Consider the following 115,343-nt stretch of genomic DNA (forward strand, 5'->3'; position numbering starts at 1 on the left):
CAAACACGTTCTAAACTTACTACATGTTCATCATCTGCAGTACGAATTAAACGAACACCTTGAGTGTTACGACCTACGATGCTTACCTCGCTTACGCGTGTGCGAACAAGGGTTCCTGCATCAGTGATCAACATAATTTGGTCTGTTTCTTCTACTTGAGTTGCGGCAACTACTTTACCATTGCGTTCACTCACTTTAATAGAAATCACACCTTTTGTATTACGTGATTTAGTTGGGTATTCACTTAATTGTGTGCGTTTTCCGTAGCCGTTTTGCGTTGCGGTTAAAATTGCACCTTCACCTTTTGGCACAACAAGAGAAACCACTTTATCGATATTTAAGTCTAATGATGCTTCAACGTTGTCATCAGAAATATCTTCAATTTCTACCGCACTTTCGTCATCAGAAATATCGTTTGTTAAAGCGAGTTTGATACCGCGAACCCCTGTTGCTAAACGCCCCATTGCACGCACAGCATTTTCTGCAAAACGTACCACGCGACCTTGTGACGAGAACAACATAATTTCGTTGCTGCCATCGGTAATATCCACGCCGATTAATTCGTCTTCATCACGTAAATTCAATGCGATGATACCGTTTGAACGTGGACGGCTAAATTCGGTTAAGGCGATTTTCTTAACAATACCGCCAGCAGTTGCCATGACCACGAATTTATCTTCTTCATAAGCAGAAACTGGCAAGATTGCAGTAATACGTTCGTTTTCTTGTAACGGAAGAATATTCACAATTGGACGACCGCGTGCGCCACGGCTTGCTTGCGGAAGTTGATATACTTTCAACCAATATAAACGACCACGGCTAGAGAAGCAGAGGATCGTGTCGTGAGTATTTGCTACCAGTAATTTTTCGATGAAATCTTCTTCTTTCATCTTCGTCGCAGATTTGCCTTTACCGCCTCGACGTTGAGCTTCATAGTCAGTCAATGGTTGGTATTTCACATAACCTTCGTGAGAAAGCGTCACAACTACGTCTTCTTGTGCGATTAAATCTTCTAAATCAATATCGCCAGAAGCTGCGGTAATTTCAGTTAAACGATCATCACCGAATTGTGCTTTTACTTCTTCCAATTCTTCACGAATCACTTCCATTAAGCGTTCTGCGCTACTTAAAATATGAAGAAGATCCGCAATTTTAACTAATAATTCCTCATATTCTTTTACAACTTCTTCAAACGCAATGCCAGTTAAACGATGTAAGCGAAGTTCTAAAATTGCGTTTACTTGCGCTGGCGATAAGTAATATTGTTCACCTTGAATACCTAGATTTTCTTCTAAATCATCAGGACGAGCAGAAACATCAAGAAGATTAATAATATCGCTATGTAACGTCCAAGAGCGTGAACTGATTGCTGCTGCAGCCTCTTCACGGTTTTTAGAGTTACGAATGATCGCAATCATTTCATCGATATTAGAACGAGCAACCGCTAAACCTTCCAAAATGTGCGTACGTTCACGCGCTTTGCGAAGCTCAAAGATAGAACGACGTGTAACCACTTCACGGCGGTGTAAAACGAAGGATTCAATGATTTCTTTAAGATTAAATAAACGTGGCTGACCGTGATCCAATGCCACCATATTGATACCAAAGGTCACTTGCATTTGAGTAAGCGAGTAAAGATGGTTTAATACCACTTCCCCTACTGCATCACGTTTAATATCAATTTCAATACGGATCCCTTCTTTATTTGAAAGGTCAGTAATATTGCTGATGCCTTCGATTTTTTTCTCACGAATTAATTCGGCGATTTTCTCGACTAATTTTGCTTTATTTACTTGGTATGGCAATTCAGACACGATGATTTGTTCGCGTCCTTTTTCGTTGGTTTCTACCGTTGCGCGAGCACGAACATACACTTTACCACGACCAGTGCGATAGGCTTCTTCAATTCCTTTACGACCATTAATTAATGCTGCGGTTGGGAAGTCTGGTCCCGGAATATATTGCATTAATTCATCAATGGTAATTTCATTGTTGTCGATATAAGCCAGACAACCATTCAATACTTCATTTAAGTTGTGAGGAGGAATGTTAGTTGCCATCCCCACCGCAATACCAGAAGAACCATTTGCTAAAAGTGCTGGAATACGAGTTGGCAATACATCTGGAATCATTAATTCGCCATCATAGTTTGGCGAGAAATTGACGGTTTCTTTATCCAAATCCGTGAGCAATGCTTGCGTAATTTTTTGCATACGCACTTCGGTATAACGCATCGCAGCTGGCGCATCACCATCAATTGAACCGAAGTTACCTTGCCCATCAACCAACATATAGCGAAGTGAGAATGGTTGTGCCATCCGAACGATCGTATCGTACACGGCTGAGTCACCATGCGGGTGATATTTACCGATTACATCACCCACAACACGCGCTGATTTTACGTATTTTTTATTGGCGGTATTGCCTTCGCGATCCATTGAAAATAGTACGCGGCGGTGAACAGGTTTTAAACCATCTCGAACGTCAGGTAATGCACGCCCAACGATAACCGACATCGCGTAGTCAAGGTAGGAAGATTTGAGTTCTTCTTCGATATTGACAGGGGTGATAGATGATTGGATTGAATCCGTCATTGGTATTCCTTTTTTGATCAAAAATTGTGGCGGATTATAGCATAAAATTGTGGATATGTGGTTTTTGATATCAGGATTTCGCCTGATGGCGACCTACTTTTTCTTTGTTTTGCCAAAGAAAAAGTAGGCAAAAAGAAAGGCAACCCTGCTTTTCCTTATTTCCTTTGTTCCATTGAATTTGTTTCACGGAAATTTTCTGAACTCGCTGCGCTCAAACAGACGAAAATTTCCTACAAATTCAATTACACAAAGGCGGAAAAGAAGGGATTATTTTTAAGTGCGGGTAAAATATTTAAATATTTTTATAATGCTTAGATAAACTAAAGTCCCCATATAAATCGCCTTTGCGACTTTCAATTTTTAGGCAATTTTCGTCTGTTTGAGCGCAGCGAGTTTAGAAAATTGCCGTTAAGAAAATTGAAATAAAGCAAAGATTAGCGATTTAATTGGGGCGTGTTTTCTTTGCCTACTTTCTTTTACACGAGTAAAAGAAAGTACGATATAAGCCTAATTTATTTTTGATGTGCTCGCTTTGCTTTCTGCAACTTCCCATAAGCCCCTAGCAATGCCTGATGTTCCTTAAAGTTTTCCAAATTTTCATCACTTGCAGGAAGATTGTAGAACGGATTACCACCTTCAGAGACGGCTGCCCAAGCTTGTTTAACCGAATTTTTGCCATACATTTTCTCAAATACTGAACGATATTGCGCTGGGTCGCGATTTTGATCTAAATGTAATTCAATGATGGAAATTAATGCGCGGTAATAATTCACACGTTCTGTGGTGAATACAGAGCTATTCATATTCAGCGTCCAGTTTGCCCAATCTAATGCTTGTTCTAACTCACCTAATGCAAGGTGAAGCATTGATTTTAATTCACCGACGCGTAAGGTTGTCCAACCGCTATTTTTCGGTGCAACGATACCGATAAATTCACGCACGCGAGTCGCATCATCAATATCTTGGCCATCTAATTCTTCTAATAACTCTTGATAGGTTTCCGCATCGTGATGCCAATTTGGTAAATCGAGTAAAATTTCGCGCCAATCCATTCCCATATTGTTGTTGGCGTAAATTAAATCGTCTGCAGGATAAATATCAGACATGCCTGGCACAATAATACGGCACGCATAGACACCCAAGTGGTTGTAATCCATTACGTAAACTTCTTTTTCATCCGCACGGAAAATCGCCATTAAATTATTGTATTCTTCTTGAGTGGTACCGCTGAAATCCCAATCAGCAAATTCATAATCAGGCGTTTGTTTAAATAAATCCCAAGAAATTAAACCGCTCGAATCAATAAAGTGGGTTTCTAAATTAGCGTGTTCAGCCACATCATCGTTATTGAAAGAGGGCGGAGAGAAAACATCCAAATCTTTCAAGCTACGACCTTGTAAAAGCTCTGTCACCGTACGTTCTAATGCCACTTGGAAATTTGGATGAGCACCGAAAGAGGCAAAGCACGTGCCGTTATTCGGATTTAATAATACGACGCAAATAACAGGGTATTTTCCGCCAAGTGAAGCATCAAACGCATAAATTGGGAAGCCTTCTTCCTCTAATTTCGCAATAGAAGCCTGAATAGATGGATAGCGATCCATCACAGATTTTGGAATTTCTGGCAGACTGATCGCTTCAGCGATAATTTTGTTTTTAACATAACGCTCAAATACCTCTGACAAGCCTTGCACACGTGCTTCAAATTTCGTATTGCCCGCAGACATGCCATTTGAGACATAAAGGTTGGCAATAATACTTTGTGGAATATAAACGGTTTGTTCGTCCGATTGACGAACATAAGGCATCGCCACGATCCCACGATCATAATTGCCAGACTGTAAATCGACTAATAATTCAGGCGTAAGCTCGGCATTAGGATCAAAATAATCCAATAAATAATCATCTAAAATGCCATTAGGCAGTAAAGCATCATCTTCAATCGGGAACCATTTTTCATTGGGATAATGCACAAAATCGCCGTTTGCAATTTCTTGCCCTAAATAGAAATCAGCAAAAAAATAGTTGGTGGAAAGACGTTCAAAATATTCGCCAAGGGCAGAGGCTAATGCCGCTTTTTTGCTTGCCCCTTTACCATTAGAAAAACACTGCGGACAGTCTTTATCGCGAATATGCACAGACCATACATTTGGCACAGGATTCAGCCAAGATGCCTCTTCAATATTAAAACCAAGTGCGGTCAATTTTTGCTGAAATTTTGCAATACTATCTTCCAATGCGGCATCTTTGCCAGGGATAAATGTTTGTTCTGTCATTTTTGTTCCTAAATGAGAAAAAAGTGCGGTGAATAATAGGGGAGTTTTAATAGCGGGGCAAGATTTTTTCAGCAAAAATAAACCCCGAAAACTTTGGGGTTTTCTACCGCACTTTTAACGTATATTTGATTGGCGTTAAAGTAACGTTGGATTGAACCGCACTTTCAACGCAATCGTAATGGTGGCGAAAATTTTCTCATCGTTAAGAGGAAAGTTTTCTCGTAAAGTGCGGTGGGAATCAGTTATATTTATTTGGGCTTGTGATAATTCATTTAATAAAATCGGGAGAGAAAGATTGAGTTGCTCAGCGATTTGTTGAATGGAGAAATGTTCGAAAGTCATCACCAAGCGATCTAAATTGCAGTAAGAAGGCATTCGATTATGTGTGATGAGATCGGAAAATTGAGTGTTGATTTTTACCCATTTCTTCTTACGGCTATAAAAATGCAGTAACAAACCAAATACGGTAAATCCAGCAAAGAAAAGATGAATGTCTAAGGCCTGAGCAAAAGGAAATCCTAGCCACATTGAAATGCCACTTGCAACAACGAAAAGCAAACTTAAGGCTAATCCCCACACTAAGAAAAATTTATAAATCACTTCAAATTTCATTGAATTATCCTTTTCTACGAAATAACCATAGGAAAATATAGAGCACCTAATATTATAGAATCCTTTTATCTTATTTTGCTACGTTATATTTGAATTAATATATCGATGCTGTAGAATTCGTTGTAATGTCTCGTTTTTAAAAAGTAAAAATGAAAAAACGCTTACCATTTTAACCGCACTTCGCCCGAACTTTTACATCAACATTTGAATAACCACATTGAAAAATCACTATGACTATTTACGACATCAATTTTGCTGAACTTTATCAACAACACTTAATCGCTTGTAATCATTATAACTTGCCTCCGACAAAATGGGATAAAAAAGCCGTGAAAATGGCAGAGAATTTAGTCGGCAAACCTTCTGCATATAATCAGCAATTATTGCAAGCTATGAATGTGCAAGCTGATGAAACAGTGTTAGATATTGGCTGTGGCCCCGGTACCTTTGCTGTGCCGCTCGCACAACAAGGTTCAACGGTATATGCCTTGGATTATAGCAATGGAATGTTAGATTGCTTGGCGCAATTCAAGCAGAAATTTGGTTTGCATCATCTCACGACATTTCATAAATCTTGGGCGGATAATTGGGATGATGTACCACAAGCTGATGTGGTATTGGCATCTCGTTCAACGTTGGTGGACGATTTGGATGATATGATTGAAAAACTCTGTGCCAAAGCGAAAAAACGTGTGTTTTTGACTTCTGTCACACAACGCCATTTTTTAGATGAGGGCGTATTTGAGGCGATTGGCCGTGAAGATATTGGTTTCCCCACTTATATTTATTTACTCAATCGATTGTATCAAAAAGGCATTCAGGCAAATTTGAATTTTATTGAAACCGAATCGGGTTGTTTTCAAGGTGAAAGCTACGAGGATTTATTAGCCTCGGTGGAATTTTCTTTAGGCGAACTTTCCGAAAAAGAAAAACAAGGTTTAAAAGCCTTTTACGATCGTAAACAAGCCAACAACGAACCAATTTCTCACGGACAGAAAAAATGGGCGTTGATTTGGTGGAATGTGGAACGTGCCTAACTTTTAAGTTTGAATGCATTTACCAGCTCTAAAAATACCGGTATTTTTGACCGCACTTTTTCTGGGTTAATCGTCAGTGGATAAGTCCGTTTTTGCGCAATGATTAACGTGAGTGGCGAAAAGATTGTTACGCTTTTATTTTTGGTTGCGATAGGGCATTTTTCAATCACTTCAAAGTTGAGCAACGAAAGCCAATCAATCACACGCCAAGTAGGGTAGTGACGTAGCGGATAATCCCCCATTTTTCTTTTGAAAATCAGCGGACTTAATGGATTAAACAAAGCAATAAAAATCCAGCCATCGTCAGCTAGTACACTATGAGATTCGCGCAGAATTTGATGCGGATCTTGCGCAAAATTAAGCGTATTCATTAAAAACACGGCATGGACTTCTTTTTGAATGAACGGCAATTAGGTGAGGTTGGCTTGAACTAAGCTAACTTTAGCGTTGCAAAGTGCGGCAAGATTTTGCGTGATTTTTTCGCTCAAAATAATCTGGTGGTGCATAGGTAAATTCGTCGTAACTTCACCACTTAACCCACCGATTTTCAAAACCTGATGACCTAAAATTTTTGGTATCCAAGGCATTAACGTTTGGCGTAAGGCTTGGCAATAGTCATCACCCTTTGGCAAATTTTGCCAACTTTCAGGCTGAATGAAAGGCTTGGTCGCTTTGGCATTCCAGTTTACAATCATTTTATTCCTCCATCACAAATGAAAAGGACGATTATGTTATTTGCTTTGCCTGCGCTGAATGATAACTACATTTGGCTTTATCAACGAGAAAATCTACCTCTTATTATTGTCGATTTGCCTGAAACGGACAAGTTGTTTGCGTGGCTAGATAAGCAAAACGCAACGGTTGAAGCGGTGTTGCTTACTCACGAACATGATGATCATACACAAGGTGTGTCGGCATTTAAAAAACGTTATCCCACAGTGCCGATTTATGGGCCGCAAGAATGTGAGAAAAAAGGCGCTACTCAAATTGTGAACGAAGGGAAGATCCTTACCGCAGATTATCAAATTGATGTCATTCCGACGGGCGGACACACTAAACAGCACGTTAGTTTTTTAGTAGATAACCATTTGTTTTGTGGCGATGCGTTATTTTCAGCTGGTTGCGGGCGTGTTTTCACGGGTAATTACGCACAGATGTTTAAAGGTCTACAGCGTTTGAATACATTGCCTGACGAGACGATTGTTTGCCCGGCTCATGAATACACCTTGGGGAATTTAGCGTTTGCAGAAACCGTGCTGGTGGAGAAAAGTGCGGTAGAAAAAAGTGCAGTAGAAAAACAACGTATTTTTGTTGAAAAACAACGGTCTGAAAATAAACCAAGTTTGCCAACAACCTTAAAACTTGAGAGAGAAATTAACCCGTTTTTACAAGCAAAAACACTTGAAGAATTTACCGCACTTCGCAAAGCAAAAGATATTTTCTAAGTGATCTTTTTTATAGGGGCAAAGTGCGGTGATTTTTTTAATTAGCGGGTTATTTCTTTCTTGCTAACATAGTGGCAAATTTCATTTTAATGCGATTGCCGTTTTCATCGGTTTTGTGTAATTCGCCCATATTTTCGTTATATTCTAAGAATTCCCAATCTTTGTAATATTCTTTTAATTCATTTTCAGCAAAGGTGAAAGAGAATGGAAGTGGGCAAGGCACATCATCAGTGGACATAGCGGCAACGATTAAGTTATATCCGCCAACATTGGTATGTTCTTGCATATTTTTGATGATTGACGGTACACGTTCACGATTTAAGAACATAAACACCACTGTTGAAACAATAAAATCGTAGTTTTCTTGAATGTTGGCAGAGTTAATATCGTAAAGTGCGGTAGAAATATTAAGGTTTTCTTTCTCTTTGGTTTCATTTAAAAAGGCAATGCTGTTTTCATTGTGATCCCAAGAGGTCACATCATAGCCTAATAAACTTAAATAAAGTGAATTACGCCCTTGTCCGCAACCTAAATCTAATACTTTACAAGGCGAGATAATTTTTGCTGCATCCACCACATCGCCGTGAGTGGCTGTCATGTTGTATTTTTTACTGAAGTAATCTTCTTTTTTGCAATAGAAACCTAGGGTACATTCAAGGTCATCAGAAAGGGCTTCAACACGATGCCATGCTTGAGGTTCAACAAAAGGAATGTCGCTTTCTGGGGTAAAAATATGCTCGGCAATGACATCGCCATTTTCGGTTAGCTCATAAAATTTGAGCTTACCTTTTAATACAGTTAATTTTCCCCAAGTGCCGACTTTTGTGTTGTGCTTTTCTTGGAACATTTGTGGCAATTTGTCTTTTGTCCACACTGGCATTTGTTTATAGCAAATTAATTCGTTTTTCATAATATTCTCCAAATAGATAAATAGTTGAGTGTTATAGTAGGTTATAAGTCACCTATTTTCAACAAGAAAATAAAAGGGCAACGTAATGTTGCCCTCATTTAGATTGACTTGATTATTTTACTTGCATGCCCGCAGTGACACCGCTATCGGCAGATAACAAGAATAAATCACTACCGCCTGTTCCTGCGGATAGAATCATTCCCTCAGATACGCCGAATTTCATTTTACGTGGTGCAAGGTTTGCCACCATAATCACAAAACGACCTTCTAATTCTTCAGGCTTATTGTAAGCCGCTTTAATGCCAGAGAAGACTTGACGAGTATGATCACCAAGATCCAATTCAAAACGTAAAAGTTTATTAGATTCTGGCACCGCCTCGCATTTCAACACTTTTGCTACACGCATATCAAGTTTAGCGAAATCATCAATGGTGATGGTTTCAGCAATAGGTTCAACGGCAGAAAGTGCGGTTGGTTTTGCTTCAGTTTTTTCTGCGGCTTTATTGGCTGCTGCAAATAAGGCTTTGGTTTCTTCCACAACAGCATCAATTTGTTTTTTCTCTAAACGAGAGAATAAGGCTTTAAACGGTGCAAGGGTATGACCAAGCAATGGTTGATGAATATTATCCCAACGTAATTCAGCTTGTAAGAAGGCTTCTGCACGTTCTGCCAGTTTTGGAAGAACAGGTTTTAAGTAAGACATCAACACGCGGAAAAGCTCAATTCCCATTGAACATACTGCTTGCAATTCTGTCTCTTTGCCTTCTTCTTTTGCAATCACCCAAGGGGCTTTTTCATCAATATATTTATTGGCTTTATCCGTTAATGCCATAATTTCACGAATGGCTTTATTGTATTCACGGCTTTCATAATAAGCGGCGATTTGCTCGGCTTGGGCGGTAAATTCTGCAAATAATGTTTCGTCTTCCAGTTTATTTGCAAGTTTGCCTTCAAAGCGTTTCGCAATAAAGCCTGCATTGCGTGAAGCCAAATTCACTAATTTGTTTACAATATCCGTATTTACACGTTGTACGAAATCTTCAAGGTTAAAGTCTAAATCTTCAATGCGATCATTTAATTTTGCCGCATAGTAATAGCGCAAACATTCAGGATCGATATGATTCAAATAAGTGCTGGCTTGAATGAAAGTCCCGCGAGATTTGGACATCTTCGCCCCATCCACCGTGACATAGCCGTGAGTGAACACATTAGTCGGTTTACGATAGCCGCTGCCTTCAAGCATTGCAGGCCAGAATAGACTGTGGAAATAAACGATGTCTTTACCTATGAAATGATAAAGCTCGGCATCACTGTCTTCAGCCCAAAATTCGTTGAAATCAATGCCTTCACGATCGCATAGATTTTTGAATGAAGCCATATAGCCGATTGGCGCATCTAACCAAACATAAAAGAATTTATCTTTTGCCCCTGGAATTTCAAAACCGAAATAAGGTGCATCGCGTGAAATATCCCATTGTTGTAAACCGCTCTCAAACCATTCTTGCATTTTGTTCGCAATTTCAGATTGAAGTGAGCCAGAACGTGTCCATTCTTTTAACATCCCTTCAAATGAAGGTAAGTCAAAGAAAAAGTGTTCAGATTCTTTTACAATAGGTGTTGCGCCAGAAACAGCTGAACGAGGATTAATTAAATCCATTGGGCTGTAAGTGGAAGCACAAACTTCGCAGTTATCGCCATATTGATCTTCTGCTTTACATTTCGGGCAAGTGCCTTTCACAAAACGATCAGGCAAGAACATATTTTTTTCAGGGTCGAACAACTGAGAAATAACTTTACTCTTAATAAAGCCATTAGCTTTGAGTTTATTGTAAATTTCTGCAGTGAGCTGTTTGTTTTCTTCGCTGTGAGTGGAATGATAGTTATCAAAACTAATATTGAAACCTGCAAAATCACGCACGTGATCGGCTTTTGCGTTAGCAATTAATTCTTCTGGTGTAATGCCAAGTTTATCGGCATTCAACATAATCGGTGTGCCGTGCGCATCGTCTGCACAGACAAAATGGATTTTATTGCCACGCATACGTTGAAAACGCACCCAAATATCCGCTTGGATATGTTCTAACATATGGCCTAAATGAATTGCTCCATTGGCATAAGGCAAGGCGCAAGTGACTAAAATTTTACGGGGTTGAGTTGTCATTTATTATTCTCTTTTTTAGCATATAAAAATTGTGGACATCTTACCCGATACAGGGCTTTTTTTCTAGTTTGAAAAACTTTAACTTAACATACCGCACTTTCCGTGATTAAATATGCCCGACAAATTTACTCTACTAAACAGGAAGTTATTATGGCAACCTACTTTTCTGATAATTTGACTGCTGAGCAGAAAAATCAAGTTCAGCAGATTATCCAACAATTTCAGCATCCAACCCTGCAAAAGGATCTAATTGCGCTTAATACTTTGAAAAAAGTGGAAAAGGGCGGTGATACTTTACGCATTGAATTGCAATTACCTTTTGCGTGGAATTCTGGTGTAGAACAGTTAAAACAAGCGGTTTCAGATGCGTTATTGAAAGCAACAGATTGCAAAGCAATTAAATGGGCGGTGACCTATCAAATCGCCACACTCAAACGTGCGAATAATCAACCAGCCGTAAAAGGTGTGAAAAATATTATTGCTGTGAGTTCTGGCAAAGGCGGTGTAGGGAAATCATCAGTTTCTGTTAATCTAGCTTTAGCATTACAAGCACAAGGCGCTCGTGTTGGGATTTTAGATGCGGATATTTATGGCCCTTCTATTCCACATATGTTAGGCGCAGCGGATCAACGTCCAACTTCGCCAGATAATCAACACATCACCCCAATTAAAGCACATGGTTTATCTGCAAATTCCATTGGCTTTTTAATGAATGAAGACAGCGCAACAATTTGGCGTGGCCCGATGGCGAGCAGTGCATTAAGCCAATTATTAAATGAAACCCTATGGGATAGTTTAGATTATCTTGTTATCGATATGCCACCGGGCACTGGTGATATTCAACTTACCTTATCACAACAAATTCCTGTGACTGGCGCAGTGGTAGTGACAACTCCGCAAGATATTGCTTTGCTTGATGCGGTGAAAGGTATTTCAATGTTTGAGCGAGTATCCGTACCGGTATTGGGTATTGTAGAAAATATGTCAATGCACATTTGTAGTGAGTGCGGTCACCACGAAGCGATTTTTGGCACAGGCGGTGCAGAGAAAATGGCTGAAAAATACAATGTAAAAGTATTAGGTCAACTTCCTTTACACATTCGTATCCGTGAAGATTTAGATGAGGGTAACCCAACTGTTGTGCGAGTGCCTGAAAATGAAATTTCACAATCGTTCCTACAACTCGCAGAGAAAGTCTCTACAGAACTTTACTGGCAAGGTTCAGTAATCCCAAGTGAGATTTTATTTAAAGAAGTGAAATAATCGAAAAAAAAGATAGGGCTGCATTTGCAGCCCTTTTTTAATGGGATTTATTTTATCCCACCCATTTCACCACTTCATCCAACCCTTTACGGGATTTTTTCGCAATATCGCGTGAGCGGTAGCCGAAGGTTGCGGCGACAGAAACCGCATATTCTTGAGGATCGAATAATCCTTCTTCGGCGAGGCATTCATTCACTTTATCGTAATGAAAACCTTCAATTGGGCAAGAGTCGATGCCAAGGGCGGCAGCGCCAGTAAGCATATTGGCAAGGGCGATATAAGTTTGTTTACTGCACCAATCAAATAAAGTGCGGTCGCTTTCGAGCAATTTCATATCCTCTTCTTGCAAGGTTTTGTATTTCGCGAGGGCGGCTTGTTGTTGCTCTGCGTTCAAGCCTTTGCGCGTCATCACATCCACAAAAAATGGGCTGTCATAACGGGCATTTTTCTTCGCTAAAATCACCACAAGGTGACTGCAATGATCAAGCTGATTCATCATTCCCCAGCTAAAAGGTTTCATTTTTTCGCGTAGGGTTTTATTTTGAATCACTAAAAATTTCCAAGGCTCAGAGCCCACAGAACTAGGCGATAATCGACCGCACTCTAAAATACATTCAAAATCTTCATCACTGATTTTTTTTTCGGGGTCGTAATAACGAGTTGAGCTGCGTTGATGAAAGAGTTCAAGAACTTGTTCACGAGTAAGTTGAGTCATTTTATTTCCTCTTTTTTAAACAAAAATGTGGTGCCATATTAAAGATTAGTTTTTGCTAAAACAAGGGAAAGATTCTAGAATAGTCCGCACTTTTATCACAGAGGATGAAAATAATGACAAGAATTGCAATTATTCCTGCGAGAGCAGGTTCTAAAGGAATTAAAGACAAGAATTTACAGCTTGTGGGGGGCGTTTCTTTGGTCGGGCGTGCGATTTTGGCAGCGCAAGAATCAGGTATGTTTGATCAAATTGTGGTGACATCAGACGGTGAAAATATTTTAAAAGAAGCCACAAAATACGGCGCAAAAGCAGTGGCACGCCCTGAAAGTTTAGCACAAAGTGATACACGCACCATTGATGCGATTTTGCATTGCTTAGAAACACTCAATATTTCACAAGGCACCGCCGCACTTTTGCAACCAACCAGCCCATTACGCAATGCTTTAGATATTCGTAATGCGATGGAAATTTTCCTGGGTGGAAAATATAAATCTGTGGTTTCCGCTTGCGAATGTGAGCATCATCCTTATAAATCCTTCACTTTAGAAGGCACCGAAGTTCAGCCTATCCACGAATTAACGGATTTTGAAGCCCCACGCCAAAAATTACCGAAATCTTATCGTGCAAATGGCGCAATTTATATTAATGACATCGCAAGTCTCTTTGAAGAAAAACGCTTTTTTATTGCCCCAATGCGTTTTTATTTAATGCCCACTTATCGTTCCATTGATATTGATTCCACACTTGATTTGCAATTAGCAGAAAGTTTAATTTCAAAAGAATTCTAAAAAATTGGCCGCACGTTGCGGCCTTTGTTTTTTGATAAGCACATTTGCTTTTTCCTAATAAAAACGCGCCTAAAAATCACCGCACTTTTGATTGCTTCTTGCGTAAAAAAAAGCAAACGTTTGCTTTGTGTTTTTATGATATTTTTAAATGTAAATTCTTGTAAAGATTGTTCTTGAAAATTGAATTTTATTGCTAAATTAGTATAATTTTTGAAATTTATCTTCCCTAAGCCTCTTTTACGAATTGAATTAGAGGTTTGGAATCACTCTTTATATATAGCTAGAGAGACATTTATGAATAAAATTTTCCGTATTGTATGGAGCCAAGCAACTCAATCTTGGGTGGCGGTATCTGAATTAACCAAAGCACATAAAAAACAAAGCAGCAGCAACTCACTGAAAGCGGTATTAGGTGGGGCATTAGTGTTGTTAAGTATGAATGTGTCAGAAGCTGCAGTAAATATTGAAAGTACAACTGGTAATTCCTTTGTTCCTGGTAATACAAAAACTGGTCGGGAGGGGATTTCTATTGGTACGTATGCAGATACAGGTGTAGGTTCGACTAATATTGCTATTGGTAAATTCGCGAAGACAGGATCAGATGGCAAAGGCAGAACTCAGTGGGTGAATCAATCGCTTGCGATTGGTAGTGGTGACTTATTTCATCAAGGTGCTCGTGCTTTTGGTGATCAATCTATTGCTATCGGTAGTAATACTTTTGCAGAGGGTAACTCCTCGATTGCTATTGGTAATGATGACGTAGATAAAGCAGTAACAGTGTCCACAACATATACAAATTCTGATGGTAATGAAACAACAGGTACCGTCGGTGATGCTTATCACAATCTTACAGGTAGAGACCTACTTCACGATGGTGGACAGTATCAAGATACTAAAGCTGGTCAAGCAGCTGTTGCTATCGGTGTAAAAGCACAAGCAGGAGATATTTCTATAGCTCTCGGTTCAGGTGCACGTGCTGAAGTGACGAACTCTGTAGCTTTGGGTTCTGGAGCAACAGCTACGTTGCATAACTCTGTAGCACTTGGTGGCGGATCACTAACGGATAAAGAAGGTACAAAACAAACTTCTACTACTGTTAATGGACATACATATAAATGGAGTGGTGGCGATCAAACTAACAAAGGTGACATAGTATCTTTCGGTAAAATAGGTTTTGAACGTCAGTTGAAGAACGTAGCAGCGGGTGAAGTATCTGACAAGTCCACTGATGCTATTAATGGTTCTCAGTTACATGGCATTTTGAATAGCATAACAATAGATCCAGCATTCTCATATGCCGGTGATAATTCTGCTAAAGATGAAGTAACAGGCGCGGATTCTGATGCAAAAAAAGCTGATGCAAAAACGAAAAGAATCGTTATTAGAAGCATTAAAGATGGCCGTTTGAATCTGTTGGGCGGTGCAACCGGTGAATTGTCAGACAACAACATCGGTGTAAATTATGACAGCGAAAACACCATAAAATTTAAACTGGCAAAAGCATTAACAGGCTTAACCAGCACTGATGTTGGCGGCATTGTAACCAATGCTGGCGGCATTAATATGAACAATAAACCAATCACGAATTTAGCCGCGGGAACGAATTCAACTGATGCAGTTAATAAATCACAGTTAGATAAAGTCGCAACGAATAATATTAAACTTGGCGGTGATTCAGGAACTACTGATGCTCAGCAGCTAGATAAAACTGGTGGTTTACAGTTTAACGTGAAAGGTACAAATGGCTTGACTACAACAGCCAGCGGTACGGATGTAACCGTTAAATTGGATGATGCCACGAAAGCAGCTGTCGATTCAATTGCGAATAAAATTGAAAATAACAAAATCAAACTATCCGCGACAAATGATTCAACTTCAACCGATCAACAAGATTTAAATAAATCGGGAGGGATTGAGTTTAAGGTCAAAGGTGACAACGGATTAACGGCATCTGCGTCAGGTGATACCGTTACATTAAAATTGGATGATACCACTAAAGCTAAAATTGATAACGCGGCGGATAAAGATTTAAGCAATATCACTCCTGCTGGTAAAAAACAAATCAAAGATCAGGTAACTTGGAAAGCGAAAGCGAATAACTCAGGAATCAATTTAGACGATGATACGGTAGATACGGATGATACCGCTGTAACTATTGGTGCAGACGGCATATTAACGCTAGATGCAGGTAAGAACCTACGTTTACAACGTAAAGGTAAGGTATTCACCTATGGATTAGATTCTGATTTAACAGGTATCAACAGCATCACTGGTTTAGTCAACACCTTGCCAGTAACGAAAAATGATGCAGCGGCACCAACAACAAATCAAGCAGCGCCAACAAATGTAAATGGAACAAAAGCTGCGTCTGTAAATGATATTTTAAATGCTGGTTGGAATTTAAAAGAAAATGGTGCAGCCAAAGATTTCGTTAAAGCTTATGACACCGTGAACTTTGTGAATGGTACCGGCACAGCTGCGAATGTAACAGTCACTGAAAACGGTGCTGTAAGTGCGGTTAAATTTGATGTGAAAAAGACAACCATTACTCCGGATGCTGATAAAGGTACGGTATCGGCAGGTGATGCAGGAGATAGCTTTGCAACAGCGAATGATGTTGCAAATGCAATTAATAATGCTTTCTGGAAAGTAACTGGCGCCGAAGATGGCGGTAAATTTGCTGACGGCAATACAACAACAGAAGAACAAGTAAAAGCTGGTGATAAAGTAACATTTAAAGCGGGCGAAAACATCAAGTTAAAACAAGCTGGCAAGGATTTTACTTATTCTTTAAATCCTGTGTTAAGTAACATTACAAGCATTGGTGGTAATGGTACGACAATGACCTTTAAAGATGCTGGTGTAGATTTGGGTGGTAAAAAAATTACAGGTTTAGCGTCAGGTGAAGCACCAACTGATGCAGTTAATAAGTCTCAGTTAGATGCGGCTGTAAATGGTATGTCGGCGAAACCATTGTCATTTTCCGGTGATAATAAAGAAGCTGGAAAATTTGACCGCACTTTGGGTACTGAGGTTAAAGTTGTTGGTGGTGAAACAGAGGCATCTAAATTATCCGATAACAACATTGGTGTGATTGGGGATAAAACTGATACTTTAACGGTTAAATTGGCGAAGTCGTTAAAAGGCTTGAGTAGTGTTGAAGTAAAAGATGATGCTGGTAATACCACGAATATTACTCCAAATGGAATCACTATTTCACAACCAGAGAAAGATGGTAAGAAACCTGACGATGTATCTTTGACAAAAGACGGTTTAAATAACGGTGGTCAAAACATCACTAATGTAGCGGGCAACTTGCCAGGTGCAAAAAAAGATACAACTGCACCAACAACTAATGCAGCTGCACCTAATAATGTAGATGGTATTAAAAATAATGCAGCTACTGTAGGTGACGTATTAAATGCAGGTTGGAACTTGCAAGGTAATGGTAAAGATGTTGATTTTGTAAAACCATATGACACTGTAAACTTTATTGATGGTGAAGGTACTACAGCAGTAGTAACTACTACAGATAATAAAGTATCTACTGTGAAATACGATGTAAAACTTGGCACAGGTCTTAAAAAAGACGAACAAGGTAATATCACTGTAGATGCAGGCAATATTACTAATGAAAATGGTGCGCCAAAAGTAGAAGATGCAGATAAAGATAAAGTAGCCACTGCAGGTAATGTAGCAGATGCTATTAATAACTCATACTGGACAGCATCTGCGGAAAAAGATGGCAAAGTAATCGGTAACGACGATAACATCAAACCTAGCGGTAAAGTTACGTTTGATGCTGGTAAAAACATCGAAATTGATCACAGCACTGCCAATAAATTTACTTTCAAAACAGTAGATAATCCAGAATTTAAAACTCTTGATTTAAATGATGGCGCTGGAAATAAAGTTAACTTAGCTCCAACAGCAGATGGCCTAAAATTAGGTAAAGGTGATAAGAATGATGAACCTGCTAATATTACGAATGTAACATCTGGCTTGAAACCATATGGAGATGCGAAACCAGATGCTAAAGATTTGGTTAATTTAGATACTCCAAATGTATCTGATAACACAGCTGCTACAGTAGGTGATTTACGTAACATGGGTTGGGTTGTTGGCACACCTGAAAATGGTTATGTAGATACTGTGAAAAATGCTAATAAAGTAGATTTCAAGGCTGGGGCTGGAGTTTCTGTAACTGGTGAAACTAAAGACGGTGTTCGTGAAATTACTATTGGTATTAAAGATGGTGAAGTAGCTAAACCAAATGAATTTACTGCTAAAGTCAATGGAACGGATACCCCGGTAACCAAAGTAGGAGACCAATATTACAATACCGCAGATATTGATCCGAAAACTGGTAAGCCAAAAGCCGATAAAAACCCGGTAACTCCTGACGCGGGTACGACTCTGACCAATGCAGGTGATGGCTATGTAACAGGTAATAAAGTAGCAACAGCGATTCAAAAATCTGGTTTTGTTGTAGGTAAGCAAACAGAAACATTATCGGATGCAGACTTTAAAAATGAAGATGAAAAAGTGAATCCTGATGATGAACTTCGTTTTGCAGACGGCAACAACACGAAAGTTAAGTTGTCGACGAAAGAGTCTGTTGATAAAGACGGTAATAAAGTAACCACAACGACGGTAAAAGTCGATGTGACTGGTTTGCCTGTCCAATATACAGACAAGAACGGTACGCCGGTAACTAAAGTGGGCGACAAATACTTTACCGTTGACGACAAAGGTAACCCAACTACAACAGAAGTGAAGCCTGCAGATTTAACAACTAACATGGTTAATCCTGCGGCCGCACCGAATGTAATTGGCGCACCGACGACATTGGGTAATGTGAAATCTAATCTTCCGTCTGTAAATGACGCAGATAAGAACGCTAAAGATGTTGATGGTAACCCTATTGCAGGTAAAGACAATAAATCTGCTCCAATTGATGCGGCAAAAGCAGCGGATATTGCAAAAAATGCAAGCAATAATGCAGCAACCGTATCTGATGTGTTGAATGCAGGTTGGAATTTACAAAATAATGGTGAAGCGAAAGATTTCGTAAAACCTTATGACACCGTTAACTTTGTCGATGGTAAAGGTACTAAAGTTTCAGTAGAAACTGAAAATAGTACAACAAGTAATGTGAAATTTGACATTGATACAGGCAGCATTACCAATAATGCTGATGGTAGTGTTCAAGGCCCTGTGGTGACGCCTGAAATGACTAAAGCGTTAGAAGACGCGACAAATGCATTAAATAGCTTGCCGCCGACGGCACCAGCTGCAGTTATTGATGCTGCTAAAAAAGCTGTTGCAGATGCGGCAAATAATATTGCAAATGTTGCAAATAAAGTGGCGACTGCACAAGATGTAGCAAATGCAATTAACAAGTCTGGCTTTGCATTAACGACTTCGGCAAATGGTGGAGAGAAAATTTCAGGTACACCAGAAATGATCAATCCAGGTAAAAAAGTTGAAATGGTTGCAGGCAAAAATATGACCGTGAAACAAGAGTCTAACGGTAAAGTGACTTATGCAACAGCTTCTAATGTAACCTTTGACAGTGTTCAGTTTGGTGATAAAGGGCCTAAGATCACTAATAAGGCTGGAAATATCAACGTAAGTGGTCCTGATGGTAAAACACCTACTAAAATTACAGGTGTGGCACCAGGTGAAATTTCAGCAACTTCTAAAGATGCTATAAATGGTAGCCAGTTATATGCAGTAGCTGCTAGTGTTAGCCATAGACTTGGTGATTTGAATAACAAGATCAACCGAGTTAGCAAACAAGCAGATGCGGGTACTGCAAGTGCATTAGCGGCGGCGACAATTCCGCAAGCTTATACACCAGGTAAGAGCTTAGTTGGTATTGCAGCCGGTAATTACCAGGGGCAAAATAGCCTTGCGCTAGGTATGTCTCGTATTTCTGATAACGGTAAGATTATTATCCGTTTATCTGGTACGGCAAATAGCCAAGGTAAAACTGGCGTTGCAGCTGGCGTAGGTTACCAATGGTAATCAGCTGATAGCGAAAACATAATGAAAAAACACCGCACTTTGCGGTGTTTTTTTATGTTTTTTTATTTAGGGGGAACGTAGATTTGTCCTAAATACCATACCACCTTAGCCATGTTTTAAGTTGTTCTTTTGCTGTTCTCAAATTAAACCGAAATTCACATTTCTTTAAGAATAAAGGAAAGTTTTTTGGTCAATTTTGCTATGTTTTTGGAGTATGATCAGGCTTGATTTTCCTTACTATAACAGGCATTGATGTTTCTGTTTTGGTATTTTAAACCGAATAAGACAAGTTTTTCTGGTACACCTGGTCCTTGTTTTCCTCTGCGATGAGCACCAATACTTCCTAATCTACATTTGCCTCAATGAGAAAGTATTTGAAAGGTTATTTTGATAGAGATGCAGTAGATGAAATTTATAGTAAAAAACCGCACTTTTAAGGTGCGGTCAGAAATTTAAAGTAATTAAGCTGCGAACGGATCACGTAAAATCATTGTTTCTACACGATCAGGGCCTGTTGAAAGAATATCAATTGGTACCCCAGTTACTTCTTCAATACGTTTAATGTAGTTAATGCAGTTTTGTGGTAATTTATTTACATCTGTGACCCGGAAAGTATTTTCTTTCCAACCTGGTAATGTTTCATAAATTGGTTCTACACCTTCCCAATCCTTCGCTGCTAATGGTGCATATTCAACGATTTCACCATTTGGCATTTTGTATGCAACACAGATTTTAACTTCATCAAAACCATCCAATACGTCCAGTTTGGTCATGCAGAAGCCAGAAATAGAGTTGAGTTGGATTGCACGTCGAATGGCTACGGCATCGAACCAACCACAACGACGTGGACGGCCTGTTACCGCACCAAATTCGTTACCTTTACGTGCAATTTCAGCCCCCACATCATCAAATAATTCCGTTGTGAATGGACCACCACCTACACGAGTACAGTAAGCTTTGATGATACCAAGTACATAGTCTAAGTTGCGCGGGCCAAAACCAGAACCTGTTGCCACACCACCAGCCGTTGTGTTTGAGCTGGTTACATACGGATAAGTACCGTGGTCGATATCTAACATGGTACCTTGTGCACCTTCAAATAAAATATGCTCACCATTTTTGCGTGCTGTATCAAGAATTGTAGTGATATCTGCTACCATACCCGTGATTACATCGGCAATTGCCATTACATCATCTAAGGTTTTTTGATAATCGACAGGTTCAACTTTGTAGTAGTTAACCAATTGGAAATTATAGTATTCAAGGATGTTTTTGAGTTTTTCGGCAAACGCTTCTTTATCAAATAAATCGCCTACGCGTAAACCACGACGAGCCACTTTATCTTCATAAGCAGGACCAATACCACGACCAGTTGTACCGATAGCTTTTTTGCCGAGTGCTGCTTCACGGGCGTGATCCATAGCCACATGATAGGGTAAGATTAAAGGGCACGCTTCAGAAATTAACAAACGTTCACGAACTTTAATACCACGGCTTTCAAGTTCGCCCATTTCTTTCATTAATGCTTCAGGTGAAACCACAACGCCATTACCAATTAAGCAAGTTACATTTGGATGTAACATACCAGATGGAATTAAACGTAATACGGTTTTCTCTCCATTAATGATAAGTGTATGGCCTGCGTTGTGACCGCCTTGGTAACGAACTACGTATTTCACGCGATCCGTTAGAAGATCGACGATTTTCCCTTTACCTTCATCGCCCCATTGAGCGCCTAAGATAACAACACTTTTTCCCATAATTTCCGCCTTTTATTCGGTTAAATTAGTCAAATGAACAGCCGTTTACTTTACTCTTTTTCGGCTTTAATCTCAATGATATAAAAGAAAAAGTGCGGTGATTTTTCACCGCACTTTAGGCTTTCTACTTTATTCAAATAAAGATTTGTGTAATGAACGAACGACTTCATCAGCATGTTCACTTTGCACGAGCATACAAATATTGTTGGTGCTTGCGCCATAACTAATCATGCGAATGTTGTAAGATTGAAGCGTATCAAAAATACGTTTTGCTACACCGGAAGCAATGTGTAAGTCGTTGCCGATTAATGCGACTAATGATACGCCGGTATCGACTTTTACTGCACAATATTGACGGAGTTCATCTAATAATTCGGTTGAAAGTAATTCCGCTCCTGAAGATGCTGAGCCAGTTTTGTCTAATGTCAATGCAACGCTCACTTCTGATGTGGTGATTGTATCCACTGAAATTTTGTATTTAGCCAAAATGTTAAATACATTCGCTAAGAAACCTTGCGCATGCAGCATACTTAAGCTTGAAAGAGTGAGTAAAGTTTGATCTCGGCGTAGTGCGATAGCACGAAAAGTTGGACGAGGTTGAGGATCGCGAGTGACCCAAGTTCCGCCTGCTTCTGGTGCTTTACTTGAGCCCACATAAACCGGGATATTGCTGCGTACCGCAGGGAGCAATGTAGCTGGGTGTAGCACTTTTGCGCCAAAGGTTGCCATTTCAGCTGCTTCAGCAAAGCTCATTGTGTCGATGCGTTGTGCAGCAGGAACAATTCGTGGATCAGTTGTGTAAATACCCGCAACATCAGTCCAAATTAAAACGTCTTTTGCATTTAATACTTCGGCTAACAAAGCAGCAGAGTAGTCGCTACCGCCACGGCCTAATGTGGTTGTTTTACCGCTTGGTTCACGCCCGATAAAACCTTGGGTGATGACTAATTCACCGCGGTCAATTAATGGTTTCAAAATGCTATCGCTGTTTGATTGAGTTTGTTCATCATTTGGTGCGGCTTTACCAAAATGGTTATTGGTTGCAACAATTGTACGTACATCAACCCAAGTGCCCGATGCGTTTTGTTCGCGTAAAATCTCAATAAAGATTTGAGTTGACATCATCTCACCGTGACTGATGAGTTCATCAGTTAATGCAGGGGACGTTGCAAGACTGGCCGCTTCAGAAAGTGCGGTAATATTTTCAAGATATTTTTCAATAATTGGACGAACACGGCTGTCGTCTTTTAATTCATTTAAAATATTCTCTTGAATTTGACGGATTTCACCAATTAATTTTTCACGTTCTGTCGCTTCTACACCATTTGCTAACGCGACTAATAAATTCGTCACACCAGCTGATGCAGAAAGCACGACTACGCGTGTATTTGGATCTGCGATGACAATTTTTGCACAAGCCGTCATAGCTGCATGGTTGGCTACAGATGTTCCGCCAAATTTGGCGACTGAGAGATGGGACATAAGATACTCCGATGTTGTGTGTTTTTTTATAATTAGCTATACAAATAACGAGTTAGCTTTTTATTGTCAAATAGATTTTTGTTTAAAATTTAGAGAGTGTTTGTTTTTTAAACACAACTATATTTAGACATGATCTTTGTCATAAATCTGATTATGACAAGAGAGAAAAATTAAAGCGTCAAACTAAATAATCTCGTTGGGAATTCAGACTATAAATGCATAAAAAATAATTGATGTGTTTTATTAATAATCAAATGAAAGGGAAAATCCAAATATTTTAAAAAAAGTATTTGACGAGTATCGCCAAAATCAGCATAATACGCCCCGCAAAGCCGATATGGTTAGGCAAATTAAGGTAATGGCTACATAGCTCAGTTGGTTAGAGCACAACACTCATAATGTTGGGGTCGCAAGTTCGAATCTCGCTGTAGCCACCAGATTTGCGGGACTGGCGAAATTGGTAGACGCACCAGATTTAGGTTCTGGCGCCGAGAGGTGTGTGGGTTCAAGTCCCTCGTCCCGCACCATTTATCGCTTTGTAAGTCAAATAGTAGTTGGGGTATCGCCAAGCGGTAAGGCACCGGGTTTTGATCTCGGCATCCCTAGGTTCGAATCCTAGTACCCCAGCCATACTATCAAATAAATCTTCTTTATATCCAATCAAAGATTTCTCTGTTGGGGTATCGCCAAGCGGTAAGGCACCGGGTTTTGATCTCGGCATCCCTAGGTTCGAATCCTAGTACCCCAGCCATATTTTTTAAATTATCATAGTTCTAACAAAAGCTAGTTTTTTGCCTTATCTAAGGTTGTTTTGCGGTCCAGATCTCAAATACGTTTATTTGTAATATAAATTAATGCTATCTTGTTTTCCTGTTTATTTAGGAGAGTAATATGGAATTTTCTTTACAATACATCATTATTTTCATCTAAATCGAGCTCAACTCGTCGTAATGCAAAGAAGAGTCGTCTTTATCTTTCGACAGAAAACAAAATTAATATAGTGAATAAAAATGATCATCTTGATGTCGTTATATTGAGTAAGTATAAAAGAAAAGCTTTGATGAATAAGAGTGAATATCAACTTTTTCTTCGTTTAGAAAAGTTGTTGTCTAAAGGTTATCAAGAGTTCCGTTTATTTACTCAGGTTTCAATGGGAGAGTTTTTAGAATCAATAGATAAAGAGGCCCATTTTGCGATAAATAGTAAACGAGTAGATTTTTTGATTGTAGATAAGAACGGCTAGGCCGTAATAGTAATTGAATATCAAGGGCAGGGACATTATCAGGATAATGCGGCGAAGCGTGATGCAGTGAAACGGGAGACTTGTCGAAAGGCTGGAGTGATTTTTTTAGAATTTCAGCCAAACTATGGAAAAGCAGAATTAGAATTTGTTGTTGAAAATTTAAAACGTTATTTGATAAAAAATTAAAGTTTAGGTATTTATTAAGAAATAATTAAAATACTCAGAACAAAAAAGCTAAGACTGATATCTTAGCTTTTTTACTTTGTTCAAACTTGTGAATTACGCGCGTTTGAAGTCAATGTGAACCAATTTTGGTTTGAATGGGTGACGTTGCATTGCTTGTACTTTAACTGCAACTTCTTTTCCACCGATCACTAAAGTGATCACTTCAGAATAGAAAGATTCATGTGCTTGCGCGTTGTTTAATTCATCATGGTTTAAGATGATTGAAACTGGCTCTTCGCTGCCACCATAAACGATTGCAGGGATTTGACCATTGTGACGCAGGCGGCGGCTCGCACCCTTACCTTGCGCTGTACGAACTTCAGCGTTAAATTTAAATGCCATTTTAATGTTCTCTTTAAATTAATGTTAAAAGAAAGAAAATTGCAGGCGACCCAGCAATTTTCCAAATATTGTTCTCGAAGATAACTGTTGAGTCATGCTTTGAGACGGCGAATTATAGAATATCCCTCTTTTCAAAGCAAACTTTTTCTAGGTTTTTTACCCTGAAAAGATTAGAATGCTTAGCGGTTTTTTAGGATATTTATAAAAAAATAAAGTAGGAAGATTATGGAATTTCTGATTGGATTTTTTACTGAGTACGGTTATTGGGCTGTCCTTTTTGTTTTAATTATTTGTGGATTTGGTGTGCCGATTCCAGAAGATATCACGTTAGTTTCTGGCGGTGTCATTGCGGGGCTTTATCCTGAAAGTGTTAATTCACATTTAATGTTGCTAGTCAGTATGATTGGTGTACTAGCGGGCGATTCTTGTATGTATTGGCTTGGTCGTATTTATGGCACAAAAATTTTACGTTTCCGCCCAATGCGTAAAATCGTGACATTACAACGTTTAAGAATGGTGCGTGAAAAATTTAGCCAATATGGCAACCGTGTGTTATTTGTCGCACGTTTTTTACCCGGTTTGCGTGCACCAATTTATATGGTCTCTGGTATTACTCGCCGTGTCAGTTACACACGGTTTGTTTTAATTGATTTCTGTGCTGCAATTATTTCTGTGCCAATTTGGGTTTATTTAGGCGAACTGGGCGCAAAAAATTTAGACTGGTTACATGCTCAAATCCAAAAAGGTCAAATGGTGATTTATGTACTTATCGCTTTACTTGCCCTATTCCTTTTCTGGAAATGGAAAAAATCGAAAAAATAAACGAAGTAATCAACCAAAAGAGCGGTTAAAAAATTCTGTGTTTTTTAGCCGCTCTTTTTTATCTTGAATCTAAGTATATTGGCTTTATTTGCTCACTTAATTCAACTCAAATACGCAATTTTGACATAGATTATATATTTACCTTTTCAATAATCATCAAAAAAATTGATTTTAATCAATAAAATTTTTCTTTAAATGAGTAAACTTTTTATACCTCTTGTTAGGTATAAGTGAAATTTTTTAAGGAATGTCACTATGAAAAAAACAGCATTAACACTTATGTTAGGTGGGATTTTATTAGCAGGTTCAGCTGCAGCACACGAAGCTGGAAGTGTTGTGGTTCGTGCCGGTGCAATTACTGTAGATGCAAATTCAAGCTCAAGAACTCAAACTGCTATTGATGTGGGATTAAAAGTAAAAAATAATACTCAACTAGGTTTAACCGGAACCTATATGTTAACAGATAATATTGGTGTGGAATTATTAGCTGCAACGCCGTTCTCTCATAAAATTCATGCGAATGTACCTGCACTTAACCTTGATTTAGGTAAAACAGCAATCGTGAAACAATTGCCCCCAAGCTTATATGCTCAATACTATTTCTTTAAAGCAGATTCAGTTGTACGTCCTTATTTAGGTGCTGGTTTAAACTATACTCGTTTCTATCACGCAAAATCTGTTAACCCTGCAGTGACTAACTTAGAAGTGAAAAAACATTCATTTGGTCCTGTAGCAAATGTGGGTTTAGATGTGAAATTGGCTCAGAATGTTTATTTCAATGTTTCAGCATGGTATACACATATTAAAACCACAGCAAAATTCCAAGCGCTTGGTGCAAATCATGAGGTTAAGTTAAAACTTGATCCAATGGTGTACTTTGCGGGCATTGCGGTGAAATTCTAATTTCATTGATAAAACGGTCAAACAAAAGAGCGGTTAAAAAATCCTGTATTTTTTAGCCGCTCTTTTATTTCAATAGACTATAAATTTCTCGCTTTTAGATAATTTTCCACTGTATCTACTATGGCTTGGGTTTGTGGATCGATTTCAATATTCACGATATCGCTCACTTTACGTTGCCCCATTAAGGTTCGTTGCAAAGTTTCAGGAATTAAATTCACGCAGAATTGCGTGCCTTTTACTTCGCCAATAGTCAGACTAATGCCATCTACCGCAACAAATCCTTTCGTTAAAATATATTTCATTACATCTGCGCTTGGCAGCTCAAACCAAATTTGTCGGTTATTTTCACTAGCGATAATGTTTGAAATTTTTGCCGTACAATATACATGGCCAGATAATAAATGTCCGCCGATTTCGGTTCCCATTTGCATGGCTCGTTCGATATTTACATTATCACCTACTTTCAACAAGCCAAGATTCGTAATTCTTAAGGTTTCTTGCATGAGATCAAAGCTAACGAGATCGCCGTTAATTTCAGTCACGGTTAAACATACACCGTTATTTGCCACCGATGCGCCAATTTCTAGGTCTTTACGCATTTCAGGTGGTAATTTTACCACTTGTGTTCTAAAATTAGCCTTTTCTGTAATTGAATGAATAGGCGCAGTGCCTTGTACAATTCCGGTAAACATATTTTCTCCTTTTCTAAAAATTTTTCTTAGTATATCAAATTTATGAATTTTCGTCTTTTATCCCAATATCACGCTGATATTAAAAAATTAATTAAAATTTCTTTACCCATTTTGTTAGCGCAAATCGCACAAAACTCAATGGGACTAGCGGATACCATTATGGCTGGTCGAGTGAGTTCTACTGATATGGCAGCGATTTCTGTCGGCGCATCTATTTGGATGCCATTGGTGCTTTTCGGTCAAGGTTTATTATTGGCGCTCCCACCGACTATTTCTTACCTAAACGGTTCAGGCCAACGCCATCGCATTGCCCATCAAGTTCGCCAAGGCATTTGGCTTGTGTTAGGCGTGAGTATTCCTTTAGGTTTGCTGATTTATTTCTGTGAAATCCCGCTGCAATATATGCAAATGGAAAGCAAAATGTCAGATTTAGCACGCGATTATTTACATGCGATGTTGTGGGGATTGCCTGCTTATTTGATGCTGATTAATTTTCGTTGTTTAAATGATGGAATTGCCAAAACCAAGCCTGCAATGGTCATTACCTTCTTAGGTTTACTGCTGAATATTCCGCTTAATTACATTTTTATTTATGGAAAATTTGGTATGCCTGCTTTTGGTGCGGTGGGCTGTGGTATTGCGACAGCCATTGTAAACTGGGCAATGTGCTTAATGATGATGTTTTATTCCTACACGAATACTCAAGAACGTTCGCTAAAAGTATTTAGCCAATTAATTGAAATGCCGAATCCGAGAACCCTAAAAAAATTATTGCGTTTAGGTTTACCGATTGCGATTGCACTTTGTTGTGAAGTGGCGTTATTTGCCCTCACTTCGCTAATGCTTTCTCCGCTGGGCTCAACTATTGTGGCGAGCCATCAAATTACATTGAATACCAGTTCTTTCATTTTTATGTTCCCCCTGTCAATTGGTATGGCAACAACGATTTTAGTCGGACAAGCATTAGGGGCTGGCTCACCACAAAATTCGAAAAAAATGAGCTATGCCGCATTATTGTTAGGGCTAACGGTGACAATCATTACCGCATTAATTACGATTTTCTTCCGTTATGAAATTGCCTCTATTTTCGTAACCGATGAAATTGTCATCGCCATGGCGGCAAATTTATTATTATTTGCTGCACTTTATCAATTTTCAGATACCGTTCAAATGGTAGTTGGTGGCATTTTACGGGGCTATAAAGATACCAAAGTCATTTTATATATTACCCTTTTCTCTTATTGGGTAATTGGTGTGCCACTTGGTTATACGCTCGGTCGTACAGATTGGCTTGTGCCACACATTGATGCGAAAGGTTTCTGGATTGCCTTTGTGGTCTCACTCACTTTCGCCGCAATCTTGCTTTCTTTGAGAATGAAAAAAATGCAAGCTATGAGCGATAACGCCATTTTACAACGTTTAGAAAAACTCAAATAAGGAACTTTATGCAACTTCCAGCTTTACAATCGGCAAAATTAATTCGTCGTTACAAACGCTTTCTTGCGGATATTGAACTACCAACTGGTGATGTGATGACAATCCATTGTGCCAATACAGGCGCGATGACTGGGTGCGGTGAAAAAGGTGATATAATTTGGTATTCACATTCCGATAGTCAAACCCGCAAATATCCTCATTCTTGGGAACTTACTCAACTTGAAAATGGGCAACTTTGCTGTATCAATACGCATCGTTCTAATCAGCTTGTCTTTGAAGCACTGCAAAATAAGCAAATCAAAGAATTAGCAATGTATGAGGAAATTTATCCTGAAGTGAAATACGGCGAAGAAAATAGCCGAATTGATTTCTTACTAAAAGGCGAAGGCTTACCCGATTGTTATGTGGAAGTGAAGTCCATCACCTTAGTGAAAGGAAATTTAGGCATGTTCCCCGATGCGGTTACTACGCGTGGGCAAAAACATGTCCGAGAATTACTGGCAATGAAAAAACAAGGTCATCGCGCAGTGGTACTATTTGCTGGGTTACATAATGGTTTTGATCGTTTCAAAATCGCAGAATATATCGATCCCGAATATGATCGCTTATTAAAAGAAGCAATGGAACAAGGCGTTGAAGCCTATGCTTATGCGGGTAAATTTGAAATTTCTAATGGAATTCCTACCGCACTTTCCTTAACAGAATCGGTGCCTTATATAAAATAATATTTTTTGAGAATTATTTTCATTTAATTATTGACAAGGTTATTGATAACAATTATCATCTAACTATTCCAACAACAATATTAGATAATCACTCCAACATTCCCGCCTATTTCCCCACAAATAGGCGTTTTTTTTATTCACAAATCGCCAAGAATCCCTATAATAAAACCTTTCAAAAAACATAATTAGGAAATAATAATGACTGACATTAATACCGTTCTCGCGGAACTAAAGCGCGGTACTGATGAAATCCTTTCAGAAGCGGATTTAATCGAAAAACTGAAAGAAAATCGCCCATTAAAAGTAAAATTAGGCGCCGATCCAACCGCACCAGATATTCATTTAGGGCATACTGTTGTATTAAATAAATTACGTCAATTTCAACAACTCGGTCATGAAGTCTATTTCTTAATTGGTGATTTCACTGGAATGGTGGGAGATCCATCGGGAAAAAACGCCACGCGTCCTCCACTCAGCCGTGAAGACGTATTGCGTAATGCTGAAACCTATAAAGAGCAAATTTATAAAATTCTCGATCCACAAAAAACTAAAATCGTCTTCAACTCTGAATGGTTAAGCAAACTTGGTACAGAAGGCATGATTCGTCTTGCAAGCAACTACACCGTTGCGCGTATGCTTGAACGTGACGACTTCAAAAAACGCTTTAGTAACAACCAACCCATTGCAATCCATGAATTTATTTATCCATTATTACAAGGTTATGATTCCGTTGCATTAGATGCAGATGTGGAACTAGGTGGTACAGACCAAAAATTCAACTTACTTGTTGGTCGTGAATTGCAAAAATCAGCAGGCAAAAAACCACAGGTTGCGATTACACTCCCGTTACTCGTTGGCTTAGACGGCGAGAAAAAAATGTCCAAATCACTTGGTAACTATATCGGCGTAACGGAAGCACCAAGCGACATGTTCGGTAAAGTGATGTCAATTTCTGATGAACTCATGTGGGATTGGTATAACCTTCTTTCATTCCGTCCATTAAGTGAAATTGCACAATTAAAATCAGAAGTAGAAAACGGCAAAAATCCACGTGATGTAAAAATCTTATTAGCAAAAGAATTAATTGCACGTTTCCACAATGAAGAGGCAGCAAACGCCGCAGAACAAGAATTTATTAATCGTTTCCAAAAAGGCGCGATGCCTGATGAAATGCCTGAATTTACGTTTTCTGGTGAAATTGGTTTAGCCACCTTATTAAAAGAAGCGGGACTTGTGCCTTCTACTTCAGAAGCAATTCGCTCTGCTCAACAAGGCGGTGTAAAAATCAATGGTGAAAAAGTCGATAACGTAAAAGACAATGCACCGAAAGGCACAAATGTTTACCAAGTGGGTAAACGAAAATTTGCTCGTGTAACGATTGAATAAAGTAGATAAGCCTAAATAAAGTAAATAAAAAAATACCGCACTTTGACAATAAAAGTGCGGTATTTTTTATTGAAATTTTAATTTAGTTAAACATCGCAGAAATAGATTCTTCGTTGCTAATTCGACGAATGGCTTCTGCCAGCATGGAAGAAAGCGTAAGCACGCGAACTTTACCGATAGCTTTCATTTCTTCTGATAATGGAATGGTGTCAGTAACAACAATCTCATCGATCGCATCGCTGGCTAAGTTTTTGGCTGCAGCGCCAGAGAAAACTGCGTGAGTTGCATAAGCAAAAACACGTTTCGCACCACGTTCTTTTAATGCTTCTGCCGCTTTACAAAGCGTACCGCCAGTATCAATCATATCATCTACTAAAATACAATCACGATCTGCAACATCACCGATAATATGCATCACTTGTGCTACGTTTGCGCGAGGGCGGCGTTTGTCAATGATAGCCATATCGGTATCGTTTAATAATTTCGCTACAGCACGAGCACGTACAACGCCACCAATATCTGGAGAAACAACAATTGGGTTTTCAAGATCAGATTTTTTCAAGATATCGTGAATTAAAACTGGAGAACCAAATACGTTGTCTACTGGAACATCGAAGAAACCTTGGATTTGTTCTGCGTGTAGGTCGCAGGTTAAGACACGGTCAATACCAACAGTTGAAAGTAAATCTGCTACAACTTTAGCAGTAATTGGCACACGAGCAGAACGAACACGACGATCTTGGCGAGCATAGCCGAAATAAGGAATCACGGCAGTAATACGACCAGCAGATGCTCGACGTAATGCATCTACCATCACAATCAATTCCATCAAGTTATCATTGGTTGGTGCACAAGTTGATTGGATGATAAATACATCCGCACCACGCACATTTTCATTGATTTGAACTTGAATTTCACCATCGCTGAAACGTGCGACCGTCGCATCGCCTAGTGAAATATATAAACGTTCAGAAATACGTTTTGCAAGTTCAGGTGTTGCATTACCCGCGAAGAGTTTAATGTCAGGCATTTTATAAAACCTCAGGTTTAGATTGTCGATGAGTATAAGTTGATGATAGCTGCTTCAACATTGCGTGCAAGGGAGAAACATTGAGTCCTTTCGCGACGAAACCAAAAAATTCTTTTGGTTTTTGTCTAAATACCGCTTGTGCCTCTGCCTCATGATCAAATTCAGCAAAAACACATGCTCCCGTTCCTGTTAATCTTGCCGGCGCATATTGTAGCAACCAGTTTAGCGCTTTTTCAACGTTTGAATAATGATTTATCACAACTTTTTCGCAATCGTTTACATAAGATTCGCTCAAAAGTTGTTCTAGGGATTTTTTCGGTGTATTACGTGGTAAATTTGGATCTTGAAATATCGCAGCTGTCAATATTGAATCATCGGGTTTTAATACAACAAACCATTTTTCGGCAGGTTCACAATAAGTGATTTTTTCCCCTACACCTTCAGCAAAAGCAGCATGTCCATGTACAAATATTGGCACATCAGCGCCTAGTGTTAATCCTAATTTTGCCAGTTCATCAATGGATAAATTGGCTTGCCATAAATAATTTAACGCGACCAATGCGGTTGCTGCATTGGATGAACCACCTCCAACACCGCCTCCCATTGGAAGAATTTTATCTAAATGAATATTTGCACCAAATTGAATATTGGCTTTTTCTTGTAAAAGTTTTGCAGCTCGATAAATTAGATTATCTTCCGTTTTTAGATTTGGAATTTCTGGGGTTAAAACAATTTGATTATCTTCTTCACGGATACTCATTTCTAACCAATCGCCGAAATCTAAAAATTGGAAAAGTGTTTGTAATTCATGATAGCCGTTCGGCAATTTTCCGTTGATATAAAGAAATAAATTCAGTTTGGCTGGACTAGGGAAGCGCAATGGCTTCCCATTTGATTGTGTTGTATTTTGAGAAAGTGCGGTAGAAAATTGATGTGATTTCATTAATGTATTCATTAGTAAATCCACTCATCCACGCGAATTTTTAGAGTTTGTTTCGTGCTGTCATTTTTTAGCAGAATATTTTCAGGCATCGAATTATTTGAGTGGTAGGTTAGATAATCTGCCGTCCATTGAGAACCATCCACATGATAAGTAAATGCGCCAAGTAAATGGTTGGTACCTACTTGATAATCCGCATTTATTGCCGGTTGGCCTTTCAACCAATAAGCTAAATTTTCTAATGGTACATCCATTCCAATGATCTCTTGTAATAATAGTTTGGCATCGGCTGCAGATTGTTGATTGCCGTTGTTATCGGAAATTGACATACCGCTTTGATGCATTTGAATCCAAAGGGTAGATTTACTGATTAAAGAATAGAGTTTAAGCGTATAAGATTTTGGATTTTGGTATTGCCATTCAAAGCGGCTAGAAAAACGTTCTGTTGGACTGATATAACCAATTTGTCCTTTAGCTTGATAGGATTGAATTTTTTGAATCTTTTGTAGATGCTGTTGCCATGTGGCATCAGTTTTATCGATATATTGCACGTTAACTGGACGTTCAGCATCCATTGTACAGGCAGTTAGTATGCTGGTTACAAAAAGTGCGGTGAGAAATTTAAACGTTTTCATATTATTCATCAAGTTAATAAGCTCGCGTATTTTAAGGATTTAGTTTAATTGAGTAAAGTTACTTTTATTTGTTAATTTTTGGGGTAATTTGCTTTTGTTTGTTTAACCGCTAAGATTCTTCGTTTCGTCAATTCATTTCTAATTTCTTGTTTCTCAAATCCATCAGCAATAACTTGCTGTACATCGACTTCATTTGCCGCTTGTAATAATTGATTGATGTAATCTATTTGTGGATAGTCTTTAGTTTCAAAACCTGTTCTACCTCGAGTATCAGCTAGACATACTCGTAGAAATTCTTGAAAGCGTTGTGGTTTTCTCCACACATCAAAACGATTAAACAGCGTTATGACGGTTTCAGCTCGAAGCTCAAAGGCTTTGTGAATATGCGTATGAAATTCACAAGTCAGTTCTGCAAGTTCTTGAAAATAACTTGGCACTTTCAAGCGTTTGCACAATGATCTAGTTGGTTTTATGCCAGCTTGTTCATGCCCATAATGATGAGGAAGAATATTTTGAGGTGTAAGAGCCTTGCCAAGATCATGACAAATTGCGGCAAAACGGACCGCACTTTTATTTAAGATAGGGTTATTTTCAGTCAAATTAACCGCTTGTTTTAATACCAACATGGTATGAATAAAACTATCTACTTCTGGATGATGTTTTACTGGATTTGGCACACCATAAAGGGCATCGATTTCAGGAAATAAAACTTTTAATGCGCCTGTTTTATGTAAAGTTTCAAAATAAATTTCAGGATTTTTTTCGTTTAAGGCTTTTTCTGTTTCTAGCCAAACGCGTTCCGCCGTGAGATGTTGTAATTCTCCCGATTGGGCAAGTTCCGCCATTAGGGATAGCGTTTCCGATGCGATTTTAAAACCGAGGGAATGATAACGGGCTGCAAAGCGTGCCACGCGCAATACTCGTAAAGGATCTTCTGAAAAAGCGGGAGAAATATGGCGCAAAATTCGATTTTCTAAATCTTGTTTTCCGCCATAAGGATCGATAATTTTACCCTCTTCGCTTTGAGCCATCGCGTTAATAGTGAGATCTCGTCGAATTAAATCTTGTTCTAATGTGATTGTTGGGGAGAAATCACAAATAAAGCCCGTGTAACCTGCGCTAGATTTACGTTCTGTTCGGGCAAGCGCATATTCTTCTTTTGTTTTAGGATTGAGAAAAACCGGAAAATCTTTGCCTACTTGTTGATAACCGAGAGAGAGTAGCGTAGCGGGGTCTGCGCCTACCACAATCCAATCACGATCTTTTACTGGTAACCCCAATAATTGATCGCGAACAGCCCCACCAACCAAATAAACTTTCATTCGTGATTATGCCCAACCATCACGACGGCGACGTTTTGGTAACACATAAGGAATGAGCAAGCCGAAGAGTAAGCCTACACCCAATACTGAACCGCCATAAATAAACCATTGAATCGCAATTTCTCGTTTACCTGCATCAAGCATCGCTTCTAAATCACGATTTTTATTTTTGGTCATTTCAAGTTCACGTTTCAATTGTGAATTTTGTTCTAAAAGATCCGCACTTTGTTGCTCTGCTTGTTTGGTTCGACGTTGCATTTCTACGGTACGTTGTTGCCAATCGCCATCTAAACGATTAAGTTTTAAGGTTAATTCTTGAACTTGGGCTTTTAATTTTGGATTTTCTTCTTTACTACTTGGCGTGCTGCTTAAGTCTGAGTTTAAAATCCAAGCTTCACGATTTTTATTGTCGCGAATGAGTGTGTATTTGCCTTGGCGATCTAATACATTCACCGCTTCGCCTGCTTGAATTGAACCTGCAATTTTAAATTGTTCACCAGCACCGCGGCGTAAGAACGTACTGAGATTTTCAGTAACATATTGCGTTTCTGCATGAGCAGTTGCAATACCTGTACCAAGTAAAGCGCAAGATAAAAGTGTATTGTAGATTTTTTTCATGCTTTCTCCTTAAAAATAAAAACAACAAAAGTGCGGCTGAATAAACCGCACTTTTTGTTGCAATAAATTAATTAAACACCGCACGTAGTAAATAGAAGATAATAATTGCGAAGAATGCGCCGGCTGGTAAAGTGATTATCCAAGAACTAATGATGTTTCGGATAACCGTTAAATTGAGTGCCGCGATACCGCGAGCAAAACCGATACCTAAAATTGCCCCAACAAGAGTTTGTGTTGTTGAGATCGGCAAGCCTGTACCTGAAGCAACTACAACGGTCATCGCAGTAGCAAATTGAGCTGCAAAGCCACGGCTTGGCGTTAAATCAGTGATTCCAGATCCAACAGTCGCCATCACTTTTTGTCCCATAGTAATTAAGCCTACAGCAATACCTAATGCACCTAGTGGTAAAATCCACCAAGTTAAGGCTCCGTCTGAAACAATTTTACCGCCTTGTTCAACGATTGATACAACCGCTGAAAGTGGACCAATTGCATTGGCTACATCATTTGAACCATGAGCGAAAGCCATCGCACAGGCTGTTAATAACATTAAAATACTGAAGACTTTTTCTACCGCACCAAAAGTCCCTTTGCTTGCAGATTGAGTGAAGGTTTTGCTTTTAAAATAGAAATGGAAAAACAGCATGCCTACAAGGCTAATGATAAGTGAAATGACTAAAGTTTCTTTATTGGAAAGATTTAAACCAACATGTTTTAAACCTTTTGTCATGGTTACGATACACAGCACAAATACGGTTATCCCCATGTAATAAGGGCCATATTTTTGTGCATTTTTCAGCGGATGTTCGGTATCAAAAATAAGTTTTTGCGTACTTGCAAAGATTGCATAGGCGAGAATACCTGCAATGACAGGTGTGATGAACCAGCTACCAACGATGCTACCAATATTTGACCAATCTACTGCGCCAGGGCCAATCGTAATACATGCAAATCCAATAATTGCACCGATGATAGTGTGAGTACCTGAAACTGGCCAGCCCATTTTGGTTGCGATAAATAACCAAGCGCCAGATGCAAATAAAGCAGAAAGCATACCCAGTGCCAAAATATCGGGCGTATCAACAAATTGCATTGGATCGATTACGCCACTTTTAATGGTTTCTGTTACTTCACCACCGGCTAGATATGCGCCAGCAGATTCAAAAATTAACGCGATAATAATTGCTTGTTTGGCTGTTACAGTACCAGATCCTACAGATGTTCCCATTGAGTTTGAAACATCATTGGCTCCGATACCGAAAGCCATAAAAAAGCCGAAGGCTGCTGTAATCCACACCAACCATGAACCATATTGACTAATAACTTCCATAGTTAATTTCCTATATTTTGTTGATTATGAACGCGCCAGCATTAATTCAATGCGTGAGCCAACACGTTGTGCTTGGTCAGCTAGCACGCCAACCCATTCAATAATTTTATATAAGAACATCACATCAATTGGGTTATAACGGCTTTCGATGGTGTAAAGCATTTTACGCAATTTGATCTGCATTTGATCAGTATCATCTTCAATGGCATCGAGTTCTTGAATCATATCGTTAACTAATTTTAGTTCACGGCCTTTAAAACCAGTTTCTAAAAGTTGATCCATTTCTTCGATTACTCGATGAGCTTGATGAATGGCATCTAAACTACGTTTTACGTAATGTAAGAATTCTTCCTGCATTTCTTCAGGAATACCAAATTGACGGCCAATCATACGACCTGCAATATCTTTAGCAAAATTTGCTAACTTATCTTGTTGCGTGACTAATTCTAAGAGATCAGTACGATCGATAGGTAAGAATAAACCACGTGGCAATTTCAAACGAATCTCACGTTTCAAGCTATCTGCTTCACGTTCACGCTGAGAGATTTCTAAGCGTTTTTCTTCCGCTTTTTCCCAATCCTTTGAGAAGGTGGTTTCAAAAAAAGGAATTAAAAGATCGCTACATTCAGTGACTTTTTCCGAATGCTTTTGTAATGGTTTTAAAGGCGAATGGGCAAATAATCCGAGAATATTATTCATTGCCATAAGTGATTTACTCCATAAGGGGTTAAAAATTCGTGCGCATATTACCCGATTTTTGTTGATATTTAAAATTTTTCAAAAAAATTTGTAAGAAAAAAGGTTTATCTCCGACTAATAGAATAACTGGGAAATATTTCCTAGCATAATGAACTAAATAATTTCATAAAATAGATAATCAACAAGAGGAAAAAGATGAAAGATTGTAAGATACAAAGTATCAGCAGCGGCGTGAGTTTATTGATTTTACGCTTTTTTCTTGCATGGGAGTTTTTAGAGGCAGGGTTAGAAAAATGGAATGGCCAAAATTGGTTTACTGAAATACAAGATCGTTTTCCTTTTCCGTTTAATCTTATTCCTGCTGATATTAATTGGCACGTTGCAATGGGGTCGGAATTAATTCTCCCTTTCTTGCTAATATTCGGGGTATTAACTCGTTTTAGTGCATTAGGTTTAACGATTTTAATCTCTGTCGCGTGGTATAGTATTCACGCTGATTCAGGTTATAACGTTTGTGATAACGGTTATAAATTACCTTTAATTTATGTGGTAACTTTATTAATCTTAATTACGCAGGGAGCAGGGAAACTCTCTTTAGACACGCTTATTAAGAAGGTTTATCCAACTAAAGGCTGGTTAAAATTCCTCTAACTATATATTCAATATCAAACTCTAGGAGATTCAAATGAAAAAATTATCCACTTTAGCCGCATTAGCAGGAGCATTAACGATGACAGTAGCTACTGTTGCACATGCTGAGTCAAAATCAAGCAGTATGGATAAAGCTGCAACACCTTGTGTAGGTGATAAATGTGTGAAAACAAAAGCTGCAGAAGGTAAATGCGGAGAAGGCAAATGTGGTGCAAACGAAACGAAAGCCGCAGAAGGTAAATGTGGTGAAGGTAAATGCGGCTCTAAATAATCGTATTTAAATCTAGATGCCATACATAACACTGGTGTAAATTTACGCCAGTGTTGTATTAAAAGGAGTAAATAATTATGTTACAAGGTGCAGGATTAGGGTATCGTCGAGATTTAGCAAATGATTTTTTGAATTTATCATCAAATAATGCGATTCAGTTTATGGAAGTTGCTCCAGAAAATTGGGTAAAAATGGGGGGAGCTGCTCGTTATAAATTTGATCAGGCAGCGGAAAGATATCCACTTGCGGTACATGGACTATCACTTTCATTAGGCGGGCAAGCACCACTTGATCGCGAGTTATTAAAAAATACTAAAGCATTAATGACTCAATATAATTCGACATTTTTTTCTGAACATTTGAGTTATTGTGAATGTGAAGGGCATTTATATGATTTATTACCTATGCCATTTACAGAAGAAGCTGTAAAACACGTAGCACAGAGAATCCGCTATGTGCAAGATTTTTTAGGATTACAAATTTCATTAGAAAACACCTCTTATTATTTACACTCTCCCACCAGCACAATGAATGAAGTAGAATTTTTAAATGCTATTGCACAAGAAGCGGATTGTGGTATTCATTTAGATGTAAATAATATTTATGTAAATGGCGTCAATCATGGTTTACTTGATCCTTATGTTTTTTTAGATCAAGTAGATGTGAAACGTGTCAATTACATTCATATTGCAGGACATGATGAAGAACATTCTGCGGCACAAGTTGTGGAGGATTTAGAAGGAGAATCATTTAATAAAATAAAAGGGGCATATCGCTATTTACCAGAGTTATTAATTGATACGCATGGTGAGGCAGTAAAAGGTACTGTGTGGGATTTATTAGAATACGCCTATCAACGACTACCCGTCATTCCGCCAACATTATTAGAGCGTGATTTCAATTTCCCTCCATTTGCAGAACTTTATGCTGAAGTTGAACATATTGCACAACTACAGCAAAAATATGCTCAAAAAGAGGTAATATCCCATGCAGCCTAAACCTTCGCTTATTGAAACACAAAAAGCACTTGCCACAGCAGTTCGATTGGCTCATGCTCAACCTTTAAATGGTTATGCTCCGAATCGCATCGCTGTTTATGCTCGCTTAGTTCGAAATAACATCTTTGGCTTTATTGACCGCTGTTTTGTTGAAGCACCTAAACACGTTTCTGCTGAGAGTTGGTCTCAGACAAAAGAAGCGTTTGTATTAACAGGAAAATCACATTCGCCTTATTTTCAAGATATTGCTGGAGAATTTCTCTTATTTTGTCAAGAAAAAGAGAGTTTTGATGCCAATATACTGGAATTGATGGATTTTGAAAATACACAATTACTTGCAGAAGTTTCTTTAGCAAAAGTACCTGAAAAATTTGAGTGGGATAAGCATAGCGTAATGCAGTTATCTGATGCAGCTTATTTAAAAAGCTATGAAGTCGATTTTTTATCAAGCGATTTTAAACAATTTGATGAAAACCCTATGCAAGCTGTTATATGGCGGGATAGCGATTTTAATATTCTGCAACAACGCTTATCTGAACTTGACTTTTGGCTATTAAGTTATATACAAGAACAACCTTCGTCTTTAGAAGAGGTATTATCTGCCTTAAATACTGTAGTTGAAGATAGCACCCCCTTAATTCCATTATTGGAAAACACTTGGGTTAATTGGATTAATGCTGAAGTGCTTTATCCGAAAGAGGGATAAATTTTGTATAGAAAAACTAACAAAATGTTAGATAGGTGAAAAAGATGACTTTTTCACCTAATTTTTTCTTGGTTAGTATTTTCCATATATTATCCAAATCTTTTTAATATAGATTTGAGAACAGTTCGAATCATATTCTCCGCTAAAATGAAATCTTTCAGTTATAAATCTAAACATTTGATTTACAATTTATTCAATTTCATATAATGAAAATTTGTCACATAATTTTTGAATAACCTTTCATTTATAATTTCCTATATTTTAATTATAGGAAAATACTTCACAATAAATAAAAATTCATTTATAGCTATTTAATATGTAAAGTAAAACACCACAAAAATCTTGATTTATTTCTATTGTATTGTATATTCAAACAGTTAATTTGAGTAAGGAATATTATGCTACAAGAAATTGAATTAAAATTGGCGATTTCGCCACAAATCAGTATTGAATTGCCACAATATCTTGCAAAATTTACGATTTTAGATCATCAAGATTTATTTTTGAGCAATACTTATTATGACTATCCTGATCATTTTCTTGCTAAACAAAAGATGGGATTACGTATTCGTCAAGAAGATCAGGAACTTACATTAACGCTAAAAACCAACGGCGAAGTTGTTGGTGGATTGCATAGTCGCCCAGAATATAATTTATCATTAACCGAAAAAGAAACGCCAACTAATGCCCAATTAAGAGAGCTTTATCCTTTTAAACAATTACCTAGTTCAACACTACAACCTATTTTCTCCACAGATTTTAACCGCACTTTTTGGTTAGTTGAATTTCAACAATCTAAAATTGAAGTGGCGTTCGATCAAGGCAAAATTATTGCAGGCGAATCTGAGCAACCTATTTGTGAAATTGAGTTTGAATTGAAATCTGGCAATGTGCAGGATCTTTTTGATTTTGTGGAAACTTTGCCTTTCGAAAGAGATATTTATTTTAGTAGTGCAAGTAAAGCGAAGCGGGGTTATTTGCTGGGTTCAAAACAATTTTTAACAGATTGGTTAAATAAATGGCGTGATTTCTTAAAAGAAGAACGAGAAGAAAGAGCGGTAGATTTTTGTGCAAAATTTAATACGGTGCTTAAAATGGAACAGAAACTTTTGGAAGAAACCTTATCCTTTTCTCCCGCACTTTTTAGCCAAGATTTTATGAAAACAGTGGAGCGAGTAGGGGCATTTTTTAATCTTTATCATTATTATGATGAAAATGGAAAAATCCTAGAAGCGGTGGCAATAGAGAAACAAAAAGAAACGCTATTACCAGCTTTGTTAGAAAGCAATCAAACAATCTTTGCTGAAATCCGTGATTTAATTCGTTTTCATAGTGAAACGAAAGACAATGAAAAAACTATTGCAAAATTGACCGCACTTTTGAAAAGTCGAGTTTATTTTGAGCGAATGATCAAATTAATGAGATTCTCGGCATAATGCGAATCAACAGTGCAAATAGGTAAGCTATACTTCTAGGCATTATGTAAGCTTGCACTGAATAATATAATGATATTTAGCCGTAGGTATATGAATACTCGGTTAAAGGATGAGAAGGATAAAAAATGGCTAAAGCCCCGAAAACAGCTTATGTATGTAACGATTGTGGTGCGGAGTTTTCTCGTTGGCAAGGGCAATGTTCGGCTTGTAAAGCGTGGAATACAATCACGGAAGTGCGGTTAATTTCCACAGCAAAATCAAAAAACGATCGTTTTAGTGGCTATGCGGGTGAAACTCAGGCAAAAATTCAAACGCTCTCTGAAATTAGTTTGCAAGAAACGCCTCGTTTTTCCAGTGGCTTTAATGAGTTAGATCGCGTACTGGGCGGCGGGATTGTGCCGGGTAGTGCGATTTTAATTGGTGGACATCCTGGTGCAGGGAAAAGTACCTTGTTATTACAAGTCATGTGCGGTTTAGCGAAAAACATGACCGCACTTTATGTAACGGGCGAGGAATCGTTACAACAGGTTGCGATGCGTGCAAGTCGATTGGGATTGCCAAACGATCAATTAAAAATGTTGTCAGAAACCTCTGTGGAACAGATTTGTAATTTAGCGGATCAATTAAAACCGCAAATTATAGTGGTGGATTCGATCCAAGTAATGCATTTGGCAGATATTCAATCATCACCAGGAAGTGTAGCGCAAGTGCGTGAATGCGCTTCTTTTCTCACTCGTTATGCGAAAACCCGACAAGTTGCCATTATTATGGTGGGGCATGTAACGAAAGACGGTACCCTTGCTGGGCCGAAAGTGTTAGAGCATGCGATTGACTGTTCATTACTATTAGAAGGCGAAGCCGATTCTCGCTATCGTACTTTGCGTAGCCATAAAAACCGTTTTGGTGCGGTGAATGAATTAGGCGTATTTGGTATGACCGAGCAAGGCTTGCGAGAAGTAAAAAATCCATCGGCGATCTTTTTAAGTCGTGGGGATGAAATTACATCGGGCAGTTCAGTTATGGTTCTTTGGGAAGGAACACGCCCTCTTTTAGTTGAAATTCAGGCTCTAGTGGATCATTCAATGTTAGCGAATCCTCGTCGTGTTGCGGTGGGATTAGAGCAAAATCGCTTAGCACTATTACTGGCAGTGTTACATCGACATGGTGGCTTACAAATGGCTGATCAAGATGTCTTTGTAAATGTCGTTGGTGGTGTAAAAGTGAGTGAAACAAGTGCGGATTTGGCTTTGTTGCTTGCATTAATTTCTAGTTTCCGTAATCGCCCTTTGCCACAAGATTTAGTGATTTTTGGTGAGGTGGGATTAGCTGGAGAAATTCGTCCTGTGCCAAGTGGGCAAGAGCGTATTAGTGAAGCGGCAAAGCATGGCTTTAAACGTGCGATTGTTCCTTTTGGTAACAAGCCGAAAAGTGCGGTTGAAAATATGCAAGTTTTTACGGTGAAGAAACTTTCCGATGCGTTAGCCGTGTTGGATAATTTCTAAATAATTCCATTAGAGATAATTAATAGCTTCAATGGAAATAAATTATCTAATTCTGTTGTACTGAAAACATTAGCAAAATTTGTTAAAATAAACATACTTTTTATTCAAAGAAAAATAAGAAAATGGAAAAAAAACTGAATAAAGCGCTGGATGCGATTGATATAAAAATTCTTAATGAATTACAACGCAACGGTAAAATTTCTAATATTGATTTGTCGAAAAAAGTAGGACTTTCACCCACGCCTTGTTTAGAACGTGTTAAACGTTTAGAAAAACAAGGCGTAATTATGGGATATCGCGCGTTGTTGAATCCTGAATTATTGGAAGCACCTTTGCTTGTGATCGTGGAAATTACGTTAGTTCGTGGAAAACCTGATGTATTTGAGGAATTTAATGCTGCGATTCAAGAGTTGGAAGAAATTCAAGAATGCCATTTGGTATCGGGCGATTTTGACTATTTATTAAAAACTCGTGTTGCTGACATGGCTGAATACCGAAAATTGCTGGGGACGACATTATTGCGTTTACCTGGTGTAAATGACACTCGCACTTATGTTGTGATGGAAGAAGTAAAACAAACTAATTTCCTTGTATTGAAATAATATGATTAAACAAATAACAGAACGATTTACGCCCAGACAGTATTTAGCTGAACTTTTGCTTGGATTGACCGCACTTTTCGGGCTTTATTTAATTGTTGCTTGGTCAAGTTATACTCCGCTTGATAATTCTTGGGCAACGGCTGGTTCGCATGGTGAAACAATTAATAAAGTCGGCGCATTTGGTGCGTGGATTATTGATCTTTCTTTTGTTTTCTTAGGTTATGTTGCCCACGTAATTCCTTTTACCGCTTTTTTTGTACCTGTCTATTTATTGAAAACAAAAGCAGTTAAAAACCTTTCCTGTACTCGAATTATTTTACGTGGTTTTGGCTTTACCATGTTGATTATTGGGCTTTGTGTGATGAGTATGTTGCTTTTGCAAAGCAATGCCTTTTATTTAAGTGGGGGAGTTGTGGGCGGTTCACTTGTTGTAAATTGGCTTTATCCAGCATTAGGTAAATTCGGATCGGTTTTAATTGGTTTCACATTTGCTTTAATCGGTTTTATTTTTTGCTCTGGAGCCTCATTGATTCGATTGATTGTAGCCTTTTATCATTGGTTGACAATGAAAAATGAGCAGGAAGAACGTGTTGAGCAAGAAAAATCAACGGGAGAATTAGAGCAAATCGTGATTGTAAAATCAGATAGTTCAGAAACAGAAAATCTAGATCAAAATAATCTTAATGTAGAACAAAATAGTGAGATTGAAACTCAAAAATCGTCTTTAGAGCCTGAAGACAACTCTGTTGAGCATCCTTCGCATTTAATTAATATTCATGGTTTAAATCCAGAGGTTTCTATTAAATCAGAATATGAAGTTTCTCCTGAAGAGAGTGTAAAACCTCAGTTTTCTCTTGAGTTTGAATCGGAAAGCTTGCCTAGTGTGAATTTATCGAGCGACGCACATGGACAAACAGTAAGTAAAAATGATTTTGTGCCAGTGTGGAATAAACCGATAAAGCCTGCTGTTCAGGATGATGTATCAATGAATCAAAGTGCGGATGATTTTACTAAGGTTTCCTTGCTTACAAATGATGAAATGCCAACAGTTTCATTAAGACCCAGTCATGAATCTTTGAATACTGAAATGGCGGATAATAATTTTGATGTTCAAGCTGATGAAAAAGTCCGTTTGGGTGATGATGAACTAAAATTTAACGTATCCTTACAGGATGATATAAGGGATGTTCAATTAGACAAAAATCAAGAGGAATCACCTAATTATAAAGGTTATAGTGGCAGCTTGATTCATCCTGCATTCCAACAACAAACAACTAAACGTGAAAAGCCTAGTACGCCGTTGCCAAGTTTAGAGTTATTATCAAAACATCCTGCAGTGGAACAAAATATTACGCAAGAAGAAGTTTTTGAAACGTCTCAACGTATTGAACAACAATTACGTAATTTTAATGTGAAAGCGACTGTAAAAGATGTGCTTGTTGGCCCTGTTGTTACTCGCTATGAATTAGAATTACAACCTGGGGTGAAAGCGTCAAAAGTAACGAGTATTGATACTGATTTGGCGCGTGCATTAATGTTCCGTTCAATTCGTGTGGCAGAGGCTATTCCTGGCAAGCCTTATATTGGTATTGAAACACCTAATCTTCATCGTCAAATGGTGCCATTACGTGATGTGTTAGATAGCAGCGAATTCCGTGATACTCATGCTACTTTGCCAATGGCTTTAGGTAAAGATATTAGCGGAAAGGCAGTGATTGTTGATTTAGCGAAAATGCCACATTTGTTGGTAGCAGGCTCAACGGGATCGGGTAAGTCTGTTGGCGTGAATACGATGATCTTAAGTTTACTTTATCGTGTTCAACCAGAAGATGTGAAATTCATCATGATCGATCCTAAAGTCGTTGAACTTTCAGTTTATAATGATATTCCGCACTTGTTGACTCCAGTTGTAACAGATATGAAAAAAGCCGCTAATGCGTTGCGTTGGTGTGTAGATGAAATGGAACGCCGTTACCAGTTGCTTTCTGCGCTACGTGTACGCAATATTGAAGGCTTTAACGAAAAAATCGATGAATACGAAGCAATGGGAATGCCAGTGCCAAATCCAATTTGGCGACCTGGCGATACAATGGATGCAATGCCACCGGCATTGAAAAAATTGAGTTATATTGTGGTTATTGTCGATGAGTTTGCTGATTTAATGATGGTAGCGGGTAAGCAAATTGAAGAACTCATTGCTCGTTTAGCACAAAAAGCGCGAGCTATCGGTATCCATTTAATTCTAGCCACACAACGTCCTTCTGTAGATGTGATTACAGGTTTAATTAAAGCGAATATCCCAAGTCGGATTGCCTTTACGGTTGCAAGTAAAATTGACTCACGCACTATTCTTGATCAAGGTGGGGCAGAGGCGCTTTTAGGTCGTGGTGATATGCTTTATTCGGGGCAAGGCTCATCGGATTTGGTGCGTGTTCATGGTGCCTTTATGAGTGATGATGAAGTTATTCGTATTGCGGATGATTGGCGCGCACGTGGTAAACCGGATTATATTGATGGAATTTTAGAAAGTGCAGACGATGAGGAAAGTTCAGAAAAAGGAATATCAAGCAGTGGAGAACTAGATCCACTCTTTGATGAAGTAATGGATTTTGTTATTAATACCGGTACAACCTCAGTATCTTCTATTCAACGTAAATTCAGCGTAGGTTTTAACCGAGCTGCTCGTATTATGGATCAAATGGAAGAACAAGGGATTGTAAGTCCAATGCAAAATGGTAAGCGTGAGATTTTGTCGCGTCGTCCGGAATACTAATTTAAAAGGAAAGTAAAATGAAAAAAATAACGTTAAAATTTGCCGCACTTGCCTTACTTGGCTTGAGTAATTTGGCATTGGCTGATGCGGCAGGTGAATTGCAAATGCGTTTAGCCAAAGTCGATGTGTTAAGCGCTGAATTTGTGCAAACAGTGACATCTGGAAGTGGCAAAAATGTTCAACAGGGAAGTGGCAAACTTCAAATTAAACGTCCAAATTTATTCCGTATGGATACTAAAACTCCTCAAGAAACCCAGATTATTTCTGATGGTAAAACCTTATGGTTCTACGATCCATTTGTGCAACAAGTAACAGCACAATGGGTGAAAGATGCGGTAAATAATACACCTTTCGTCTTGCTCACAAGTAACGATAAAAGCCATTGGGATCAATATTCGGTCATGCAACAAGTGGATACTTTCGTATTGAAACCCAAATCTTCAAAAAGTAATATCAAACAATTTGATATTCGCGTTGATACCAATGGCGTATTAAGAAATTTCAGTACGACAGAGAAAGATGGGCAAACTAATCTTTATGTTTTACGTAATATTACGAATCAAACCTTGTCTGATAGCTTGTTCCAATTCAAGCTAGAAAAAGGCGTTGAAGTGGATGACCAACGTAAAAAATAACAAATGATTATTTTAAATAAGGGCGTAGAAATGCGCCCTTCAATTTTGTGAGAAATAAATATGTCGAACCTCAATTTTGATTTTGCCGAAAATGATTTTCGTCCACTGGCAGCCAAGATGCGTCCAACGAGTCTAAAGCAGTATTTTGGGCAAACTCATCTTATTGGTGAGGGTAAGCCACTGCGTAAAGCTATTCAAGCTGGACATATTCATTCTATGATTTTCTGGGGGCCACCAGGTACAGGAAAAACAACGCTTGCAGAAATTATTGCGCAACGTATTAATGCAGAAGTTGAGCGAATTTCTGCTGTGACGAGTGGGATCAAAGAAATTCGAGAAGCGATTGAGCGAGCAAAACAAAATCGTCTTGCAGATCGTAAAACTATCTTATTTGTGGATGAAGTCCATCGTTTTAATAAAAGTCAGCAAGATGCATTTTTACCGCACATTGAAGACGGAACCGTTATTTTCATTGGAGCGACAACAGAAAATCCATCTTTTGAGCTAAATAATGCGTTGCTTTCTCGTGCCCGAGTGTATGTGCTGAAATCACTCACAACGGCTGAAATTGAACAAGTTTTGCAGCAAGCCGTAGAAGATCCTGAACGTGGATTGGGTAAAGAGCGGTTAATTTTAGAAGAGAATTTGCTGCAAGTGCTTGCCGAATATGTTAATGGGGATGCGCGATTAGCCTTGAATTGCCTCGAATTAATGGTGGATATGGCAGATGAAACCGAAAATGGAAAGAAAATTGACCGCACTTTATTAAAAGAAGTCTTAGGCGAACGTCAAGCGAGATTTGATAAACAAGGTGATCGTTTCTATGATTTAATTTCTGCGCTACATAAATCTGTTCGCGGTTCTGCACCAGATGCGGCATTGTATTGGTATGCACGAATTTTAACGGCAGGCGGTGATCCTTTATATGTTGCGCGACGATTACTTGCCATTGCTTCAGAAGATGTGGGAAATGCAGATCCTCGCGCTATACAAGTCGCATTGGCTGCTTGGGATTGCTTTACTCGAGTCGGGGCTTATGAAGGGGAGCGAGCCATTGCCCAAGCCATTATATATCTTGCGGTAGCGCCAAAAAGTAATGCAGTTTATACCGCATTTAACACTGCGAAACAGCAAGCGAAAGATTTGCCGGATTACGATGTTCCACCACATTTACGCAATGCGCCGACTAATTTAATGAAAGAGCTTGGCTATGGTGCTGAATATCGTTATGCTCATGATGAACCTAACGCTTATGCGGCAGGTGAAAATTATTTCCCGCCTGAATTAAAAGACACCCAATATTATTTTCCGACGAATAGAGGTATGGAAATTCAGATTAAGGAAAAACTAGAACGATTACGTGAGCAAGATAAAAGTGCGGTGAAAAGACGGTATAAATAATCTTTATTTAGGATTTTTTAGAATGGAATGAAAGTGCGGTTGATTTTGAAAACTGTTTTGAAATTTACCGCACTTTTTTAATTTAATCTCTTAAGCAAATTTTCTCAAATTCACTAAAGAATGTTGGAAAGGTTTTGGCAGTACATTTGGGATCTAAAATTGTCACTGGTGTATTGGACAGTGCGATTAGAGAAAAACACATTGCCATGCGGTGATCGTTATAAGTCTCAATATCTGCATGTTTAAACTGATTGAGCGTAAGTGGTTGAATACGAATAAAATCTTCACCTTCTTCGACTTCTGCACCGACTTTACGTAATTCGGTTGCCATTGCTGTTAAACGATCTGTTTCTTTCACGCGCCAGTTATAAATATTTCGAATGATGGTTTCTCCTTTAGCAAAAAGAGCAGTGGTCGCAATCGTCATTGCGGCATCTGGAATGTGGTTCATATCCATATCAATGCCATGTAATTCAGCACGTTCGGCTTGAATAAAATCCTCTCCCCAAGTAATTTTTGCCTCCATTCTTTCTAATACATCAGCAAATAAACGATCGCCCTGAATAGAGTTTTTGCCAATTCCCGTTACTTTTACTTTTCCTTTAATGGCACCAGCTGCGAGAAAGTAAGATGCCGATGAGGCATCGCCTTCTACCAAATATTTTCCAGGTGAAATGTAGGATTGATTTCCCTTAACTTGAAATTTTTGGTAGTGATGGTTTTCAACATCAACACCAAAATCTCGCATCATCGCAAGGGTGATGTCAATATAGGGTTTAGAGACTAGTTCACCGATAATTTCGATTTCTGTGTCATTTTCTGCAAGTGGCGCAGACATTAAAAGTGCGGTCAAAAATTGGGATGAAATAGAGCCATCAATTTTGACATTTCCACCTTTTATCCCTTTGTTAAGAATTGCGACTGGAGGATAACCTTCATTTTCTAAATAGCGAATATCTGCGCCCGCTTGGCGTAAAGCATCGACTAAATGGAGAATCGGCCGTTCTTTCATACGAGGTTCACCCGTTAAGATGATTTCGACTTCGTGGTTTCCTTTTAAGCAAAGTGCTGCGGTTAATGGACGCATTGCCGTACCCGCATTGCCAAGAAAGAGAGAAAGATTGTTCTGTATATTGAATGCTCCGCCCAATCCTTCTATTTCACAAATAGTTTTGTCATCAGAAAGTTGGTAGCGTACACCTAACGCTTTGAGAGCGTTAAGCATATGTCGAATATCATCACTATCTAATAAATTGGTTACTTTTGTTGTGCCTTTAGCTAAGGCTGCTAAAAGTAATGCGCGATTCGATAAACTTTTAGAACCTGGTAAATTAATTGTTCCTTCAACCGCACTTATTGGCGCAAGGGTGATTTTTTCCACTACAACACCACCGTTTTATTTTTATAAACAAAAATTCTATCGTGTAAAGCAAGATCAAGGGCGCGACTTAACACTGTTTTTTCCACATCACGACCAGCACGCATCATCGCTTCAGCATTATAAGTATGATCAACATTAATGACATTTTGCATAATGATCGGACCTTGATCCAATTCATTATTAATGAAATGTGCTGTTGCGCCGATAATTTTTACGCCTCGTTCATAGGCTTGTTGATAAGGCTTGGCACCAATAAAAGCAGGTAAGAATGAATGGTGGATATTAATCACTCGATTTGGATAACGAGCGACAAATTCAGGATTTAACACACGCATATATTTAGCGAGAACAATATAATCTGGCGTGTATTCATCAATTTTTTCAGCTAATAATTTATCGTGCTCAATACGAGTTAAGCCTTCATGGCTAACTAAATGAAATGGAATATTGAAGCGCTCAACGAGTTCGCGTAAATTATCATGGTTGCCGATCACTGCTGCAATTTCTACATCAAGCGCACCATAATAATTTTTCATTAAAATATCGCCGAGGCAGTGAGCTTCTTTTGTGACTAAAATAACAATTTGTTTACGTTGTGTACCAATTAATCGACAATGCGTTCCTTCGGGTAAGCTATATTTTAGATCTTCTAATAAAGTAGCTTCGTTAAAAATACCTTCCAATTCTGTACGCATAAAGAAATGCTTGGTTTCAAAATCTACAAATTCATTATTATGCAGAATGTTTAGTTGATGTTTGTAACAAATGTTGGTTATTTTAGCTATTAGGCCTTTATCATCGGGACAATCGGTGAGTAATATTTTTTTTTCGATCATAATGTTGTGTGCTACGTTTAGATAAAAAAATAGAACCCATAAAAATGGGTTCTATTTCAAATAGAAAAATTAAATTTCGAAATCAGATAATGATTTACCAGAATTCAATGCATTTTGAATTGGGCGTGGTGTGCGACCTTGGCCAGTCCATGTTTTACGCTCGCCATTTTCATCAATAAATGCATATTTTGCTGGGCGAGGTGGACGTTTTGCTCTAGCAGATGTTGCTGCTGTACCAAAGATCTCTTGTAATTCTTCAGGTGTAATACCTTCTTTTTCCATTAATTCTTTATATTTAGCTAAGCGTTCTTTTCGCTCTGTTTCTGCTTTAATTAATTCTGCTTCATTAGCACGTTTCTCTTCAACAGCAGTTTGTAATTTTTCAAGAGCACTTTCCGCTTGTTCTAAAGTTAATTCGCGCACTGCCGCACGTAAACTACGAAGATTTGTCAAACCTTTTGCTAATTCGCTCATAATAAACCTCGATAAAATAATCTTGTATGTGGAAAAACTTATTTAATAATAGGGAAAATAATATTTATTGTAAATATCTATTTTAAATAAATGGTCGGAGCAGGTATATATCTTTAAATTTCTTTTTGTTTATTTTTTATATTTTTAATTCAATCTAATAAAATTTTTTATAAAACTTGTTGGCATTTGGATTTTTTTACGGTAATCTCTTGAATCACTACAAAAGTAGAGGTGCAATCATTATAAGTATTTTTTCAGAGTGGATAACGATGAAGAAAAAAGAAAGGAATGATTGCCGAAATCAAACAAAAGTCGTTTTGTTTGGTTGGTGGCGTACTTGAAAGGGGCGACACTGTCATAGTTTTTTGATTAACTATGGAGCGCTACGGTTGTTCTGGTCTTATTCTGTCCTTTGCTTTCCGTTCTCTCCATTAATTGTAGGTATCTCTTAATGGAACTTATCGATTTTTCATCCTCAGTTTGGTCAATCATTCCAGCTTTATTGGCGATTGTCTTGGCCATTGCAACTCGTCGTGTATTGGTGTCTCTCAGTGCAGGGATTATTGTTGGTGCGTTAATGTTAGGTGGCTGGAATATTGGCTCATCTTTCAGTTATCTATCAAGCAACGTGATTTCACTTGTTTATGCTGATGGCGCAATTAACTCTAATATGAACATTGTCTTGTTCTTATTATTGCTTGGTGTTTTAACCGCACTTTTAACTGTATCAGGTAGTAATCGTGCATTTGCTGAATGGGCTCAAAACCGTATTAAAGGTCGTCGTGGTGCTAAATTATTAGCTGCATCATTAGTTTTTGTTACTTTTATTGACGATTATTTCCACAGTCTTGCTGTAGGCGCAATTGCTCGTCCAGTGACAGACCGTTTTAAAGTTTCTCGTGCGAAACTTGCTTATATTTTGGATTCAACGGCAGCACCGATGTGTGTAATGATGCCAGTTTCAAGTTGGGGCGCATACATTATTACCTTAGTAGGCGGTTTATTAGCGACTTATTCGATCACTGAATACACACCAATTGGTGCATTCGTGGCAATGAGCTCAATGAACTTCTATGCAATTTTCTCAATTATCATGGTGTTCTTTGTAGCATATTTTTCTTTCGATATTGCTTCAATGGCACGCCATGAACAATTAGCTTTGGAAAATTCTGAAGATGAATTAGAAGAAGAAACGGGTGCAAAAGGTCACGTACGTAATCTCGTATTACCTATCTTAGTTTTAATTTTTTCAACGGTTACAATGATGATTTACACTGGTGCATCAGCATTAGCAGCGGATGGTAAAGAATTTAGTATTTTAGGTGCGTTTGAAAATACTGTTGTTGGAACTTCTTTAGTTGTGGGTGGTACTTGCTCAATTCTAGTTTCTACTTTATTAATTATTATTGATCGTCAAGTGAGTGTTCCAGAATATGCACGCTCTTGGATTGCAGGTATTAAATCAATGGCGGGTGCCATTGCGATTTTATTCTTTGCGTGGACAATTAATAAAGTCGTTGGGGATATGCAAACTGGTAAATATTTATCTTCTCTTGTTTCTGGTAATATCCCAATGCAATTCTTACCAGTAATTTTATTTATTCTTGGTTCTGCAATGGCATTCTCAACTGGTACTAGCTGGGGGACATTCGGTATTATGTTACCAATTGCAGCGGCCATGGCTGCAAATGCGGCGCCAGAATTATTACTCCCTTGTTTATCAGCAGTAATGGCGGGGGCTGTATGTGGTGACCATTGTTCTCCAGTATCGGATACAACGATTTTATCTTCAACTGGTGCAAAATGTAACCATATGGATCATGTGACTACTCAGCTTCCTTATGCTGCCACAGTTGCAACTGCAACGGCTATCGGTTACATCGTAGTTGGATTCACTTATTCAGGTTTAGCTGGTTTTGCAGCGACGGCGGTTTCATTATTTTTAATCGTATTTGTAGTGAAAAAACGTTAAAAATGTGATCTTGCTCAAAAATTTAAATAAAATATAAAATTTTGATAAATTTATAAAATGCGACATAAGGTCGCATTTTTTTTATTTAAAAGTAGTATTTTTTTATAAAAATCTGATCTTGTATAAATTTTTAGTTTTTTATTCTGTTTTGTAGGTGTTTTTAGCCGTAATGTAGACTAGACAAAAATTTTTTGCTTAGTATGATGTAAATCATTGATACAAAGCATGGGCACTTTTGAAAGTGCGGTTCGTTTTAGGAGTAAAAGATGAAGAAGTTATCTGGCGCAGAGATGGTCGTTCAATCTTTACGCGATGAAGGCGTAGAGTATTTATTTGGTTATCCTGGTGGGGCAGTATTAGATATTTATGATGCGATCCATACACTAGGTGGTATTGAACATATTTTAGTTCGTCATGAACAAGCGGCTGTACACATGGCGGATGGCTATGCACGTTCTACAGGTAAAGTTGGATGTGTGTTAGTGACTTCGGGGCCAGGAGCAACAAACGCAATCACTGGCATTTTAACGGCTTATACAGATTCCGTTCCTATGGTCATTATTTCTGGTCAGGTCATGAGTAATTTAATTGGTCGAGATGCATTCCAAGAATGTGATATGGTGGGGATTTCTCGTCCTGTTGTGAAGCATAGCTTTATTGTCAAAAAAGCGGAAGATATTCCATCTATTTTGAAGAAAGCTTTTTATATTGCCTCAACTGGTCGTCCTGGGCCTGTTGTGGTGGATATTCCCAAAGATACTGTAAATCCGAATTTTAAATATCCTTATGAATACCCTGAATCTGTAGAGTTACGCTCTTATAATCCAACAGTAAATGGGCACAAAGGCCAAATTAAAAAAGCATTAAAAGCACTTTTAGTAGCGAAGAAACCAATACTTTTCGTCGGTGGCGGCGCAATTGCTGCTGAATGTAGTACGCAGTTAATTCAGTTTGCACAACGGCTAAATTTACCGGTTACCTCATCATTGATGGGATTAGGCGCTTATCCAAGTACGGATAAACAATTCCTAGGTATGTTAGGGATGCACGGTACTTTCGAAGCTAATACGGCAATGCACGAAAGTGATCTTATTTTGGGAATTGGCGTTCGTTTTGATGATCGCACAACAAATAATTTAGAAAAATATTGCCCAAATGCAAAAGTAATTCATATTGATATTGATCCAACCTCGATTTCTAAAAATGTCCCAGCAGCAATTCCAATTGTCGGAAATGCGAAAAATATCTTGGAAGAATTTTTGAGTTTATTGAATGAAGAGGGATTGAAATCTCAAACAGATCTTGAAAGTTGGTGGCAAGAAATCAACCAATGGAAAGCAAAAAAATGTTTGGAATTTGACCGCACTTCTGGCGTGATTAAACCGCAACAAGTCATGGAAGCGGTATATCGTCTTACTAAAGGACAGGCGTATGTGGCTTCTGATGTAGGGCAACATCAAATGTTTGCTGCGTTACATTATCCGTTTGATGAGCCTCGTCATTGGATTAACTCTGGTGGCGCGGGCACCATGGGATTTGGTTTACCCGCTGCATTAGGCGTGAAATTGGCTCATCCGGAAGGAACAGTTGTTTGTGTTACTGGTGATGGAAGTATTCAAATGAATATTCAAGAACTTTCTACCGCAACGCAGTATGGCATCCCTGTTGTCATTATTTGTTTGAACAATCATTTCTTGGGAATGGTAAAACAATGGCAAGACTTGATTTATTCTGGTCGCCATTCGCAAACCTATATGAATTCCTTGCCTGATTTTGTGAAATTGGCTGAATCTTATGGGCATGTCGGTATAAAAATTGCTACACCCGATGAACTTGAAAGTAAATTGAAAGAAGCATTCAGTATTAAAAATAAATTAGTATTTGTGGATATTAATGTAGATGAATCTGAGCATGTGTATCCAATGCAAATTCGTGGTGGCGCAATGAATGAAATGATTTTAAGTAAACCTCAAGAGGAGACAAACTAATGCGTAGAATTTTATCTGTTTTACTCGAAAATGAGTCTGGTGCTTTATCGCGTGTTGTTGGTTTATTCTCCCAACGTGCCTTTAATATTGAAAGTTTGACGGTGGCGCCAACGGATGATCCAACACTTTCTCGAATGACTATTGAAGCAGTGGGCGATGCTCAAGTATTGGAACAAATTGAGAAACAACTCCATAAATTAGTGGATGTGTTTAAAGTGATTAATTTGAGTGAGCAAGAGCATATAGTTCGAGAAATTGTTTTAGCGAAGGTAAGGGCAGTAGGTTCATCTCGTGATGAGATTAAACGTTTAGCCGATATTTTCCGTGGACAAATTGTAGATGTCACACCAAAATCTTACACAATTCAATTAAGTGGCACGAAAGATAAAATTGATGCATTTATTTCTGCATTGAAAGAAGAAACCACATTGTTGGAAATTGTTCGTTCTGGATTGATTAGTGTGTCTCGTGGAGAAAAGAATATTCTCTAAAGTAGGGGCGTAAAGTGCGGAAATATTGTAATAGAATTTTACCGCACTTTATTAGAAATATATTTGTTTTTAGTTTTTTTATAAAAAACTTGTGACCAAGTTCACAAATCTAAAAATATGTATTTGCATAACTGATCGGATTTCTTTATTCTGAAACCACTAAAAACAAGTGCTATCTTAAATAGCCGACATCTATTTTGCTTTCCGAGTAGTGCCCCATTGGGGCACTTTTTTTATTCTGTAAATAAGTATAAAAAATCCCTTTCGTAAGAAAGGGATTTTAATTATCTAAATTACATTTTTTCTACGGTTTTAATACCGAGTAACTCTAAACCTTGTTTTAAGGTTTTTTCTGTTAATAATGCCAATTTTAAACGGCTTAATTTTACGGCCTCATCTTCAGCATTTAAAATTGGGCAATGCTCGTAGAATGACGAGAATATGCCTGCTAGTTCGTATAAATAAGCACAAAGCACGTGTGGTGTGCCTTCTTTTCCGACTGTTTGCACTGCTTCTTCAAATTGTAAAAGTTTAATTGCAAGCGCTCTTTCTTTATCATCTTCAAGCGTTAAAGGTGCAGCTAAAAGTGCGGTCGAATTTATATCTGTTTTATTAAAGATCGAACGAATTCGAGTATAGGCATATTGCATATAAGGTGCAGTGTTACCTTCAAAGCTTAACATATTATCCCAATCAAAAACGTAATCAGTAGTACGGTTTTTGGAGAGATCCGCATATTTCACCGCACCAATACCGACAGCCTCAATCACAGCTTCTTTTTCATCATTAGATAAATTTGTATTTTTTTCATTAATTAATACAGTGGCGCGCTCAATCGCTTCATCTAATAGATCGGCTAATTTCACCGTGCCACCAGTACGGGTTTTAAATGGCTTGCCATCTTTACCAAGCATCATTCCAAAGTTTTTATGCTCTAAAGAAAAACTGTCTGGTACATAACCTGCTTTACGAGTAATTAACCAAGCTTGTTGCATATGTTGGCTTTGACGAGTATCTGAAAAAACAAGTGCGCGATCAGCTTTTAATGTTTCATAACGATATTTTGCTGCAGCAATATCGGTTGTAGTGTAAAGGAAACCACCGTCTTTTTTCTGAATGATCACGCCCATTGGATCGCCTTCTTTATTTTTGAACTCATCCAAATAAACAACCAATGCACCATCATCTTCTACAGCTAAACCTTGTTTTTTAAGATCTTTTACGATGCTTGGTAACATAGGATTATAAAGACTTTCACCCATAACATCTTTTTCGGTTAAAGTCACATTCAAGCGATCATAGTTGTGCTGATTTTGTTGCATCGTGATGTTAACTAAACGTTTCCACATCGCTCGACAATATTCATCACCACCTTGTAATTTCACAACATAATTACGCGCTTTTTCTGCGAATATTTCATCTTCATCGTAGTGTTTTTTGGCTTCGCGATAAAAGGCTTCAAGATCTTGCAATTCCATTTCACTCGCATGCTCGTTTTGCATTTTTTCAAGATAAGCAATAAGCATACCGAATTGCGTTCCCCAGTCACCAACATGGTTTGCACGAATGACATTGTGACCTAAAAATTCTAGGGTTCTCACAACAGCATCGCCGATGATCGTAGAACGTAAGTGACCTACATGCATTTCTTTTGCTACGTTTGGAGATGAATAATCAATCACGACAGTTTGCTTATCCGTAGCTTGAATACCTAAATTCTTTTGGGACAGCGCAGTTGAAACCTCTGTTGTTAGCCAAGTTGGATTTAAGAAAATATTAATAAAGCCTGGTCCTGCGATTTCTAATTTTTCTGCAATATCAGATAGTTGAGCATTATCTAAAACTTTTTGAGCAAATTCTCGTGGATTTAAACCTAATTTTTTTGCCGCAGCCATAATGCCATTGGCTTGATAATCGCCAAATTGTGGTTTTCCTGATTGACGAACAAGCGCATCGCAAGATTGATCTGCTCCAGCAAGAATCATAGCTTGTTTGATTTTGTCGGATAAAATAGATTGAATATTCACGTTTTTTCCTATGTTCAAATTGAATAATGAAAATAATCGGCTATGATACCGTTCTTTATGAGTTTCTCAAAGGGACAAAATGACAAATTTACAGGAAAAATCACCCGCACTTTTTTCTGATTTGGCGGAATTTGAAAAAAAAATTCAACAATTAGCTCAAATAATGTTAATTGATTTTTCAAATTATGAAATTGATCACCTTGCTGTGCGTGTAAATAATGAACAAAATGCAAAAGACTGGCTGACACTTTTATTGAAATACGGTAGAATTTTATCCGATAACGTTGTCAACGGGCGCAAGATTTATCTAATTCAGTTAGAAAAAGCAGTGACATTTGCTAATCAGTTCGTTGATGTTATTGAACTTCCGTTCCCTAAAAATAAGGAGTATCCCATAGAAGGTTGGGAGCATATTGAGGTTGTAGTGCCATTTTTACCGAATGAATCGATAAATGAATGGGTACAGCGTATTAATATGCGTTTTTTATGGAGCGAATTAACTCAATTAACTATTAAAGTGAGTGAGCCTAAAGTGGATGGCGAGAGATTGCCTAATCCATCTATTGCAGTAAGTTTTGTTGATAAGACATCAAATCATACTTGTATTAAGGTTCATCCTTATTCTATAAAGAAAATACTCGAGGTTTAGCAAAATGAAAAAATTATCTCTTGCATTAACGGTTTTAGCGGCTGTAGGTTTAAGCGCTTGTTCTTCTTTCCAAAAAGATGAAAATGCTTATAAAGGCCAAATCGTTTTTAGCCAAATGGAAGGTGAAAATCTTAAATTAACCATCCGTAAAAATGATTGTTCTGGTCGTCAACAGGATGGCGAGCAAGTTGAGCTTAGTCACAAGTACGATTCAACTTTAGTTGTTGGTGCTTGTGTTTTAGTATCTGACAATGGTAATACTAAAAACATTTCAACTTTTTCTCCAAGAAACCCACTTTAATTCCTTTCTAATATAGAGAATATTATATGAAAAAAACAAATATGGCATTAGCACTGTTACTTGCTTTTAGTGTAACTGGTTGTGCAAATACTGATATTTTCAGTGGTGATGTTTATAGCGCATCTCAAGCTAAAGAAGCTCGTTCAATTACTTATGGTACGATTGTTTCTGTGCGTCCTGTTAAAATCCAAGCTGATAATCAAGGTGTAGTTGGTACGCTTGGTGGTGGTGCTTTAGGTGGTATTGCTGGTAGTGCAATTGGCGGTGGTCGTGGTCAAGCTATTGCAGCAGTAGTTGGCGCGATTGGCGGTGCAGTAGCTGGAAGCAAAATCGAAGAAAAAATGAGTCAAGTAAATGGTGCTGAACTTGTAATTAAGAAAGATGATGGTCAAGAGATCGTTGTTGTTCAAAAGGCTGACAGCAGTTTTGTAGCTGGTCGCCGAGTTCGTATTGTGGGTGGTGGCTCAAACTTAAATGTTTCCGTGCTATAACTAATAGCGTTAACACCTAATATCTTATTAATCAGCGTCTTAACCCTTTAAGGCGCTGATTTTTTTATTATTAAACATACAAAAAACAATCAATTAAAAATTGCTATATCTATTCATAACATCTTAAAGATAAATTAAAGGACTAAATCCTATAATAAATATGGAATTTAGTCCTTGATATAAAATTATAATTGTTTAAATCTTTTATATTAAATAAACAATTAACGCCATGCTTTAAATTGATTAATTAACCCATTGGTTGAACTGTCATGACTTGCTACTTTTTCAGAATTTGTTAATTCAGGAAGAATTCTGTTTGCAAGTTGTTTGCCTAGTTCTACACCCCATTGATCGAAACTAAAGATATTGAAAATCACACCTTGTACAAAGATTTTATGTTCATACATAGCAATTAATGCCCCCAAGGTAAATGGAGTGATTTTTTGAACGAGAATCGAATTAGTTGGCTTATTACCAGTGAATACTTTAAATGGAACAATATTTTTTACATCATCTAAAGATTTACCTGCTTTTACAAATTCAGCCTCGACTTCCTGTTTTGTTTTTCCGAACGCTAATGCTTCTGTTTGTGCGAAGAAGTTAGAAAGCAATTTATTATGATGATCCGCCAAGGAATTATGGCTTTGGGCTGGCGCAATAAAATCACAAGGAATTAAAGTAGTGCCCTGGTGAATTAATTGATAGAACGCATGTTGTCCGTTTGTACCTGGTTCTCCCCAAATGATTGGGCCAGTTTGGTAATTGTTAATGACATTGCCATCACGATCCACATATTTACCATTTGATTCCATATTACCTTGTTGGAAATAGGCTGCGAAACGATGTAAATATTGATCATAAGGTAAGATCGCTTCTGTTTGTGCACCAAGGAAATTGGTATTCCATAAGCCAACTAATGCTAAGGTGGTTGGAATATTTTTTTCAATTGGAGTAGAACGGAAATGTTTATCCATTTCATGCGCGCCATTCAATAACTCTTCAAAGTTTTCAAAGCCAATTGATAGTGCAATTGAAAGACCAATAGCTGACCATAAAGAGTAACGACCGCCAACCCAATCCCAAAATTCAAACATGTTATTGGTATCAATACCAAATTTTTCTACATCTTTAGCATTGGTTGATAACGCTGCAAAATGTTTTGCAACCGCACTTTCATCTTTCGCTGCTTTTAGTAACCAATCACGTGCACTTTGCGCATTTGTCATGGTTTCTTGAGTGGTAAACGTTTTAGATGCCACTAAGAAAAGCGTGGTTTCTGGATTGACTTTTTTTAAGGTTTCCGCAATATGTGTACCATCGACATTTGAAACAAAGTGCATATTTAGGTGATTTTTATATGGGCGAAGCGCTTCTGTTACCATATAAGGGCCTAAATCAGATCCGCCAATACCAATATTCACGACATCAGTAATCGCTTTTCCTGTATAGCCTTTCCATTCACCAGAAATAATACGCTGACAGAAATCTTTCATTTTATCTAGCACAGCATTGACTTCAGGCATGACATCTTTACCATCAACAAGCACTGGAGTATTAGCACGATTGCGGAGTGCGGTATGTAGTACAGCCCGATTTTCAGTACGATTGATTTTTTCACCTGTAAACATTGCTTCTTTTGCGCTATCAAGAGAACATTCTTGAGCAAGTTGGCGAAGATGTGAAAGGGTTGTTTGATTGATATTGTTTTTGGAAAAATCTACAAGAATTTGGTTATTGAATGTTAAAGAATAATCGTCAAAACGATTTTTTTCTTGTTTAAATAAATCTTGGATGGTGGTGTTTGACAATTCAGCTTTATGTGCTTCGAGAGATTTCCACGCATGGGTGTGAGTCGGGTTAATGTTTTTCATGGTATTTCCTTTCATTAAAAATAATCAAAATTTTAACCGCACTTTCTAGGGTTTCTATCAGAGAGGGAGTGAATCCCTCTCTTCAGAAAATGCAGTGATTAACAGATTAATCAACATATTCAGTTATAACACGCGGTGTTAATTTTGTAATTAGCTCATAGCTTAAAATTCCTGTGAATTTAGCTACGGTTTCAATAGGTAATTCCTTACCCCATAGAATTACTTCATCACCTACTTCATCTTGGCTATCAGGTCCTAAATCAACGGTTAACATATCCATTGAAACCCTTCCAACGATTGGCACGATACGACCATTCAAATAAACAGGCGTGCCTTCAGGCACATCTCTAGGATATCCATCGCCATAACCAATAGCCACAACACCGATTTTTGTATTATGCGAACTTGTCCAAATGCCACCGTACCCAACTGGTTCACCTTGTTTATGGTTGCGAACAGCAATCAATGATGAAGTTAAATTCATCACTGGCGTTAAACCAAACTCAGCACCGACGGTATCAGTTGGTGAAATGCCATACATAATAATACCTGGGCGGATACATTCCAGATGAGATTCAGGCCAGAAAAGAATGCCACCTGATGCCGCAATAGTACGTTCACCTTGTTTATCTTTTGTGGCGGATAAAAAGCGGTTGATTTGAAGTTGGGTATAATTGGATTCTAATTCATCAGCGCGGCTAAAATGGCTAACAAAGCCTAAGTGCGGTTGAATATATGGAAGTTTTTTAAGTTCATTATAGAAAAAATCCACTTCATCTAATGAAACACCTAAACGATGCATGCCTGTGTCTATTTTTAACCAAACTTTAATTGGACTTGGTAAATTCGCACGTTTTAGTGCTTCCAATTGTTCACGATTATGTACGATAGTTTCGATATTATTGACCGCTAAGACGGGCAAATCTTGTTCATTAAAAAAGCCTTCAAGCAATAAAATCGGTTTAGTAATACCATTGGAACGTAATGCCAGAGCCTCTTCTAAACGAGCCACGCCAAAGCAATCGACATTTTGTTCTAAAGTTGATGCGACAAACACAACGCCGTGACCATAGGCGTTTGCTTTAACCACTGCGATGATTTTACTATTTGGTGCTTTTTGTTTAATTATTTCTAAATTTTGTTTTAAGGCGTGCGAGCTAATTTTCGCTGTCGCCGGTTTTACATTCATTGTTATTCCTTAATAATCATCATGATATTCACGTTGTTCGGCGAGATTGTCGAAGCGTGAGAATTGTCCATTAAATTTTAACCGCACTCGACCAATCGGGCCGTTACGTTGTTTACCGATAATAATTTCTGCAACACCTTTATCTTCCGAGTTATCGTTATAGACTTCATCTCGGTAAATAAACATAATCAAGTCTGCATCTTGCTCAATGGAGCCTGATTCACGTAAATCTGAGTTTACAGGGCGTTTGTCTGCACGTTGTTCTAAAGTACGATTTAATTGAGAAAGCGCGACTACTGGCACTTGTAATTCTTTGGCGAGCGCTTTGAGGGAACGGGATATTTCTGCGATTTCTAGTGTTCGGTTATCTGAAAATGCGGGTGCGCGCATTAATTGCAAATAATCCACCATGATCATACTTAATCCAGCATTTTCACGATAAACTCGGCGTGCGCGGGAACGAACATCAGTAGGCGTTAGGCCTGAAGAGTCATCGATATAAAGATTATTTTTTTGCTTGAACATCCCAACTACGCTAGCAATTTTGTTCCACTCGATCTCATCTAAATTTTGACCTGTTCGGATTTTAGTTTGATCAACGCGAGCAAGTGATGCGATCATACGCATCATAATTTGTTCTGCTGGCATTTCTAAACTAAATACTAAAACAGGTTTTTCACTTGCCATTGCGGCATTTTCGCAAAGGTTCATGGCGAAAGTAGTTTTACCCATTGACGGACGTGCCGCCACGATAATTAAGTCAGAAGGCTGTAAACCTGCCGTTTTTTTATCAAGATCAGTGAAACCGGTCGTAATGCCCGTTACGCCTGAATGATTTTCAAGTTTGCTCAAAATATCGATTTTTTCAATAGTACTTTCCAGAACATTGATCACATTTTGTGGACCTTCGCTAGAAGTCGTCCGTTTTTCTGCAATCGCAAATACTTCACGCTCTGCTTCATCAAGAATTAACTTGATGTCTTGTCCTTTGGGAGAATAGCTATTTTCAGCAATACGATTTCCTACCGAAATAAGTTCTCGTAATATGGCTTTTTCTCTCACAATATCCGCATAAGCCAAAATATTAATGGCGTTCGGAGTATTATTGGAAAGCTCTGCTAGATAAGCAAACCCACCCACTTCATCGCTTACACCACGGTTTCTTAAGGCTTGATCTAGCGTAATTAAATCAATAGGCGATTGATTACGCATTAGATGTTCCATTTCTGTAAAAATTAGACGATGCTGAAAAGTATAAAAATCGTCAGCAATCACACGTTCAGCAATACCATCCCAATGTTGATTGCTCAGCATGATGCCACCCAACACGGCTTGTTCAGCCTCAAGTGAGTGCGGTGGAATACTTATTTGTGCTGTTTTTTTGTCAGAAGATTTGATTTGAGGTTGTGATGCCATAGGACTTATTTCGATACTAGAATGTCGTCTATGATACCGCAAATATCTATTGGATTTAAGTGAAAAGTGCGGTGAAAAAAGGAAATAAAAAACGGTGGAAAAATCCACCGCTCTTTCATTTTAAAGTATTCATATTGTTGATTATTCAACAATTAATGTACGACATACGTTGGTTTGTGTCGCACCTTGACCACCGTGAGTAACAAGCACTAAATCACCAGTAGATAAGTAACCTTTTTCTTTTAATGATTGAAGTGCTACTTTTGCACTGGTTTCTGTACGGCTATCTTCATCATGATAAACTGGAGTTACACCACGGTATAGTGCACAAAGGTTTAAAGTTTCTTGATTACGAGATAACGCAAAGATTGGTAAGCCAGAGCTAATGCGTGACATTAATAATGGAGTACGGCCTGTGCTAGTTAAAGTGACGATTGCCACCACACCTTTCATGTGGTTTGCAGCATACATTGCAGACATCGCAACAGATTCTTCAATGGTTTCAAATTCTTTATCCATACGGTGACGAGAAACGTTAATACTTGGCATTTTTTCTGCACCTAAACATACGCCAGCCATTGCCGCTACTGTTTCAGAAGGATATTGACCTGCTGCTGTTTCTGCAGAAAGCATAACTGCATCAGTACCATCTAATACTGCGTTTGCAACGTCCATCACTTCAGCACGAGTTGGCATTGGGTTGCTAATCATTGATTCCATCATTTGAGTCGCTGTAATTACAGCACGATTTAATTGACGTGAACGACGGATTAATTTTTTCTGTACGCCGACTAATTCAGGATCACCGATTTCTACACCTAAGTCACCACGAGCAACCATAATTACGTCAGATGCTAAAATGATATCGTCCATTGCTTCCTCATTAGCCACCGTTTCTGCACGTTCAACTTTAGCAATGATTTTTGCATTTAAACCAGCTTGTTGTGCAAGTTCACGCGCATAATTTAGGTCAGCACTTGAACGAGGGAAAGAAACGGCTAAGAAATCAACGCCAATGCGTGCAGCGGTAATAATGTCTGCTTTATCTTTTTCTGTTAATGCTTCTGCAGATAAACCGCCGCCTAATTTGTTGATACCTTTATTATTTGATAATGGACCACCAACAGTCACTTCAGTGAATACTTTTGCACCATCAGTTGATAATACTTTCAATTGAACACGGCCATCATCTAATAAAAGAATGTCGCCAGGAACAACATCTTGTGGAAGCGTTTTATAGTCTAAACCAACAGATTCTTGTGTACCTTCGCCTTTTGGTAATTCTGCATCAAGAATGAATTTATCACCAACACTTAAGAAAATTTTACCGTCTTTAAAAGTAGATACACGAATTTTAGGACCTTGTAAATCACCTAAGATTGCCACGGTTTTACCTAATTTTTTCGCGATAGAACGTACACGTTCAGCTCGTTCAATATGGTCATCAGGTGTACCGTGAGAGAAGTTCATACGAACTACGTTAGCGCCCGCTGCGATAATTTTTTCAAGATTGTTATCACGGTCAGTTGATGGGCCCATAGTACATACAATCTTCGTTCTTCTTAGTCTTCTAGACATTATTTACTCCGTCAATAATTACAAAATTTTAAAGATACTATTTTTACTTGGCTATATATTAGCCAGATGAAAATCGGTGCGCATTATACGCTTAAAAATTTGGGAAATCAAAAATAGCCCTGTTATTTAAGGCAATACTGTTTACTTTTTTGTCAGTTATCTCGAGTTTTAAGAAAAATACTTGTTTTCAGATTAAAAATATCTATAATTCCAGACAATTTATACAGTGCGACTATAGCTCAGTTGGTTAGAGCACCACCTTGACATGGTGGGGGTCACTGGTTCGAGTCCAGCTAGTCGCACCATCTAACCCTTTCATAACCCCGCGAAACTAATCGCGGGGTTTTGTTTTATCTAGGTTTTATGAGTGATATAAGAGAGCAAAAAATTGTTTCTATATAAAAACGGCTAAAAACATTTCTATTTTTAGCCGCACTTTTTAATTTTCTTCTTTATTTTCTTTAAATAAGCCTGATGCACCCTCTGAATAATCTCTAGGCTGTTCATTTTGAGATTTATCTGTTGCAGTAATCAACTGTTGGGTGAATAAACCTTTTTGATCTTTTTCGCCCAGTAAATTATTGGAGGAGGTTGCGTAGTGGCGATAAAGTTTTTGATAATCGTTAATTAAGGTTTTGAATAATTCAGCACTTTCTGCAAAATGTTTTTCGATTTGCGCCTTTTGTGTATCAAGTTGCGTTTTGACTATTTTTAATTCAGCTTCTGTCTTGGCTTGATGTTTTACGGAGCCTTTGGTTAAACGCACAATAATGTAACCAATAAATAATCCAACAATAAAAGCGATACCAATCGCTCCCCAAATTTCATTTGTCCAATTTTCCATAATATTCTCCTGTTTATTTGGCTTAAAAACTAACAAGTTGCAATAATAACAATTTCAACTTTCCAACGAGGATCCGCTAATTTAGCTTCGACTGTCGCTCGACTTGGTGGACTAACATGATCGACCCATTCATCCCAAGCTTGATTTAATTGTGCATAATCTTGCATGTCTGCTAAGAAAATTTGTGCGGTTAAAATATTGCTTTTATTGGAGCCAATTTCTGCTAACAATTTATCAATTAAACCTAATACTTCTTTGGTTTGTTCGTAGGCATTTTGCTCGATGGTTAATTCTGGAACTTGCCCTGCAAAATAGGCTAGGTTGTTATGAATTGAAACTTCACTTAAACGTGCGCTGGGTAAAATGCGTTGAATTGTCATAGTGTTCTCCTTTGGGGTATTTTCTTCTATTCTAAATAGCGTTTACTACTTTGTAAAATCCTCTTTACTAGGCTAGAATACCCGACAATTATTCTCAATTATTTAATCATTATGAAACTGCTTATCTCTAATCAGCATGGTGCTATTGTTATGGCATTGGTGCCTTTTATTTACGGTATGTTACTTGCTAATCCAGTATGGGCGCACGTATTTTTATTATTAGGATGGTTTTCGCTTTATTTGATGACTTATCCTTTTTTGAATTTTTTTAAAGGTAAAAATCTTGAGTTATACAAAAAATGGTCTGTGATTTATTTTGCTGCGGCAGTGATTTTTGCGATTCCCGCGTTAATTTATAATTGGCAAGTACTGTATTTTATGTTTGCCATGCTGCCGTTTGTCGCTGTAAACATTTATTTCACGAAGAAAAAAGATGAGCGTAATTTATGGAATGATTTGGCGGGGATCTTAATTTTTGCTCTAGCTGGAATGGGATCTTATTACTTTTCTGACCGCACTTTTGATGAAAAAATGCTTTGGGTAGCGATTTATCCAACATTATTTTTTATTGGAACAACACTTTATGTGAAATCAATGATGCGTGAGCGAAAAAATCCACGTTATTTTTGGGCGTCAGTAATTTTTCACTTATTATGTGTGCTGATTTTTGTAGTTTCGCAACAATTTATTTTAGCATTATCTTTTGTTCCCGGATTCGTGCGCGCGGTTTATCTGCCCACTAAAAAGCTTTCTGTTATGCAAGTTGGATTAACAGAATTTGCGATTACTGCTGTGTTTTTTATTTTACTTTTAATAGCAACTTTATAAATGAAACTGAAGTTATTTTTTCATACAGTATTACTTTCTTGTAGCTTGCCTATTTGGGCAATAAAAACCGTTGATATTACAGCGAGTTCGAAAATGGATGATCAAGCAAGAATGAATTTGGCACAAGACTTTGCCAATAAACAACAATGGATCTCTGTTTTCGATATTATGTATCCGATGGCTTTAGAAGGAAATATCACCGCTCAAAGCAATCTAGGCATGTTATATAACCTTGGGCGTGGCACGGTGAGAGACTACGAAAAGGCTTATTGGTGGTTTAGCGAAGCGGCAGAGAAGGGCAGTGTGAAAGGGCTAAATAACCTTGGCGTTATGTATCTACGTGGCGATTACGTCAAACAAAATACAGCGCAAGCCATTAAGCTTTTTGAACGTACAGCTCGAGCTAAAGATACGGATGCGATGATGATGTTAAGTAATATTTATCGATCACAAAACCAACCTGAAAAATCATTGGAATGGCTGAAGAAAGCCGCTGAATTAGGCAATAAGGAAGCAAAACAGCGTTTATCTAGTCAGCCGTAATCTTAAAAGTGCGATTATTTTAATCGCATAAATTTCACGCCACTATGTTGCAATAGCAATTTCATTGGATCTTCATCATTCGAGACTGTTTTCTCACGTAATTCAATTAATTTCATCCGTAAATGGGCAAGTTCATGAATTCGTGTGGCCACTTCTTTAATATGTTTGTCTAACACACGATTTATTTCTTCTGCTTGTTGTTTGGAGGCATTTTTTAAATTCAGTAGGCTTTTTATTTCACTTAATGAAATATCTAAATTTCGACAGTTACAAATAAATGATAAACGTTGCAAGTGTTCTTCATTATATTGGCGAAAATTGCCTGAAGTGCGTTTTGGGGGCGGGATTAAACCTTGTTGTTCATAATAACGAATGGTTTCTACGGTACAGCCTAGGGCTTTAGCAAGTGCTCCAATTTTCATCAATTTCCTTAAAAAATGACTTGACTCTAAAGTTACTTCATATTTTATCATGCGTTCAGATTTTCTTAAACAAAAACAAACAAGGAGCATCCAAAATGGAATTAAAAAAAATCGCAGTGGGATTAACCGCACTTTTAGGTATGTCTGTTGCTAACGCGCACAATGTTTGGCTTGAACCTGCTTCAGCCCAAGGTGAATACGTGGTGAAATTTGGACATGAACAAACTGAAACCTATCCAGAATCTAAACTTAAATCTATCCAAGCTTTAAATGCTCAAGGAAAATTAACCGCAGTTGACTATCAATTCAGAAATGGCGAAGCCTATCTTATGCCTAAATCAGATTTAGTATTCGTTCATTTCGATAATGGTGTATGGTCAAAATTACCAAGCGGTAAATACATTGAAAAAACAAAACGTGAAGAACCAACAGCAGAGTTTAGTACCAATCCTGTTAAATTTGGTAAAGCGATTTTGAAATGGGATGCTGAATCTTTCAAATCTCATCAACAAGCATACGAATTGATTCCTCAAGAAAAAGCACAAGCGAACAAACCACTTTCTATCCTTGTGTTACATAATGGTAAACCGGTTCAAGGTATTAAAGTGGGCGTGAGTGAAGATGCACCGTTCAATTTAACCAATGAAAAAGGTATCGCTCAATTTACGCCAACTAAAGGCTTCAACAAAGTATGGGCAGAGTTTGAGGAAAACGTAACTAATAATGCGGATTACGATCGTCGCTCTGTAGAATATATGTTAACTTTTGATGCGCAATAATCTGGATTTGGGATGAAGAAAATTGTTTTTTTAGCCACACTTTTTGCGGCTTGCTATCTCCCGAATGCTTATGCCCACGCGCTTTATGTGTTTGCCCAATATGATGGGCAAACACTCTCTGGCAAATCCTATTATTCCGATATGACCCCAGCAGCTGAAACTTATTTAGAAGTTTTCCGCTCAGGTGTTTCTGATCCTGTTTTAACCGGAAAAACTGACCGCCAAGGTGCATTTAAGCTTTCTATTGCTGATGTGCCACATACCACCTTAAAAGTTGTGGTGGAAGGCGATGAAGGACACCGTGCGTCAGTGGTTGCCGCTCATACATCTACTGAAAATCAAAGCGGTGCAGATTTAATGCTTCTTCGTGAAGATATTGCGCATTTAAAAGATAAAATTTATTTGCATGATATTTTAGGCGGAATTGGTTATATCGTTGGTATTGCTGGACTCATTGCTTTACGTAACGCGCGTAAAATTAAACAAGGACGTATTTAATGCATTTATCTGAAGGCGTGTTACATACGCCTATTTTATTGGCTGGCGCAGTACTTGCTGTTGCGGGCATTGCTGTGGGGTTGCGTCGTTTAGAATCAGAACGTTTACCGCTCACCGCACTTTTTGCGGCTGCATTTTTTGTGGCAGGAACTATTCATGTGCCCGTCGGAATTGGTAGTGTGCATTTAATTTTAAATGGCATGGCTGGTTTATTCCTTGGGTGGGCTGTTTTTCCTGCGTTTCTTACCGCACTTTTATTGCAAGTCATCTTCTTTTCTTTTGGCGGATTTGCAGTGTTAGGCGTCAATCTTTGTGTGATGGCAACGCCAGCGGTGATTGCTCATTATCTTTTCCGTTCTCGTTTACAACCGTACATGGCTTTAAAAGATCGCTTATTAGTCGGTATTGGAGCTGGCGTAATTGGCGTTGGTGGGGCAGGTGCGCTTGCTTCTTTTGTGCTGATGTTAGATGGTGGAAAAAGTTATCTGAATCTTGTTTGGCTCTTGCTAGTCTCTCATCTTCCGGTATTTATTCTGGATAGTATTATCAGCGTAGGGGTGATTACCTTGCTTGGTAAAATGTATCCTGAAGTCATGAATCGTACCGAGAATGTCTCTTAATGAAAATTCACTGCTTATTTCAACCGCACTTTAGGTTGATTTATCTATTTATCTGGGGGCTAATCATTAGTGGATTGAGTGATCTCACTTGGCTTATCCCCCTTAATGTGCTTGCAGTTTCTCTCTTTTTTATTTCACTGCAGTTCAGTCAAAAATCTTTTTTGCCTTACCTTAAACGTTGGTTTGCTTTAATCATTTTTATTGCTTTAATGTGGGCGACATTAAGTTGGAAAATTGGAGAAAATGGCATTGAACTCAATTTTCAAGGTATAGAATTAGCAGAAAAATTGAGTTTACGGACTCATTTATTGTTGATTTCGCTTTGGCTTTTTTTGTGGAATATTAATGATGCGGTGCTTGTTCAAGCCATTGGTAAATTGCCTTTACCAGAAAAATTAATTCAACTTTTTGTGCTGACTATACGTTACATTGCACTGCTTGGCGAATTGCGTCAAAAAATGGATATTGCCATGCGCGCTCGTGGATTTCGTCCTGGGCTTAATCGCCGAACCCTTTATGTGACTGCTCAAAGTGTCGCTTTATTATTGATTCATGCTCTGCTGAAAGCCGAAACGGCGCAAATGGCTTTAAAATGTCGTGGTTTTCAGTTCGGCAAAAAGAGAGAAAAATAATATGTTAGCTGTAAATAATCTTTATATAGAACGTAATGGTAGAGCGATTATTCAAGATTTGAGTTTTACCTTGGAAGATCAAAAACGTCTTTTCGTACAAGGGGAAATTGGCTCAGGAAAAACCACTTTACTGCTTGCTTTGTTGGGATTTGTTCCTGTAACCAAAGGTGAAATTAAACTATTTGGCCAAGTTTGTCGTGAAGAAAAAGATTTCGCACCGTTTCGTGGCACGATTGGTATTTGTTTTCAAAATGCCGATGATCAACTTTTTGGCCCAACAGTGTTGGATGATATTGCCTTTGGACCATTAAACCAAAATGTGCCCAGAGAGCAGGCGTATCATATCGCAGAGCAGCAATTAGAACGTCTTGGTATCACACGTTTAAAAGATCGTATGGTGCATACTTTATCTGGTGGTGAGAAAAATTTCACCGCACTTGCGGGTGTTTTAGCGATGCAGCCAAAAATCTTATTATTAGATGAACCCACCAATGGATTAGATCGAAAAAATACTGAAAAATTGACCGCACTTTTGCGTGAACTTTCCTTACCCATTTTGATTTCATCCCATCATCATGGATTTATTAACGAATTAGCCACAGAAATTATCAGTTTATGATCTTCATCAAAAAGCCGAATTTTGATTGTGCTATGCTTGTTGCAAATTTGTTGACAAAGCTAAGGGCTTTGAGTGTTTTAAACATCATTTCTGTTGAAAGTCAGTTTGAAACCTCAGCCCAAATAAGCACATTAAAACGGAGGATTTATGTGTACAACCTGTGGCTGCGGACATCCAGAGCAAGTCCGTATTGGTGAATTACCTCATACTCATGATGATCAAGGAAGTCATCAATCAGGTACGCCAAATTTTTCACATTCAACATTTCATTTCAATAAACCAGTCGATGCAGACGATACTCAAAAACGTTTGTTAAAAATTGAACAAGATGTTCTCGGAAAAAATAATCAACTAGCGGATCACAACCGAGCATTCTTTGCTAAACAACATATTTTAGCCTTAAATCTTGTATCGAGTCCGGGTTCAGGCAAAACCACTCTTTTAACGACGACGCTAAATGCCCTCAAAAATGACCGCACTTGTTATGTAATCGAAGGCGATCAACAAACTGAAAATGATGCAGATCGTATTCGTGCTACCGGCGTGCCGGCTATTCAAGTGAATACAGGCAAAGGTTGTCATTTAGATGCACAAATGATTAGCGAAGCAATGGTGAAATTAAGACCTCAAGCTGACAGCATTATGTTTATCGAAAATGTGGGAAATTTAGTTTGTCCATCTGAATTTGATCTTGGTGAAAAAGCGAAAGTAGTTATTTTATCAGTGACAGAAGGCGAAGATAAACCGCTTAAATACCCTCATATGTTTGCCGCATCAAGTTTGATGATTTTAAATAAAGTGGATTTATTACCTTACTTGAAATTTGATGTAGAACAATGTATTGCCAATGCAAAACGTGTGAATCCTAATATTGAAGTGATTCAACTTTCTGCTACCACTGAACAAGGTCTCAGTGAGTGGTTAAATTGGTTAGAACAACAACGTAAACAAGGATAATCGATGCGATTTGTTGATGAATTTCGCGATCCTGAACTTGCCCGTAGTTTAGTAGCGCAACTTGAAAAATTGATGGAAAAAATGCCGCACTTTACGGCGCAGAATCCATTGTATTTAATGGAAGTATGTGGCGGGCATACCCATACTATTTTTAAATTTGGATTGGATCGACTATTGCCAAAAAGTATCGAATTTATTCATGGCCCTGGTTGCCCTGTCTGTGTGCTTCCGATGGGGCGTATTGATGTTTGTATTGAAATTGCGCTGAAACCTGATGTCATTTTTTGTACCTTTGGTGATGCAATGCGGGTGAAAGGTCGTCAAGGTTCGCTTTTAGAAGCAAAAGCGAAAGGCGCAGATGTTCGCATTGTGTATTCACCTTTGGATGCATTGAATATTGCACAAAATAATCCGAATAAAAAAGTCGTCTTTTTTTCCTTAGGATTTGAAACGACGATGCCGAGCACAGCAGTGACGCTTCAACAAGCCAAAAAACTCGGAACAAAAAATTTCTGGATTGTTTGCCAAAACATCACAATTATTCCAACGTTACATAGCTTGCTAGCACAAGATCAAGTCAAAATTGATGGTTTTCTTGCTCCAGGGCACGTGAGTATGGTGATTGGTTCATCGCCTTATCAAGGGATTGTCGATAAATATCACAAACCTTTTGTGATTACAGGTTTTGAACCTTTAGATATTTTGCAGGCTATTGTGATGTTAGTGCAGCAATTTGTTGATGGCCGTTGTGAAATCGAAAATCAATATAAACGCATTGTTGATGATCACGGAAATGCTTTAGCCCAACGTTCAATGCAAGAAGTATTCCAGCTTAAAGCAAGCAGTGAATGGCGTGGCTTAGGAAAAATTGAACAATCAGGCGTGGAATTAACAGATGCTTATCGTGAATTTGATGCCGAAATTTATTTCCAAAGCCAAGCTCAACAGGTGGCAGATGATCCTAATTCTCGTTGTGGCGATGTCTTAACTGGGCGTTGTAAACCATCTGATTGCCCATTATTTGGCACAGGTTGTAATCCTGATAATGCTTATGGCGCATTAATGGTTTCTTCCGAAGGCGCATGTGCAGCCTATTATCAATATCGGAGAGAATAAAATGAGTGAATTTATCACTATGGCGCACGGTAATGGTGGTGCAGCCATGCAGAAATTGATCCAAGATTATTTTGTTGAAGCCTTTGCCAATCCTATTTTGGCGCAAGGGGAAGATCAGGCAAGAATTCCATTAACCGAATTAGCAAAGCAAGGCGAAATACTGTCATTTAGTACGGATAGTTTTGTGATTGATCCCATTTTTTTCCCTGGTGGTAACATCGGGAAATTAGCGGTATGCGGCACGGCAAATGATGTGGCGGTGTGTGGTGCGATACCAAAATATTTATCCTGTGGCTTTATTTTGGAAGAAGGATTGCCACTTGCAGATCTTAAAGCAATTATTCAATCAATGGCAGAAACCGCAAAAGCAGCGGGCATTCAGGTTGTTACTGGTGATACAAAAGTGGTACAAAAAGGCGCAGTGGATAAGATTTTTATCAATACCAGTGGAATTGGTGTTATTCCTCAAAATTTGGATTGGGGCGTTCATAACATTCAGGCTGGCGATACAATCATTGTTAGCGGCACTATTGGGGATCATGGCGCAACAATCTTAAATTTACGTGAAAATCTGGGTATCCAAACGGATCTTCATAGTGATTGCGCCGTGCTGTATCCATTGATTGAAAATTTACGCGAAGTAGATGGTGTGAAAGCAGTTCGAGATGCGACCCGTGGGGGAGTCAATGCTGTTTTACACGAATTTGCACAGGCGCAACAGCTAGGCATGAATATTGATGAACAAACCTTACCTATTCGCCAAGAAGTGCGGGGAATTTGTGAATTACTTGGTCTTGAAACATTAAACTTCGCTAATGAAGGGAAATTGGTTATCGTTGCTTCAGCTGAAAAAACATCAGAAATTTTGACCGCACTTCGTCGTCATCCATTAGGTGAAAATTCGGCTGTGATTGGTGAAGTGACAACCGATAAAAAAGTGCGTTTAGTGGGTATTTTTGGACAAAGTCGATTGTTAGATTTACCAACAAATGAACCATTGCCAAGAATTTGTTAATGATTAGATAAAATCAATACTTTAGGAAAATTAAATAGGTGAAGTGATTTCTCAACTTACCAAAAATAGCCTAAAACAGCTGGAGCAGTTTATCCATCACTGACCATTTCTACCAAATGGTATAGAAGGCTACCGCACTATAGAGAGTACAATGGTCGGTATGGATGCTGATTATATTTCATCCAAAACAATGGAAGCTAAAGCCCTTTCTGGGCTTTATTTTCTTGCGGTAAATCGTGCCTTTACAGGCATACGCAATGCAATTCGCTCACGGTTTAATGCTAAAGCATTTTCTGTGGGCAAATAATTTTGCCAAAGATTAGGATCATCAGGTAGCTCTTCAGCCCAAAAATATTGCACATTGAAACCACGAGCAAGACACTCTTCATGCAATAAGTCGTAACGTTGCTTTAAAAACGCAAGTTTATTAAAGAAAAATCGTACATGTCCTTCGCCTAATTTATAATTTTCAGGCTGCCCTTTTAAACTAAATTTTCCTTTCGCAACAGCATTTGGAATCCGAGTTAGCTCTCTATGTTCCGCCAGTAGATGTTGATCGCAAAGTTCCGCTGGGGGAACAAGGTTAATTCTGGTCATAAAATCTCTCTTTATTATTTCATATCCCATCGAGTAACGAATATGACTAATTCCGCCAATAATGAACTAGGTAATAAAACAAGGTAACGGTTACTAAAATTAAGGTGAGTAGAAAAACAATAAAAAAACTAAATTATTGCTTTTATTGAAAAGTTAGAATAGGAAAAATAAAGGGGTGGTGGAGCTGGGGGGAGTTGAACCCCCGTCCGAAATTACTCTACCTTCAGTACTACACGTTTAGTCTCGTCTTTAATTTTACTTAAGCATGCGGACAGACACGCTAAACTTAAGCTAGTTTGATTCAATTTAGTGCTTCGATCCTCAAACGGTGGCTTCCACACGATCTCGTTTTGGTTTGACTCCGCGTTATCCCCGTCTTACGAGCGGAAGCTGGGGCGCGAAGGCTAAATGCAGGTTATTAAGCTGCTAAAGCGTATTGTTCGTCGTTTGCGACTATTTTTTTGCGGTTTATTTACGAGGCCTACCGCACCTCGACGTGCACCTTGGGCTTCGCTAATCCCGTCGAATCCAGAATCAGCCCCAAAATTGCGTGTTAGTCTAACAAAAAAAGAAAGGTAGGGAAAGTTGAGATTGATTGAATTGCTGCTTTAAAGGGCATTTATAAAAGGTTAAATTGCAAGGATATTAATTTAAGTGTATATTTAAACAGTTGTTTGCTTGATTAATATTAGAAAATATTTAACCGCACTTTTTTTATGTCACAAGATAAAAAAATTATTCACATTGATATGGATTGTTTTTACGCATCAATTGAGATTCGTGAAAATCCTAATTTACAGGGGAAACCTGTTGCTGTAGGTGGTTCTTCTCGTCAACGTGGTGTATTAACAACTTGTAATTATGAGGCGAGAAAATTTGGTTTGCATAGTGCAATGCCAACGGCCCAAGCCATAAAAAAGTGTCCTAATCTCATTCTTGTGCCTGTGAATATGGCGTTGTATAAACAAGTCTCGGCACAAATTCATCAAATCTTCCATCGTTACACCGATATTATTGAACCACTTTCTTTAGATGAAGCTTATTTAGATGTCACGCACTGCCAAAAATGTTCAGGCTCAGCGACTTGGATTGCGCAAGAAATTCGCCAAGCAATTTTTGATGAGTTGAATTTAACTGCTTCGGCAGGGGTAGCGCCTTTAAAATTCCTCGCTAAAATCGCCTCGGATATGAATAAACCTAATGGGCAATTTGTGATTAAGCCGAACGAAGTCAGTGAATTTATTAAAACCTTATCTTTAAATAAAATTCCCGGTGTGGGTAAAGTAACATCACAACGATTACTTGATATGGGATTAGAAACTTGTGCTGACATTCAAAACTTTGATCAAATCGTCTTATTAAATCAATTTGGTAAAGCGGGTAAACGTATTTGGGATTTTAGTCACGGCATTGATGATCGTGAAGTACAAGCCCATCGTGAACGTAAATCAGTTGGCGTAGAACAGACGTTGATTGAAAACATTCACACAATTGAGCAAGCTTCAGAATTATTGAATAATCTTTATGACGAGTTAATTCGTCGCCTTGAACGTGTTAGCTGTAATATACCGTTATCTGCATTTCGTAAAATTGGCGTGAAACTTAAATTTGAAGATTTTCAAGTAACCACTTTAGAGAAAACAGGGTTGCCACTTTCTTTGGAGAGTTTTCAACAATTATTTCCTCAAATTTTTATGCGAGCAAAAGGGCGATCGATTCGTTTGATTGGGCTACATGTCAATTTACCTGAAGAAAATAAACAAGAACAAATGAGCCTCTGGTGATATAATCTCGCGGTTTTTTAGGAGTCGATAGAATGGAACATAAATTAGAAGATATTATTGCAATTTTTAATCAATGTTTTGAAGAGGAATACAACACTCGCTTAGTCAAAGGCGGTGAAGAACCCATTTATTTACCCGCAAATGATGAAGTGCCTTATAACGCGATTTATTTTGCGCGAGGCTTTTACAGCAGTGCATTGCACGAAATTGCCCATTGGTTAGTGGCAGGCAAAGAACGCCGTAAACTAGAAGATTTTGGTTATTGGTATGAGCCAGATGGACGTTCAGAAGAACGCCAGCGTGACTTTGAAAAAGTTGAAGTTAAACCGCAAGCATTAGAGTGGATTTTGGCGACAGCGGCAGGTTTTCGTTATTTTGCTAGTGCGGATAATTTGAATGGCAATCCGGGCGATACACAGCCTTTTAAACAAGCCGTGTATGAACAAGTGAAAATCTATGCGGAAAAGGGTTTACCAAAACGAGCTGAAACGTTACGCCATGCCCTTGCTATTTTTTATGGCACAGAAAATCGTATTGATTTAAGTAAATTTGATGTGACGCGTATTTAAAGAGCGGCGATTTTTAACCGCACTTTTGACACTGTCAATTTTCCCTAAAATCGGCTAGAATACGCCGATTTTATTTTCGGTGACTTATAAATGATGAAAGATTCCATTATTGCAAAATTAGAAAGTTTAAAAGAACGCTATGAAGAGCTAGAAGCCTTATTGGGCGATGTTTCGGTAATTAGTGATCAGGATAAATTCCGTGCGTATTCTAAAGAATATTCGCAACTTGAAGAAGTAGTGAAATGTTTTAATCGTTGGACGCAATTAAATCAAAATATTGAAGAAGCTGAAATATTGCTCGACGATCCTGAAATGAAAGAAATGGCGCAAATGGAAATCGAAGAATCCAAAGTGGAAATTGAAGAAGTGGAACAACAACTTCAAATTCTTTTACTGCCGAAAGATCCTAATGATGAATATAACTGCTATTTAGAAATCCGTGCGGGAACAGGCGGTGATGAAGCGGGTATTTTTGCGGGTGATTTATTCCGTATGTACAGTCGATATGCTGAAAGTAAACGCTGGCGTGTAGAAATGCTAAGTGCTAACGAAAGTGAGCAAGGCGGTTATAAAGAAGTGATCGTAAAAGTAAGTGGCGAAGGCGTGTATGGCCAGCTTAAATTTGAATCGGGCGGTCACCGTGTGCAACGTGTACCAAAAACTGAATCACAAGGCCGTATTCATACCTCTGCTTGTACCGTCGCGGTAATGCCGGAATTGCCAGAATCTGAAATGCCAGAAATTAATCCAGCAGATTTGCGTATTGATACTTATCGCTCATCAGGCGCTGGTGGTCAGCACGTAAATACAACGGATTCTGCGGTGCGTATTACACACATTCCAACAGGCATTGTGGTGGAATGTCAGGATGAGCGTTCACAGCACAAAAATAAAGCGAAAGCAATGTCGGTATTAGCGTCACGTATTGTTCAAGCAGAGCAAGAACGCCAAGCTGCAGAACAAACAGATATGCGCCGTAACTTATTAGGTTCGGGCGATCGTTCTGATAAAATTCGTACATATAATTATCCGCAAGGTCGAGTAACCGATCACCGTATCAATCTCACTATTTATCGTTTGGATGAAGTGATGAATGGTAAAATTGATGAATTGATTCAGCCGATTATTACCGAATATCAAGCGGATCAGTTGGCTGCATTGTCTGAACAGAATTAATGATAGGGACATCTGATTTCAGATGTCCTTTTTAACTTTACAGGGAAATAAAATGATCATTGAAAATCAAAAAGATGCTGAATTTTCTTCTGCTTTCAAGACTTCTCAACCCTCTCAAGCGAGCCGTTTTAAACGCTGGCTTGCGAGTATGATTAATGGACTTGTACTTTGGGTGATGGTTGGTCTCGGTTTTGCATTGGGGGATTTTGCCGGTGTAGTGGGGACGATTGTATATGCTGGTTTTCAGTTATATTTCATGAAAACTTATGGCCAAACAATGGCAAAACGCTGGTTAGGCTTGCGAGTATTTAATTATCATACCAAGCAGCCTGTTGAATTTGGTAAATACATCGGCCGTGAGATTATTGATATTTTATTGGCGTGGACGAGTTTCTTATTAATTATTAGCGGTATTGTTGCACTTGTGCGTGATGATCGTCGTTCTTTAACTGATTTATTGGCTGGCACAATTGTGTTAAAAGACGAAAAATAATGAATTATAAAGAATGGCTGGCACAAGCGATTGAGGATTTGGCACAAAAAAATCCTACTGAAAATAGTAAAATTGATGCGCTTGTGCTTCTTCAGCATGCTACTGGCAAATCGCGTACGCAAATCCTTGCTTTTGATGATACTGAGATTGATGAAAAAGTGCGGTTAAAATTGACCGCACTTTTAGATCGTCGTCTAAAAGGCGAACCTATCGCTTATATTCTTGGCGAAAAAGAATTTTGGTCATTGCCATTAAATGTCTCAAAAGGCACCTTGATTCCAAGACCAGATACTGAAATTTTAGTGGAAAAGGCATTACAAATTGCGTTAGAAAAACTGGAACAAAATCCACCGCACTTTCGTATTCTTGATCTCGGTACTGGCACAGGTGCTATCGCGTTAGCATTAGCATCGGAGCTTTCCTCTATTTGTCAAAAACGACAAATTTCATTAGAAATAATTGGTGTTGATCTTATGCCCGATGTTGTGGCGTTAGCCCAATCTAATGCAGAAAGAAATAAGCTAAATGTACAATTTTTGCAGAGCCGTTGGTTTGAAAATATAACAGGGAAGTTTGAGATTATCGTCAGCAATCCGCCTTATATTGATGAACGGGATGAACATTTACGTCAAGGCGATGTGCGTTTTGAACCGCTTTCTGCATTAGTTGCTCATGATACGGGTTATGCTGATTTACGTCATATTATTGAATTAGCACCGAGTTATTTGAATTCTAATGGCGTATTATTGCTTGAGCATGGATGGCAACAAGGCGAAAAAGTGCGGTCAATTTTCCAAGAAAATCATTGGGAAATGGTTGAAACCGTGCGTGATTATGGCGACAATGAGCGCGTCACTTTAGGTTTTTGGAAGAAGTAATGAAATATTATCGACGTGCGTTATACGATCAATTTGTGCACTTTTATAATACCATCTCAGATGATGGATCATCAGAAGCGCAACTTCGGGGAAAAATCGGTGGGTTTGTGCGTCGAGCGCGTAAAGCAATTTCGCCAGATTGGCCGAAAGAAGAGCAGATTCATCAGTTACTACAGCTATTTTATGGTGATTGGGGCTTTCATTGCGATCCAGAAGATTATTTTTATGCTCGTAATTTATATTTGCCTTATGTGTTTCAACATCGTCAAGGTATGCCAGTGAGTCTTGGCGCGATAGTGCTTTATTTAGCTGACGTATTAGATTTACCAATTTATCCTGTCAATTTCCCAACACAGCTCATTTTGCGTGCCGAAGTAAGAGATGAAGTGGCTTTTATTGATCCTTGGGATGGCACTTATATATCGCAAGAAAAATTACAGCAACTTTATGAAGGCGCATTTGGCTTTGGTGTTCAAATTCAACCTGAAGAACTTGATAGAGCCGATCTTTCTTTACTTTATTCTCGTTTTGAGCAACTAGCGAAGAATGCGCTCATCCGAGAAGAACATAATGACATGGCATACCGTTATATTGAAAATTTATTGATTGGCAATGATGAAGATCCTTATCACATCCGTGATCGCGGTTTAGTTTTAGCTCAGATGGGCGCTTACCCTTCAGCATTGAAAGATCTAGAATTTTTTGTGGAACGTTGTCCGGAAGACCCAACTGCGGCTTTAATCCGAACTCAACTTTTAGAACTTAAGGGCGAGATTGATAAAGACTCTTTTGCCCTCCATTAATTTAAGGAAAATTTATGCAAAATAAAATTGTAAAAATCGGCAATATTGATGTCGCAAATGACAAACCTTTCGTGCTTTTTGGTGGAATGAACGTACTTGAAAGCCGTGATATGGCAATGCAAGTCTGTGAAGCTTATGTGAAAGTGACAGAGAAACTTGGCGTGCCTTATGTGTTTAAAGCTTCTTTTGACAAAGCGAATCGTTCGTCTATTCATTCTTACCGTGGCCCTGGCATGGAAGAAGGATTAAAAATTTTCCAAGAATTAAAAGATACCTTTGGGGTAAAAATTATTACCGATGTACACGAAATCTATCAATGTCAGCCAGTTGCAGATGTTGTCGATATTATTCAACTTCCAGCCTTTTTGGCGCGCCAAACAGATCTCGTTGAAGCGATGGCAAAAACAGGTGCTGTGATTAATGTGAAAAAACCACAATTTTTAAGCCCAGGTCAAATGGGCAATATCGTGGAAAAAATCGAAGAATGTGGTAACGATAAAATCATTCTTTGTGATCGTGGAACAAACTTTGGATACGATAATTTAATTGTGGATATGCTTGGCTTCAGCGTGATGAAAAAAGCCTCTAAGGGCAGTCCAGTTATTTTTGATGTAACCCATTCGCTTCAATGCCGTGATCCATTTGGGGCGGCATCAGGTGGCCGTCGTGCACAAGTCACTGAATTAGCGCGTTCAGGTTTAGCTGTAGGCATTGCAGGTTTATTCTTAGAAGCGCATCCAAATCCAAATCAAGCGAAATGTGATGGCCCATCAGCTTTACCACTTTCTGCTCTTGAAGGCTTTGTCTCTCAAATGAAGGCGATTGATGATTTAGTAAAATCTTTCCCAGAATTGGATACCTCAATCTAAGAAAATATTTAAGCAAAAGTGCGGTTAATTTTGACCGCACTTTGTATATAAAAGGAGAAATGATGAATATAGTCTTTTTAGATAGTACGGCTATCCCGAAACATATCCCTATTCCTCGTCCAAGTTTTGAGCATACTTGGATTGAATATGAGCATACATCTTCTGCAGAAACGATTGAACGAGCGAAAGATGCTGATATTGTTATTACGAGCAAAGTCATTTTTGATCGAGAAACGTTAAAACAATTACCTAAGTTAAAGTTGATTGCGATTACTGCAACTGGTACAAATAATGTTGATCTTGTGGCTGCCGAAGAAATGGGAATCGCCGTGCGTAATGTGACAGGTTATTCCAGTACAACCGTGCCAGAACACGTAATCGGCCTGATTTTTTCTTTAAAACACAGCTTGGCAGGTTGGTTACGCGATCAATCGGAAGCAAAATGGCCTAAAAGCAAACAATTTTGTTATTTTGATTACCCAATTACAGATGTGCGCGGTTCCACATTGGGCGTATTTGGTAAAGGTTGCTTAGGGACAGAAGTGGGGCGTTTGGCGAATGCACTGGGAATGAAAGTACTTTATGCAGAACACAAAGATGCTACTGTTTGCCGTGAAGGTTATACGCCCTTTGAGGAAGTATTAAAACAAGCGGATATTGTGACGTTGCATTGCCCATTAACTGAAACAACAAAGAATTTAATTAATGCAGAAACCTTATCCAAAATGAAAAAAGGTGCATTTTTGATTAATACAGGGCGTGGGCCTTTGATTGATGAACTTGCATTAGTTGATGCGTTAAAAACGGGGCATTTAGGCGGAGCGGCTTTGGATGTAATGGTAAAAGAGCCACCAGAAAAAGATAATCCGTTAATTTTAGCTGCCAAAACTATGCCTAATTTAATTATCACCCCGCATATTGCTTGGGCGAGTGATAGTGCAGTGACAACATTAGTTGGAAAAGTAATGCAAAACATCGAAGAATTTGTACAACAATTAAATCAAAAATAATGAATTTTCCTATTTCTCTTTATATTGCGCTACGTTATTGGCGTGCGAAAAGTACGGATCGTTTTGGGCGATTAGTGACTAATCTTGCAAGCCTGGGGATTGTGCTAGGTGTGATGGCATTGATCATCGTGCTTTCGGTGATGAATGGATTAGAAGGTTACCAAAAACAACAGGTGCTATCTTCTATTCCTCATGCGATTGTGAGTGAAGAAAGGCCTATTTCTACAGAAAAAACATTAAAAAATTTACCGCACTTTGTCCAAAAAGCAGTGCCGATCAATACAACAAATGTGATTTATCAAACGACAAAAGGCGTGAGTGCAGGACAAATTATTGGTATTCAATCATTTTCTGATGATCCTTTGGTTGAATCTTTTGATCAGACTAAATTTAATGAAATTTTACCGACTGGTGAATTTAAATTGGTCATTGGTGATCAACTGGCTCAAAAATTGGGCGTGAATATTGGGGATAAAATCCGTTTGATGATTACGGAAAATAGCCAATATACACCATTCGGTCGGGTGCCAATGCAGCGTTTATTTACTGTTAGCGATATTTATTATGATTATGGCGAAGCATCGGGTTATGAAGCCTTTGCTAATATTACAGATATTGGTCGCTTAATGCGTATTCAACCTCAGCAAGCGCAGGGCTATCGTTTATTTTTGAATGATCCGTTCCAAATTACAGAACTCCCTCAATATTTCCCAACACAAAAAATCACGGATTGGCGTGTCCAAAAAGGTGAATTTTTCCAAGCGGTGAGAATGGAAAAAAATATGATGGGCTTGTTGATTAGTTTGATCATTGTTGTGGCGATTTCCAATATTGTCACCTCATTAAGTTTAATGGTGGTGGATAAACAAGGGGAAATTGCGATCTTACAAACTCAGGGCTTAACAAAATCCCAAGTTCGTTCAGTGTTTATTTATCAAGGATTATTGGTGGGATTTGTTGGCACATTACTCGGTGCTATTTTGGGTGTTTTAGTCACCTTGAACTTAACGGACATTGTAAGTGCGGTAAATCCACAAGGTGTTTTTTTACCGACAGAATTATCCTTTGTTCAAATGATTTTTGTCATTGGATTTTCCTTGTTGCTTTCTTTACTTTCAACCCTTTACCCCGCTTATCGAGCTGCGAAAGTAGAACCTGCCGCTGCCTTGAGATACGAATAAGTTTTTTAATGGTAAATGAATGATGGATGAACAATCACTTTTAGCTTTTGATACACAATATATTTGGCATCCTTATTCTTCAGTTTCTTCTGATATGCCGCTTTATGCGGTAGAACGTGCTGATGGCGTGATGATAACCTTAAAAGATGGCCGTCGTTTGATTGATGGCATGTCTTCTTGGTGGGCAGCATTGCATGGTTATAATCATCCTCGTTTAAATGCGGCTGCACAGAATCAGTTGGCAAAAATGAGCCATATTATGTTTGGCGGTTTTACCCATGAACCCGCGGTGGAATTAGCTCAATTATTGGTACAAATTTTGCCAAATGGATTAGATAAGATCTTTTTTGCTGATAGTGGTTCTGTTGCTGTGGAAGTAGCGATGAAAATGGCTATTCAATATCAGCACGCTAAAGGGGAAGTAAAACGGCAAAAATTCGCTACCATCCGTTCGGGTTATCATGGCGATACTTGGAATGCGATGTCAGTGTGTGATCCAACCACGGGTATGCATCATTTATTTCATCATAGTCTGCCTGTACAATATTTTCTTCCTCAACCCAACATTCCATTTAATGAATCTTGGAATGATTGTGTGATGGAACCTTTAGCTGATTTACTTAAGAAAAAAGGTAGCGAAATTGCCGCACTTATTTTAGAGCCTGTCGTGCAAGGTGCGGGCGGCATGTATTTTTATTCGCCAATTTATTTAGTGAAAGCACAAGCGCTTTGTAAACAATATGGTGTATTGCTAATTTTTGATGAAATTGCTACAGGTTTTGGCCGCACAGGGAAATTATTTGCTGCCGAGCATGCTGGGATTTCGCCAGATATTATGTGTATTGGTAAAGCCTTAACGGGTGGTTATTTAACTTTATCTGCAACCATTACGACCACTGAAATTGCGCAAACTATTTGTCGCGGTGAGGCTAAATGTTTTATGCATGGACCCACTTTTATGGCAAATCCGTTGGCTTGTGCGATTGCGGCAGAATCTATCCGTTTATTGTTGGAAAGACCTTGGCAGCAAAATATTCAGCGAATTGAATCTTCCTTAAAACAACAGCTTTCGCCTTTAGCTGAAAAAGATTACGTCAAAGATGTTCGCGTATTAGGGGCAATTGGGGTGGTTGAAATGAAAAGTGCGGTAAATATGAAAACTTTAGTCCCACGTTTTGTGGAACAAGGTGTTTGGATTCGACCTTTCGGTAAACTGGTTTATGTGATGCCACCCTTTGTGATTAAAGATGATGAACTTCTGAAATTAACGGAAGGCATGATTCTGGCTTTAACTCAGGAATATGAACATTAGGATAAAAAATGGATGTTTTCAAACAACAACTGGAAAAGCTTAGCACACAAAATCAATATCGTTCAATTCCAGATTTAGTTCATCAAGGACGATATATTACGCGAGAAAATCGCAAAATGCTGAATATGTCATCTAATGATTATTTAGGTTTGGCATCAAATGAAAACTTGCGCCAGTCTTTTTTACAGCAATATGGCGATAATTTCCCTTCTTTTACCAGTTCTTCGTCTCGTTTATTAACGGGAAATTTTCCTATCTATACCGATCTCGAGCAGCTCATTGCTCAACGTTTTCAACGAGAAAGTGCTTTATTATTTAACAGTGGCTATCACGCCAATCTTGGTATTTTACCGGCGTTGACGACAACAAAAAGTTTAATTTTGGCAGATAAATTAGTGCATGCGAGCATGATTGATGGCATTCGTTTAAGTCAATGTGAGTTCTTTCGTTATCGTCATAATGATTATGAACATCTAAAGAGTCTGCTCGAAAAAAATGCCGGAAAATTTGACCGCACTTTTATTGTGACAGAGTCCGTTTTTAGTATGGATGGCGATGTAGCTGATTTGAAGTATCTTGTTCAATTAAAAAAACAGTTTCCCAATACTTATCTTTATGTGGATGAAGCTCATGCAATAGGCGTTTACGGTAAAAACGGATTAGGTATTGCCGAACGAGCTAATGTGATAGCTGATATAGATTTATTGGTTGGCACTTTTGGCAAAGCCTTAGCTTCAATGGGCGCTTATGTCGTCTGTGATCAAATATTAAAAGAGTGTTTAATTAATCAAATGCGTCCATTGATTTTTTCAACCGCACTTCCACCGTTTAATGTGGCGTGGACTCATTTTATTTTTGAACGATTACCACAATTTTCAAAAGAAAGAACGTATCTTGAGCAGTTAAGTGCATTTTTACGCCAAGAAGTGGAGCATAGAACCCAAATAATGCCAAGCCAAACTTGCATCGTTCCCTATATTTTAGGTGAGAACGAAACAACCCTTACCAAGGCGAAAGCTCTGCAAGAGCAAGGTTATTATTGCTTGCCAATTAGACCACCGACAGTACCAAAAGGTACATCCAGAATACGATTGTCTTTGACGGCAGATATGACAATAGATGAAGTAAAACAGTTTGTGGCATGCTTATAAGGAAATAATGTGAAAACAAAATTTTATGATCATCAAGGTGAGCATTTAATTGTGTATTTTGCTGGCTGGGGAACACCTCTTGATGCTGTGGCTCATTTGATTTTGCCAACAGATCATGATTTATTAATTTGCTATGATTATCAAGATTTGAAGTTAGATTTTGATTTTTCTGTCTATCAGCAAATTCGTGTAGTCGCATGGTCAATGGGTGTTTGGGTGGCAGAGCGAGTATTACAAGGAATCACCTTACAATCTGTCACAGCAGTGAATGGCACAGGTTTACCTTGTGATGATAGCTTTGGTATTCCCTATGCTATTTTTAAAGGTACGTTAGATAATCTCACAGAAAATACTCGTTTAAAGTTTGAACGTAGAATTTGTGGTGACAAAGTATCTTTTGAACGTTATCAACAATTTTCTGCACGACCATTTAACAAAATTCATCAAGAACTCACCGCACTTTTTGCGATGATTAAGCAGGATAAACGCACCGATCTTATTCACTGGACAAATGCATGGGTTAGTTCTCGCGATAAAATTTTTACGCCAGCTAATCAGCACCAATATTGGGCATCCCGTTGTGCCGTTCAGGAAATAGAGGGTGAGCATTATGTGTTTTCAAGATTTACCCACTGGTTGGCATTATGGAATCATTAACTTCCGTAAATAAATCGCGTATTCAACAAGCCTTCCAAAAAGCCTTAAATAGCTATGATGAACATGCGTTAATTCAACAAAAAATGAATATTAAGTTAATGATGCATTTGCAAGACTATTTACCAAATGGGTCATTAGATAGCGTTTTGGAACTCGGTTGCGGTTCTGGTATGTTGAGTACGTTGTTGCAGAAACAGATTTCAGCCAATTATTGGTTGTTTAATGATTTGTGCGATGTACGCTCTCTACTCGCTGAAAAGCTGATTCAACCTTTTGATTTTTCTTGCGATGATGCGGAAAACTTTCCTTTTCAACGACGATTTGACTTGATTGCTAGTGCATCAGCCGTTCAGTGGTTTCATCATCCTGACAATTTTATTTCCCATTGTAAAACAGGATTGAAACCTAATAGTTTATTGGCGATTACGAGCTTTGGTGAAGACAATTTAAAAGAGATTCGCCAAATGACGAATGTGGGGTTAAGTTATCCGAATTTATCTCAATGGAAAAATTGGCTAGCCAATGATTTTGAGCTTTTATGGTGTGACGATTTTACTGTAATACTAGAGTTTGATACGCCATTGGATGTACTCAAACATCTGAAATATACCGGTGTAACAGCGACTAACCAGAAAAATTGGACAAGAAAAAATCTCAATAAATTTATTGATGATTACTTACAGGCTTTTAGTTTGCCATCGGGTAAAGTGGGGTTAACTTATCATCCATTGTTTTTTATCGCACGTTATTCTGGTGCTGGAAATTAGTAAGGCGTATTTATGGGCAAGGTTATTTTTGTATCGGGCATTGATACCGATGTAGGTAAAACGGTTGCAACAGGCATTTATGCTAAAAAGTTGATGGAACAAGGCTTTTCCGTTATTACACAAAAAATGATTCAAACAGGCTGTAAAAATATTGCTGATGATTTGCTTGTACATCGAAAGATTCAAGGCATTGATTTGACGGAAGAAGATTTACAAGGCAACACCTGCCCTTATCTTTTTGAATATCCTTGTTCTCCTCATTTAGCGGCAAAGCTCGAAGGGCGAGAAATTAATGAAAAAACTATTGAAAAATCCACCGCACTTTTGACAGAAAAATATGATTATGTGTTGCTGGAGGGGGCCGGTGGGTTAATGGTGCCTTATTGTGACGATGCGACGACGTTAGATTATATCCAGTCAAATAATTATCCTTTGATTTTAGTGACATCGGGAAAATTAGGTAGCATAAACCATACATTATTAAGTTTGGAGGCTTGTCGTTCTCATGGGGTATCAGTGCTAAGCGTAATGTATAACGGTTATCCAGAATACGATCCTATCATTAGTCAAGAGACGCAAGGTTATTTAAAGGGTTATCTTAAAAAATATTTTCCTGAAACGGAATTTGAATGCTTTGGGCGCATTGAAATTTAAGCTTAGTGAAAAGTGTGATAGACTCGCGCCAGTTTTTAATGAGATGATTTGCTACTAAAGTGCGGTTAAAACGAGTAAAAAATGAATAACTATTTATTAAAATGCGAAAACATCAATAAATTTTATCAAGAAGGTGAAAATCAAACGCAAGTGTTAAAAGGCGTTTCTTTTTCTATGGAACCTGCAGAGTTGGTTGCGATTGTGGGGAGTTCAGGTTCGGGGAAAAGTACTTTATTGCATACTTTAGGTGGGCTTGATCAGCCAAGTAGTGGGGAAGTGTTTATTAATGGACAATCCTTGCAAAAAGCATCGGCTAATGAATTAGCTGCTTTGCGTAATCGCTATTTAGGATTTGTGTATCAATTCCATCATTTAATGGCGGATTTTACCGCACTTGAAAATGTGATGATGCCGATGTTGATTGGTCATCAAAATAAAACAGAAGCGAAAGATCGTGCCGAAAAAATGCTAAATGCGGTGGGATTAAGCCATAGAATTACGCATCGTCCATCTGCGCTTTCTGGTGGGGAACGTCAGCGTGTGGCGATTGCGCGAGCTTTGGTGAATAATCCATCGTTAGTTTTAGCGGATGAGCCCACAGGGAATCTCGATCACAAGACCACAGAAAGCATTTTTGAACTCATTCAACAACTCAATCAAGAGCAAAATATCGCTTTTTTATTAGTTACTCACGATATGGGGCTTGCTGAAAAATTATCACGTCGTTTAGTTATGCAAGATGGTATTTTGAAGGAAGGTGTGTGATGAATACGCCGTTTTTTATTAGTTGGCGTTATCAACGTGGCAAGCAGAAAAATCCTTTGGTTGCATTAATTGCAAAATTTTCAGCTATCGGTATTGCGCTGGGGGTTGCAGTTTTAATTGTTGGCTTAAGTGCGATGAATGGTTTTGAGCGTGAGCTTAACCAACGAATTCTTGCAGTGGTTCCCCATGCAGAGATTTTATCAGCGCCCAATGCGACGGATCCAACCATTCACCATTGGCAAAATTTGGAAAAACGCTTACAACAAAATGCCCAAATTAAAGGTATTTCCCCTTTTGTTAGTTTTACTGCATTGGTAGAAAATGGCTCGAAATTGAAAGTGGTTCAGGTGAAGGGCATTGAAAAACAAGCAGAAGATCGAGTGAGTTCTCTTGGTAATTTCGTACAAGAGCAAGGCTGGGATAAATTTGGGAAAGAAGGCGGATTAGTCTTGGGATCGGGTATTGCTAGAGAACTTGATGTAAAAGCGGGTGATTGGGTTACCTTACTTATTTCTCAGCAAAACGGCGATGAACAACTTTCTCAACCCACTCGTGAACGCGTGCAAGTCACTGCAATTTTGCGTTTAGATGGACAACTTGATTATAGTTATGCCTTATTGCCGCTTGCTCAAGCACAAGAATTTTTAACTTATAAATCAGATCAAATAACAGGTGTTGAATTGAAATTAGATGATCCTTTTTCTGTTAAAAATCTGGATTTATCTATGCTTAATGATTATCCGCAGATGCTTTATATTCAAAACTGGATTGGTAAATTTGGTTATATGTATCGCGATATTCAACTTATTCGAACAGTGATGTACATCGCCATGGTGCTCGTGATTGGGGTGGCATGTTTTAATATTGTTTCTACGCTGATTATGGCGGTAAAAGATAAGCAGGGCGATATAGCCATTATGCGCACGCTTGGGGCGAATAATGCATTCATTAAACGTATTTTTATTTGGTATGGCTTACAGGCAGGAATGAAAGGTTGCTTAATTGGTATTGTGTTAGGCATTATACTTGCACTAAATCTTACAACCTTTATTCAAGGTATTGAGTGGGTTATCGGTAAGAAATTGTTATCGGGCGATGTGTATTTTGTCGATTTTTTGCCAAGCGAGTTACATTGGTTGGATGTTTTGATGGTTTTAGTTGCAGCGCTTGCATTGAGTTTAATTGCTAGTTTTTATCCAGCAAGTAGGGCTGCTAAATTACAACCAGCCCAAGTATTAAGTAGCCATTAATTTTGTGAATACCGCATGAAAGTGCGGTATTTTTTTGTCTTTTATTCACTCAATATTTCACTTTATTCGGCTTGCAAGCATACGTTAAAGATAGTTTAATAACGAACTTGTAGGTTTTATTCTTAAAAAATACAACGAACTAGTTTACTAGTACAAAAAATAGGTGTAGATTACCTACATAATTAAAACACAACATTTGAAAGTTTGAGAGTGATATATGGCTAAAGAGAAAATTGAAATTGTCGTGGCAAACGACGATATGCGAATTGAAAAAGTCGATCAGGTGTTACCACCCATTGCCTTATTAGAAAAATACCCAGCTAGTGAACATGCTGCGGCATTAGTGAAGCAAACTCGTCATGAGGCACATAATATTATTCATGGTAAAGATGATCGTTTATTAGTGATTATCGGGCCTTGCTCTATTCATGATCCTAAAGCTGCGATTGAGTATGCAAACCGTTTAAAACCATTACGTGAAAAATATAAAGATAGTCTTGAAATTATTATGCGTGTGTATTTTGAGAAACCACGTACAACAGTGGGCTGGAAAGGTTTAATTAACGATCCGTATTTAAATGATACTTATCGTTTAAATGATGGTTTACGCATTGCACGAAAATTACTTTCTGATATTAATGATTTAGGTGTGCCATCTGCCGGTGAATTTTTAGATATGATCACGCCACAATATGTGGCAGATTTTATGAGTTGGGGCGCAATTGGTGCGCGTACGACTGAATCGCAAGTTCACCGTGAGTTAGCCTCTGGTTTGTCTTGTGCTGTTGGGTTTAAAAATGCAACCAATGGTGGCGTGAAAGTTGCTTTAGATGCAATTGGCGCAGCAGAAGCTCCTCATTATTTCTTATCTGTCACTAAATTTGGTCATTCAGCGATTGTTTCCACAAAAGGGAATGAAGATTGCCATATTATTTTACGTGGCGGAGATAAAGGACCGAACTATAGCGCTGAAGATGTGGCAAAAGTTTGCACAGATATTGAGAAATCTGGTCGAATCCCTCATGTAATGATTGATTTCAGCCATGCAAATAGCTGTAAACAATTTAAAAAACAAATGGACGTTTGCCAAGACGTATGTAATCAGATTGCATCTGGTTCTAAACAAATCTTTGGCGTAATGGTGGAAAGCCATTTAGTGGAAGGTCGTCAAGATTTAGTTGATGGCAAAGCTCAGACGTACGGACAAAGTATTACTGATGCATGCATTGGATGGGAAGATTCTGAAAGATTATTGCAACAACTTTCTGATGCAGTTATTGCTAGACGTAAAGTGACGAGTAATTAATTGAAATAGATAGAAGTAGGGTTGATTTTGATCTGCTCCAAAAAAGTTAGACTGTTATTTAAAGGATTGTTTTCGATATTGTATCGGACTCAGTCCTTTTAATTTTAGTTGAATCCATCGGTGATTATAGTAATCCAAAATCTCTGACGGCATCAATTATCTCTTCTCTACTGTTAAATTCCCGACCATAAAAACATTACGTTTTTAATCGCCGCGGCATTGTCCTAGCAATTCCCTTTTCTCTATATACTTTGAATGATGCAATGTTCAGCAAAGATATCGACGATAGACACCTCCGCTTCAAGCTGAAAAATTCTCAAACACAAGCGATCTTCTTCTATTTTAGGTGGAGGTGACATTTTGGTATATTGGTATAGTGAGATTTCATAGAGAGTTGTCCAGATGGTTCACGAAGAATCAGCCTATTTATGCTATTTTGTTCAATGAGTTTCAATCTAGTTCCAACTAATTTTTCTGAGAATATATTGTACGCTTTTCTAATACTGATTTTTCGATTCAGAATAGCCTGGAGAGGCTATCATTTAAATTCTATTGTATCGTATTTACTTATAATAAAATCTGCACCTCAATTGTTGGTTTGGTTAGTCCAACTTTTGGGGTACAGATCAACTTAACCGCACTTTTGCTTTTTATGAATTACAGTACTTTCACAATGCTTTCACATAAATAACGAATATTGTCTTCAGTGATACCGGCCACATTGATACGACCAGAACGAACAGCATAAATCGCAAATTCTTCTTTTAAGCGATCAACTTGTTCAGGTGATAAGCCGCTGAAAGAGAACATACCGTTTTGTTCCATGATAAAGCTGAAATCTTGTTCAGCACCATATTCTTTTAATAACTGAACGAATAAATGACGCATTTTTTTGATGCGTTCGCGCATTTCAGTTAATTCATTTTCCCACTCTTGGCGAAGTTGAGGATCATTTAGCACCGTTGCTACGGTCGCCCCACCGTGAGATGCTGGGTTAGAGTAGAGTGTACGAATAATTGATTTCACCTGTGTTAATGCAGTTGAAGCAATTTCTGCATTTTCAGCCACAAGGGTAAAGGCACCGACACGCTCATTGTATAAACCAAAGTTTTTAGAGAATGAACTCGCGACTAATAATTCTTTATGATTTGCTGCAAAAGCACGCAAACCGTAAGCATCTTCATCTAATCCATTGGCTAAACCTTGATAAGCAAAGTCAAAGAGTGGCAACCAGCCATTTTTAGCCGAAAGTGCGGCTAATTCTTGCCATTGTTCAGGAGTTGGATCAATACCAGTCGGATTATGGCAGCAGCCGTGTAAAAGTACCACATCACCTTCACTTGCTTGGCTTAAATCTTCGAGTAAATGTTCCCAATCAAGGGCTTTACGTTCAGCATCATAATAGCGATATTCACGAATCGTCATGCCCACTGCATTGAAAATCGCATTGTGGTTTGGCCAGGTTGGTGTGCTGATCCACACATTTTGTGCTTTGGTTTGACGTTTAATAAATTCTGCCGCAATGCGTAATGCGCCTGTACCGCCTAAACTTTGTACTGTTCTTGCTCGATTAGATTTAATGATTTCAGAATCTTTACCGAAAAGTAGCGCTTTTGTTCGTTCGTTATAATCTGCAATACCATCGATAGTCAGATAATTCTTCGTTTTTTCCTTATCAAATAAGCGTTTTTCTGCTTCTTTTACCGCACGCATAATTGGGGTTGTGCCTTGCGCATCTTTATAAACACCAATACCCAAGTTGATTTTATTTTCGCGAGTTTCGGATTTGAATGCTTCGCCTAAGCCTAAGATTGGATCGGCTGGTGCCGCTTTGATATGTTCAAACATAGCTTTTCCTTATGTATGTGTTGTGTGGTGGATAATTTTATACTTCAGCCGTTTTATTTTATCAAGAAAGATTTTTATAAAAATTAACCGCACTTTGATATTTTTGAATATTCATCAAAAAGTGCGGTCATTTTTTACATTATTTTAGTTTTTCAATCGCCCAATTTAATCCCGATTGATAGTCTTCCAGTAATTCAGAGCGAAGTTTTTCCAATTGCTGAATAATGACCGCTTTATTAGGATGAGAAAGATTGATATGCCCAACCTTACGCCCAGCTCTCACTTCTTTACCGTACCAATGAAGTTGTGCAAACGGTGTATTAAGCCATGTTGGATTATGGTTTGTGCCGATTAAATTCACCATCACACTTGGCGCGAAAGTTTGTAATTCAGGCGTTGGCAAATCAAGTAGCGCACGTAAATGTAATTCAAATTGGCTAATCGAGCATCCCAGTTGTGTCCAATGCCCACTGTTATGTACACGAGGCGCAAGTTCGTTAATCAATAATTTGTCGCCTACAACAAAACATTCCATTGCCATCACACCAATATAGCCTAGCTTATCCATAATTTTTCCTAGCATGGCTTCTGCTTGCTCTTGTTGTGCGGATTGTTGAGGAAAAGCACTATCAACCACACTGTAACGCAAAATACCATTTTGTTGCAGGTTATGCGTAACGGGATAAAAACGCTTTTCGCCATTTTTAAATCTTGCGCCTACAATAGAAACCTCATAATCGAAAGGAATAAATTTTTCTGCGATCACTTCACCAAATAAGTCATCGGTGATGTCCGCTTTGTTTTCATTGTTGATAATCCATTGACCACGCCCATCATATCCGCCGGTTCTGCGTTTAGCGACGACTTTCTCGCCAACAGTTTGGAAAACATCATTCCATTGCGTTTTATCTTTTAATAAACACCAAGGTGAGGTAGAAAGATTCAGCTCATCAAGCAAGGATTTTTGAGTAAAACGATCGGCCAATAATCCAAATACATGTTGATTAACGAAGTTTTTATGATTGCCGAGTAATTCAGTCAAAGGTGTTTTTTCCCAGCGTTCAATTTCCGCCGTGATGATCGCATTTTCAGGTAAGTCAAAAACTGGGGCATTGAAGGCTAAAGGTTTAACATAAATATCTAAAGGTGCGCCCGCGTAACGTAACATTCTGCCGAGTTGTCCGTTGCCTAGTACATAAACGGTTGGGTATAAGGTGGAGTTTTGCATAGTATTTCTCGTTAAATTTACGAAAAAACAACCGCACTTTAAAAGTGCGGTCAGATCTGAAGATATTTTTATGTGCGTGGATCGGGATTGTCCAGTACAGTATGAGTTTGGTTTTCACGGAAAGATTGCAAGCGTGAAAGCAATTCTTCATCCCAACCTGCTAGAATTTGGGCGGCTAACAATCCTGCATTTGCCGCACCTGCAGGGCCAATTGCTAATGTTCCTACTGGGATTCCTTTTGGCATTTGCACAATTGAATAAAGGCTATCTACGCCACTTAACATTGAACTTTTTACTGGTACGCCCAGTACCGGCACAAGTGTTTTGGCTGCGATCATACCGGGTAAATGTGCCGCACCGCCTGCACCAGCAATAATTACTTTGTAGCCATTTTTTTGTGCATTTTCAGCAAATTCAAAAAGTTTATCAGGTGTACGATGGGCCGAGACGACTTCCACATGATAAGGTACTTTTAATTCATCTAAAATCTGAGTTGCCTCTTGCATGGTAGCCCAATCGCTTTTGGAACCCATTACAACGGCAATTTGTGCAGTTTTTGACATGCTATTTTCTCAATTTTTTAATTAAAAACGTTTCGTAGAATAGCACATCTTACATATATCAAGCAAACGTTTGCTAAATGGGTTTTATAGGAAAATACCATTGCAACTTTAAGGATAAAATTTTATCCTAGGCACAATTTTTATAAGAATAGGGCAAATTATGTTAGCCAAAGCAAAATATAGAAAAGATTACAAACAACCAGATTTTACGGTCACAGACATTTATTTAGATTTTCAACTCGATCCTAAACATACTGTGGTTACGGCAACCACAAAATTCCAACGCTTAAATGATGAAGCGACTTCTTTACGTTTAGATGGGCATAGTTTCCAGTTTTCCTCTATTAAATTTAATGGTGAGCCATTTTCTGCCTATCAACAAGATGGCGAGAGTTTAACGCTCGATTTAAAAGGTAAAAGTGCGGAAGAATTTGAACTTGAAATTGTGACCTTCCTTGTACCAGCCGAAAACACTTCATTACAAGGGCTATATCAGTCTGGCGAAGGTATTTGTACTCAATGCGAGGCGGAAGGTTTCCGTCAAATCATTTATATGCTTGATCGCCCAGATGTATTGGTTCGCTATACAACCAAAATTACGGCAGATAAAACCAAATATCCATTCTTACTTTCTAATGGCAACCGCATTGCAAGTGGTGAATTAGAGGATGGTCGTCATTGGGTTGAATGGAATGACCCATTCCCGAAACCAAGCTATTTGTTCGCTTTAGTGGCGGGTGATTTTGATTTATTACAAGATACCTTTACGACAAAAAGTGGTCGTGAAGTAGCCTTAGAGCTTTATGTGGATCGTGGCAATCTTAACCGTGCAACTTGGGCAATGGAAAGTCTGAAAAAAGCGATGAAATGGGATGAAGATCGCTTTAATTTAGAATATGACCTCGATATTTACATGATCGTTGCAGTGGACTTCTTCAATATGGGCGCAATGGAAAATAAAGGGTTAAATATCTTTAACTCTAAATTCGTGTTGGCCAATCCACAAACGGCAACAGATGAGGATTATCTTGCTATTGAAAGTGTGATTGCACACGAATATTTTCATAACTGGACAGGCAATCGTGTTACCTGCCGAGATTGGTTCCAATTGAGTTTGAAAGAAGGCTTAACAGTTTTCCGTGATCAAGAGTTTTCTTCAGATACAGGTTCGCGTGCGGTGAATCGCATTAATAATGTGAAATTTTTACGCACCGTACAATTTGCCGAAGATTCAAGCCCAATGTCACACCCAATTCGCCCTGAAAAAGTGATTGAAATGAATAACTTCTATACCGTGACAGTATATGAAAAAGGGGCAGAAGTGATTCGTATGTTGCACACTTTGTTAGGTGAGCAAGGTTTCCAAAAAGGGATGCAACTTTATATTGCTGAAAACGATAGTAAAGCGGCAACCTGTGAAGATTTTGTTTCTGCGATGGAACGGGCAAATAACCTCGATTTAAATCAATTCCGCCGTTGGTATAGCCAATCAGGTACACCAGAATTATTGATTAGCGATGCCTATGATGAACAAACCCATACTTATCGTTTAACCGTTTCGCAATCTACGCCGCCAACTGCGGATCAAATGGAAAAAGTAAATTTACATATTCCATTAAAAGTGGCGCTTTATGATGCGAACGGCACGAAACAAATGCTGCAACATAATGGCGAACTCTTGAGTGATGTATTAAATGTCACAGAAAAAGACCAAGTCTTTGAGTTTCATTGCATTTACGGTCGCCCCGTTCCTGCATTGCTATGTGATTTCTCTGCGCCAGTAAAACTTGATTATGATTATAAAACCGAGCAGTTATTAGGCTTGCTTAAATTTGCAGATAATCAGTTTATCCGTTGGGATGCGGCACAAATGTTATTTACGCAAGAATTACGTCGTAATGTTGTGCGTTTCCAACAAGGCGAGCCACTAGAAATTTCCCCTGAAATGTTGACCGCACTTTCTTATGTTCTGAACCATTATGAGAAAGATATTGAACTGGCAACCTTAATTCTCACGCTGCCAAAAGAAATGGAATTTGCGGAAGGTTTCAAAACTATTGATCCTGATGGTATTTCAGCCGCAAGAGAATTTATGCAAGCACAAATTGCCGAGACTTTAAAAGATGATTTCTTGCGTGTTTATACCCATATTCGTCTTGATGAATATCAGGTTACGCAACAAGACATCGCCTTACGTGCAATGCGTAATCTTTGCTTAACTTATTTGGCTTATACCAATTTGGGTAACAACTTAGTCCAAAAACACTACAATAATGCGAATAGTATGACAGATACATTGGCGGCATTAAATGTTGCAACTAAAGCTGCATTACCTTGCAGAGATGTATTGTTAGCTGATTTTGAACAAAAATGGCAACACGATGGATTAGTGATGGATAAATGGTTTGCATTACAAGCCACTCGCCCAGATGAAAATGTGTTGGAAATTATTCAGTTATTAATGGATCACCCAAGTTTTAACTTCAATAATCCAAACCGTTTACGTGCATTAATTGGTAGTTTTGCAAATCATAACTTAAAAGCATTCCATCATATTAGTGGTTCTGGCTATCGCTTCTTAACGGATGTCTTAATTCGTTTAAATGAAAGCAATCCACAAGTAGCTGCGCGTTTAATTGAGCCATTAATTCGTTTCTCACGTTTTGATGCACAACGTCAAACACTAATGAAACGTGCTTTAGAACGCCTAAGTATTGTAGAAAATCTTTCAAAAGATTTATTTGAAAAGATTGAGAAAGCGTTGCAGTAAAAGTGCGATACATTTTGCAATAGTTTTGGGGCATTTAATATGCCCCTTTGTTTTATATAGAGCTTTAATATTAATTTCTTTCATGCAAATCCTGAAAATAATAAGTTTGCATAATATAGTGAGATGGCGCATTCTATACCCGTACAGACGTTTAGCCGTCTAAATGATTAAAAAGATTACTTTAAAACGGGAGTTATTATGACAACATCACATATCTTAGGCTTTCCTCGTGTAGGGGCGAAACGCGAATTAAAATTTGCACAAGAACGTTATTGGCGTAAAGAATTAGCCGAGCAAGATTTATTAGATTTAGCGAAAGCATTACGTGAAAAAAACTGGAAACATCAAGCGGCTGCCAATGCGGATTTCGTTGCAGTAGGCGATTTCACGTTCTACGATCATATTTTAGATTTACAAGTGGCAACAGGGGCAATTCCTGCTCGTTTTGGTTTTGATAGCCAAAATTTAACCCTTGATCAATATTTCCAACTTGCGCGTGGTAACAAAGATCAATTCGCGATTGAAATGACTAAATGGTTTGATACGAACTATCACTATCTCGTGCCAGAATTTCATAAAAATACACAATTCAAAGCTAATCCAGCACATTATGTAAACCAAATTCGTGAAGCAAAAGCCTTAGGTTTAAACTTCAAACCAGTGATTGTTGGCCCATTAACATTCTTATGGTTGGGTAAAGAAAAAGGCGAAGCATTTAACCGTTTCGATTTATTAAATCAATTAGTGCCTGTTTATGTTGAAATCTTAAATGCATTAGTGGCTGAAGGTGCGGAGTGGATTCAAATTGATGAACCTGCATTAGCATTAGATTTACCTACAGAATGGGTTGAAGCCTATAAATCTGTTTACACTGAATTAAGCAAAGTGAATGCTAAATTATTGTTAGCTACTTATTTTGGTTCAGTTGCAGAACACGCTGAGTTATTAAAAGCCTTGCCTGTTGCAGGCTTGCATTTAGATTTAGTGCGTGCACCAGAACAGCTTGCTGCATTTGAAGATTACAGCAAAGTGTTATCAGCTGGTGTGATTGAAGGTCGTAATATCTGGCGTGCAAACTTAAATAAAGTGTTAGATGTATTAGAGCCATTAAAAGCAAAATTAGGCGAGCGTTTATGGATTGCACCAAGCTGTTCATTATTGCACACCCCATTTGACTTAGAAGTGGAAGTGCAATTAAAGGAGAAAAATCCTGCACTTTATAGTTGGTTATCTTTCACGCTACAAAAAGTAGAAGAATTAAATGTATTAAAACAAGCCTTAAATCATGGCAGAGCGTCTGTACAAGCAGCATTAGATGCAAGCCAATCGGCAGCAGATGCACGCGCAACCTCAAAAGAAATTCATCGCCCTGAAGTAGCGGAGCGTTTAGCAAACTTACCAAAAGGTGCGGATCAGCGTAAATCGCCATTTGCAGAACGTATTGTTAAGCAAAATGCATGGTTAAATTTACCGCTTCTTCCAACTACAAACATTGGTTCATTCCCGCAAACGACAGAAATTCGTCACGCCCGTGCAAGTTTCAAAAAAGGTGAATTATCCCTTTCAGATTACGAAGCGGCAATGAAAAAAGAGATCGAATATGTAGTGCGTCGCCAAGAAGAATTAGATTTAGATGTGTTAGTTCACGGCGAAGCAGAACGCAATGACATGGTGGAATACTTTGGGGAATTATTAGATGGTTTTGCCTTCACTAAATTTGGTTGGGTACAAAGCTACGGTTCACGTTGTGTGAAACCACCAGTAATTTACGGTGATGTAACCCGCCCAGAGCCAATGACAGTACGTTGGTCTCAATATGCACAAAGCCTCACAAACCGTGTAATGAAAGGAATGCTCACAGGCCCTGTGACTATTTTACAATGGTCATTCGTGCGTAATGATATTTCACGTTCAACCGTATGTAAACAAATTGGCGTGGCATTATCTGATGAAGTGTTAGATTTAGAAGCAGCGGGCATTAAAGTTATTCAAATCGATGAGCCAGCAATTCGTGAAGGTTTGCCACTTAAACGTGCAGATTGGGACGCATACTTACAATGGGCAGGCGAAGCATTCCGTTTAAGCTCAATGGGCGTGCAAGATGATACGCAAATTCACACTCACATGTGTTATTCCGAGTTTAACGATATCTTACCTGCGATTGCAGCATTAGATGCAGACGTAATTACCATTGAAACTTCACGTTCAGATATGGAATTATTAGATGCCTTCGTGAAATTCAACTACCCGAATGACATCGGTCCTGGTGTGTATGATATCCACAGCCCACGTGTACCAACCGCAGGTGAAATTGAACACTTATTACGCAAAGCGTTAAAAGTAATTCCAAAAGAACGTTTATGGGTAAACCCAGACTGTGGTTTAAAAACGCGTGGTTGGATAGAAACCATTGACCAACTAAAAGTGATGGTGGATGTAACGAAAAAATTACGTGCGGAATTAGCGTAAGTAATCATACAGAAAGAATAATTATCAAACATAATATAATTAAAGCCGAATCCGATTGGGTTCGGTTTTTTATATAGCTAATTTTCTTTGAATTATCAACCGCACTTTTAGAGCATTTTTCCTGAATAAAAAACTCAGCAGAAATATCTACTGAGCTTTCTTTAATGTTTTTTCAATTTAAACTTTTTATCAAGATAAAGTATTATTTTCTATTAGGATTAATAAAAGCTGGTGGATTTGCTGGTTTAACAGAAAGATAGCCATAATCACCAGTAATCATGTGTGAATTAATGACACCATTTTCACAACTAGATATAGGCATATCAAATCCCATAATATTGATAACTAAAGTTGAAAGTTGTTGATGGAATAATCGCTTACACTGATCGAATTCTTTTAATTTTTGTTGGATCTTTTCATTTTTTGTATAAATAAATACTGGTACAAGATATTGATCTTCCGCTGTTGTTCCCTGGTTATAATGATTTTTTGTGACAAATTGTCCATGGTCTGAAGTATATATTAGAATATAATCGTCTTTTCCACGTTTTTCTAGATAATTGTATACCTTCTGGATTAATTGATCTGTATTGTATACTGTGCTGTCATAATTATCTAATGGTGAACCATCTTTAAATATTTTTTCTTCTTCGGTTAGGTATTCAGCATAAGGACCATGTGAACCTCTCTGATGTAATACAATAAAATTCTTTTCTTTGTTAAGATCAATCTTCTGTAATAGAGGAAAAAGTTTATGATCATTCATTCCTTGCTCTGGTGATAAATCTAGCTGTGTTGGGGTGATTTGGTGATTCATCCAACTTTTTCCCATAATACTCATAATCATCATTGCACGTTCTGGTTGTGCAGTATAAAAATGAGTATCAAATCCTTGGAGTTTTGCTAGTTTGAAGAAATTCGTATCGCCTTTCATTATTTGTTTTAGTCCATTTGGACGGGGAATTGCATTGAAAAGTGCAGGTACAGAGATGGCGGTCATTAAGCCTGCACTATACGCTTCTTTTAATAAAACATTAGGATTTTCGTTGGCTAATTGTCGAATAAAAGGCATAGTTTCTCGTTCATAACCGAAATAATCGACGTGTTTTGAACTTAAACTTTCTCCCATAATAAAAATAATATTTTTTACATCAGGTGAAGATATAATTGAGGGCGTTGGGTGTAAATAGTCTTTTACTTGACTTAAGTTGAATGTTTCATAAGGAATAACTTTTCCGATAAAATTACCTACAGAAAAGAAATTACTTTTTACTCTAGAGTAAGCAGGATTTGAAGTAACGCCTAATTCTTGCGTAGAATAAAATGATCTACTAAATAAGTAGAGGAATAAGCAAATAAATAAAATATCAGATATACAATACTTGCTTACTTTTCTTGTAGGATATATAAATAATGCAGAAATAAAAATAATAGTTTCCAATAAGGAGTAAATTACAGGTGGTCCAACTCGATCTAACATTGTAATACCAACATGAGAGACTTCCCCAATTTCTTTGAACATCAGGAAGTAATTTGTGCCATTGATCCAATTATCATATACTGCGTAATGTCCAGAGTTAATAATCACAGAGGATGCAAAAAATAAACAAACTAAGAATTTAGTGATTTTATATTTTGAGAAAAGAAGAAAAATTATAAGTAATAAGTTAATGCTGTAAGTTTCAATATAACGAGCAAGAGGGGGGATGTTAAATATATTTCGATAAATTATTTCGCTAATAAATAGTATTAGGGGATAGGCTAATATGATAAATAATTTTGAACTAGACTTCATTGTTTCTCCAATTAGTTAAGCTGTTTTATTTTTTAATAATAATCATTACTAATAGAAAAATCAATGTTAATTTTTTATTAAAAAAATATAAAATTTTATATGTTTATGATAACTCTAATGAGAAATAGAATGATTTTTTATTAATTAGATTTTTTATTATTTGCACATTATCTTTGTTCCTCGTAGAATACGATCAGTCTTCCCCTTAAAGTGTGGTGAAAATTGACCGCACTTTCTTACAGTCAACTATCCCGAGAGATAAACGAGTATGTATCAATTATTTCGCCACGGCATTTTCCAAATGGATGCTGAAAAGGCTCATAATTTCACAATTCAATGCTTGAAATTAGCCGGTAATCCTTTATTTCAACCGATTTTAAAATCTATTATTCATGTTCCCAAAGGCTTTCCGAAAACGGTAATGGGTGTGAATTTCCCTAATCCCATTGGATTGGCGGCAGGAGCGGATAAAAACGGCGATGCGATTGATGGTTTCGGTGCATTGGGTTTCGGTTTTCTCGAAGTAGGAACTGTCACGCCCGTTGCACAAGATGGGAATGCAAAGCCACGTCAGTTTCGTTTGATTGAAGCTGAAGGCATTATTAACCGTAATGGCTTTAATAATAATGGTATTGACTACCTTATAGAAAATGTGAAAAACGCACGTTATAAAGGTGTGATTGGCATCAATATTGGTAAGAATAAATTCACGCCTTTGGAACAAGGCAAAGATGATTATATTTTCTGTTTGAACAAAGCCTATAACTACGCAGGTTACATTACTGTGAATATTTCATCACCCAATACACCGGATTTGCGTCAGTTACAATATGGTGAGTATTTCGATGATTTATTGCGAAGCATCAAGGATCGTCAAGCTATTTTGGCAAACCAATACAATAAATATGTGCCGATTGCGGTAAAAATTGCACCAGATTTAACGGAAAGTGAATTAGTGCAAATTGCGGATACGTTGGTTCGTCACAAAATGGATGGAGTTATTGCAACCAATACTACAATTTCTCGTGATACTGTAATGGGGATGAAAAATGCGGAACAGCAAGGCGGATTAAGTGGAAAGCCGTTGCAGCATAAAAGCACAGAAATTATTAAGCGATTACATCAAGAACTGAAAGGTCAGATTCCGATTATTGGTAGCGGCGGCATTGATGGGTTGCAAAATGCGCAAGAGAAAATTGAGGCTGGTGCAGAGTTGTTACAAGTTTATTCAGGATTGATTTATCACGGTCCAAAATTAGTAAAAGAATTAGTAAAAAATATTAAATAATGACAAAAAAATACGACTTACATTGTCACAGTACGGCATCAGATGGGGTGTTGAGTCCAACTGAATTAGTGCATCGTGCTTATGCGCAAGGCGTGAACGTGCTTGCATTATGCGATCACGATACGATTTCGGGTATTGATGAAGCTGAGATTGCAGCGAAAGAAGTAGGCATTGAATTCATTACCGGAGTAGAAATTTCCACAAATTGGGAAGGGAGGGGGATCCATATTGTAGGATTAAACTTCGATAAAACTCACCCCAAAATGACCGCACTTTTGCAAAGCCAAAAAGCATTACGTGAAAAAAGAGCGGTGGAAATTGGCGATAAATTAGAAAAAGCAGGGATTCCTCATGCTTATGAAGGGGCTAAAGCCTTAGCCTATGGCGAAGTGACGCGTGCTCATTACGCACGTTATTTGGTACAGATTGGTAAAGTATCTAATGATGCTCAAGCCTTTAAACGCTATTTAGGGCAAGGAAAATCGGCATTTGTCAAAGCAGAATGGACTGATATTCCCACGGCGATTGAGACAATCCATGCATCAGGCGGTATAGCCGTTATTGCGCATCCATTACGTTATAACATGACGGGGAAATGGGTGCGTAAGCTGATAACCGATTTTAAGGCTTGGGGCGGTGATGGCATGGAAATGGCGGATTGTGGTCAGGCAAAAGATCAGCGTCAAATGCTTGCTCGTTGGGCAAAAGAATTTGAACTGCTGGGATCGGTTGGATCGGATTTTCATTTTCCTTGTGGTTGGGTAGAGTTAGGAAAAAATTTAGATTTAGTTGATGGTGTCATCCCAGTTTGGGAAAAATTTTAGTCAGATAAAGAATGTTCAAATAATAAATACCTGTTTCCTTGATAATAAAATTTATTTGGAAACAGGTATTTTTTATGGTTCAAAATATAAAAAACTGAATTTATCCTTCGGATTTTTTCTGATTATCTAATAAATAATGTGGTGGTAATTCAGGCATTGAATCTTGTTCATCAAAGGATTCAATTTCAGGTTTGAGATAAAACTCTGTCGCTTCATGATTGCTTTTCGTTTTGCCTAATAATTGTGGCTGAAGTTTTGCAAAGGTACTATTCGGTGCAAGCCAAATTCCGATAAATGCTTGATTAAATTTAGCATCAAAATCGTGTTCCAAAACAGTGTCATTTAATACAAAGTAACCTTTATCGGGTAAGGCAATATAGTTCAAAATATCGTTTGGCGAGAAATCAGGAAATGTGGATTGCATTTCTTTAAGCCAACTTTGAGTATCGCCATCATTAAGTTTTAATGTTTCGATTTCCTTAATGAGCGTAATTGCAAAATTTTTTCCTTCAATGGGTTTTTCATATTTGAAAGAGAGCATTAATGGGCGTTCATTTTCTTGATAAGTGCCAGTTTCGGAAAATAAGCCAATGGTATAAACATGGAACGGCCCCCAAGTGTATTCGGCATTTCCGATGGGTTGCCAATGAGCAAAAGGTGCGGCAGAAAAAAACGTTATCATTGCCACAAAAAGGGATTTCATTTTCATAGTAAATTGCCGTGAATAAAATTGTGTTGATTATAACAAACCGCATCAAAAAACAAATGAGAAACGAGTAAAAAGGCGAGTAATTTTACTCGCCTTTAATATTACTGATGTTAATTTGTGCGGTGAATTATTTTAGGCTACCCACCATATCTTCTGGGCGAACCCATTTATCAAAATCTTCTGCAGAAAGTAAGCCTAAATTAATCGCTTCTTCACGCAATGTTGTGCCATTTTTGTGAGCTGTTTTTGCAATTTTAGCTGCGTTTTCATAGCCAATATGCGTATTAAGTGCAGTCACCAACATTAATGAATTTTCAAGTTGTTGTTTAATTCGTGGATAGTTCGGTTCAATACCCACTGCACAGTGTTCATCGAAAGATACACAAGCATCACCCAATAATTGAGCAGATTGTAAGAAGTTTGCAATCATCACAGGGTTGAACACATTTAATTGGAAGTGACCTTGTGAACCCACAAATGCGATTGTAGTGTCATTACCAAATACTTGTGCGCAGACCATTGTCATCGCTTCGCATTGAGTAGGGTTGACTTTACCTGGCATAATTGAAGAACCCGGCTCATTTTCAGGAATTAAAATTTCTCCAATTCCTGAACGAGGACCTGATGCTAATAGACGAATATCGTTCGCAATTTTAAATAAACTCATTGCTAATTGACGTAATGCACCGTGAGTTTCAACAATCGCATCATGAGCCGCTAATGCTTCAAATTTATTATCTGCAGTGACAAACGGAAGTGCGGTGAATTTTGCAATGTAATCTGCCACTTTCACATCATAGCCTTTCGGCGTGTTCAAACCTGTACCAACTGCAGTTCCACCCAATGCTAATTGACTTAAATGCGGAAGGGTGTTTTTTAATGCTTTTAAGCCGAAATCTAATTGAGCAGCATAAGCTGAAAATTCTTGGCCTAATGTGAGTGGCGTTGCATCCATTAAGTGAGTGCGGCCAATTTTTACTACGTTTTTGAAAGCTTCAGATTTTGCTGCAAAAGTTTTTTGTAAACGTTCAACACAAGGAATGGTGTGCTCAACTACTTTTTTATATGCCGCAATGTGCATTGCCGTTGGGAAAGTATCATTTGAAGATTGTGATTTGTTCACATCATCATTTGGGTGAATGATGGATTTTTCACCTAATTTGCCACCGTTTAACACATGAGCACGATTTGCAACTACTTCGTTCACATTCATATTAGATTGTGTACCAGAACCAGTTTGCCAAATAACAAGTGGGAATTGATCATCTAATTTATTTGCTAAAATTTCGTCACACGCCTGAGCAATTAAATCACGTTTTTCAAGAGGTAATACACCTAAATCATGATTAGCAAATGCGGCTGCTTTTTTCAAATAGCCAAAAGCTTCGATAATTTCATGTGGCATTGATGCGGCAGGACCAATTTTAAAGTTATTGCGTGAACGTTCAGTTTGTGCAGCCCAGTATTTATCTGCTGGAACTTGAACTTCACCCATTGTGTCTTTTTCAATACGAAATGCCATTCTGTACTCCTATGAATTGAATGAAAATTAAAACTGGATTGATTTTAACACTTCCGAGTTATGAGTGGAACGTAACAAAAACGTTAAAAATCAGTTTTGTGACATAGATCATAAAAGTGCGGTGGATTTTCACGCATTTGTAATAATGTATATTTAATTATTTATTTTTTAGGGTTTTTTCGTTAAAATTTTACTCTTTTTATAGGGCAAGATTGAGAAAATAACGGGGCTAAAATGGCAAAAACTGCACAATTTTACATTCTTACGGAAGATTGTACGTTAACTGTCGAAGAAATAGCCTGTAATCTTGCTGCCTCAATATGGCGCTCTGGGAAAAAAGTATTAATTAGCTGTGAAAGTGAGGCTCAAGCGCTAGAAATTGATGAGCGTTTGTGGCAACGAGATCCTAATGAATTTGTACCGCATAATTTATCGGGTGAGGCAACACAATATCCCACACCAATTGAGATTTCATGGCTTGGGAAACGAAATTTACAACGCCGTGATGTGTTAATTAATTTGCAACAAGAAATTCCGGATTTTAGCCATAGTTTTACCCAAATTATTGATTTTGTAACAAAAGATGACGCCTTAAAAACACAAGCCAGAGAACGTTATAAACAATTACGTCTGCAAGGTTGGAATCTTTCTACTGAAAATGTGGGTTAATAAATGAACGACATTACCTTTTACCAACGTTTCGAAGCCGACATTCTCGCTGAGCGCAAAACCATCACCATTCGAGATAAATCCGAAAGCCATTTTAAAGCGGGTGATATTTTACATGTTGGTCGATTTGAAGATAATCAATATTTCTGCACCATTGAAGTGTTAAGCGTGTCGCCGATTACTCTTGACGAGCTGACGGAACAGCATGCAAAGCAGGAAAATATGGGATTGGATGAGTTAAAAGAAGTGATTCGGGGGATTTATCCGAGTGAAGAACGGTTTTTTGTAATTGAGTTTAGTCTGCATTTCTAAATTTTATAAATAATATTAAGGGAAATATATGATTGTTAATTTTAATGATTTTAATGAACTAGATAGTATAGATGCTCCTCAAGCAGATGATTTGCATAAGGTTTATACTGTTACATCTCTCATAGGCGGAGATCCTACCTTATCTCATAACGATCAATTATTAGCATTTAAGATGGGAATTGTTGATAGACAGGTTCGGTATTATAAAGCCGCAGCTAGAATTTTAGGATTCTTAGATTCTGAAGATTGCTTGACTAAAGCAGGTTGTGACTTATTATCTTCTCAAAGCTATTTTATGGACACAATGGTGACAGCTTTCCAATATAGTAATATTGGTGTTTGTTGGTGCGCTTACTATCAAGTAAGTTCAGTACTTGATGTTCCCCTTGAGATAAATGAAGTTATCAAATTTTTAAATTATGCATTTGGTGCAAATTTATCTGATTCCACCAAAAGAAGAAGAGCTAAAACCCTAATAAAATGGGTTAATGAATATAGACAACATATACATACACGATAGGACACCTATGAGTCAAAAAGTTGATATGGCAGACCGTTTTAATCCGTCTGCAGTAGAACAAGCCCTTTATCAACATTGGGAAGAGAGCGGTTATTTTAAACCGTCTGAAAATGAAAATGCACCAAGTTATTGCATCGCGATTCCGCCACCGAATGTAACGGGTTCTTTACATATGGGACACGCGTTCCAGCAAACCTTAATGGATACCTTAATCCGTTTTAACCGTATGGAAGGGCATAATACCTTATGGCAAGCGGGCACAGACCATGCAGGTATTGCAACCCAAATGGTGGTAGAACGTAAAATTTCGGCAGAAGAAGGTAAAACTCGCCACGATTATGGTCGTGAAGCGTTCATCAACAAAATTTGGGATTGGAAAGCTTATTCAGGTGGCACAATCAGCCAGCAAATGCGTCGTTTAGGGAACTCCATCGACTGGGAACGTGAGCGTTTCACGATGGACGATGGTTTATCGAATGCAGTAAAAGAAGTATTTGTTCGCTTGCATGAAGAAGGTTTGATTTACCGAGGCAAACGCTTGGTAAACTGGGATCCAAAACTTCACACTGCGATTTCTGATTTAGAAGTGGAAAATAAAGAGAGCAAAGGTTCTCTTTGGTATTTCCGTTATCCGTTAGCTAACGGTGCAAAAACGGCGGATGGCAAAGATTATTTAGTGGTGGCAACCACGCGTCCAGAAACCATGTTGGGCGATACGGCGGTGGCGGTGCATCCAGAAGATGAGCGTTATCAATCCTTAATCGGTAAAACAGTGGTTCTGCCATTGGCAAACCGTGAAATTCCGATTATTGCCGATGAATATGTGGATCGTGAATTCGGTACTGGTGTGGTAAAAATTACCCCTGCGCACGATTTTAACGACTATGAAGTGGGTAAACGTCACAGCTTGCCTATGGTTAACGTGTTAACTTTAAATGCGGATATTCGTGATGAAGCGGAGATTATCGGTACTGACGGCAAACCACTTGCAGGCTATGAAGCAACTATTCCTGCGGATTACCGTGGTTTAGAGCGTTTCGCTGCACGTAAGAAAATCGTGGCAGATTTTGAAGCACTTGGCTTATTAGATGAAATCAAACCACACGATTTGAAAGTACCTTATGGCGACCGTGGTGGCGTGCCAATCGAGCCGATGCTAACCGACCAATGGTATGTGAGCGTGAAACCGCTTGCCGATGTGGCGATTAAAGCGGTGGAAGATGGTGAAATCCAATTCGTGCCGAAACAATATGAAAACCTTTACTTCTCTTGGATGCGTGATATTCAAGATTGGTGTATTTCTCGCCAACTTTGGTGGGGACACCGCATTCCAGCGTGGTATGACGCGGAAGGCAACGTTTATGTTGCGCGTAACGAAGAAGAAGTGCGGTCAAAATATAACTTAGATTCTACGGTTGAACTTAAACAAGATGAAGACGTATTAGACACGTGGTTCTCATCAGGCTTATGGACATTCTCTACCTTAGGCTGGCCAGAGCAAACCAAAGAGCTCAAAATGTTCCACCCAACGGATGTGTTGATTACCGGCTTTGACATCATCTTCTTCTGGGTTGCGCGTATGATTATGTTTACGATGCACTTCGTAAAAGATGAAAACGGCAAACCACAAGTACCATTCAAAACGGTGTACGTAACAGGCTTGATCCGTGATGAGCAAGGTCAAAAAATGTCTAAATCAAAAGGTAACGTGCTTGACCCAATCGATATGATTGACGGCATCAGCCTTGAAGATTTACTTGAAAAACGCACTGGAAACATGATGCAGCCGCAATTAGCAGAGAAAATTGCTAAAGCAACGCGCAAAGAATTCGCTGAAGGTATTGCAGCTCACGGTACAGATGCATTGCGTTTCACATTAGCCGCATTGGCTTCAAACGGTCGTGATATCAACTGGGATATGAAACGTTTAGAAGGCTACCGCAACTTCTGTAATAAATTGTGGAATGCAAGCCGTTTCGTCTTAACGAATGAAAAATTAGATTTAAGCGAAGGCGAGATCGAATTCTCATTAGCGGATCGTTGGATTCAATCAGAATTCAATCGCACAGTAGAAACTTTCCGTAATTCATTAAGCCAATATCGTTTCGACCTTTGTGCCAATGCGATTTATGAATTTACCTGGAACCAATTCTGTGACTGGTATTTAGAATTGACTAAACCAGTATTTGCAAACGGCAATGCAGCACAAATCCGTGCAGCAAGCCAAACCTTGGTTCACGTGTTAGAAAAATTATTACGTTTAGCACATCCACTCATTCCATTTATTACCGAAGAAATTTGGCAAAAAGTGAAAGGATTCGTGGACATCACTGCAGACAGCATTATGTTGCAACCTTTCCCACAAGTGGAAGAAAACGGCTTTGATCCTGAAGCGGAAGCTGAAATTGAGTGGTTAAAAGAAGTGATCGTTGCGGTACGTAATATTCGTGCAGAAAGTAACATCGCACCAAGCAAAGGCTTAGATCTGTTATTCCGTAATTTAAGCACAGAAAATGCAAAAATTCTCGAAAAACAGACCGCTCTTTTAAAAGCCATGGCGAAATTAGACAACGTTCAAGTGTTAGCCGCAAACGAAACCGCACCACTTGCGGTAGCGAAACTCGTTGGCAATACTGAATTGCTTGTGCCAATGGCTGGCTTTATCAATAAAGAAGCAGAGCTTGCCCGTTTAACCAAAGAGATTGAAAAATATCAGAACGAAGTTAAACGTATCGAGAACAAACTCAGCAACGAAGCTTTTGTGGCTAAAGCGCCAGAAGTGGTGATTGCGAAAGAACGCGAAAAACAAGCGGAATACCAATCTGGCTTAGAAAAAATCCAAGAGCAGTATAAAGCGATTGAAGAACTTTAACGCTAGCTATAAAAAACGTCGGTTTCTCTGGCGTTTTTTATTTTTAGAAATTAAAAATATGGTGAGTTTTCTACAGTATTTTTCACATTGCCAATAGAGAAAATTATCAAATAAAAAGATAAGAAAAATATTGGTTTAGATTAGAAAAATTAGAGAGATTGAGAGGTATAAATTGGGATAAAAAGTAGGCTTAACGCCTACTTTTTTATTTTTGATTTAATCCTAAAAAATCCCCAACTTCGTGCTCTAGTTGACTCATAGCGAGTAGGGCTTCTTGGGTTTTCTTAGCTTCATCTTCATCAATAACACTCATTGCAAAGCCTACATGAACGAGCACCCATTTGCCAAGTAAATCGGCAGGATCTCCAGTACAGACCAGTGAAATATTCACATCACGTTGTACGCCACATACATCCACGGTAGCAAGTTGAAGAGCGCTTTCGCCAATCTTAACAATTTGGCCTGGAACACCTAAACACATAATACTTTCACTCCTATTGAAATTTGTGTCTATTTTACTATCGCGCGGAATAAGTTACGTCGATCTGGATCAAAAGTTGTTGCTTTTGTTGGCATAGATAAAATCATTCTGAGGCAATCTTGTGCGAGTTGAACTGCTTGAGTATTTGTCATTGCAGGATCAATCGGAGAATGAAGGGAGCAACTAAGATATTGTGTAATGTTTTCTAAACTACTCACTGTGAAGGTGAAGGTTTTATAGGGTAGTTGTATTGAAAGTTTATCGCCAATGTCGCGCGGTTCCCATTCTTGATCTTTGCCAGGCAAAATGACAATACTTAACATCCAAGGTGTCACAACTGTACCTATCCATTGGTTTTCAAAAAGTACAAATTTAGGACAATAGCAGTCGATACCTTTTCGATAGAAAGGAAGATCTTTCATTTTTTCTGCAACTTTTCGCATTTCGTTTTGGAAGATTGAAGATGGATCCTCGGCGAAACCTTGAATGAGACCTTCAAGTGCGGTGGTATTTTCTGGTGTTTTTTCGTGTCGATACATAATTATTAAAATTTACAGCGAGGTGAATTTCAACAATTCACGCATACCATAAGAGCAAATTATGGTATGCGTGAAATGTATTATTTCTAATCTATATTTGAACGTGAAATCCATACTCTTTCAAAACGTTTTCTAATGTTTTAAAAATTTCTGGAAATTGTTTTTGGATTGTTTTACTTAATGCAATTTGTGGGTCAAAAGTTTCTGGTTGAACCCCAATTAAACATAGATTTTTAGGGAATTCATCCGTTAATTTCAATGCAGAAAGCACATCACAAATACCAAGTTGGTGTGGTGAAATTTTACGAGAGAAAAATACTGGCACTTGCTCATCATGAAGCACAATGATTTCTCCTGGTTGTTTATTGGCAAGTACGGCATCGATGATGATGATATGCTCACGATTTGCCATTTTATCCAATAATTCCATGCCGCAAGTGCCACCGTCAACCACGTCAAAGTGCGATAAAATTTCAGAGCGATTTTCTAGGGCTTGGGCGATTCGTACGCCCACGCCTTCATCACCGAGTAAAATATTACCAACGCCTAAGATTAATGGCTTCATTAGAGCACCTTCACTTGTGTGACTTCACCATTTTCTGTGTTCACAACATGCACTGCGCATGACATGCAAGGGTCGAAAGAGTGGATTGTGCGCACAACTTCCAATGGTTTTGTTGGATCTGCTACAGGTGTACCGATAATGGAAAGCTCGTAAGGACCCATTTCATCATTTTGGTTACGAGGACCTGCATTCCAAGTTGATGGCACAACGGCTTGATAATTTTCGATTTTGCCATTTTTAACGACAACCCAGTGAGAGAGCATGCCACGAGGTACTTCACCAAAACCAACTCCTTTAAACTCACCTGTTTGTGGAATGTCTGTTTTGAGATAAGCAACGGTATCGCCAGTGCCAATATTATCAACAAGTAGTTTCCATTGTTGTTCAAGAATGTTATTTAGCACGCAACAATGTACGGTACGAGCAATAATACGCCCTAAGGTTGAATGTAAATGATCAACAGATAAGGTATTGCCGCTTAGTTTTTCATACAACCCTTTAATATGGTTAAAGTGATGTAATGTATCTTTATTTTCATTGGCTAAGTTACACATTAAATAGGCAAGAGGGCCCACTTCAACAACTTTTCCGTAGAAACTTGGCGCTTTAACCCATGAATATTTGCCTTCATCTTGCCAGCCAGTATATTTCGGACGTGTTAAACCAGCCCAAGGTTCAAGCGGTTCATCGTCTTCATACCAAGCGTGTTTACCACTTTCTTTAATGCCTTTTACAACAAATTCATCTTTTTGTTGGGTAATTGGGCGGAAACTTGAAATATCAAAGTTTTCAATATAGCCACCCGTTAGAACAAATTTAGAATTATCACCATCAATTGGATATTCAGGTACAGAAAGGTAGTTGCCCGATGTTTTACCAAGATTGAGCCATTCAGGGTAATAAGCCGCAATGATCGCCGCATCAACACGATAAACTTGGGTAACAAAGTCATTTAAACGATCAATACAGGATTTTACAAACATTAAACGTTCTAAGTTTAATACTGATTGAGAGTCTAAGTTGATTGGGTTTGCTACGCCACCAATTGCTAAGTTTTGAATGTGCGGTGTTTTTCCGCCGAGTAATGCCACAATACGGTTACAATCACGCTGACATTCAAGTGCTTGTAAATAGTGAGCCACCGCGATGAGGTTTACTTCTGGCGGTAATTTCATGGCAGGGTGACCGAAATAACCATTAGCAAAAATACCAAGTTGACCACTTTCAACTAAAGATTTAATTTTATTTTGTACATTGCGGAATTCATTTGCACTGTTTAATCCCCATGTCGAAACACCTTTAAGCATTTCAGCGGCTTTATCGGGATCAGCGTTCAGTGCCGCAGTGATATCCACCCAGTCCATCGCAGAAAGTTGATAAAAATGAACGATATGGTCGTGCATGCTATGAGCAGAAAGAATCATATTGCGGATATATTGTGCATTTACTGGCACTTTGGCACCGAGAGCATCTTCCACTGCACGTACACTTATAATAGCGTGAACAGTTGTACAAACACCGCAAATACGTTGCATAATCATCCAAGCATCACGCGGATCTGAACCTTTTACGATATTTTCCATACCACGCCACATTGTGCCTGATGACCAAGCGTTTGTTACTACGCCATTTTCAATTTCACAATCGATACGCAAATGGCCTTCAATGCGTGTGATAGGGTCGATTGAGATACGTTTTTTTTCAGTCATTATTCTGCTCCGCTCATTTTTTTACTGAATTGTGCTTTTTCGGCAATAATTTGTTCCGAGTCTTCATGATGTTTTTCTTTCAACACTGGTAAGACAGGGAATAGACGAATTATTAAAATATAGGCGCAAATTTCGATGGAAACGAAACCAATAGAAATTAGCAATTCTTCTGCTGATGGGAAGTAACGATAGCCATTACCTGGATCGTACATAATCATTGAATAATTTAAACGCCATAGGGCTGCGCCGAGTAACATGCTCAAGGCTGAGATAAACAGCCAACGTGAATCAGATTTTTTCTCACCAAGGAATAAAGTGAGTAATGGTAATGTCATTAGCCATACTTCCATCCAAAACATCCAAGCTTCAAATTTACCAAGTTTATCGAATCCGAATACATAATGGAGTTTGTCATGGTAAATCAATTCGCCAAAGCGTACTGCAAGGAAAAGTGCGATTAATCCAGCGGTCACTTTTGCAAGCTGGGTAAAGAGTGAACGCTCATCTGGTGTTTTTCCTGCTAAACCTGCGCGCACTAAAGAACCTTCAAAAATGACGATAGAAAAGCCCATAATAAATGCGGTGAGTAAGGATAAGATTGGTAATGCTTCATAGCTTTGCCACACTTGATGAACTTTATGACCTGCGGCGATCATTAATGATCCCATAGATGATTGGTGCATCATCGGCAATAGTGCGCCAAGTGCGATGACAAAGAACATAATTTTGTTGAGCTTATTAAACCATTTTTTCAATCCTAAGAACCCGAGCCAGACTGGCGCAAATTCAAGGGTGACGACAATGATGTAAATTGTCATACAAAATGCGGTTTCAAATAACACCGAGTTTGTATTGAATTGACCAGGAATGTAGAAGTAAGGCAAGTGCCAGTAACGACCCATATCAATGGTGATGGAAAGACCACCTAATGAATAGCCGAATAAGCTAGCAAGCAATGCGGGACGCACAAGAGGGTGATATTTCCCTTTGTTGAAAATATATACTGTCCAAGCTAATGCCCAACCACCACAGGCAAAACCAGTACCTACAAGTAAGTCAAAGGAAATCCATAAGCCCCAAGGATAACCGCCGTTAAGTGCGGTGACGGAACCGATACCTAAGAA

101 protein-coding genes, 5 tRNA genes, 1 other RNA gene, 4 pseudogenes and 1 riboswitch (2 of these 112 only partly in view) are annotated in these 115,343 nt (G+C 38.3%); of the genes and pseudogenes, 67 read left to right on the top strand and 44 right to left on the bottom strand.

Translation table 11 applies throughout. The features are described from left to right. The 3 genes from gyrA to AC6H0J_RS05550 all read right to left on the bottom strand — a co-directional run. Positions 1-2,594: the 5' portion of a DNA topoisomerase (ATP-hydrolyzing) subunit A gene (gene gyrA / locus AC6H0J_RS05540; RefSeq protein ID WP_497513059.1), read on the bottom strand. Its footprint begins 49 nt before the window's first position; the window shows 2,594 of its 2,643 coding nt (coding positions 1-2,594); the start codon lies at positions 2,592-2,594; its stop codon lies beyond the left edge, outside the window. Positions 2,595-3,106: 512 nt separating this feature from the next. After that, a complete protein-coding gene (ycaO, locus tag AC6H0J_RS05545; RefSeq protein WP_497513061.1) occupies positions 3,107-4,870 on the bottom strand; it encodes a 30S ribosomal protein S12 methylthiotransferase accessory factor YcaO in 1,764 nt (587 codons plus the stop codon). Positions 4,871-5,005: 135 nt separating this feature from the next. Then, entirely contained in the window at positions 5,006-5,482 is a 477-nt protein-coding gene (locus AC6H0J_RS05550; protein WP_497513062.1) for a hypothetical protein, read from the bottom strand. 230 nt (positions 5,483-5,712) lie between these two features. Between AC6H0J_RS05550 and AC6H0J_RS05555 the strand changes: the two genes are divergently transcribed. After that, a complete protein-coding gene (locus tag AC6H0J_RS05555) occupies positions 5,713-6,519 on the top strand; it encodes a methyltransferase domain-containing protein (protein WP_497513064.1) in 807 nt (268 codons plus the stop codon). On the opposite strand, the pseudogene AC6H0J_RS05560 reads toward AC6H0J_RS05555, so the two are convergent. Beyond that, positions 6,516-7,214: pseudogene (locus AC6H0J_RS05560) on the bottom strand (class I SAM-dependent methyltransferase). The gene AC6H0J_RS05555 and the pseudogene AC6H0J_RS05560 sit on opposite strands and share 4 nt — an antisense overlap. Before the next feature lie 33 nt (positions 7,215-7,247). Between AC6H0J_RS05560 and gloB the strand changes: the two are divergent. Beyond that, positions 7,248-7,964, top strand: coding sequence for a hydroxyacylglutathione hydrolase (gene gloB / locus AC6H0J_RS05565; protein ID WP_497513066.1), 717 nt, complete (start codon positions 7,248-7,250; stop codon positions 7,962-7,964). Positions 7,965-8,013: 49 nt separating this feature from the next. On the opposite strand, the gene tehB is transcribed toward gloB, so the two are convergent. Both tehB and metG read right to left on the bottom strand, forming a co-directional pair. Beyond that, positions 8,014-8,874: an SAM-dependent methyltransferase TehB gene (gene tehB, locus AC6H0J_RS05570; RefSeq protein WP_046938544.1), complete on the bottom strand. Its 861-nt coding sequence runs from the start codon at positions 8,872-8,874 to the stop codon at positions 8,014-8,016. A gap of 112 nt (positions 8,875-8,986) precedes the next feature. Beyond that, positions 8,987-11,035 (bottom strand): methionine--tRNA ligase, encoded by a 2,049-nt coding sequence (metG, locus tag AC6H0J_RS05575; protein WP_497513067.1) that lies wholly within the window; start codon positions 11,033-11,035, stop codon positions 8,987-8,989. A 150-nt stretch (positions 11,036-11,185) separates the two neighbouring features. On the opposite strand from metG, the gene apbC reads away from it, so the two are divergent. Next, positions 11,186-12,298 (top strand): iron-sulfur cluster carrier protein ApbC, encoded by a 1,113-nt coding sequence (apbC, locus tag AC6H0J_RS05580; RefSeq protein WP_497513069.1) that lies wholly within the window; start codon positions 11,186-11,188, stop codon positions 12,296-12,298. 52 nt (positions 12,299-12,350) lie between these two features. Here the strand turns inward: apbC and AC6H0J_RS05585 are convergent, their stop codons facing one another. After that, a complete protein-coding gene (locus AC6H0J_RS05585; RefSeq protein WP_497513071.1) occupies positions 12,351-13,013 on the bottom strand; it encodes an NAD(P)H-dependent oxidoreductase in 663 nt (220 codons plus the stop codon). Between the two features lie 113 nt (positions 13,014-13,126). On the opposite strand from AC6H0J_RS05585, the gene siaB reads away from it, so the two are divergent. Beyond that, positions 13,127-13,801, top strand: coding sequence for a 5-acetyl neuraminic acid cytidyl-transferase (siaB, locus tag AC6H0J_RS05590; protein WP_046953489.1), 675 nt, complete (start codon positions 13,127-13,129; stop codon positions 13,799-13,801). Positions 13,802-14,095: 294 nt separating this feature from the next. Further along, positions 14,096-19,831, top strand: coding sequence for a YadA-like family protein (locus AC6H0J_RS05595; protein ID WP_497513073.1), 5,736 nt, complete (start codon positions 14,096-14,098; stop codon positions 19,829-19,831). A gap of 88 nt (positions 19,832-19,919) precedes the next feature. On the opposite strand, the pseudogene AC6H0J_RS05600 reads toward AC6H0J_RS05595, so the two are convergent. From AC6H0J_RS05600 to lysC, 3 genes and pseudogenes are all read right to left on the bottom strand, one after another. Continuing rightward, a pseudogene (locus tag AC6H0J_RS05600) lies at positions 19,920-20,018 on the bottom strand (IS1595 family transposase); the annotation flags it as partial. A 274-nt stretch (positions 20,019-20,292) separates the two neighbouring features. Continuing rightward, complete coding sequence (gene purA / locus AC6H0J_RS05605; RefSeq protein WP_046953488.1) at positions 20,293-21,591, bottom strand: adenylosuccinate synthase; 1,299 nt, start codon at positions 21,589-21,591, stop codon at positions 20,293-20,295. Positions 21,592-21,720: 129 nt separating this feature from the next. Continuing rightward, a complete protein-coding gene (gene lysC, locus AC6H0J_RS05610) occupies positions 21,721-23,073 on the bottom strand; it encodes a lysine-sensitive aspartokinase 3 (RefSeq protein WP_497513075.1) in 1,353 nt (450 codons plus the stop codon). A gap of 360 nt (positions 23,074-23,433) precedes the next feature. Between lysC and AC6H0J_RS05615 the strand changes: the two genes are divergently transcribed. The 5 genes and pseudogenes from AC6H0J_RS05615 to AC6H0J_RS05635 all read left to right on the top strand — a co-directional run bounded on the left by AC6H0J_RS05615 (position 23,434) and on the right by AC6H0J_RS05635 (position 24,502). Further along, a tRNA-Met gene (locus AC6H0J_RS05615) sits at positions 23,434-23,510 on the top strand. A gap of 5 nt (positions 23,511-23,515) precedes the next feature. Then, positions 23,516-23,600, top strand: a tRNA-Leu gene (locus tag AC6H0J_RS05620). A gap of 28 nt (positions 23,601-23,628) precedes the next feature. Beyond that, positions 23,629-23,703 (top strand) — tRNA-Gln (locus tag AC6H0J_RS05625). A gap of 46 nt (positions 23,704-23,749) precedes the next feature. Then, positions 23,750-23,824, top strand: a tRNA-Gln gene (locus AC6H0J_RS05630). A gap of 309 nt (positions 23,825-24,133) precedes the next feature. After that, positions 24,134-24,502, top strand: a pseudogene (locus tag AC6H0J_RS05635) (DUF2726 domain-containing protein). Between the two features lie 93 nt (positions 24,503-24,595). On the opposite strand, the gene rplY reads toward AC6H0J_RS05635, so the two are convergent. Beyond that, positions 24,596-24,883: a 50S ribosomal protein L25 gene (gene rplY / locus AC6H0J_RS05640; RefSeq protein ID WP_005633680.1), complete on the bottom strand. Its 288-nt coding sequence runs from the start codon at positions 24,881-24,883 to the stop codon at positions 24,596-24,598. A gap of 225 nt (positions 24,884-25,108) precedes the next feature. Here rplY and AC6H0J_RS05645 point away from each other — a divergent pair, with 225 nt between their 5' ends. Both AC6H0J_RS05645 and AC6H0J_RS05650 read left to right on the top strand, forming a co-directional pair. Further along, on the top strand, positions 25,109-25,705 hold the full coding sequence (locus AC6H0J_RS05645) for a DedA family protein (RefSeq protein WP_497513077.1): 597 nt from the start codon (positions 25,109-25,111) through the stop codon (positions 25,703-25,705). A 255-nt stretch (positions 25,706-25,960) separates the two neighbouring features. Further along, positions 25,961-26,608 (top strand): OmpW/AlkL family protein, encoded by a 648-nt coding sequence (locus AC6H0J_RS05650; protein WP_497513079.1) that lies wholly within the window; start codon positions 25,961-25,963, stop codon positions 26,606-26,608. A 77-nt stretch (positions 26,609-26,685) separates the two neighbouring features. Here the strand turns inward: AC6H0J_RS05650 and ribE are convergent, their stop codons facing one another. After that, entirely contained in the window at positions 26,686-27,300 is a 615-nt protein-coding gene (ribE, locus tag AC6H0J_RS05655; RefSeq protein ID WP_497513081.1) for a riboflavin synthase, read from the bottom strand. Positions 27,301-27,342: 42 nt separating this feature from the next. Here ribE and hmrM point away from each other — a divergent pair, with 42 nt between their 5' ends. The 3 genes from hmrM to tyrS all read left to right on the top strand — a co-directional run bounded on the left by hmrM (position 27,343) and on the right by tyrS (position 30,848). Beyond that, complete coding sequence (gene hmrM, locus AC6H0J_RS05660; RefSeq protein WP_046953483.1) at positions 27,343-28,737, top strand: sodium-coupled multidrug efflux MATE transporter HmrM; 1,395 nt, start codon at positions 27,343-27,345, stop codon at positions 28,735-28,737. A gap of 8 nt (positions 28,738-28,745) precedes the next feature. Next, positions 28,746-29,462 (top strand): DNA/RNA nuclease SfsA, encoded by a 717-nt coding sequence (gene sfsA / locus AC6H0J_RS05665; RefSeq protein WP_046953482.1) that lies wholly within the window; start codon positions 28,746-28,748, stop codon positions 29,460-29,462. 198 nt (positions 29,463-29,660) lie between these two features. Further along, the gene (gene tyrS / locus AC6H0J_RS05670) at positions 29,661-30,848 is read left to right on the top strand and encodes a tyrosine--tRNA ligase (RefSeq protein WP_497513083.1); all 1,188 of its coding nucleotides are present in this window, start codon (positions 29,661-29,663) and stop codon (positions 30,846-30,848) included. Between the two features lie 82 nt (positions 30,849-30,930). On the opposite strand, the gene AC6H0J_RS05675 is transcribed toward tyrS, so the two are convergent. The 7 genes from AC6H0J_RS05675 to AC6H0J_RS05705 all read right to left on the bottom strand — a co-directional run bounded on the left by AC6H0J_RS05675 (position 30,931) and on the right by AC6H0J_RS05705 (position 37,428). Beyond that, positions 30,931-31,878 (bottom strand): ribose-phosphate pyrophosphokinase, encoded by a 948-nt coding sequence (locus AC6H0J_RS05675; RefSeq protein WP_005641811.1) that lies wholly within the window; start codon positions 31,876-31,878, stop codon positions 30,931-30,933. Position 31,879: 1 nt separating this feature from the next. Further along, a complete protein-coding gene (gene ispE / locus AC6H0J_RS05680; protein ID WP_497513586.1) occupies positions 31,880-32,821 on the bottom strand; it encodes a 4-(cytidine 5'-diphospho)-2-C-methyl-D-erythritol kinase in 942 nt (313 codons plus the stop codon). Between the two features lie 11 nt (positions 32,822-32,832). Then, a complete protein-coding gene (gene lolB, locus AC6H0J_RS05685; protein ID WP_497513085.1) occupies positions 32,833-33,453 on the bottom strand; it encodes a lipoprotein insertase outer membrane protein LolB in 621 nt (206 codons plus the stop codon). Positions 33,454-33,524: 71 nt separating this feature from the next. Further along, a complete protein-coding gene (locus AC6H0J_RS05690) occupies positions 33,525-34,775 on the bottom strand; it encodes a multifunctional CCA addition/repair protein (protein WP_497513087.1) in 1,251 nt (416 codons plus the stop codon). Positions 34,776-34,781: 6 nt separating this feature from the next. Next, positions 34,782-35,393, bottom strand: a complete 612-nt coding sequence (locus AC6H0J_RS05695) for a TIGR04211 family SH3 domain-containing protein (protein ID WP_005625686.1) — start codon at positions 35,391-35,393, stop codon at positions 34,782-34,784. Positions 35,394-35,460: 67 nt separating this feature from the next. Further along, entirely contained in the window at positions 35,461-36,723 is a 1,263-nt protein-coding gene (locus tag AC6H0J_RS05700) for an inorganic phosphate transporter (RefSeq protein WP_497513089.1), read from the bottom strand. Positions 36,724-36,747: 24 nt separating this feature from the next. Beyond that, the gene (locus AC6H0J_RS05705; protein ID WP_005638079.1) at positions 36,748-37,428 is read right to left on the bottom strand and encodes a TIGR00153 family protein; all 681 of its coding nucleotides are present in this window, start codon (positions 37,426-37,428) and stop codon (positions 36,748-36,750) included. Positions 37,429-37,617: 189 nt separating this feature from the next. Here AC6H0J_RS05705 and AC6H0J_RS05710 point away from each other — a divergent pair, with 189 nt between their 5' ends. From AC6H0J_RS05710 to AC6H0J_RS05755, 10 genes are all read left to right on the top strand, one after another. After that, on the top strand, positions 37,618-38,073 hold the full coding sequence (locus tag AC6H0J_RS05710) for an HvfX family Cu-binding RiPP maturation protein (RefSeq protein WP_497513091.1): 456 nt from the start codon (positions 37,618-37,620) through the stop codon (positions 38,071-38,073). Between the two features lie 34 nt (positions 38,074-38,107). Continuing rightward, positions 38,108-38,344, top strand: a complete 237-nt coding sequence (gene hvfA / locus AC6H0J_RS05715; protein WP_497513093.1) for an oxazolone/thioamide-modified RiPP metallophore HvfA — start codon at positions 38,108-38,110, stop codon at positions 38,342-38,344. A gap of 77 nt (positions 38,345-38,421) precedes the next feature. Further along, positions 38,422-39,342 (top strand): HvfB family MNIO-type RiPP peptide maturase, encoded by a 921-nt coding sequence (locus AC6H0J_RS05720; protein ID WP_497513095.1) that lies wholly within the window; start codon positions 38,422-38,424, stop codon positions 39,340-39,342. Then, entirely contained in the window at positions 39,332-40,048 is a 717-nt protein-coding gene (locus AC6H0J_RS05725; protein ID WP_497513097.1) for an HvfC family RiPP maturation protein, read from the top strand. Before AC6H0J_RS05720 ends, AC6H0J_RS05725 begins: the two co-directional genes overlap by 11 nt. Before the next feature lie 398 nt (positions 40,049-40,446). Then, on the top strand, positions 40,447-41,484 hold the full coding sequence (locus tag AC6H0J_RS05730) for a CYTH domain-containing protein (RefSeq protein ID WP_497513099.1): 1,038 nt from the start codon (positions 40,447-40,449) through the stop codon (positions 41,482-41,484). Positions 41,485-41,609: 125 nt separating this feature from the next. Beyond that, the gene (radA, locus tag AC6H0J_RS05735) at positions 41,610-42,986 is read left to right on the top strand and encodes a DNA repair protein RadA (protein WP_005644699.1); all 1,377 of its coding nucleotides are present in this window, start codon (positions 41,610-41,612) and stop codon (positions 42,984-42,986) included. 122 nt (positions 42,987-43,108) lie between these two features. Continuing rightward, entirely contained in the window at positions 43,109-43,588 is a 480-nt protein-coding gene (gene lrp / locus AC6H0J_RS05740; RefSeq protein ID WP_005633718.1) for a leucine-responsive transcriptional regulator Lrp, read from the top strand. Position 43,589: 1 nt separating this feature from the next. Further along, the gene (locus AC6H0J_RS05745) at positions 43,590-46,361 is read left to right on the top strand and encodes a DNA translocase FtsK (protein WP_497513101.1); all 2,772 of its coding nucleotides are present in this window, start codon (positions 43,590-43,592) and stop codon (positions 46,359-46,361) included. 17 nt (positions 46,362-46,378) lie between these two features. Further along, complete coding sequence (gene lolA / locus AC6H0J_RS05750) at positions 46,379-46,996, top strand: outer membrane lipoprotein periplasmic chaperone LolA (protein WP_497513103.1); 618 nt, start codon at positions 46,379-46,381, stop codon at positions 46,994-46,996. A gap of 60 nt (positions 46,997-47,056) precedes the next feature. Further along, positions 47,057-48,397, top strand: a complete 1,341-nt coding sequence (locus AC6H0J_RS05755; RefSeq protein ID WP_497513105.1) for a replication-associated recombination protein A — start codon at positions 47,057-47,059, stop codon at positions 48,395-48,397. Positions 48,398-48,479: 82 nt separating this feature from the next. Here AC6H0J_RS05755 and aroA read toward each other — a convergent pair whose 3' ends face one another. The 3 genes from aroA to AC6H0J_RS05770 form a co-directional block, all read right to left on the bottom strand. Then, on the bottom strand, positions 48,480-49,778 hold the full coding sequence (gene aroA / locus AC6H0J_RS05760; RefSeq protein ID WP_046953471.1) for a 3-phosphoshikimate 1-carboxyvinyltransferase: 1,299 nt from the start codon (positions 49,776-49,778) through the stop codon (positions 48,480-48,482). Next, a complete protein-coding gene (gene purU / locus AC6H0J_RS05765; RefSeq protein WP_118816988.1) occupies positions 49,778-50,614 on the bottom strand; it encodes a formyltetrahydrofolate deformylase in 837 nt (278 codons plus the stop codon). The genes aroA and purU overlap by 1 nt, the downstream gene beginning before the upstream one ends. Positions 50,615-50,683: 69 nt before the next feature. Beyond that, the gene (locus AC6H0J_RS05770) at positions 50,684-51,088 is read right to left on the bottom strand and encodes an H-NS histone family protein (RefSeq protein WP_005632458.1); all 405 of its coding nucleotides are present in this window, start codon (positions 51,086-51,088) and stop codon (positions 50,684-50,686) included. Positions 51,089-51,306: 218 nt separating this feature from the next. Beyond that, positions 51,307-51,482: riboswitch (Lysine riboswitch) on the top strand. 57 nt (positions 51,483-51,539) lie between these two features. Between AC6H0J_RS05770 and AC6H0J_RS05775 the strand changes: the two genes are divergently transcribed. The 3 genes from AC6H0J_RS05775 (at position 51,540) to ilvN (ending at position 55,539) form a co-directional block, all read left to right on the top strand. Next, positions 51,540-53,060, top strand: coding sequence for a Na+/H+ antiporter NhaC family protein (locus AC6H0J_RS05775; RefSeq protein WP_497513108.1), 1,521 nt, complete (start codon positions 51,540-51,542; stop codon positions 53,058-53,060). 266 nt (positions 53,061-53,326) lie between these two features. Continuing rightward, entirely contained in the window at positions 53,327-55,048 is a 1,722-nt protein-coding gene (locus tag AC6H0J_RS05780; protein WP_497513109.1) for an acetolactate synthase 3 large subunit, read from the top strand. Then, a complete protein-coding gene (gene ilvN / locus AC6H0J_RS05785; protein ID WP_005626246.1) occupies positions 55,048-55,539 on the top strand; it encodes an acetolactate synthase small subunit in 492 nt (163 codons plus the stop codon). Before AC6H0J_RS05780 ends, ilvN begins: the two co-directional genes overlap by 1 nt. Before the next feature lie 293 nt (positions 55,540-55,832). Here ilvN and argS read toward each other — a convergent pair whose 3' ends face one another. Further along, the gene (gene argS, locus AC6H0J_RS05790) at positions 55,833-57,566 is read right to left on the bottom strand and encodes an arginine--tRNA ligase (RefSeq protein ID WP_497513112.1); all 1,734 of its coding nucleotides are present in this window, start codon (positions 57,564-57,566) and stop codon (positions 55,833-55,835) included. Positions 57,567-57,645: 79 nt separating this feature from the next. On the opposite strand from argS, the gene AC6H0J_RS05795 reads away from it, so the two are divergent. From AC6H0J_RS05795 to AC6H0J_RS05805, 3 genes are read left to right on the top strand one after another with little or no spacing between them, the layout of a single operon-like run. After that, positions 57,646-58,215, top strand: a complete 570-nt coding sequence (locus AC6H0J_RS05795; protein WP_005626242.1) for a VOC family protein — start codon at positions 57,646-57,648, stop codon at positions 58,213-58,215. Between the two features lie 4 nt (positions 58,216-58,219). After that, positions 58,220-58,516 carry a hypothetical protein gene (locus tag AC6H0J_RS05800; RefSeq protein ID WP_118816983.1) on the top strand — a complete coding sequence of 99 codons (297 nt, stop codon included), beginning with the start codon at positions 58,220-58,222 and terminating at the stop codon, positions 58,514-58,516. A gap of 26 nt (positions 58,517-58,542) precedes the next feature. Beyond that, positions 58,543-59,007, top strand: a complete 465-nt coding sequence (locus AC6H0J_RS05805; RefSeq protein ID WP_118816982.1) for an outer membrane lipoprotein — start codon at positions 58,543-58,545, stop codon at positions 59,005-59,007. A gap of 221 nt (positions 59,008-59,228) precedes the next feature. Here the strand turns inward: AC6H0J_RS05805 and pgi are convergent, their stop codons facing one another. The 4 genes from pgi to pyk all read right to left on the bottom strand — a co-directional run bounded on the left by pgi (position 59,229) and on the right by pyk (position 65,061). Then, the gene (pgi, locus tag AC6H0J_RS05810) at positions 59,229-60,878 is read right to left on the bottom strand and encodes a glucose-6-phosphate isomerase (protein ID WP_497513115.1); all 1,650 of its coding nucleotides are present in this window, start codon (positions 60,876-60,878) and stop codon (positions 59,229-59,231) included. A gap of 106 nt (positions 60,879-60,984) precedes the next feature. Continuing rightward, on the bottom strand, positions 60,985-62,067 hold the full coding sequence (gene alr / locus AC6H0J_RS05815; protein ID WP_118816980.1) for an alanine racemase: 1,083 nt from the start codon (positions 62,065-62,067) through the stop codon (positions 60,985-60,987). A 9-nt stretch (positions 62,068-62,076) separates the two neighbouring features. Next, positions 62,077-63,492, bottom strand: coding sequence for a replicative DNA helicase (locus tag AC6H0J_RS05820; RefSeq protein ID WP_268988379.1), 1,416 nt, complete (start codon positions 63,490-63,492; stop codon positions 62,077-62,079). 132 nt (positions 63,493-63,624) lie between these two features. Continuing rightward, positions 63,625-65,061 (bottom strand): pyruvate kinase, encoded by a 1,437-nt coding sequence (gene pyk, locus AC6H0J_RS05825; RefSeq protein ID WP_118816979.1) that lies wholly within the window; start codon positions 65,059-65,061, stop codon positions 63,625-63,627. A 228-nt stretch (positions 65,062-65,289) separates the two neighbouring features. Here pyk and AC6H0J_RS05830 point away from each other — a divergent pair. Beyond that, positions 65,290-65,366 (top strand) — tRNA-Val (locus AC6H0J_RS05830). Between the two features lie 134 nt (positions 65,367-65,500). Here AC6H0J_RS05830 and AC6H0J_RS05835 read toward each other — a convergent pair. Beyond that, positions 65,501-65,905, bottom strand: a complete 405-nt coding sequence (locus AC6H0J_RS05835) for a Z-ring associated ZapG family protein (RefSeq protein ID WP_005629056.1) — start codon at positions 65,903-65,905, stop codon at positions 65,501-65,503. A gap of 29 nt (positions 65,906-65,934) precedes the next feature. Beyond that, on the bottom strand, positions 65,935-66,285 hold the full coding sequence (locus AC6H0J_RS05840; RefSeq protein ID WP_005629055.1) for a RidA family protein: 351 nt from the start codon (positions 66,283-66,285) through the stop codon (positions 65,935-65,937). Positions 66,286-66,396: 111 nt separating this feature from the next. Between AC6H0J_RS05840 and AC6H0J_RS05845 the strand changes: the two genes are divergently transcribed. Together AC6H0J_RS05845 and AC6H0J_RS05850 are read left to right on the top strand one after the other, a co-directional pair. Then, positions 66,397-67,113, top strand: a complete 717-nt coding sequence (locus AC6H0J_RS05845) for a YwiC-like family protein (protein ID WP_005629053.1) — start codon at positions 66,397-66,399, stop codon at positions 67,111-67,113. Further along, a complete protein-coding gene (locus AC6H0J_RS05850) occupies positions 67,114-67,656 on the top strand; it encodes a tetratricopeptide repeat protein (RefSeq protein WP_005629051.1) in 543 nt (180 codons plus the stop codon). It abuts the gene before it with no gap. A gap of 14 nt (positions 67,657-67,670) precedes the next feature. Here the strand turns inward: AC6H0J_RS05850 and AC6H0J_RS05855 are convergent, their stop codons facing one another. Then, positions 67,671-68,078 (bottom strand): Cd(II)/Pb(II)-responsive transcriptional regulator, encoded by a 408-nt coding sequence (locus AC6H0J_RS05855; RefSeq protein WP_005629049.1) that lies wholly within the window; start codon positions 68,076-68,078, stop codon positions 67,671-67,673. 95 nt (positions 68,079-68,173) lie between these two features. On the opposite strand from AC6H0J_RS05855, the gene AC6H0J_RS05860 reads away from it, so the two are divergent. The 8 genes from AC6H0J_RS05860 (at position 68,174) to hypE (ending at position 74,314) form a co-directional block, all read left to right on the top strand. Next, positions 68,174-68,857 carry a DUF4198 domain-containing protein gene (locus tag AC6H0J_RS05860; protein WP_005629048.1) on the top strand — a complete coding sequence of 228 codons (684 nt, stop codon included), beginning with the start codon at positions 68,174-68,176 and terminating at the stop codon, positions 68,855-68,857. 12 nt (positions 68,858-68,869) lie between these two features. Next, complete coding sequence (locus tag AC6H0J_RS05865) at positions 68,870-69,355, top strand: HI_1622 family ECF transport-associated protein (protein WP_005629047.1); 486 nt, start codon at positions 68,870-68,872, stop codon at positions 69,353-69,355. After that, positions 69,355-69,975, top strand: coding sequence for a cobalt transporter CbiM (gene cbiM, locus AC6H0J_RS05870; protein ID WP_005629046.1), 621 nt, complete (start codon positions 69,355-69,357; stop codon positions 69,973-69,975). Before AC6H0J_RS05865 ends, cbiM begins: the two co-directional genes overlap by 1 nt. Beyond that, on the top strand, positions 69,975-70,607 hold the full coding sequence (locus AC6H0J_RS05875) for an energy-coupling factor transporter transmembrane component T family protein (RefSeq protein ID WP_497513120.1): 633 nt from the start codon (positions 69,975-69,977) through the stop codon (positions 70,605-70,607). The genes cbiM and AC6H0J_RS05875 overlap by 1 nt, the downstream gene beginning before the upstream one ends. A gap of 1 nt (position 70,608) precedes the next feature. Further along, positions 70,609-71,226: an energy-coupling factor ABC transporter ATP-binding protein gene (locus tag AC6H0J_RS05880; protein ID WP_005629044.1), complete on the top strand. Its 618-nt coding sequence runs from the start codon at positions 70,609-70,611 to the stop codon at positions 71,224-71,226. 147 nt (positions 71,227-71,373) lie between these two features. Next, positions 71,374-72,183, top strand: coding sequence for a hydrogenase nickel incorporation protein HypB (gene hypB, locus AC6H0J_RS05885; RefSeq protein WP_005645020.1), 810 nt, complete (start codon positions 71,374-71,376; stop codon positions 72,181-72,183). A 3-nt stretch (positions 72,184-72,186) separates the two neighbouring features. Continuing rightward, positions 72,187-73,299 carry a hydrogenase formation protein HypD gene (gene hypD / locus AC6H0J_RS05890; protein ID WP_005629040.1) on the top strand — a complete coding sequence of 371 codons (1,113 nt, stop codon included), beginning with the start codon at positions 72,187-72,189 and terminating at the stop codon, positions 73,297-73,299. Position 73,300: 1 nt separating this feature from the next. After that, positions 73,301-74,314: a hydrogenase expression/formation protein HypE gene (hypE, locus tag AC6H0J_RS05895; RefSeq protein ID WP_497513121.1), complete on the top strand. Its 1,014-nt coding sequence runs from the start codon at positions 73,301-73,303 to the stop codon at positions 74,312-74,314. Between the two features lie 216 nt (positions 74,315-74,530). Here hypE and AC6H0J_RS05900 read toward each other — a convergent pair whose 3' ends face one another. Then, positions 74,531-74,911, bottom strand: coding sequence for a pyrimidine dimer DNA glycosylase/endonuclease V (locus AC6H0J_RS05900; RefSeq protein ID WP_005629036.1), 381 nt, complete (start codon positions 74,909-74,911; stop codon positions 74,531-74,533). Positions 74,912-75,087: 176 nt separating this feature from the next. Further along, positions 75,088-75,453: a transfer-messenger RNA gene (gene ssrA, locus AC6H0J_RS05905) on the bottom strand. 174 nt (positions 75,454-75,627) lie between these two features. On the opposite strand from ssrA, the gene dinB reads away from it, so the two are divergent. From dinB to aroG, 17 genes are all read left to right on the top strand, one after another. Then, positions 75,628-76,695: a DNA polymerase IV gene (dinB, locus tag AC6H0J_RS05910; RefSeq protein ID WP_005629034.1), complete on the top strand. Its 1,068-nt coding sequence runs from the start codon at positions 75,628-75,630 to the stop codon at positions 76,693-76,695. A gap of 32 nt (positions 76,696-76,727) precedes the next feature. Continuing rightward, positions 76,728-77,264 carry an elongation factor P hydroxylase gene (locus tag AC6H0J_RS05915; protein ID WP_005629032.1) on the top strand — a complete coding sequence of 179 codons (537 nt, stop codon included), beginning with the start codon at positions 76,728-76,730 and terminating at the stop codon, positions 77,262-77,264. Positions 77,265-77,357: 93 nt separating this feature from the next. Beyond that, the gene (gene prfA / locus AC6H0J_RS05920) at positions 77,358-78,440 is read left to right on the top strand and encodes a peptide chain release factor 1 (RefSeq protein WP_032825771.1); all 1,083 of its coding nucleotides are present in this window, start codon (positions 77,358-77,360) and stop codon (positions 78,438-78,440) included. A gap of 52 nt (positions 78,441-78,492) precedes the next feature. Beyond that, complete coding sequence (locus AC6H0J_RS05925; protein ID WP_497513124.1) at positions 78,493-78,933, top strand: RDD family protein; 441 nt, start codon at positions 78,493-78,495, stop codon at positions 78,931-78,933. Then, positions 78,933-79,811, top strand: a complete 879-nt coding sequence (prmC, locus tag AC6H0J_RS05930; RefSeq protein WP_005629026.1) for a peptide chain release factor N(5)-glutamine methyltransferase — start codon at positions 78,933-78,935, stop codon at positions 79,809-79,811. The genes AC6H0J_RS05925 and prmC overlap by 1 nt, the downstream gene beginning before the upstream one ends. Further along, positions 79,811-80,614 carry a SirB1 family protein gene (locus tag AC6H0J_RS05935; RefSeq protein ID WP_005629024.1) on the top strand — a complete coding sequence of 268 codons (804 nt, stop codon included), beginning with the start codon at positions 79,811-79,813 and terminating at the stop codon, positions 80,612-80,614. Before prmC ends, AC6H0J_RS05935 begins: the two co-directional genes overlap by 1 nt. Before the next feature lie 14 nt (positions 80,615-80,628). Next, on the top strand, positions 80,629-81,483 hold the full coding sequence (gene kdsA, locus AC6H0J_RS05940) for a 3-deoxy-8-phosphooctulonate synthase (RefSeq protein ID WP_005629022.1): 855 nt from the start codon (positions 80,629-80,631) through the stop codon (positions 81,481-81,483). Between the two features lie 62 nt (positions 81,484-81,545). Further along, positions 81,546-82,493, top strand: coding sequence for a 2-hydroxyacid dehydrogenase (locus tag AC6H0J_RS05945; protein ID WP_118816970.1), 948 nt, complete (start codon positions 81,546-81,548; stop codon positions 82,491-82,493). Beyond that, complete coding sequence (locus AC6H0J_RS05950; RefSeq protein ID WP_005629018.1) at positions 82,493-83,674, top strand: lipoprotein-releasing ABC transporter permease subunit; 1,182 nt, start codon at positions 82,493-82,495, stop codon at positions 83,672-83,674. The genes AC6H0J_RS05945 and AC6H0J_RS05950 overlap by 1 nt, the downstream gene beginning before the upstream one ends. 22 nt (positions 83,675-83,696) lie before the next feature. Beyond that, positions 83,697-84,986, top strand: a complete 1,290-nt coding sequence (gene bioA, locus AC6H0J_RS05955) for an adenosylmethionine--8-amino-7-oxononanoate transaminase (RefSeq protein WP_005629015.1) — start codon at positions 83,697-83,699, stop codon at positions 84,984-84,986. Between the two features lie 8 nt (positions 84,987-84,994). Then, positions 84,995-86,137, top strand: coding sequence for an 8-amino-7-oxononanoate synthase (gene bioF, locus AC6H0J_RS05960; RefSeq protein ID WP_005629012.1), 1,143 nt, complete (start codon positions 84,995-84,997; stop codon positions 86,135-86,137). 9 nt (positions 86,138-86,146) lie between these two features. After that, complete coding sequence (locus AC6H0J_RS05965) at positions 86,147-86,794, top strand: DUF452 family protein (RefSeq protein WP_005629010.1); 648 nt, start codon at positions 86,147-86,149, stop codon at positions 86,792-86,794. Then, positions 86,782-87,561, top strand: a complete 780-nt coding sequence (gene bioC / locus AC6H0J_RS05970; protein ID WP_005629008.1) for a malonyl-ACP O-methyltransferase BioC — start codon at positions 86,782-86,784, stop codon at positions 87,559-87,561. Before AC6H0J_RS05965 ends, bioC begins: the two co-directional genes overlap by 13 nt. Before the next feature lie 12 nt (positions 87,562-87,573). After that, a complete protein-coding gene (bioD, locus tag AC6H0J_RS05975; RefSeq protein WP_005629006.1) occupies positions 87,574-88,215 on the top strand; it encodes a dethiobiotin synthase in 642 nt (213 codons plus the stop codon). A gap of 81 nt (positions 88,216-88,296) precedes the next feature. Beyond that, positions 88,297-88,980 (top strand): lipoprotein-releasing ABC transporter ATP-binding protein LolD, encoded by a 684-nt coding sequence (gene lolD / locus AC6H0J_RS05980; protein WP_005629004.1) that lies wholly within the window; start codon positions 88,297-88,299, stop codon positions 88,978-88,980. Then, complete coding sequence (gene lolE, locus AC6H0J_RS05985) at positions 88,980-90,230, top strand: lipoprotein-releasing ABC transporter permease subunit LolE (protein WP_005629002.1); 1,251 nt, start codon at positions 88,980-88,982, stop codon at positions 90,228-90,230. The genes lolD and lolE overlap by 1 nt, the downstream gene beginning before the upstream one ends. Positions 90,231-90,447: 217 nt before the next feature. Continuing rightward, positions 90,448-91,536: a 3-deoxy-7-phosphoheptulonate synthase AroG gene (aroG, locus tag AC6H0J_RS05990; RefSeq protein WP_005629634.1), complete on the top strand. Its 1,089-nt coding sequence runs from the start codon at positions 90,448-90,450 to the stop codon at positions 91,534-91,536. 54 nt (positions 91,537-91,590) lie between these two features. Here aroG and AC6H0J_RS05995 read toward each other — a convergent pair. The 4 genes and pseudogenes from AC6H0J_RS05995 to purE form a co-directional block, all read right to left on the bottom strand. Further along, a pseudogene (locus AC6H0J_RS05995) lies at positions 91,591-91,732 on the bottom strand (IS3 family transposase); the annotation flags it as partial. Between the two features lie 461 nt (positions 91,733-92,193). Beyond that, a complete protein-coding gene (locus AC6H0J_RS06000) occupies positions 92,194-93,384 on the bottom strand; it encodes an amino acid aminotransferase (RefSeq protein WP_005629636.1) in 1,191 nt (396 codons plus the stop codon). Between the two features lie 139 nt (positions 93,385-93,523). Then, positions 93,524-94,612 carry a 5-(carboxyamino)imidazole ribonucleotide synthase gene (purK, locus tag AC6H0J_RS06005; protein ID WP_005629638.1) on the bottom strand — a complete coding sequence of 363 codons (1,089 nt, stop codon included), beginning with the start codon at positions 94,610-94,612 and terminating at the stop codon, positions 93,524-93,526. Positions 94,613-94,680: 68 nt separating this feature from the next. Further along, positions 94,681-95,175 (bottom strand): 5-(carboxyamino)imidazole ribonucleotide mutase, encoded by a 495-nt coding sequence (gene purE / locus AC6H0J_RS06010; protein WP_005629640.1) that lies wholly within the window; start codon positions 95,173-95,175, stop codon positions 94,681-94,683. 160 nt (positions 95,176-95,335) lie between these two features. Between purE and pepN the strand changes: the two genes are divergently transcribed. Both pepN and metE read left to right on the top strand, forming a co-directional pair. Continuing rightward, positions 95,336-97,945, top strand: coding sequence for an aminopeptidase N (gene pepN / locus AC6H0J_RS06015; protein ID WP_497513130.1), 2,610 nt, complete (start codon positions 95,336-95,338; stop codon positions 97,943-97,945). Positions 97,946-98,143: 198 nt separating this feature from the next. Further along, positions 98,144-100,414, top strand: a complete 2,271-nt coding sequence (gene metE / locus AC6H0J_RS06020; RefSeq protein WP_005629644.1) for a 5-methyltetrahydropteroyltriglutamate--homocysteine S-methyltransferase — start codon at positions 98,144-98,146, stop codon at positions 100,412-100,414. 202 nt (positions 100,415-100,616) lie between these two features. On the opposite strand, the gene AC6H0J_RS06025 is transcribed toward metE, so the two are convergent. Beyond that, the gene (locus tag AC6H0J_RS06025; RefSeq protein ID WP_497513132.1) at positions 100,617-102,209 is read right to left on the bottom strand and encodes a phosphoethanolamine transferase; all 1,593 of its coding nucleotides are present in this window, start codon (positions 102,207-102,209) and stop codon (positions 100,617-100,619) included. Positions 102,210-102,477: 268 nt separating this feature from the next. Between AC6H0J_RS06025 and pyrD the strand changes: the two genes are divergently transcribed. Both pyrD and rnm read left to right on the top strand, forming a co-directional pair. Beyond that, positions 102,478-103,497, top strand: a complete 1,020-nt coding sequence (pyrD, locus tag AC6H0J_RS06030) for a quinone-dependent dihydroorotate dehydrogenase (RefSeq protein WP_005626510.1) — start codon at positions 102,478-102,480, stop codon at positions 103,495-103,497. After that, positions 103,497-104,321 carry an RNase RNM gene (gene rnm, locus AC6H0J_RS06035; protein ID WP_005626507.1) on the top strand — a complete coding sequence of 275 codons (825 nt, stop codon included), beginning with the start codon at positions 103,497-103,499 and terminating at the stop codon, positions 104,319-104,321. Before pyrD ends, rnm begins: the two co-directional genes overlap by 1 nt. A 100-nt stretch (positions 104,322-104,421) precedes the next feature. On the opposite strand, the gene AC6H0J_RS06040 is transcribed toward rnm, so the two are convergent. Together AC6H0J_RS06040 and fumC are read right to left on the bottom strand one after the other, a co-directional pair. Next, a complete protein-coding gene (locus AC6H0J_RS06040) occupies positions 104,422-105,030 on the bottom strand; it encodes a chalcone isomerase family protein (RefSeq protein ID WP_005626504.1) in 609 nt (202 codons plus the stop codon). 127 nt (positions 105,031-105,157) lie between these two features. Beyond that, a complete protein-coding gene (gene fumC, locus AC6H0J_RS06045; protein ID WP_497513135.1) occupies positions 105,158-106,552 on the bottom strand; it encodes a class II fumarate hydratase in 1,395 nt (464 codons plus the stop codon). A 234-nt stretch (positions 106,553-106,786) separates the two neighbouring features. Here fumC and AC6H0J_RS06050 point away from each other — a divergent pair, with 234 nt between their 5' ends. From AC6H0J_RS06050 to valS, 4 genes are read left to right on the top strand one after another with little or no spacing between them, the layout of a single operon-like run. Then, entirely contained in the window at positions 106,787-107,221 is a 435-nt protein-coding gene (locus AC6H0J_RS06050) for a DNA polymerase III subunit chi (RefSeq protein WP_005626497.1), read from the top strand. Between the two features lie 3 nt (positions 107,222-107,224). Further along, positions 107,225-107,533 (top strand): N(4)-acetylcytidine aminohydrolase, encoded by a 309-nt coding sequence (yqfB, locus tag AC6H0J_RS06055; RefSeq protein WP_005626494.1) that lies wholly within the window; start codon positions 107,225-107,227, stop codon positions 107,531-107,533. Between the two features lie 28 nt (positions 107,534-107,561). Beyond that, on the top strand, positions 107,562-108,053 hold the full coding sequence (locus tag AC6H0J_RS06060; protein WP_032825456.1) for a hypothetical protein: 492 nt from the start codon (positions 107,562-107,564) through the stop codon (positions 108,051-108,053). Between the two features lie 7 nt (positions 108,054-108,060). Continuing rightward, on the top strand, positions 108,061-110,925 hold the full coding sequence (valS, locus tag AC6H0J_RS06065) for a valine--tRNA ligase (RefSeq protein WP_497513138.1): 2,865 nt from the start codon (positions 108,061-108,063) through the stop codon (positions 110,923-110,925). 205 nt (positions 110,926-111,130) lie between these two features. Here the strand turns inward: valS and hybG are convergent, their stop codons facing one another. The 5 genes from hybG to hybB all read right to left on the bottom strand — a co-directional run. Beyond that, positions 111,131-111,406 carry a hydrogenase maturation factor HybG gene (gene hybG, locus AC6H0J_RS06070; protein WP_005626486.1) on the bottom strand — a complete coding sequence of 92 codons (276 nt, stop codon included), beginning with the start codon at positions 111,404-111,406 and terminating at the stop codon, positions 111,131-111,133. Positions 111,407-111,435: 29 nt separating this feature from the next. Beyond that, positions 111,436-111,945 (bottom strand): hydrogenase-2 assembly chaperone, encoded by a 510-nt coding sequence (gene hybE / locus AC6H0J_RS06075; protein ID WP_005626483.1) that lies wholly within the window; start codon positions 111,943-111,945, stop codon positions 111,436-111,438. 91 nt (positions 111,946-112,036) lie between these two features. Then, positions 112,037-112,510, bottom strand: a complete 474-nt coding sequence (locus AC6H0J_RS06080; RefSeq protein ID WP_118816958.1) for a HyaD/HybD family hydrogenase maturation endopeptidase — start codon at positions 112,508-112,510, stop codon at positions 112,037-112,039. Continuing rightward, positions 112,510-114,219, bottom strand: coding sequence for a hydrogenase 2 large subunit (gene hybC / locus AC6H0J_RS06085; RefSeq protein WP_005629303.1), 1,710 nt, complete (start codon positions 114,217-114,219; stop codon positions 112,510-112,512). The genes AC6H0J_RS06080 and hybC overlap by 1 nt, the downstream gene beginning before the upstream one ends. Continuing rightward, a protein-coding gene (hybB, locus tag AC6H0J_RS06090) for a Ni/Fe-hydrogenase cytochrome b subunit (protein ID WP_005629305.1) crosses the window boundary here: on the bottom strand, positions 114,219-115,343 show its 3' portion. 102 nt of this gene lie beyond the right edge of the window; only the last 1,125 of its 1,227 coding nucleotides appear in the window; the start codon falls outside the window, past its right edge; its stop codon occupies positions 114,219-114,221. Before hybB ends, hybC begins: the two co-directional genes overlap by 1 nt.

The sequence above is a fragment of the Haemophilus sp. THUN1691 genome, from assembly GCF_059704425.1.

Bases quoted from the DNA above. Each gene is read 5' to 3' on its own strand.
- ycaO (WP_497513061.1), bottom strand. From the start codon at position 4,870: ATGACAGAACAAACATTTATCCCTGGCAAAGATGCCGCATTGGAAGAT.
- AC6H0J_RS05550 (WP_497513062.1), bottom strand. From the start codon at position 5,482: ATGAAATTTGAAGTGATTTATAAATTTTTCTTAGTGTGGGGATTAGCC.
- AC6H0J_RS05555 (WP_497513064.1), top strand. From the start codon at position 5,713: ATGACTATTTACGACATCAATTTTGCTGAACTTTATCAACAACACTTA.
- gloB (WP_497513066.1), top strand. From the start codon at position 7,248: ATGTTATTTGCTTTGCCTGCGCTGAATGATAACTACATTTGGCTTTAT.
- tehB (WP_046938544.1), bottom strand. From the start codon at position 8,874: ATGAAAAACGAATTAATTTGCTATAAACAAATGCCAGTGTGGACAAAA.
- metG (WP_497513067.1), bottom strand. From the start codon at position 11,035: ATGACAACTCAACCCCGTAAAATTTTAGTCACTTGCGCCTTGCCTTAT.
- apbC (WP_497513069.1), top strand. From the start codon at position 11,186: ATGGCAACCTACTTTTCTGATAATTTGACTGCTGAGCAGAAAAATCAA.
- AC6H0J_RS05585 (WP_497513071.1), bottom strand. From the start codon at position 13,013: ATGACTCAACTTACTCGTGAACAAGTTCTTGAACTCTTTCATCAACGC.
- siaB (WP_046953489.1), top strand. From the start codon at position 13,127: ATGACAAGAATTGCAATTATTCCTGCGAGAGCAGGTTCTAAAGGAATT.
- AC6H0J_RS05595 (WP_497513073.1), top strand. From the start codon at position 14,096: ATGAATAAAATTTTCCGTATTGTATGGAGCCAAGCAACTCAATCTTGG.
- purA (WP_046953488.1), bottom strand. From the start codon at position 21,591: ATGGGAAAAAGTGTTGTTATCTTAGGCGCTCAATGGGGCGATGAAGGT.
- lysC (WP_497513075.1), bottom strand. From the start codon at position 23,073: ATGTCCCATCTCTCAGTCGCCAAATTTGGCGGAACATCTGTAGCCAAC.
- rplY (WP_005633680.1), bottom strand. From the start codon at position 24,883: ATGGCATTTAAATTTAACGCTGAAGTTCGTACAGCGCAAGGTAAGGGT.
- AC6H0J_RS05645 (WP_497513077.1), top strand. From the start codon at position 25,109: ATGGAATTTCTGATTGGATTTTTTACTGAGTACGGTTATTGGGCTGTC.
- AC6H0J_RS05650 (WP_497513079.1), top strand. From the start codon at position 25,961: ATGAAAAAAACAGCATTAACACTTATGTTAGGTGGGATTTTATTAGCA.
- ribE (WP_497513081.1), bottom strand. From the start codon at position 27,300: ATGTTTACCGGAATTGTACAAGGCACTGCGCCTATTCATTCAATTACA.
- hmrM (WP_046953483.1), top strand. From the start codon at position 27,343: ATGAATTTTCGTCTTTTATCCCAATATCACGCTGATATTAAAAAATTA.
- sfsA (WP_046953482.1), top strand. From the start codon at position 28,746: ATGCAACTTCCAGCTTTACAATCGGCAAAATTAATTCGTCGTTACAAA.
- tyrS (WP_497513083.1), top strand. From the start codon at position 29,661: ATGACTGACATTAATACCGTTCTCGCGGAACTAAAGCGCGGTACTGAT.
- AC6H0J_RS05675 (WP_005641811.1), bottom strand. From the start codon at position 31,878: ATGCCTGACATTAAACTCTTCGCGGGTAATGCAACACCTGAACTTGCA.
- ispE (WP_497513586.1), bottom strand. From the start codon at position 32,821: ATGAAATCACATCAATTTTCTACCGCACTTTCTCAAAATACAACACAA.
- lolB (WP_497513085.1), bottom strand. From the start codon at position 33,453: ATGAAAACGTTTAAATTTCTCACCGCACTTTTTGTAACCAGCATACTA.
- AC6H0J_RS05690 (WP_497513087.1), bottom strand. From the start codon at position 34,775: ATGAAAGTTTATTTGGTTGGTGGGGCTGTTCGCGATCAATTATTGGGG.
- AC6H0J_RS05695 (WP_005625686.1), bottom strand. From the start codon at position 35,393: ATGAAAAAAATCTACAATACACTTTTATCTTGCGCTTTACTTGGTACA.
- AC6H0J_RS05700 (WP_497513089.1), bottom strand. From the start codon at position 36,723: ATGGAAGTTATTAGTCAATATGGTTCATGGTTGGTGTGGATTACAGCA.
- AC6H0J_RS05705 (WP_005638079.1), bottom strand. From the start codon at position 37,428: ATGGCAATGAATAATATTCTCGGATTATTTGCCCATTCGCCTTTAAAA.
- AC6H0J_RS05710 (WP_497513091.1), top strand. From the start codon at position 37,618: ATGAAAGATTGTAAGATACAAAGTATCAGCAGCGGCGTGAGTTTATTG.
- hvfA (WP_497513093.1), top strand. From the start codon at position 38,108: ATGAAAAAATTATCCACTTTAGCCGCATTAGCAGGAGCATTAACGATG.
- AC6H0J_RS05720 (WP_497513095.1), top strand. From the start codon at position 38,422: ATGTTACAAGGTGCAGGATTAGGGTATCGTCGAGATTTAGCAAATGAT.
- AC6H0J_RS05725 (WP_497513097.1), top strand. From the start codon at position 39,332: ATGCAGCCTAAACCTTCGCTTATTGAAACACAAAAAGCACTTGCCACA.
- AC6H0J_RS05730 (WP_497513099.1), top strand. From the start codon at position 40,447: ATGCTACAAGAAATTGAATTAAAATTGGCGATTTCGCCACAAATCAGT.
- radA (WP_005644699.1), top strand. From the start codon at position 41,610: ATGGCTAAAGCCCCGAAAACAGCTTATGTATGTAACGATTGTGGTGCG.
- lrp (WP_005633718.1), top strand. From the start codon at position 43,109: ATGGAAAAAAAACTGAATAAAGCGCTGGATGCGATTGATATAAAAATT.
- AC6H0J_RS05745 (WP_497513101.1), top strand. From the start codon at position 43,590: ATGATTAAACAAATAACAGAACGATTTACGCCCAGACAGTATTTAGCT.
- lolA (WP_497513103.1), top strand. From the start codon at position 46,379: ATGAAAAAAATAACGTTAAAATTTGCCGCACTTGCCTTACTTGGCTTG.
- AC6H0J_RS05755 (WP_497513105.1), top strand. From the start codon at position 47,057: ATGTCGAACCTCAATTTTGATTTTGCCGAAAATGATTTTCGTCCACTG.
- purU (WP_118816988.1), bottom strand. From the start codon at position 50,614: ATGATCGAAAAAAAAATATTACTCACCGATTGTCCCGATGATAAAGGC.
- AC6H0J_RS05770 (WP_005632458.1), bottom strand. From the start codon at position 51,088: ATGAGCGAATTAGCAAAAGGTTTGACAAATCTTCGTAGTTTACGTGCG.
- AC6H0J_RS05775 (WP_497513108.1), top strand. From the start codon at position 51,540: ATGGAACTTATCGATTTTTCATCCTCAGTTTGGTCAATCATTCCAGCT.
- AC6H0J_RS05780 (WP_497513109.1), top strand. From the start codon at position 53,327: ATGAAGAAGTTATCTGGCGCAGAGATGGTCGTTCAATCTTTACGCGAT.
- ilvN (WP_005626246.1), top strand. From the start codon at position 55,048: ATGCGTAGAATTTTATCTGTTTTACTCGAAAATGAGTCTGGTGCTTTA.
- AC6H0J_RS05795 (WP_005626242.1), top strand. From the start codon at position 57,646: ATGACAAATTTACAGGAAAAATCACCCGCACTTTTTTCTGATTTGGCG.
- AC6H0J_RS05800 (WP_118816983.1), top strand. From the start codon at position 58,220: ATGAAAAAATTATCTCTTGCATTAACGGTTTTAGCGGCTGTAGGTTTA.
- AC6H0J_RS05805 (WP_118816982.1), top strand. From the start codon at position 58,543: ATGAAAAAAACAAATATGGCATTAGCACTGTTACTTGCTTTTAGTGTA.
- pgi (WP_497513115.1), bottom strand. From the start codon at position 60,878: ATGAAAAACATTAACCCGACTCACACCCATGCGTGGAAATCTCTCGAA.
- alr (WP_118816980.1), bottom strand. From the start codon at position 62,067: ATGAATGTAAAACCGGCGACAGCGAAAATTAGCTCGCACGCCTTAAAA.
- pyk (WP_118816979.1), bottom strand. From the start codon at position 65,061: ATGTCTAGAAGACTAAGAAGAACGAAGATTGTATGTACTATGGGCCCA.
- AC6H0J_RS05835 (WP_005629056.1), bottom strand. From the start codon at position 65,905: ATGGAAAATTGGACAAATGAAATTTGGGGAGCGATTGGTATCGCTTTT.
- AC6H0J_RS05840 (WP_005629055.1), bottom strand. From the start codon at position 66,285: ATGACAATTCAACGCATTTTACCCAGCGCACGTTTAAGTGAAGTTTCA.
- AC6H0J_RS05845 (WP_005629053.1), top strand. From the start codon at position 66,397: ATGAAACTGCTTATCTCTAATCAGCATGGTGCTATTGTTATGGCATTG.
- AC6H0J_RS05850 (WP_005629051.1), top strand. From the start codon at position 67,114: ATGAAACTGAAGTTATTTTTTCATACAGTATTACTTTCTTGTAGCTTG.
- AC6H0J_RS05855 (WP_005629049.1), bottom strand. From the start codon at position 68,078: ATGAAAATTGGAGCACTTGCTAAAGCCCTAGGCTGTACCGTAGAAACC.
- AC6H0J_RS05860 (WP_005629048.1), top strand. From the start codon at position 68,174: ATGGAATTAAAAAAAATCGCAGTGGGATTAACCGCACTTTTAGGTATG.
- AC6H0J_RS05865 (WP_005629047.1), top strand. From the start codon at position 68,870: ATGAAGAAAATTGTTTTTTTAGCCACACTTTTTGCGGCTTGCTATCTC.
- cbiM (WP_005629046.1), top strand. From the start codon at position 69,355: ATGCATTTATCTGAAGGCGTGTTACATACGCCTATTTTATTGGCTGGC.
- AC6H0J_RS05875 (WP_497513120.1), top strand. From the start codon at position 69,975: ATGAAAATTCACTGCTTATTTCAACCGCACTTTAGGTTGATTTATCTA.
- AC6H0J_RS05880 (WP_005629044.1), top strand. From the start codon at position 70,609: ATGTTAGCTGTAAATAATCTTTATATAGAACGTAATGGTAGAGCGATT.
- hypB (WP_005645020.1), top strand. From the start codon at position 71,374: ATGTGTACAACCTGTGGCTGCGGACATCCAGAGCAAGTCCGTATTGGT.
- hypD (WP_005629040.1), top strand. From the start codon at position 72,187: ATGCGATTTGTTGATGAATTTCGCGATCCTGAACTTGCCCGTAGTTTA.
- hypE (WP_497513121.1), top strand. From the start codon at position 73,301: ATGAGTGAATTTATCACTATGGCGCACGGTAATGGTGGTGCAGCCATG.
- AC6H0J_RS05900 (WP_005629036.1), bottom strand. From the start codon at position 74,911: ATGACCAGAATTAACCTTGTTCCCCCAGCGGAACTTTGCGATCAACAT.
- dinB (WP_005629034.1), top strand. From the start codon at position 75,628: ATGTCACAAGATAAAAAAATTATTCACATTGATATGGATTGTTTTTAC.
- AC6H0J_RS05915 (WP_005629032.1), top strand. From the start codon at position 76,728: ATGGAACATAAATTAGAAGATATTATTGCAATTTTTAATCAATGTTTT.
- prfA (WP_032825771.1), top strand. From the start codon at position 77,358: ATGAAAGATTCCATTATTGCAAAATTAGAAAGTTTAAAAGAACGCTAT.
- AC6H0J_RS05925 (WP_497513124.1), top strand. From the start codon at position 78,493: ATGATCATTGAAAATCAAAAAGATGCTGAATTTTCTTCTGCTTTCAAG.
- prmC (WP_005629026.1), top strand. From the start codon at position 78,933: ATGAATTATAAAGAATGGCTGGCACAAGCGATTGAGGATTTGGCACAA.
- AC6H0J_RS05935 (WP_005629024.1), top strand. From the start codon at position 79,811: ATGAAATATTATCGACGTGCGTTATACGATCAATTTGTGCACTTTTAT.
- kdsA (WP_005629022.1), top strand. From the start codon at position 80,629: ATGCAAAATAAAATTGTAAAAATCGGCAATATTGATGTCGCAAATGAC.
- AC6H0J_RS05945 (WP_118816970.1), top strand. From the start codon at position 81,546: ATGAATATAGTCTTTTTAGATAGTACGGCTATCCCGAAACATATCCCT.
- AC6H0J_RS05950 (WP_005629018.1), top strand. From the start codon at position 82,493: ATGAATTTTCCTATTTCTCTTTATATTGCGCTACGTTATTGGCGTGCG.
- bioA (WP_005629015.1), top strand. From the start codon at position 83,697: ATGGATGAACAATCACTTTTAGCTTTTGATACACAATATATTTGGCAT.
- bioF (WP_005629012.1), top strand. From the start codon at position 84,995: ATGGATGTTTTCAAACAACAACTGGAAAAGCTTAGCACACAAAATCAA.
- bioC (WP_005629008.1), top strand. From the start codon at position 86,782: ATGGAATCATTAACTTCCGTAAATAAATCGCGTATTCAACAAGCCTTC.
- bioD (WP_005629006.1), top strand. From the start codon at position 87,574: ATGGGCAAGGTTATTTTTGTATCGGGCATTGATACCGATGTAGGTAAA.
- lolD (WP_005629004.1), top strand. From the start codon at position 88,297: ATGAATAACTATTTATTAAAATGCGAAAACATCAATAAATTTTATCAA.
- lolE (WP_005629002.1), top strand. From the start codon at position 88,980: ATGAATACGCCGTTTTTTATTAGTTGGCGTTATCAACGTGGCAAGCAG.
- aroG (WP_005629634.1), top strand. From the start codon at position 90,448: ATGGCTAAAGAGAAAATTGAAATTGTCGTGGCAAACGACGATATGCGA.
- AC6H0J_RS06000 (WP_005629636.1), bottom strand. From the start codon at position 93,384: ATGTTTGAACATATCAAAGCGGCACCAGCCGATCCAATCTTAGGCTTA.
- purK (WP_005629638.1), bottom strand. From the start codon at position 94,612: ATGCAAAACTCCACCTTATACCCAACCGTTTATGTACTAGGCAACGGA.
- purE (WP_005629640.1), bottom strand. From the start codon at position 95,175: ATGTCAAAAACTGCACAAATTGCCGTTGTAATGGGTTCCAAAAGCGAT.
- pepN (WP_497513130.1), top strand. From the start codon at position 95,336: ATGTTAGCCAAAGCAAAATATAGAAAAGATTACAAACAACCAGATTTT.
- metE (WP_005629644.1), top strand. From the start codon at position 98,144: ATGACAACATCACATATCTTAGGCTTTCCTCGTGTAGGGGCGAAACGC.
- AC6H0J_RS06025 (WP_497513132.1), bottom strand. From the start codon at position 102,209: ATGAAGTCTAGTTCAAAATTATTTATCATATTAGCCTATCCCCTAATA.
- pyrD (WP_005626510.1), top strand. From the start codon at position 102,478: ATGTATCAATTATTTCGCCACGGCATTTTCCAAATGGATGCTGAAAAG.
- rnm (WP_005626507.1), top strand. From the start codon at position 103,497: ATGACAAAAAAATACGACTTACATTGTCACAGTACGGCATCAGATGGG.
- AC6H0J_RS06040 (WP_005626504.1), bottom strand. From the start codon at position 105,030: ATGAAAATGAAATCCCTTTTTGTGGCAATGATAACGTTTTTTTCTGCC.
- fumC (WP_497513135.1), bottom strand. From the start codon at position 106,552: ATGGCATTTCGTATTGAAAAAGACACAATGGGTGAAGTTCAAGTTCCA.
- AC6H0J_RS06050 (WP_005626497.1), top strand. From the start codon at position 106,787: ATGGCAAAAACTGCACAATTTTACATTCTTACGGAAGATTGTACGTTA.
- yqfB (WP_005626494.1), top strand. From the start codon at position 107,225: ATGAACGACATTACCTTTTACCAACGTTTCGAAGCCGACATTCTCGCT.
- AC6H0J_RS06060 (WP_032825456.1), top strand. From the start codon at position 107,562: ATGATTGTTAATTTTAATGATTTTAATGAACTAGATAGTATAGATGCT.
- valS (WP_497513138.1), top strand. From the start codon at position 108,061: ATGAGTCAAAAAGTTGATATGGCAGACCGTTTTAATCCGTCTGCAGTA.
- hybG (WP_005626486.1), bottom strand. From the start codon at position 111,406: ATGTGTTTAGGTGTTCCAGGCCAAATTGTTAAGATTGGCGAAAGCGCT.
- hybE (WP_005626483.1), bottom strand. From the start codon at position 111,945: ATGTATCGACACGAAAAAACACCAGAAAATACCACCGCACTTGAAGGT.
- AC6H0J_RS06080 (WP_118816958.1), bottom strand. From the start codon at position 112,510: ATGAAGCCATTAATCTTAGGCGTTGGTAATATTTTACTCGGTGATGAA.
- hybC (WP_005629303.1), bottom strand. From the start codon at position 114,219: ATGACTGAAAAAAAACGTATCTCAATCGACCCTATCACACGCATTGAA.